We start from the raw sequence: 115,343 nt of genomic DNA on the forward strand, positions 1-115,343 counted from the left end.
GTGCATCATTGGTGCCGTTAATGGTGATGGTTACCAATTGAGTATCGGTTGCTCCAAACTCATCGGTAACGGTGACGGTAAAGGTTTCGGTATGGGTTTCACCCTGTGCCAGTGCCTGTTGGTTGGCGTTATCTAGGGTGTAAATCCATTCGCCGGTGGCCGCGTCAATCGCAAAGCTGCCATAGGTACCAGTGGCATTGCCACTGAAGCTGAGTATTGCGCCGTTATCGACATCATCGGCCGTGACTGTGCCGTTCGCGGTGAGAGTGGTATCTTCCTGCACTGAACCAGTTTGGGTGTCTGAGGTGATCACCGGTGCATCATTGGTGCCGTTAATGGTGATGGTCACTAACTGGGTATCGGTTGCTCCGAACTCGTCGGTAACGGTGACGGTAAAGGTGTCGGTATGGGTTTCACCTTGTGCCAGTGCCTGTTGGTTGGCGTTATCTAAGGTGTAAATCCATTCACCGGTGTTTGAGTCAATGGCAAAACTGCCGTAGGTACCAGTGGCATTACCACTGAAGCTAAGTACCGCGCCATTATCGACATCGTCGGCCGTGACCGTCCCGGTTGCGGTGAGGGTGATATCTTCCTGCACAGTCCCTGTTTGAGTATCAGAGGTGATCACCGGTGCATCATTAGTGCCGTTAATGGTGATGGTCACCAACTGTGTATCGGTTGCTCCGAACTCATCGGTAACAGTAACAGTGAAGGTATCAGTATGGGTTTCACCCTGTGCCAGTGCCTGTTGGTTGGCGTTATCTAAGGTGTAAATCCATTCGCCGGTGGCCGCGTCAATCGCAAAGCTGCCATAGGTGCCGGTGGCATTGCCACTGAAGCTGAGTACCGCGCCATTATCGACATCGTCAGCTGTGACCGTACCGTTCGCAGTGAGGGTGATATCTTCCTGCACTGAACCAGTTTGGGGGCCGGAGGTGATCACTGGCGCATCATTGGTACCAGTGATGATAATAGAGACTTCTTGTGTGTCTGTGAGACCTTGTTCGTCAGTCACTGTCACAACAAAAGTTTCTGTGTGTGTTTCACCTTGTGCCAGTGCCTGTTGGTTGGCGTTATCAAGGGTGAAAGTCCAATCTCCAGTGTCAGGATCAATAGTAAAGTCACCAAAATCACCTGAGCTATCGCCACTGAAGGTTAACACTGCGCCGTTATCTACATCAGTTGCGGTTATGGTTCCTGATGTGGTGAGGGTGACGTCTTCTTGGACTGTTCCTAGATCATCAGTTCCGTCGCCTGAAATGACAGGTGCATCAGGTGTACCGGTAATTGTGATATCAACGGTAGTGCTTGAACCATCAGAAAGTCCAACACTAAAGGTTTGGGAGACAACTTCACCATCAGCCAATGCCTGAACAATATCTGCTTCGTTATTTAAGGTGTATGTCCAAACACCATTGGCATCAACACTAAATGTGCCATAAGCATCGGTGACGCTGTCAGCAACGAAACTTAACGCAGGATTGTCTACATCTGTTGCAGTTAAGGTGCCTGCAGCGGTCAGAATCTCATCTTCGACCACGGCTCCTTCATCGGCGGAGATTACTGACGGATCTTCAACCGGCGTAACGGTAATGTTTAGCGTCGCTGTTGCACCAGTGTTGGTTGTGTAGGTAACTTCAGGTACAGAACCATTCCAGTTGGCCACTGGGGTAAAGGTATAACTGCCGTCAGCATTAAGTTGTAACGTACCTTCATCAAGCTCGACACTGCTGCCTGCCACAAAGGTGTCGCCGTTTATGACGTAGGTAGCAACACTCAGCACGCTATCTATGTCGCTGTCATTATCTAATACATTGCCGCTCGCGACAGTGTCTTCAGGAATAGTGATGGCATCGTCGTTAGCAAGTGTTGGGTCATCGACAGGGGTAACTGTAATGGTCAACGTCGCAGTATTACCAGTATTGGTTGTGTAGGTAATGACGGGAACATCACCATTCCAATTAGCATCTGGCGTAAAGCTATAACTACCGTCAGCGTTGAGCACTAACATGCCGTTTTCTAATTCAACGGTGCTGTTTGCAGCGTAACTATTCCCTTCAACAACAAAACTGGTAACCGCGAGCTCGATACCTGTCGCGGTATCGTTACTTAGCACGTTACCTGTCGCAACACTATCTTCTGCGATGGTATTGCTGTCGTTTAACGTTGTTGCAGTGAGATCATAAGTAGGAAGGGTTTCCTGCGAGGTAGATGTTGGCGTAGTGAAGGTTGCCGTGTCATAACCAGAACTTGCGATAACTTCGGAACCATCACGGCTCAGCGTTACATAACCAGAGCCACCTTGGTTGGCCAAGTTACCACCAGCAGCGGTTTCAGGTAAGTTAGCGGTAGGGTCTTCTCCGGCAGCAATTAAGGCTTGCAACTGCTGAATTTCAGCATCTGTTGTCGCATTGCCTGTAGCATTGGCATCTGCTGGTTGTGAGAATTCTGGGGCCGCTGAAAGTGCAGTTTCTCCAGCATCGCTTAAATTCATGACCGCACCAGAAGAGGTAACAAGTTGTGCAGTAGCATTATCAGCAATTACCAACTGAGCGCCTGTGGGAACGATTTCTCCATCTTGAAGAGGTCGAGTTTTTCCATCGACAATAATTGAGATTTGCCCGTTAAGACCTTGAATTTGGCCGCCTTGCTGGATAGTTACTGTGTTCATACTAGCCCCTGCTTACTCTTGACCATCCTTGATGTTAAAGAGTGTTTATTTACATAGATGTTGAAAATGTAAAAAAAGTATCTTTTGGATTAGCAATATTAGGTTAAAAACCATTCGTGGTCAATTTTTTGACGCATTTAAAAGTCAATTAAAAACAGCATGTTATGCATATCGTATACTATCAACTATGACAATTTTATCTAGAAATTGACAATTGTTACTGTTTGGAATAACAGCAGGCCGATTCATAACGTTAAGTGATAAAAATCACATAACTGATGTAATGGTCTTTTTTAAGGATAGAAGGGCTGCTAGGGAACCTCAAATAAGGTTACCTAGCAGGATCAATATATGAGAAGTTGGGCGTTTGTTTTGTCAGATATCAATTGCGTTTGCAGCTGCGCGGTACGCATCGGCTGCGGCGGTATGATTGGCGAGCTGTTCATGAAGTTGTGCCAGCGCTAGAAAGTGTTTATGTGTTGGATCTAGTTCAGTCAATTTCTGTAATGCCGAGAGTTGGGCACTAAGCTCTCTTTTTTGCTCATAAGCTTCCGCTACACAATGTTGATAGGCAATGCGATTGGCACATTTAACTTCTTGCGCTTGCAATAACTTAAGTAGCTGCTCATCGTCAGGCGTGATGATAGTGGCAATCGCATGATAGATAGCATCACTGGTATCTTGCTTTAACTGTTTTGACAGAAGCTTTACTGCGTCGTCATGACGTGACAGGGTATTTAGCGCCAGCGCATAACTGGCAATCACATCGGCAATAGACTTTTCATGTCGGGTTAACCAGCCCCAGCAAGTGTTCAGTTCTTCCACTGTGGTGGCCGCTTGCAATTGTTTAGTGCAAATTTTAATTGTGAGCTGTTGTTGCTGATGTTCATCAATAAGCTGACGTTTTAGCAGTGCAGGTAACAAAGATCTGAGTGCCATCCAATCTTGTTGGGCCAAATAAACATCTTTGGCCAGTTTCAGCAACGGCGCTTTACTCTTACTGGTAGGTTTCAGTTTATCCAGTTCAGTTCGAGCGAGTTCAAGATCGCCGCTGCGGAGCAAGTAGCGGGTTCTGGCTGCGGTAACCGCCTCAAATGCCAGTGGTACTTCTGCCGCTTTATCTAGGTATTCATCACGTTCTTCAGTTTTTAGCTGATGCTGTGCGGCACGTGCGGCGGCGAGATAGTTCAGTACCGGGATCTCTCCCTGTTCAGCACCTTTACGCATGGCTCTTTCGGCAGCACTCCAGTTCTCTTCAGCAATGGCGAGCGCGCCAACTAAAGTGTGCTTGCGCGCTGCTTTGCGGCGCCAGCGTTGTGGTAAATAGCGACTGCTTAATACTAAGTTGAGCGTGGCGACGATGAGCCATTCCAGCAGTTGTAACACCCCATAAAATACCACCATCGCCACAATGGCAAAAATGACGCTGGTTTCGAGTTGCCAACCGAGAAAAGAGATATAGACGTAGCCTTTATTGCCAACAAGCAACGGACTTAGCAGTGCACCTGCTAAAATAACCAGCAGATAAAACAATACCCTAATCATTCAGTAGCCTCCCCATTTGGCATTAAATTGCCATAGGTGACTAACTGTTTGAGCAATTTACTGCACTGGAATTGCTGTACGTTAATCGCATCAAGCTTAAGGCTAGAAAGTGCTTCGAGGCTTTTTAACACTTCCTGCGTGTTGTCGTTATCGAGGTCGTAGTACTGCTGGATCCATTTACGTGCCATGGTGATCGACTGGCGGTAGTTCAACTCGTTATATTGGTAGAGTGCCAATTGTGCTTGTAGTAGCTTATTGCGAATATTTTCTTCCAGATACCATTCCTGCTTCGCAGATAACAGGGGCGTAACGTCGGTGGTAACTTTGCGGATAGTGAAGAAATCTTCCTTCAGGGCTTCCCAAGTTTTGGCGAGGTTGCTGCGCCAGTCGCTAAATGAATTTGATACTTGTTGATCTTCCGCTGTTGGCTCATCTTGCTGCTGTAATTTATTTAGCGGCATTTTATCTAACTTGCCGATCACGCCATCTAAGGTAAATACCGTCCCTGCGATATCTGCATTCTTGATTTCACTCACCGCGGCAATATCTTCGGCAATCGCTTTGCGTAACGGCACTAAAGAAGGTTCTTGCATCGCTGCAATTCGTTCATCGGCAGCATGAAGTAAACTCGCGGCAGTTTGTGGGTCTTTCTCCAACCATAGTTTACGGCCAGCAATACGGACCAGGTATTCAGCCTCCGCCGCCATCCAATGATTCGGATGACGTTGAGCCAATGTGGCCACTTTAGTATTAAGTTGAGATTGTGTCTGACTCAGTTTGTCGAGCGCTGATTGCGTTTGGCTAAGCTGTTGCTCGGTCTCATGCTGTGCGCTATCTAGCGTTTTAAGCTTTGCTTCCGGCGCAAGCTTAGCTTGGGCAATATCTGCCGCTAATTGTTCACTCTGTTGCTGCTGTTGAGAAATTTGCAGATACAAGTAATAACTCACGCCCATCCCAGCCAGCGCAATCAGTGCGACCAATAGCAGGCAAAACTTCAGTAACCCTGAACTTTTGTTGGTTGTTGGTTTGTTGGCGCTTGCTGGCGGTTCCGCTTCGACGGCACTGCCTGTTGTCTCGGCTTCGAGTGTCGCTTCTGTGCCAGTTGTATCGGCGACGACCTGTGCTTCGGTATTGGGTTGTTCCGCCTGAGGTTTCTCGTTGTCCATATAACTGTCCTGGGAATTGAAGGCCAGAGGCAACAGCAGTTACAGCGATAAGGCCTTTAAAATAGCGGCATCATTTGCTGCACCAGCATTTAAAACAAAGCTTAATCCAGCTTCATGAGCTTGCTGTTGTACTCGAATACTGGGCACTATGATATGACATGCTTGCAGCCAAGAAAAATTTTCTTCACTGATCAGCGAAAGGAGATTGGTTAATGCCTCGCCGCTGGTAAGGACAATCGTATCGATACCAAACTGCTGCCAATCTTGTAGCACAGCGCTTTTATCGTACTCCGGGCAGTGACGACGATAGACTTCGCAGTAACTGACATGGGCGCCATAGTCACTGAGTTGTTGGGCTAATGTCTCGCGGCCACCGACGCCGCGAACAATTACAATGTTCTTGTTCGTTACCACGTCAGGTTGGAGGCCGGGAAGACTCAGTAGTCCCTCGGTTTGCTGATTATCTGCAGGGGTGCCGATGGCGTTAAAGCCAAGTTTCTGCAGCGACTGTAAGGTTGCGTCGCCGACAGCATAAAATTGGCAGTCAGTTGGCCAGCCGTTAACTGGCGGCGCAACATATTTCACCGCATTGGTACTAATAAAAATGATGATGTCGGCCGTGGCCAATGACGCAGACGCTTGCTGAGTCAAGGCCGATACCGCCAATAACGGTGTGACTAAAAACGGAATCCCTTTTTGCGTCAGGGATTCCGTCATTGACTGGTTCCGACCTTGCGGTCGAGTCAGCAGTATTTTCATCGTGTTGATGAAATTAGTTACCGTAAACCGCTTGCAGGATGGCTTTGGCGCCTTTTCCTAGCAGTTCGTCAGCCAAGGCGTTACCTAAGCTTTCCGCATCGCTGACTTTGCCACTGATTTCACTGCGGATGACTTCAGAACCATCTGGGTTGCCCACCAGACCGCGCAGCAACATATCATCGCCAGTGATCTCAGCAAAAGCACCAATAGGTACCTGGCAACCGCCTTCCAGGCGAGTGTTCATGGCACGTTCTGCCAGCACACGGTAGCGTGTTTCTTTGTGTTCCAGTGGCGCCAGCAGAGCTTTCACTCGCGCGTCATCGGTACGACATTCGATACCAACGGCACCCTGACCATTCGCTGGCAGTGATTCAGTGGTTTCAATGAAGCTGGTGATGCGTTCTTTCAATTCCAAACGGATAAGTCCTGCAGCAGCCAGAATAATTGCATCGTAATCGCCAGCATCGAGCTTGCTTAGACGCGTACCCACGTTACCACGCAGATCTTTAATTACTAAGTCTGGGCGGCGGGCACGTAACTGGCATTGGCGGCGCAGGCTAGAAGTACCGACTACAGCACCTTGTGGCAATTCGTCGAGATTTTTGTAGGTATTAGACACAAATGCATCGCGTGGATCTTCACGCTTGCAAATCACTTCTAAGCCCAGACCTTCAGGAAATTCTACCGGTACGTCTTTCATTGAATGTACCGCGATATCTGCTTGGCCTTCGAGCATGGCCACTTCCAGCTCTTTCACAAACAAGCCCTTGCCGCCCACTTTTGCTAGCGGGGTGTCAAGAATGATGTCGCCTTTAGTGCTCATCGGCAGCAGTTCAACCAGCAATCCAGGATGGATGCGTTCCAATTCTGCTTTGACAAATTCTGCTTGCCACATGGCGAGCGGACTTTTACGAGTTGCAATGCGAATAAGATTGTCAGACATGCTCGAGATGTTCCGTAAGTAATGTAATGTAAGTAATTGCGGCAATGCTAACATTGCCAACTGCGGATTAGCACGAGCCACGCCGCAATCTTTGCATTTGCTTGATAGGATAATTACTCGAAAATGTGATCTTCATCTCAATTGCTTGCTGAATGTGATAGAAGTGTTAGCATTAGTGATTACTGAATCAAGGGAGTGAGTTGTTATAGATGATCAAGCGCCAACTGCAGTTTTTTGACACTGCGGAGCGACTCAATCGAGTTCGCTTAGCTCGTGCACAGGCGATTTTTTCACCGTTACAACAACAGCTTTTCAGCCTGATCCCAGTATTTGTTCACTGCCATCATCCCAGTTTGCCCGGTTATAACCATCCGTTAACACCCTGTGGTATCGCTCAGTTTGATCCTCAGCTTGAGCATACCAATGCGTTGGCACGGCTAAATTTGGCCTTTATTGCTCCAACGTCTGCGCCAATGCAGATTGAGGGTGTCTACGTCATGGGCAGCACCGCCAGTTTTGGGCAAAATCCCAAAAGTGATGTTGATGTGTGGTTAGTACACAGCGCCGACATCAGCGCTACCCAACAGCAGCTGCTACGTGACAAGGCCAAACAGTTAACTCGTTGGTTCGCTGGTTTTGATTTCGAAGTCAACTTCTATCTATTACAACCAGAACACTTCAAGTGGCATCAACAACAGCATGCGACCACCGAATGGGAAGTACTTGGTCATGAGAATAGTGGCAGTGCGCAGCATTGGTTGCTGCTGGACGAATTTTATCGCAGCCATATTCGCCTAGCGGGTAAACCTGCGGTTTGGTGGCCGGAGGGCGTTGCCGACCCTGAGCGCTTGCTGTATTTGGGTGACATGCGTGAATTGCCAGCCAGCGAATATTTTGGTGCTTCATTGTGGCAGCTTTATAAAGGCTTAGAAAAACCCCATAAAGCCTTGTTGAAAGTGTTGCTGTTGGAAGCCTACGCCAGCGAATATCCGCAAACTCGGTTAGTCTCAGAAGAGATTTGGCATTTAACTGAGCAGGAAAATTTCACCACCGAGAATGATCCCTATCTGCAGTTGTATTTCACCATTGAGCGCTATCTGCTCAAGGTTGGGGATTTGCGCCGCTTAGAGATTGCGCGGCGCTGCTTTTACCTCAAGTGCGGTATTCGTTTAAGTGATGCGCATACACACCAAGACTGGCGTTTTCATTATCTGCGTAAATTGGTGCGCGATTGGGAATGGCCCTATAGCTTAGTTGCCACCTTAGATAACTGTCATCAATGGCATAGCGGCGAATTGCAGTGGTTCAATGAACAACTAAACCAATTGATGCTCACCAGCTATCAAACCTTACTGCGGTTTGCCTCCACTCAGCGTTTGAGTGAGTCGTTTAAGGTGGAAGATCTTGGGCTGCTGACACGTAAGTTACATACCTATTTTAGTGAGGATAAGCAGCAGATCCTGCGCTTAAACTCGCTGTGGAGCCAGTCAATAGCTGAGCCGCATCTGACCATTTTGCATAGCGAAAATCAGCAGTGTTATTACCTCTATCGACTCACACCCGATCCGAAAAAATTCATCGGTGAGGTGGCCATCTACCGTGCTGAAAGCATTGCGGCATTGTTAGCCTGGACATGTCTGAATGGCGTTGCCGACGAAAATACTCAATGGCATCTGTTTGGGGCAAATCGTCGCCGAAGTCGTCGTTTATCAAGGGTGGCACACCGGATTTTACCCAGCTTAGCCAACTGCGACTGGCGAGTATCTAAGTTGGAGTTATGTCAGCCATGGCACTATCGCAAGATTATTCTATTACTGAATTTGGAAGATGATCCTTCGCAGTTGTGGCAAGGGCAGGAGATTATGGTCGACCTGCTGGGAATTAATCCGTTGTCGGTTGGCAAAAGCCATTTCTCACTGATGGGGAGTCTACAACTACTGACACAAAACTCTTGGGGCGAATGGCATAGCTACAACTTTAGCGCGGAGCTCGGATTACTGGAGCTGATCCAGCATATCGCGGCTGGCCTCAAGCGCACCCCCACACCGATAGCGGTCGAAGTACTCAGTGCGTCTGCCAAAGCACGTCCGCAGTTAGAAAGTCATTTACGACAACTGTTGCGACAGATAGTGACGCTCATCCATCGCGCCGACAATGCGCGTACGTTGGTGCAACCATTACAACTGCGCCATAAACGCTACGGAGTGTTTTTTGATGGTAAAGGTGTCAGCTATCGTGATTTGAGTGATGTACGTTCTCTCTACCAGCAGATGATGCGTGGGGCGCTGAATGAGCCTGAGCTTCGGGATAAGCCATTGCCGCGTTTTGAGGCGCTGCCGCAGCCAATTCAGGATGTGGCGGTAAAAGGTGTGGTGCAGTATTTTCTACGACCGAATGATACTCAGGTCGATGTCTATGTATTGGATGAGCTTAATCAGCTCCAACACTACATTCAAAATTCAAATAATATCAATGAGTTGGTGAGTCAGGTTTCGCAGCATTTTGCCTTTGCTGATGTGCATAACCTGCGTGGCCGTTTCAATTTTCCACAATTCTTTTTACTGCAAGGCTCGCGGCAAGCTCTGCAAGTTGTGCCTTTTGGTATGTCATCGGCAGCGGCGCAATCTGATTTTTAATCACGCCGCTGCTGAATATTAAAAGTTCAGTTCAATACCACTTTGTTTCGCGATAGATTCACGCACAAACGGCATAAACTCACCGCCATTGCGTTGATCCAACCATTTGCCGTCAACATAGGCAAAGTGGTACCCACCAAAGCGGGATGCGACCCAAAGTTCGTGCAGAGGTTCTTGTTTATTAATGACAATTTTAGAACCATCACCAAATTCTAACTGTAATACGTTACCTGACGCATCAATGTCGACATCTGCGTCTTGTGCGTCAATGGCGTATTCTATGGCGTTTTCAATGCGTTCAAACATATCATCGGCCAACTGATGATATTCGGTATCTGTCATAGCCATGCAATATCTGTCCTTTGCTTTCATCAAGATGAATGCGATTATAAGGCTAATGTATTTTCCGTGCACAGATGTTGAGTGAAATGAAATTACTTTTACCCTTAAGCTTGGTCTGTTTACTGCTCGCTGGCTGTGGTCAGAAAGGGCCTTTGTATAAAACGCCGACCAAAACCCCCAATCAGGTGCAACAGCCTGTAAATAACGCCCCCCAGAATCCAGTGTGAGGACGAAAAAGTGGATCATTTCCAATATCAAGAGAAGCATCTTTTTGCCGAAGAGTGTGACGTCGCAGAATTAGCGGCGCAGTATGGCACCCCACTTTATATCTATTCTCGTGCGACGTTAGAGCGTCATTGGCATGCATTTGATTCTGCGGTAGCTGAGCATCCTCATCTCATTTGTTACGCAGTGAAGGCAAATTCCAATTTAGCGGTGCTGAATCTGTTGGCCAGAATGGGCAGTGGCTTTGACATTGTTTCGGGCGGTGAACTAGCACGCGTTATCGCGGCCGGTGGTGACCCCGCTAAAGTGGTGTTTTCTGGTGTAGGTAAGACGCCTGCCGAGATGAAAATGGCACTGGAACTCGGCATTTATTGCTTTAACGTAGAATCACTCGCCGAGCTGGAAATTCTCAATGATGTTGCCGCTGGTTTAGGCACTATTGCGCCAGTGTCGCTGCGTATTAACCCTGATGTCGACGCCGGGACCCACCCTTATATTTCGACCGGTTTGAAAGAGAATAAGTTTGGCATTGCCATGGATGATGCCGAAGCCGCCTACACACGGGCGATGGAATTACCCTATTTGGAAGTGAAAGGCGCAGATTGCCATATTGGCTCGCAGCTTACTGAGATTCGTCCATTCTTAGATGCGATGGATCGTATGTTGGCGCTGATTGATCGCCTAGCCGAGCGCGGCATTAAAATCTCGCACTTAGATGTCGGTGGTGGTTTGGGCGTGCCTTACGATCAAGAAACGCCGCCTCAGCCTTTTGAATATGCTGCTGCGTTGTTGGAACGTATAGGTGAGCGAGACTTGAAGCTGATTTTCGAGCCCGGCCGGGCGATTGCTGCAAATGCTGGTATCTTTGTCACCGAAGTGTTGTTCCTCAAGGAAAACGCAGGTAAGAACTTTGCCATTGTTGACGGTGCCATGAACGATTTGATCCGCCCTTCGCTTTATAGTGCATGGCAACAGATCGTGCCGGTTCGTCAGCATAGCCGCGAACCTAAAGTGTACGATGTGGTGGGCCCTGTCTGTGAAACAGGCGATTTTCTCGGCAAGGAACGCGAACTCACTATTCGGGCCGGCGATCTGTTAGCGGTTCGCTCTAGCGGTGCCTATGGTTTTGCGATGTCGTCGAACTATAACACTCGTCCGCGAGCGGCAGAGATTATGGTCGACGGTGCTCAGCATTATGTCGTGCGTGAGCGTGAAAATCTGCAACAGTTGTGGCAAGGCGAATCGCTGTTACCATAAGCTAAGCGATTAATATTATTGGTGTGCAAGGAGTCATCTTGATTCAGTTCACTAAAATGCATGGGTTAGGCAACGACTTCATGGTTGTTGACGCTGTAACGCAAAATGTATTTTTCTCGCCAGAGCAGATCCGTCGTTTGGCGGATCGTAACTTTGGTATTGGCTTTGACCAGCTATTGCTGGTAGAGCCACCGTACGATCCTGAGTTGGATTTTCACTACCGGATTTTCAATGCTGACGGTAGTGAGGTGGAGCAATGTGGTAATGGCGCTCGTTGTTTTGCCCGATTTGTGAAAAACAAAGGACTTACGCAAAAATACAAGATCCGTGTCAGTACGTCTGCTGGCAAGATGTTGTTAAAGCTAGAGAAAAATGGCTCAGTTACGGTCAATATGGGCGTGCCGGTATTGGAGCCTAATGCCGTGCCTTTTAAGGCAAAAAAGGCGGAAAAAACCTACTTGCTGCAAGCCGGGGCACAGAACTTTCTCTGCGGGGTAGTGTCGATGGGGAATCCGCATTGTGTGATAGAGGTGGATGACACCACCAATACCGATGTAGATACTCTAGGGGCTTTGCTGACCAATCACGAACGCTTTCCAAATGGCGTTAATGTGGGCTTTATGCAGGTGCTATCACCAGAACACGTCAAACTACGTGTCTATGAGCGCGGCGCCGCCGAAACGCTGGCGTGTGGCAGTGGTGCTTGTGCTGCGGCAGCGGTTGGCCAATTGCAAGGTAAACTGGGCAATACTGTGCAAGTTGATTTGCCAGGTGGTTCATTGACGATTTCTTGGGAAGGGGAAGGAAAGCCACTTTACATGACCGGTCCAGCCGAACATGTGTACGATGGTCAGATACAACTATGACAGACGTGAAAACGCGACCAATACCACCTTTTGATGAGCAGATTATTCGAGAATATCTGCTCGACAACCCTGATTTTTTCACTCGTTTCCCTGAGCTGCTGTTAGCGATGAAGGTGCCGCACGTTGAGCGTGGCGCCGTATCTTTGGTCGAGCGGCGTCAGGAGCTGTTACGCCAGCGCGTTGGCCAACTGGAAGAAGAGATCACCGCCTTGATGTCGATGGCGACCAAAAACGAGCGTATTTTTCGTTTTAATCTGCAATTGTGTCAGAAGCTGCTCGACTGTGAAGACATGGGCGAGTTGCGTCAAGTGTTGACCCATGAGCTCAAGCAAGGCTTCGGCTTTAGCCATGTGCGACTGATTACGGTGCATGATCTTGATTCCGAATTGTCTACCATTTGGCATAACCGTTTGGCGGATGGCTACTATTTTGGCCGCCTAACCCGGCACGAAGCGCATCGCCTGTTTGGGGCGGACATAGGTTCAGTGTCATTGGCGCGTTTATCAGAAGAAAACGGTCAGGTGATTTTTGCCATTGCCAGTGATGATGCGGCACATTTCCATCCCGAAATGGACAGTATGTTGCTCGAACAAGTGCGCCAATTGTTAGACCATCTATTGCCTAAGTTGTGATCTGATGGCCAACTTAGCGGACTCGCCTTGGTTAGCTAAATTTGAGCGTTTTCTTAGCGCTGAGCGTCAGCTGTCTGCTTATACCGTCCGTAATTATCTCAATGAACTACATCGCATTGCTGAGCTGCTACCGGCTGACTGCCAATGGCAAACGGTGACCTTTGAACAGCTTAAAGCGGCGTTAGCCAAGCTGCATCGCCGTGGATTGAGTCCACGTAGTTTGTCTTTGTGTTTGTCGGCGCAAAAACAATTCTTCAATTTTTTACTGCGTGAGCAACAAATTGAGGCCAATCCAGCGGCACAGTTATCGGCACCGAAACAAGGGAAGCCATTGCCGAAAAATCTTGATGCCGACAGCGTGAATCACCTGCTGGATATCGACGTGACGGATCCCATCTCTGCACGGGACAAGGCAATGATGGAGCTGTTTTATTCCTCGGGTTTGCGTCTGGCTGAGCTGGCAGGGCTTGATCTGCATGATATTGATTTAGCGGCTGCGCAGCTCAAAGTGGTAGGTAAGGGCAGTAAAGAACGTTTATTGCCGATTGGCTCGATGGCAATAGCGGCGATCAAGCAATGGTTGAACTACCGCAATACCTTGCCCTGCGCGGATGCGGCGCTGTTTGTGAGTAATCGTGGTACACGTTTATCACATCGCAGTATTCAAGCGCGCATGAGCTATTGGGCGCAGCAGCAGATGTTATCGACCAAGGTGCATCCGCATAAGTTACGGCATTCCTTTGCCACACATCTGTTAGAAGCAAGTGGCGACCTAAGAGCAGTACAAGAACTGCTGGGACACGCTAATCTGTCCACCACGCAAATCTATACCAGCCTCGATTTCCAGCATCTTGCCAAGGTGTACGACGGCGCACATCCGCGCGCTCGCAAAGGTAAAAACTGATGCAGTGTTTTCAGCGCTTACAGCCGTTTCAGGCGATTAGCTTTGATCTGGATGATACCCTCTACAACAATCAGCCGATTATTCAGGCAGCGGAGCAGGCGATGCAGCAATGGTTGCATCAGCATTTTCCGGCGTCGGAGCAATGGTGTTTCGCCGATTGGCGTCAATGTAAATTGCAGCTGTTTGCTCGCGAACCAGCGCTCATGCACGACACCTCGGCGGCAAGGGTGGCGATGTTACAAGCGGGATTGCAACAACTAGGTTATTCGGCGCAACAAGCCGAAAGCGGGGCGGCAGAGGGGCTGGCGTATTTCTCTTATTGCCGCAGTGACTTTTCCGTGCCGAGCAAGGTCGTCAGCTTATTGAAGCAATTACAGCGCCATTATCGGTTGATTGGTGTGACTAATGGCAATGTCGATCATCAACGCATCGGCCTAGGTGATGTGCTGGAATTTGTGCTGCATCCTGGGCAAGGAATTCGGATGAAACCGCACACCGATATGTTTACCCAAGCTGAGCAAAAGTTGGCTTTGCCTTTGGCGCAACTGCTGCATGTGGGCGATCACCCAGTGACTGACGTTGAAGGCGCGCGCCGCGCCGGAGCGCAAGCCATTTGGTTAGCGCCTGCATATGGCCAACAAACGGTCAAACCGCTAGGCACACTGTTGCCGCATTGGCGCATTGAGCATCTTTCACAACTAGCGACCTTGTTACTGCGTTAGCATATTCCACATCAAACTTCGTTTGCGTTTGCCAAATCATAAGCGCTTGTGTTGTTAATGCTTTTCCCTATCACAGTTAGATACAAATCTTAACCCATCACTACTGACTTTTTTTTGCGAAATAAGATATTATCAAATCGCTAACAAAATTCGCGTATAATTTAACTTACATTTAACGGTGTAAGTCTTGGGGTGCGTTAAGTGGTTGTACGTCTACTCATCTTACTGGTGGTTTTTTTCAGTGTGCCTGTGTTTGCTACCACAGTTGCCAGTGAAGATGGCTTCTGGAACGGCTTCCTGCATACTATCTTTGGTATTGATCATCTGCTTGTCGCACTCTGCGTCGGCATGCTGTGCGCCATGATTTCAAGTCGTGTTGTCTGCATGGTACCTATGGCATTTCTGTTCTTTTTGGCGCTTGGTGGTTTAGCCGGCATGCTGCATATCTCACTGCCGTTTGTTAGTTTTGGTGTCGCAGCTTCCGTGGTGGCGATTGGGCTATTGATTGCGTTGAATCGACAGTGGCCATTGTCGTTCACTATGGCTTTTGTCGGGCTATTGGCGGTATTTCACGGCTATGCGCACGGTGCCGAGATGCCGGATATGGAGCATTATCTCGCTTACGGGATTGGGTTCTTAGCGGGGACTGTGTTGATGCAGCTTATTGGCATTTTTGTCGGGCTGGGACTTAACCAACTCGATAACCAAAGTCGCTTGCTGCGTTATACCGGTGGTGCGGTTGCTGCCTTTGGCAGCTATCTGGTACTGGGGCTCATTATCTGAGTCAATTTTGTGTGTCGTTCCAGCTAGGCTGTTGTTAGTGCGACAGATTCAGGTCAAATCGCGCTTTTATCCCATCACAAACTCATAGAATTTGCTGTGACTTCAGCATTAATTTTAATGAATAATTAAGATCTTAGAAATATCTATTAGCAATTTTGGATATGTGAAAAGCCCATTCACAATAGTATAATACTTGCCTGATTTTTGACCTTTTAGTTAAAGTGCCGATATAAGCCCCAGCAGTACAGTGACTATCGCTGCAGCTTTCCGGTTTGGGAGCTCGCTATGTCTATCGTGGTAAAAACCCTATCAGAGCAAGCCTACGAAATTATTCGTGAGCGAATTCTGTCGAATGACATTCTGCCATCAAAACCATTACGCCAAGATTCGCTATCGCAAGAACTCGGTGTCAGTAAAATTCCGTTGCGAGAAGCGCTTACCCGTTTAGAACAAGATGGATTTTTGATTTCCCACCCTAATCGTGGCTTTTTAGTTCGACCATTGACCATGAGTGAAGCTGAGGATGTGTTTCACCTGCGTATTTTGCTTGAGTCAGAAGCGGCATCTAGCGCGTGCGTGATTGCCACTGATGCTGATAAAAAAGCCGTAGCTCAAGCATTTGCCGAGTTTAGAACGCTAACCGATAAAACGTCGCATCGTCGTGTGGCAATTAATCGCGAGTTTCATTTGGCGATGACACGTCCGATCAACCGTGGTGTCAGTCAACGCATTATTACGAAGCTGCATTTCCTATCAGAGCGTTACGTGCGTATGCATTTAGAGCCACCGCATCGAGAGGAAAGTGCGTTTAATGAACATCAGCGGATTTTCGATGCGTGGATGGCAGCAGATGCGACTGCAGTAAAAACCTTGTTGGAAGAACATAATCGGCAGGTCATACGCGATTTACGCCAGCAAATTCCTAGCGAATAACCTCAGGCCCAGTATCTACTGGGCTTTTTTATCCTCGTTTGTTACTGCTGGAATCAGTGCGCCGCTGGCGCAGAACCGCTGCCAGTAAGGGCGACGTCACTCGGACAAAAGCAGAATTTTTCCTAAAATCATGTTATTAAATAAATTCATTACTCATGCTTTGATGGCCGCTAGGGATTGCGTTCACTATGTTTAGAGCCCTATCTACTTCGTTTATTAATTGTGGCGCCATGCTACTGCTGTTCGCTGGCGGTAAGTCTGCACTGGGTGCTGAAGCCCTGCCAAAATTAGCGTTGCAGTTTGACACTGTGTCGCAGACGTTAGTCTCGATGAGACCTACCCAGAATAAAGATGGTTTTGATTTTCTACCCGCCGCCCACGCTAAAACTCGTCATGGGGATGGCTATTACCAGTTGGGCGATATCGACATTCGTTTGCGTATTCAAGGCAGCGACAGTTGGCGCGATTTTTCGACCGCGCAGCAATACAAGCAAGTGAATGAGTTGACGGCTACTGGCAACATTTTGGCATCTTCCGAAATCAGTGGTGATTTGCCCGGAATTCCGCTGCGAGTGCAGCGGGATTGGATTAATCAGCAAGGCCAGTTGTTACTCAAATTTACCTTGCGCAATCCGACCAATGACACCATAGAGATCGGTGGCCTCGGTTTAGCGATGGTGTTTGATAATATTCTTACCGGACGAGCGCTGGATGAAGCCCATGAACGGGCCAGCTTTGCTGAACCCTATATGGGATTAGATGCGGGATATGTGCAAGTTGTTCGTCTTAACGGTAAGGGGCCGGTACTGTTGGTCATGCCACAGCAAAATGCCCAACTCGAAAATTGGATGCCGTTGCTGGATAACCAAGATAGCAATGGTAAGGCATTGATATACAACGACCCTACCGAACGTACACACACCTTTGAAGGCTTTTATGACTGGATGGTGCTCAGTAAGGGATTTGCCGAGCAGGAGTGGCTTGGGGGGCGTCAGTGGAACACGCCACAATCGGTATTAATAGCGCCCGGTGAAAGTTATATCACCTCAGTTAAATTTGCATTAGCGCCGAGTGTGCGGCAGGTAGAATCCACCTTAGCCGCAAATCAGCGACCAGTTGCAGTTGGCCTGCCGGGCTATGTTGCGCCAACCGATTTACCGGTTGATCTCTACCTGAATACTCCCAGCGGTGTTCACGCTATTACAGTGACGCCAAAAGCAGCGTTAGAAGTTTTACCGGCTAGCAGTAAGGGCGATTGGCGTCATTTTAAAGTGACTGGTAAGCATTGGGGACGTGCCCGGTTAAATATTTACTACGATGATGGCAAGTTACAAACGGTGCACTACTTCGTGACTGAACCAATGCGTACCGCCGTCGACAAGTTGGGGCAATTTTCTTTTACGCAGCAGTGGTTTGATAAGCCTGATGATCCGTTTCATCGCAGTCCATCGGTGATGGGATACGACAATGAACGTCACGCTATCGTGACCCAGGATCATCGTGTGTGGTTGGCCGGTTTAAGCGATGAAGGCGGTGCTGGCCCTTGGTTGGCGGCAATTATGAAGCAACTTGGCGCTGCGGATGCTGATCAAGTCGCTAAATTTGAACAGTTTTATACGCAAGTAGTGGATGGCCGTTTGCAGTATAACGAGGGTGAGCTGCAATACGGTGTCGCCAAAAGCCTCTTCTATTACGATCCGAAATCAATGCCCGATTTCCCTTATAACCCGCAAGAGAGCTGGACGACGTGGGCATCGTGGGATAAGCAGCAGGCCGCATCAGTGGTGCGTTCTTATAACTATCCGCATGTTGCCGCAGCGCAGTGGGTGCTGTATCGGTTAGCGCGCTTTCAGCAAGGGTTGGTTAAGGCACACGATTGGCGTTGGTATCTTGCACACGCTTTTCAGACCAGTATGGCGATGATCAAGTTGGCGCCGCACTATGCTCAGTTTGGGCAGATGGAAGGTGATGTATTCGTGGCCATTTTGCAGGATTTAACCGCCGAAGGCATGCAACAAGAAGCGAAGCAATTAACAGCGGCCATGCGTCAGCGTGCACAACATTGGGCCAGCCAAAAATATCCTTTTGGCAGTGAAATGCCGTGGGATTCTACCGGCCAAGAGGAGGTCTACGCCTGGATGCGTTATTTCGGCAAAACTCCTCAAGCTGAGATTACCCGCGAAGTGATTTTAGGCTATGACTTCACCCTGCCGCACTGGGGTTACAACGGTAGCGCGCGACGTTTTTGGGATTTTCTCTATGGCGGTAAACACAGTCGCATTGAGCGGCAATTGCACCACTATGGCTCGACCATAAATGCGTTGCCGCTGCTGGATAGTTTTCGCCGCGATCCCGATGATCTTTACCTGCTGCGGGTGGGCTACGGCGGCATGATGGGCGCATTGACCAATATTGACCAAAAAGGCTTTGCCTCTGCTGCGTTCCACAGCTTTCCGGATATGCGCAAGTTTGATGCTTATAGTGGCGATTATGGCACCAGCTTTTTTGGTTACGCGTATGGAAGCGGCAGCTATTTGGTAAATGATAAAACCTTTGGTTGGCAAGCGTTTGGCGGCCTACTCGATGTCAACGCAGAGGCGGTAACCATCACGCCTAAGGATGCTTTTCGTCGTCGTATTTACATTGCGCCGGCAAAGTTAAGCATCACGTTAGATGCAGGGGAATTTATCTCTGCGCGCTATTTCCCTAGGACTGGCAAGATAGAGCTAACGCTTGCAGCGGCAACCGAACACTCCCCCAAAGCCATGCTTAATCTGCAGGCGTATGGCAAAACCTATACGCTCGTCGGAAAGGCGAAGAAATATGCAGGGCGCCTTGTTATTCCGCTTAATTCCGAGCCAGTCACTGTTCAGTTTCGGGTTAAATAAGTGGTAAAAGCCGACAGCGGATGTCGGCTTTTTCAATTACGCTTAGCGGCAATGTGTCAGCGTAAAGCGATGTAGCTGGCGCTTAGAGGTCAAGTGAAACACCTGTTTGTCTTGCTGCTTGGCAATTAACTCACGATAAGCCGGCGTTAGCTTTTTATGGCAAAGCCATAATACCCGATAGCTATTGAGTGAACTTTTCCAAATGGGGCTGTTGTCGGGCCAACCTTCTGGATTGATGAATAAGCCTTTAACTAAGCGCTTGGTAACCCACCAGACGTGTAGCCATAAGGGCAGGTCGATATAAATCAGTGTATCTGCTGCCGCAAAGCGTTGCCATGCGGAAGTGACACAGCCAAAGCCATCGATGATCCATTGCTCCTGCGTGATGATTTTGGCGTGTTGCACGAGATATTGTTCATGTGGCAATTCTGCGCCACCGGGTAGGTATTTAATTTTATCTAATGCATACAGTGGCAGCTGTGTGGCTTCTGCCAGCTGTTTAGCGAGTGTGGATTTCCCTGCGCCAGCATTGCCAAAAACGGCGACTTTCTTCATCGTTAACTCCTGTGGTTTGCTAGGCCCAGAAGACGAGTAAACAAGAAACCCGCCTTTGGGCGGGTTTCTGAATTAATAGCGCATACGCCAAAACCCACCATTCCTAAGGAATGATGGTAATAATGCGGGTGAAGTGACATGGCGTAAGACGGTTCATCCCTACATCATCTACCACAAGGGGCAAAGCGTCAACGCCTGGCGCTCAGCAGGAATACCGAATATTGCCCATGAGGTTTTTGCACTATGCTGGCATCGCTGACGAGCACCTGCTTAAATCCAGCCTGAATTGCTTTCTGTGCTAATTGTTCTCGGTCAAAACCAAAGTGTTGCACGCCGGTATCGTCGGTGTGAAAGCTGCCATCTTCGCTATCAAGATCTGCAATAGCGATGAAGCCGTCTTCATTGAGCAGCCGGTAAAACTTCGCCAGCATGGCATCGACATCTTTAATATGGTGTAGCGTCATCGATGAAATAATGCCGTCAAAACGCGTGGCTAAATCATCGGTTTCAAGATTGATTGGATATAGCGCTAGTTCACAAGGCAATAACTGTTGTTTGGCGGCCAGTTGCTGGTTCATCGAATCTGATACATCGACCGCGGTGATCTTGGCCACATGTGGTGCGATGCGCTCGAGCAGTAAGCCAGTACCGGAACCAAAATCCATGAGTTGCATGCTCGGCGTAAGCGGACAATGAGCAATAATGGCATTGGCAATATTGCCGACGTTATCGACGCGGTGCGGGTCTTGCTCGTAGCTATCAGCTTTATGTTGAAAGAAGTCTTTTGGCATGGCACAGGCTTAGTTGGGCGGATGATAAAAATCATCATCTGGTTTTATGGTGATAAATTCAACTCAACCTATGGCTATGCCTCAATCAGCAATCATCGTCATCGACATGGTGATGCCAAGGCAATGAACCCACGCCAGCACCTAACAGCATACCTAAGCTGACGCCCAAGGCGAATTGTTCGATGGCAATACCTAACACCAACCCCACTACCAGACCGATGGCGATGTTAAAGGTTAAGTTGTCATCAGCGGCACGACGTTTACGCATTGTTGCCTCCTCAAACATGGTGTAGTGGACAAGCCATTCCGTGATAAACCTGCTGCCAGATGCAGTGGGCGCACATTGGTGAGAAACATCCATTTTGTCTTTCAGCCTTTTCTTAAGTGTAGCAACTCCTCCAGATTGAAAAGGCCAACATGAATTTCACTCAAGTTACAGTTGAACAAATCTCGCTTAACTATGGACGTCTAGAAGTCTATTCTCTTTAGCATTGAAATTATCGCTGAGTTGAGAGCTACTATGTCTACGCCATTAATCCCACCATTTCGTGCCGACGTTGTTGGCAGCTATCTGCGCCCAGACTATTTGCACCAAGCGCGCCGCCAATTTGCCGCAGGCGAGATTGACCAAACGGCACTAACTGCAGTGGAAGATAAAGCCATTACCGAACTGGTTGAGCAGCAAAAAGCAGCAGGATTACAAGTGATTACCGATGGTGAATTCCGTCGTAGCTGGTGGCATCTCGACTTTATGTGGTGCCTTAACGGCGTAGAAAAAACGACCATCGAGCAAGGTTATACCTTCAATGGCATTCAAACTCGCCCAGAAAGCTGCCAACTGACGGGCAAAATCAGCGGTGACAACCACCCGTTTATTGCGCACTTTAAATTTATCGCCGAGCTAGCGGGTGAGGGCTATGTGCCACGCTTAACCATTCCGGCACCAGCACAGTTTTTGCGTGAGCTACAACGCCCGGTGAACCTTGAACAAACGCAGCGTATCTATCCAGAACTCAGCGAGCTTATCGCCGATATTGCCAAAGCCTATCAAACAGTGATCCAAGAAGTGTATGCTGCCGGTTGTCGTAACCTACAACTGGATGACTGCACTTGGGGCATTTTGACCGACCCGAACATCGGCGCGCACACTACCGGTTGTGGCTGTGGTAGCGATCATCAAGCCTATGAATCCGAACTCGATGGCTTGCTCAATACCCTGCTGGAAGTGAACAACGCAGCCTTTGCAAACGCACCGAAAGATTTGGTACTGGCAACCCACGTTTGCCGCGGTAACTACCGTTCTACTTGGAGCGCTAGCGGTGGCTATGCGCCGGTGGCCGACACCCTGTTCGCCAGAGAAAATGTCGATGCTTTCTATTTGGAATACGATACCGACCGCGCCGGTGATTTCGCGCCGCTGGCTAAACTCGCCGCCGGTAAAAAAGTAGTGCTTGGTTTGATTACTTCCAAATCGGCTGAATTGGAAAGCGTTGATGAAGTGGTCGCCCGCATTCATGAAGCAGCGCAATACGTGCCGCTGGAAAACCTCTACCTCAGCACCCAGTGTGGTTTTGCGTCCACCGAAGAGGGCAACAGCCTGACGGCTGCAGAGCAATGGGCCAAAATCGCTCTAGTGAAGCAAGCCGCTGAAAAAGTTTGGGGCTAACTCCGCGATAACCATTAGTGTCAGATATAAAAAAACGCCTCTGGGAAGGCGTTTTTTGCTTACTGGGTTATCATTCACCGGAATGATGTTTTATTTCTAGTAACCTGTTATTTCAGGTTATTTGGAAAATCTGCTGGTAGCTCGCTGGCCGGGCAATTAATTACTTCGTCATTGTTTTCACCGCAATCACGTACAAAGGTAATTGTGGCGAATTCATCAATCACTTCCGTTGGATAGACTGGCCCTGCATCGCGATAAGCTCGCATCTGTTCTATGTGTTCGTTTTGGAAACACACGGTTTTCTGCGGCTCGTTAATGATCCAACGTGGGAAGAAAATGGTGCCATGGAATACGCTATCTGCGAAGTTGATGATCAGGCTGACGTCAGTTCCAGTGGGTTCGGTCCAAGAGATCTTATAAACATCGCTGGCAACACGTACCAGATAGATGTGTTGGTCTTTGACCCAACGGTTAGCGACGATACCGCTGTGAATGCGGTAGTCCATGGTCTCAGCATTTTTAACGTAAATTTCGTAGTTCCAGCCATTGTCATAGGTATATACCAGATGTTTGCCAACAATGCCGCTTACGTCGTTTTTATCAAACATAGTTTTAACCTCTCATGTGCTGTGCTATTTAACTTGTGCTTAGCTTAAGCATTTTATATTTTTATAAAAAACGTAAATTTTGAATTAAAAACATAAAGAATTTTTATATGTTTAAAACCAGTCTTGAGCAGTGGCAGTTGTTAGCGGCCGTAGTCGAACACGGTAGTATCGCCAGCGCGGCGCAGCATCATCATCGCAGTCAACCCGCGGTGAGTTATCAGCTCAATCAGCTACAGCAAAGGCTGGGGGTGGCGTTGTTGGCGCTACAGGGGCGTCGCCTCGTATTAACTCCGGCGGGCACTACCTTGTTAGCGCAAGCGCAACTGCTTCTCGATGGTTTCCAAGATTTGGAGCTGCGTGCTGATTCGATTCGTGCGGGGAAAAGAACGGTGGTGGATCTGGTCGTCGATAGCATGTTTCCGCAGCCTTGGTTGTTTGCTGGTTTAAAGGCGTTTCAGCAGCAATTCAGTCAAACCCAAGTGCATGTCAAAGAGTCAATTAAAGATGAAGGGGTACTGCAACTGCAGCAACAGGCTGGAGATTTGTACTTGATCAGTTTGCCAGCCGACTCCGCGATTGAGAAACAGCTGGTGATGGACGTGCAGTTTGTCTGCGTGGCGCACAGGGAGCATCCACTGTTACAGGTATCACCAGAGTTACGGCGCTCGCAACTGGCCAGTTATCCGATGATTCAAATTGTGGATAAACAGAGTCAGCAACTGCTGAATCAATATCCTTCGGCACAGGAATGTTGGTACTTCACATCAATTGATGCAGCGATAGGGGCGGTGGTGAATCAGTTGGGTTTTGGTTGGTTGCCGCAGCAGCAGGTCGCGCCCTTGTTGGCGGATGGCACATTAGCCTGCATTGGCGTCAATAGCCGCACCACGCAGCTGTACTTTGTACGCAGTGAAAGCAGCCGTCATGATGAGACGGTGAGGGCGCTGAGTGAAGCTTTGTTAGCACAAATTAACAGTAATAAGCACTGACTTTCTTAAAATAAGCTTAGTTATTAATCTATAAAGCCGAAGTAACCTATCGATATTAACCCTTTGTTATGTGATTTTTCGAGGTTTATGCTGTGACGAAATTCGATGGATTGAGACAGTAATTGCATACTCAGGAGGGTATATGTCTATTGTTCCACGTACCGTAACTTCCCCTAAAAAATTTATCATTGGGAAAGGCCTTTTGGCCCAAATGCACGACTACGTTAAAGACTTTGGCGACAACGCATTTATCATCAGCGATGAATTCATTCTCGACCGTGTTCAAAACGAAGCCGTTAGCGCATTAAAAGAAAATAAAATCGAAGCGAAAGCTGAAAAATTTAACTACGAATGTAGTGAAGCCGAAATCAAACGTTTGGGTGCTTTAGCTGAAGAACAACGTGCTAACGTGATTATTGGTGTCGGCGGTGGTAAAACACTCGACTCCGCTAAATCAGTGGCCTATTACCATAAACTGCCAGTGGTACTTTACCCCACCATCGCTTCTACCGATGCGCCATGTACCGCTTTAGCCGTTATCTATACCGCTGAAGGCGAGTTTGAGCGTTATCTGTATCTGCCACAAAACCCGGATGCTGTTATTGCTGACACCTCTATTTTGTGTGCCGCACCACAGCGCTTTTTTGCCGCGGGTATTGGTGATGCGTTGGCAACCTACTTTGAAGCACGTACCTGCTACGCCTCTGACGGTATCAACTTGGTGTTGAAAAAGCCTTCTCGTACAGGTTTAGGTTTGGCAGAACTGTGTTACCAACTGCTGCGTGAAAATGTCGCGGCGGCGATGGATGCGGTGAGAAACAAGATTGTGACTCCTGCGTTGGAACAAACCATTGAAGCCACTATCTATTTGAGTGGTGTTGGTGCCGAAGCGGGGGGGTTGGCTGCGGCTCATGCAGTCAACAACGGTATGTCAGCCGTGCCAGATCTGCACCGTGCGCAACACGGTGAAAAAGTGGTGTTTGGTTTGCTGACTCAGTTGGTACTGGAGAATGCACCCAAAGAAGAGATTGATGAAGTGATCCGCATCATCAAAACCGCGGGTTTGCCACTGACTTTGGCAGACATGGGCCTGAAAAACTTCGTTGAAGAAGAATGGCGTAATGTCGCGAAAATTGCCTGTGCCGAAGGCGATACCATGGGGAACATGACCATGGAGTTGAGCGAGGATGATGTTTATCACGCGATGATTGCGGCAAACGCGATGGCTGAACGTTACAAAGCGCAAGCTTAACTCAGTTGCTACTCAGTTGCTAAAACGCCGCTCAATTGAGCGGCGTTTTGATATCGGCTTCGTGATGCTTTTATAGTGGTATAGGTAGGCCGTTGAGATTAGCGATCCCATTTTCCAGCGAAGCTGAAATGCTGAAGGTACCTTCATCCTGAGTGACTAATCCTTGCTGAATAAATTGCTGCAAGACTAACCCGGTTTGGCCATCAATCAGTTGTTGCTGCTGCGCAGCAGGCATCTGACTAAATTGAGGGGATTCGCCCAGCTGTCGCTTCAACACCATCGCTGCCAACAGGTTCGCCACATCTTCATCGGCCTTGGCATTAAATTTTGCCTTGCTGTGTTGCAGCCAAAATTGCTTATTCGCCAGTTGCTCTTTGCTGAGTTTACCTGTGATATCAACAATACTGGCGTCAACATCTGCCTGTAAATTCCCCTGAGGTAGTTTGCCATGCAGTGCCATTTTTAAATTTGGTGATTTGCTCAGTAGCTGTGGCAAATTATCGAGCATAAACTGCTGCACTTGTTGTTGCAGTGCTTCAGCTTGCGCGCCACTGCCATACAACTGCTCTAAAAATGTCTGGTAACTGCGTAAGAAGTTATTATCGATATTACCAAGAGTGATATTGAGCGCTAAATCAGATGCGGTGGAGTTAAGGTAACTGACGCTATCTGCTGCATAGTTCATGCTAACGGCGGTTGTGTCATTGTCTTTATCAACGCTGTTAGCCAATTCAATCAGCAACTTGTTAACTTTCACCAGATTTGAATCGACCGCCGCCACTGTGATGGCGGTTTTACCGTCGTAGCCTTGTCGAGATAGCAATTCGGCCAAATTGACATCAGCTGTGGTTGTCATGCCGATGTTGCTCACCTTTGCCTCTAGCTCGCCTGATAAGGTGAGTGCCGCAGCATTGCCCTGATAATTTAATGCCCGCCCAATCCAAGAACCGTGTCCTTGATAACCACTAAATTCACCAGCTAGCTGGCCCGTTTCATCTTTGAAGGTGAATGGTGCGATGGTGTCACTGATATACATCGCGTCTTGCAATGAGACGGTGTAATTGACGTTGACCAAAGGTTGCTGTGCCTGCCAACTGAGTTTATCTCTTAGCCCATCGGCAGCGATGCTGAGTTCAGTACGATACCAACCAAGGGTGGCGTCCTCTGAAAATAGTAAAGGGCCAAACTGAGTGTGCAGTTGGGTATCAAATGACAATTTAGGGAACGCCGCGAGCGCATCATTTTGGCTAAAACGTGGCATAGCGGAGAAATCGATACCGAACTTAATGGTGGTATCGGCGCTAAACCAACCCTGTTGATTGCTAACGACGGTGGCGCTATAACCCGGATACTGATTTAACTTTGCAACAATTTGATCAAGCTGCTGTTCGAAACGAGCGCTACCAAATTTGGGTGCCGCCACCACAGCGCCTACAATAACAACGGCGCCAACAAGCAAAACTTTCTTCATAAAAATCCTTTTTCTAACGGCTGCTCCCAAGCGCTAATGCGACCACAAGCAGTATTGATGAGCTCTTGCACCAGTATTCAGGCGATGACTCAATGGCATATTCCACACAATATGCCATATGAAAGCGCCGATAACATCCCTAGATTGAGTAAATGGCGCTAGGAATTGCTTAAGTAAATCAATCGATTCACATGCGATTAGTTGATAATGGGGGAATGTCTGTGCGGATGTAAAGCGCGCTGCGAATAATGCCCAGCGCGCTTTTTTGCTGACAACGTAGTTAAAAATCTAGCTAAGCCAAGGTCGTAAGGGCCGTACTAGCCAAGCTAAATAATGGGGGCGGTAGCTCAGCAGTATGATCACCACTGTCGCTGAGCCCGTTAGTAGCATAGCCCAGTTAACCAAGCCGATCGCAATATCTGTTTTAAGCAGCATGGGCCACAATGACAGGGCTAACAACAACCAGGCGCACGTGGTCAATAATCTTCGCAGCGACTGTGATAGTGGTGTAGATAAAATACTCGTGGCATTGCGGCCAGTCGTAATACACAACAGATTGAAGCCAAACAATGCCAGTATAAATGCCAGTAACGTCATGTTATTGCTCCTGTAATTAACGGCTTGCTGGCGGCACTGCTTTGGTTACTTCGGCCTTTGCCAGCTTGTGCTTAACCTGCAGGGTGGCATACAACAGCCCCAAACCGAGTGCGAATGCGGTGAGATCAAACCCGATAATAGCGAACTGTCCTTGTAGCCAGTTTTGCCAAATAAAGTTACCGCCTGTGAGTGGGTCTAGCAGCGGAATGGTGATCAGTAAAGCCGTGGCGAGTGACAGTTGCTCACGCCATGCTTTGAGGTGTGGTCGCACAATGGCGTGCAACAAACACAATCCCCATACAGCAAAGAAGCCGTTGATTTCCCAATGGCTGCGGTCAACCATATCCGCCGGTAGCATACGGTTAAACCAGAAATATGCCCCGAGTGCACTCAGCAACCCCGCAATCGCCGCGACATTGAGTTGTTCCACCAAACGATGACCGCGAGGCAGATAACCGAGTTTTTCGCGCTCGCGTTGGCGCGCCACTAACCACATCACGAGGCCAGAAGCGATCATCACCGACCCCAATACGCCGGAAAGAAACAGCAGCGCGCGGATCACTGGCGTAGTAAATAAGCCCATGTGTGCCGATAGCATAAATTTCCAGATGGTTTCGGCGGCACTGTGCTCTTTACTCGTGGCGGGAATGAAGTCCCCGGTGACGCCGTTGTACTGCAAACTCGCCAAGCTTTGTTTGCCGCTAAACAGCGAGCCTTCCGGTGTGGTAACACTTATTTCTGCATCCGCTTTACCGGGGCGTTTGATATTGATGCTATCAATCCCCGCTGGCGAGCGTTTGAGCGCATCAAGTGCGATGGCGCTGATATCCACTAATTTGGCGGCATTAGGATTAGGTGCTGCTTGCTCGGCACCAAAGCCACGATAATCCCGTAAGAAACCTCGCGGATCGCCGTTATAGGCAGCGCCAGCCACCATCGGCAGCAGTTGCCCGGCCAAAAACAGTAAGCCGGAGAAGGTCAAAATCAGATGGAACGGCAGCGCGATGACGCTGGTGGCGGCGTGTGCATCGAGCCATGAACGTTGGCCTTTGCGCGGCCTAAACGAAAAGAAGTCTTTGAAAATATTGCGGTGAATGATCACCCCAGTAATGATGGCGGTGAACATAAAGAAGGTGGCAATCGCTACTATGGTGCGGCCAATACTCCAATGCATGCCATACAGCTGAAAGTGAAAGCGATAAAGAAACTCGCCGCCAGCGGTTTCGCGCGGGGTGATCACTTGGCCTGTGGCGGGATCAAGCGACAACTGCATCATGCCTCGATGGCCTTGCTGCGGTTTGATTTTGTCGCCGTCAGCGCCTTTGGCTAGGTGTGACTCTGCAGGCTGTGATTGTTCCGCATTGGTTTTTTTGGCTGCAGTGTCGGCAGACGTGGCATTGTGGCCGTTGTTGCTCCCGCGTTGCGGTTTATCTTTGCCATTCCCTTGTGCGTGCCCGTTAGCATTGCCTTTAGCGTTGCTTTTAGCTTTGCCTTTAGCGTTTTCAGGGCCAGATTTATCTTCCGGCGCACGCCAGCGCAGTTGATACAGTGGATTGCGCGCCGTAGGAAAACCTATCGACCAAAATTCTGCATCGCTGGCATATTGTTCCAGCAGTTTGGTGGCGGTACTGAGCCCTTGGCCTTGATCGTAAATCGACGCTTGCTGGGTTTCTGGCTGCATCCACTGGGTGATCTCCAGCCGATAAAACGACAGGGTGCCGGTGACGAAAATGGCAAACAGTAACCAGCCGAGTGGCAAGCCGGTCCAAGTGTGCACCCAAGTCATCGATTTGCGCAGTGAACGGGGTTTATCAAACTTCACAGGCTGGCTCCTAACAAATGTAATACCACTGCGGCCGCTGTGGCGGGCAGGGCTAAGCCAACAAACGCGCCAATTAAGGTGCGGGCGTAGAACACCCAAATTACCGCCAGCAGTTGCACCACAAAACCGAGCATAATGGCGCTCATGGTGGCGTCTTTGGCGGGCATCGACAGGGTGATGGCAATCACTGAACCGAGCAGCACGGCGTTGGCATAGCTGCCAAGCAGTGCCAGTACACAGCGAATGGTGGTATTGAGCCAGCCGATACGGTCCAGCGGCGTATAAAGTGGGCGAGTAGCAATCATGGCAACATCCTCAAACAGTCGCACAAGCGTAAAACGGCAAAAGCCGCGCTCTAGAGCGCGGCCGTTTGATCAAGCAGATAACTTAGAACGAGTAAGTGATTTGTGCATAGTAGGCACGGCCCGGCTCGTTGTAAGTGTTGGCACCTTCGCCAGCGCTGGTGGATTCGCGGAACAATCGACGGTCAGTCAGGTTGCTCACGCCAGCGCTGAAGCGGATGCTGTCATTCAAGTGGTACACACCACCTAAGCTCAGCAAGCTGTAAGGCGCACGTTCGCGCAGGGCATCACCCTCAGCTTCTGCACCATTGAAGGTCAACGTCTGTGGTTTTTGGGTGCCGTAGCGGGTCCAAGTGAATGACAGCGATAGCGCTTCAGTCACTTGCCAATCCAGCATCGAATTGATGGTGTAACGTGGGATCACTGACAGCGGTTGACCAGTGGTTTCGTTACGGTTTTTATCCATGTAAGTGATGTTGGTGTTCCAGTTCAGCACTTCGCCGTACTCACCAATCACAGGGACTTTAATGTTGCCTTCAATCCCTTCCACAATCGCTTTATCGGCGTTGGTCCATTGCAGCAGATACGCACCGTTGTCGTTCTCGCCGTATGGCACCATGCCTGACACAATCTTGCCGTCGTAATCGTTACGGAAGTAGGTCACGCTGGCGTTCCAACCGGCCAGTTGATATTGCAGGCCAATCTCTTTGTTGACGCTGGTTTCTTGGTCGAGATCGTCGTTACCCAAAATGTAGCAACCGGCACCTTGGCTTGGGTATTGGTTCGGGCAACCGTTACCACGGGTGTAGTACAGATAATCTGGGTTAGATTGATACAAGTTTGGCGCTTTAAAGGCTTTGGCTACGCCCATACGAACGGTCAGTTCGTCGGTCAGATTGTATGAACTGCTGATATAGGGGCTGAAGTTGCTGCCGAATTTATCGTAGTGATCCATCCGCACCCCAGCGGTCATCATCCACGCATCGGTCAGCTCGATGTTATCTTCGGCGTACAGCGCTTGGTAGTTGCTGTCTGATTTACCAGTGCGGTTGTCGTTCAGGCCATCAATTGCGCCACCACCAGTACCTTGTGATACCGAATATGGGTCGTCGAGTTTATCTTGGCCAATTTCAAAACCCACGGTGCCGTTGTGAGCACGCTGCCACAGTTTAAATGGCATGCTGGCGCTACCGGCCAATTCTAAGGTTTTGTAGCTGGAGGTTGACCAGTCCGCATCGGAGGTGATGCTGCCTTCACGGCCGCCGGCCAAACCTTCATTCAAACGGTGGTTGCGGCTGTTTTCATAGGAGAAAGACAGGTTGGTATCACCCCAATCCCAGCTGCCACGGTGTGAAATTGATGCACTTTGGCGATACATGGTATTGGTTTCGGCGCCGCTGTTGGCCAGTTCGGCCATCAAGTCAGAGCCGTTTTGGTTGACCGCGCGGTCACCGGCGTAGATGTTGCCTTGGCGACTGTAACCTGCTTCAAATTCAAATACTTGATGTTTGGTGGCATCCCAACGGATTAAGCCGTTGATATCTTTGTTGCGCACACCTTCACGGCCTGCTGGCGCCATAGCAGTATCGCTGCTGGCAAATTCTTGGTTCAGCGCTTGGTCATCCGCATCGGTTTTGTTGAGGTTACCGAACAAGCGGAACGATAGCTCATCAGTTAAGCCACCAGACAAGTTAAAACCGGCGCGTTTGCTGGCGCCTTCAAGGCTGTCTTCTGGCTGATTGGTAAAGACCGAGATATCACCGTGTAGGCCTTTTGATGGCGCTTTGGTGATGATGTTGACCACACCACCCGAAGCACCTGAACCATAACGCGCTGCCGCTGGTCCACGCAGAATCTCAATACTTTCAACCGCTTCTACTGGCACCCAGTTAGTATCCCCACGGCTGTTACGCTCACCGGATTTACCCATGCGCACTGAGCTGCGGGAAGATACAGGTTTACCATCAATCAAAATTAGGGTGTTTTCTGGGCCCATGCCGCGCAGATCGATTTGGCGGTTGTTACCATATTGGCCTGAGGCACTGTTACCGGTCAGGTTAACGCCGGGCATTTTGCGAATGATATCGGCCAAGTCGTTGGCTGGGGGACGACGCGCCAGATCTTCCGCAGTGATAAATGATACGCCAAGTGATTGTTTGATCTGCTGCTCCGCAGTACCAACGACTTCGATACGTTCGTCAATCCGTTGCTTATGCTGTTTACTCTTGTGGTGACCACGGTGTTGCTGACCATCATGCTCGTGCTGTTGCAGAATGCTAGTTTCGGCTGGGGCGGCATCTTCAATCGTGTTGTCAATGGTGGCAGCGTGGGCAAAGCTAGCCGCTAAAGCAAGAGTTAACGCGCTCACTACCGACACGGTAGCGGGTACTGGACGGATCATTTATTTCTCCAATAACTACAAATGATAATAATTAGCATTTGCGATAGAGTAGCGATCTCGTTACTAAAACTCAAACCGTAATTTGTGGATTATTAATTAAGTAGTGCTTAATTAACTGTTTGATACAGAATAATTTATCGTTAAATCGGCTATAAGCAGTCACTTATCCCTGTTAAAATAGGCCTACCCGCGGTCATTCGGCCGTAACCTTGTCTCATGCTGCCGTAAATTAAACATGCTATCTGTGCTTTCACCCGTTCAACGTACCCGCATTGCGGGGTGGTTCGTCTGTGCCACCGCCATCAGTTACCTGCTTGCCATTGCACTCGATGTATCCTTGTTGCTCCCGGCTATTATCTCGTGGTTAGCGGTCGCTTTTTGCTGGCCGTCACTGGGCAAATCGGCCCACAAACAAGCGGCAATTCTGTTCAGTTGCGGCGTGTTAATGCTGTTGTGGGGCGCCATCAAAGGCACCGATGTTGGCCTGTTTAGCGCGATATCGCGCAACCTACCGCTGTTGACCATGTTCACTGCGGTGTCGTTTCTGGCGTTGACCAATCCTGAAGCGGTTGATACCTCACAGCCGATGGGAAAACGCGGCTTTTGGTCGACGATTTTGTCGTGTCATCTGCTTGGCGCGGTGATCAATCTGTCGGTGATTTTTGTAGTGGGCGATCGATTGCAGCGCAAAGCGCCGCTGACGCGCGGTCAAGTTGTGGTGTTGATGCGTGGTTTTTGTTCCGGCGGCTATTGGTCGCCGTTTTTTATCGCCTTTGGGGTGGCGATGACCTACGCCAATGGCGCGCAATGGACTCACACCATGGTGCCGGGGCTGATTTTGGCGCTGCTAATGGCGGTGTTTACTTACTATGAAATGCGCCGCTATCGCATTAACGGCTTTCGTGGTTATCCGCTGAAACGCGACAGTTTAGTGATGCCACTGATCTTGGCGGTGATCGTGCTGGTGCTGCACTACGTGTATCCCGCGGTGCATATTCTGACGATTATCAGCATTGCGGCGCCGATTGCGGCCTTACTGTTTTTGAATGGACGACCACGCAAGCAAGTGCTGGTCAATTATATCGAACGGCGTCTGCCGAGTGTGGCCAGCCAGTTCGCGCTGTTTTTAGCGGCGGGTGTGTTCTCCAGCGGCGTGGCGGCGTTGATCGCCAGCTATCCTGAGCTGTTTCAATTCAATATTGCGCACATCTCGCCGTGGGTATTCTGGGGCGCCAGTTTAATCATGATTTTGGTCGGCTTGATTGGCGTGCATCCGCTGGTGAGTGTCTCTTTGGCTAGCCCGCTGTTACTGCCGATTGCCCAAGATTTGAATCAGTTAGCGTTTTTGTATCTGTCGGTGTGGGGCACGGCGACTGCGGTGAGCCCGCTGTCGGGCGTCGGTTTGGCGATGGTCAGTCGTTATCAAGCCAACAGTATTGGCATTCTGCGCGATAACTGGCGCTATCTGCTGTTTATGTGGTTCTGCGCTGGCGCGTTGAACTGGATAATCTTTGGCAGTTGATGACTGTTTCTAGCAAAACAAACGCTCATAAAAAAAGCCACACATGCGTGGCTTTTCTATTACTAAATCAACCGATTAGTCTTGATACGGTGACTTACCACCATCGGCAATAAACTGGTCGATGCGTGCATCCAGCACTGACAGCGGCACGGAACCCATCTGCAATACTGTGTCGTGGAAGGCGCGAATATCAAATTTCTCACCCAGCGCTTTTTCCGCTTTCTGGCGATTTTTAACGATATCCATTTCACCCAAATAGTACGACAGCGCTTGGCCCGGCCAGGCGATGTAACGGTCCACTTCGGTGGTGACTTCATGGGTCGACAGCGCAGTGTTATCCAGCATAAAGTCTTGCGCTTGTTTGCGCGTCCAATGCTTAGCGTGAATGCCGGTATCGACCACCAAGCGGGCGGCGCGCCACATCTGATAGCTCAACATGCCAAACAGCTCATACGGCGTGTGGTACATGCCCATCTCTTCACCGAGTTTTTCGCTGTACAGCGCCCAACCTTCACCAAAGGCGGAGATGTAATAGTCGCGGCGGAACTCAGGTAAGGCTTTGTTTTCATTCGCCAGCGGCATTTGGAACGCGTGACCTGGCGCCGATTCATGTAGCGTCAGCGCGGGCAATGAATACAGCGGACGCGCTGGTAGATTGTAGGTGTTCACTAAGTACACGCCTGGGCCACCACGGCCAGCGGTGTAGTACGGCGCGATATCATCCGGTACCGGAATTACCGCAAAGCGGCTGCGGGGCAGGCGACCAAAGTACTGTGCGGCTTTGCTATCAAACTCTTTGGCGATCCACGCGGCGCGGTCGAGCAGTGCTTGCGGGGTTTTGACATAGAACTGCGGATCGGTGCGCAGGAAGTCGAGAAACTCTTTCAAGCTGCCATCAAACTTCACCTGCTTCATCACATCAAACATGCGCTGTTTGATGTGCGCCACTTCATCCAAACCGATTTGGTGGATCTGATCGGCGCTCAAATTCAGCGTGGTGTATTTCTCGATTTGCGATTGGTAAAACGCTTTGCCGTTGGGCAGATCGTACGCTGCCAGTGAATCGGCCCCGTGCGGCATATATTCATCACGCAGGAAATCGAGCACTAACTTGTGTGCGGGGATCACTGATTTAGCAATGGCATTTAAGCCCGCTTGTTGCAGCTCGGCTTGAACATTTGCTGGCAAGTTAGCCGGCATCTTTTTGAACGGGCCGTAGAAGATATTGGCTGCGCCTTTGGCATCCACTACGGAAGCGGCGGTGGCATCGCGGCCTTGCAGACTGATTGTCGGCAACACAAAACCGCGTTTCATTCCGGCGCGCATGTTGTCGATGTTCTGGCTGAAGTAGCGCGGCATATCGGCCAACCATTTGATGTAGTTGCGATAGTCTTGCTCGGTGTGAAAACCTTCATCTGCCATGTAGGTCAGATCGCCCCAAAATGAGGTATCACCTGACAATGGACGCTCATAGACCTTGTTGGTGATGTCAGAGATCAGCGAACCAATCTGCTGCTGATACACCAGCAAATTCATCTGGTTATCGGCGGACAACTTGCTGCTATCAATCTTTGACAACTTTTGTTGCACATTTTGCCAGTAACTAAGGTTGGCTTGTTGTTTAGTCAAGCTAACATCAGGCAATGAACTTGGAACACTCGTGATGACACTATCTTCGTTTACGCCGTTTTGGTCCTGACGCCATTGCCACTCGGTTTTATAAATAGTTTCAAATGCTTGGTCAGCATTGCTGGCCATTGCGCTAGATACCGGGTGTAGGGCCAGAATCGATGCTAACAGCAGCATGCGCGGAAAAACGGGTTTGCTTGGCACTGCCTTCTCCTTGTTGTATTAGTGTTGTTATTTCGTATACGTTATAAAAAAGAACATGAAAACCTTACCCCGTCAACATTCCGCTGCAGGAGCTTTACATGTGTCAGCTGTGTTTTTCTCGTCAGCGTCGCCAATTACTTAAGGGCGGAGCCGCCGTTGCTGCAGCCGCGAGTTTACCGCTGACGGCTTGCAGTCAGTCGCCAGTTGCGAGCACTGCAACGACCCCTAAAATCCCGCTGAAACCTTTGCCAAATACGGCACTGCCTGTGCCGCTAGCAGCGGTACGCTTGCTCGATTCTGACTTCAAACGTGCGGTCGATGCCAACCATCGTTATCTGCTTGAGCTTGAGCCGGATCGGTTGCTGCATAACTTCCGCTTATTTGCCGGACTCACACCTAAAGGCGAGGTCTACGGCGGCTGGGAAGGCGACACCATTGCCGGACATTCGCTCGGCCATTACATGTCAGCGCTGGCACTGCTGTATGCGCAAACCGGTGAGCCACAAGCCAAACAAAGATTGCAGTACATCGTCAGTGAACTGACTGAGGTGCAGCAAGCACAGGGTGATGGTTATGTTGCGGGATTTACCCGCAAACGCAAGGACGGCAGCATAGTTGATGGTAAGGAAATATTTGCTGAAATCCGCGCCGGCGATATTCGCTCGGCGGGGTTCGATCTCAACGGTTGCTGGGTGCCGCTGTACAACTGGCACAAGTTGTATGCTGGGCTGTTTGATGCTGAGCAGTATTGCGGCATTAAGGCGGCGCTGCCGATTGCGCTTAAGCTTGGTGAATATATTGAGGCGGTGTTTGCGCCGTTAACTGAAGCGCAACTGCAGCGCGTGCTGGATTGCGAACACGGCGGCATCAATGAAAGTTTTGCCGAGCTGTACGCCCGCACCAAGGACGAGCGTTGGCTCAAGCTGGCGCTGCGGCTGCACCACCATAAAGTGCTCGATCCATTGGCGGCCAAAACTGATCAACTGGCCAATCATCATGCCAATACCCAAATCCCCAAGATTATCGGCTTAGCGCGCATTCATGAGCTGACCGGCGCCAGCACACCGGCGACGGCGGCGAATTTCTTTTGGCAAACGGTCACGCAGCATCACTCCTACGTGATTGGCGGCAATGCCGACCGCGAGTATTTTTCGGCGCCGGATACCATCGCCAACCATATTACTGAGCAAACCTGCGAAGCCTGCAACAGCTATAACATGCTCAAGCTGACGCGCCATCTTTATAGCTGGCAAGTGGACGGGCGCTATTTTGATTTCTACGAGCGGGCGCATCTGAATCATATTTTGGCGCAGATTGACCCAGCAAATGGCATGGTGACCTATATGACGCCGCTGATGTCGGGCGCGGTGCGTGAATATTCCACCCCGTTTGATTCGTTCTGGTGTTGCGTCGGCTCTGGCATGGAAAGCCACGCCAAACATGGCGATTCTATCTGGTGGCAGCAGGATGACACGCTGCTGGTGAACCTGTTTATTGCATCGACGGTTAATGTCAGTGGCAAAGGCAAACTGCGGCTGGATACGCAATATCCCTACGCCGGCAAAGTGGCTGTTACCGTTGAACAGGCTGAGCGTGCATTTACGCTGGCTCTGCGGATTCCAGCGTGGGTGGGCGATGCTTGGCAACTAAGCGTGAATGGCAAACAGGTCACCCAAGCCAATGTCGATCGCGGTTATGTTGCCGTTAGTCGGCGTTGGCAAGCGGGTGATCTGGTTGAATTGACGCTACCTATGCAACTGCGCTTCGAAACCGCCGCGGGCAGCGACAAGCTGGTGGCCTTGCTGCGTGGGCCAATGGTGCTGGCGGCCGATCTCGGCGGTGAACACGAAGATTATGGCGGCACCGCGCCCGCGCTGGTGGGCAGTGATTTAGACAGTAAATTCGAGACGATTGATGCCAGCAAAGCGGCGTTTATCAGTCAAGGCATTGGTCGACCGCACGATATGACCTTTGTGCCGTTTTATGCCCAGCATCATCGCCGCAGCGCGGTCTATTTTGAGCGCTTCAGCGATGCCGGGTGGGCTGATGCCGAAGTGGCTTATGCTGCCGAGCAAGCGCGTTTGCAGGATCTGGCCAATCGTTCGGTGGATGTTATGCATCTCGGTGAAATGCAGCCGGAGCGCAATCATCAGTTGGAATCTGAGATCAGCTATCCGGTGGTATATCGCGGCCGTGCTGGGCGGGATGCGCGCAGCGGCGGTTTCTTCTCGTTCACTATGCAAGCGGCCGATGGGCCGTTAAAACTACAAGCCAGTTATTGGGGTGAGGAGCGCCAGCGCGAGTTCTACATTCTGGTAGAAGGCGAACGCATCGCCAGCCAAACGCTTAACTTTGACCAGCCGGGCCAATTCTTCGATGTGGTGTACGACATCCCTGAGCGGTTAACCCGTGGCAAAGCCCAGATTAATGTGCGCTTTGAGCCGAAAGCAGGCAACAGCGCCGGGCCGGTGTTTGGCGTACTGCTATTTAAACCGAAAACGCGGCAACCACTGATTATTTAAACCCAGAATGAATCACGCTGCAGCACAATTGCTGTAAGCCAATTAATAACCACAGATTTTGACAACGAGACAAGCATGAGCATCGACAATATTACTCGGAACACCAAAGGCATCGGCGGCAGTACGCCGGAGCAAGCGTTAGCCTGCTTAAGCGATATGACCGCAGGCGCGGCCAAGATTGAACTGGCCGATTACCAAGCCCGTATTGCCAAGGCGCAGGCGTATCTGCGTGCCAACGACATCGCCGCCTTGTATATCAACTCAGGCACTAACTTGAGCTATTTTACTGGCATCAACTGGGGCGTAAGCGAACGCTTGATGGGCGCAGTATTGCTGGCCAGTGGTGAGGTTTACTATCTGGCGCCCGCGTTTGAAATCGACACCATCAAGCAACGTTTGCTAGTGGACGGAGAAATCCTCGGTTGGCATGAACATGAAAGTCCGTATGCATTGCTGATTGATTCGCTAAATAAACGTGGCATCAGCAGCGGCAAATTGGCGTTGGATGAATCGACCCAATTTTTTATGGTCGATGGCATTCAACAACAGGCGGGCGAACTGAGTATCATCAACGGCTTTAACGTCACAGCCCATTGTCGCATGCACAAAGAAGCGAAAGAGATTGCGCTGATCAAGCAAGCGATGCAGATGACGCTGGAAGTGCACAAAGCCGCTGCCAGCATTTTGCATGAAGGCATTACCACCGCCGAAGTGGAAGAATTTATCGAGCAAGCGCACCGCAAAGTGGGCGCCAGCGGTTCGTACTTCTGCATTGTGCTGTTTGGTAAAGCGACGTCTTATCCGCACGGTGTGGAGTATGTGCAAACCCTCAAAGCGGGCGATATGGTGCTGATTGATACTGGCTGTAAGCTCAAAGGCTATCACTCTGATATTACTCGCAGTTATGTATTTGGCGATGCAACCGAGAAACAACAGCAGATTTGGCTGGCGGAGAAAAACGCCCAGCTCGCGGCCTTTGCTGCTGCCAAACTTGGTGAGCCTTGTGGCAGTGTCGATGACGCTGCGCGTGCTTCACTGCAAGCGGATGGTTTGGGGCCAGATTATGATTTGCCGGGGTTACCGCATCGCACCGGTCACGGCTTGGGGATGGATATTCACGAAGCGCCTTACTTGGTGCGTGGCAATCAAATTCCGCTGGAAACTGGCATGGTGTTCTCTAACGAGCCGATGATTGTGGTGCCAGAGGAATTTGGTGTGCGCTTAGAAGATCACTTCTACATGGGCGAAACTGGGCCGGAGTGGTTTACCGAACCGAGCCACAGCATAGATAACCCATTTGGTGATTAATGCCAGTGAGTGGAAATTGGGACAATAAAAAAGCCAGCAAAAATGCTGGCTTTTTTCTATTTATAACAAACAATTAGATGCAGTTTTGATTATTTACAGGTGTAAGAATCAAATGCGTTTACATCGCCGCTGCCGTTGTATTGGGCAGTTTGTGGGTAAGCACAGATTGGCATTGATTTACCTGGGAAGGCTTTACCTTGGGCTTTCAATGCGCTTGGGGCGTCATCTTTTTCTACCCAATTTTGGATGGCAGTCAGTGGATCGAAGTCATCCAACGCTGGACCGCCGCCACAGTGGTTCATGCCTGGCACCATAAACAAACGCGCCCAATCCTTATCGCTGGTTTTGGCGGTGTTTTGTTGTGCTTTAAGATACCAATCGCGAATATCGTCGGCAGAGAACACTGGGTCTGACAAACCTTGGAAGATAATCATTTTGCCACCTTTAGCTACATAGCTATTAAGGTAGGTAGATGTAGCATCGTTGATGGCACCGGTTTCGTTGGTCAGCGGTGTGTCAGTATCAAAGTTGAACGTCATTGGATTGAAATCAGGGTTCGCAGGTGTCAGAAAGTAAAACGCCATGGAACCTGCGCCTAAGTGGGTGTTCAGCGCATTTGGTTTCGCTGGGTCTTGAGAGGTACCTAGCTTCCATGCTCGCCAGCCCGGAGCGTTCACACCAGTATCATACGGCCAGCTGTTGTAGAGTTTGTTGCCTTGGCTATCTACGGCGCCACTGAACACTTTTTGCAGCACATCAACTTTGTTGTCTGCTAAGCATTGGCCATCTTTTTTGCTACAACGCAGGGTGTCAGGCGTAAAGTGACAGGCCATGTAGTTAGCGACGATGCCGTCTTTGACGCCATCTAAGCTATCGCATTGCTGCAAAATAGCGTTGCTAACCAAGTCTAAATCTTGTTGAGTCAGCGCATTGGCCAGTACCTTATTTGGCGCGATGCTCATCAATGATTGGGTGTCCCATGCTTCTGCTACTGCGGCGCGGCTTAAGTGGAAACCTGGGTTACCGGCAACTACGCCGTTGAACTCTAGCGGATAGCGTTGCGCCGCCATCATCGCTTCACGGCCACCGTTCGAGCAACCCATAAAGTAGGAGTGTGCTGGCTCGGCGTTGTAGTACGTGCTGATAATCGCTTTGGTGGCGTGGGTAACTTTACCGAGCGCAGCATAGGCATAATCAATACGCGCTTGTTGGTCGAGGCCGAAGGTTGGGTCTGGACTATCGTGGCCACCGTTCATGGAAGCGACCGCATAACCGCGTGCCAAGGCTGGCAGGGCGGTTGAACCTGCGCTAGGAATGGTGCCAAGTGCGTTAGCAAGGAAGCCGTCAGTACCGCCACCACCTTGGAACATAAAACGTTTGCTCCATTTGGTTGGCAGACGCACTTCAAATTGGGTGCGGTAGGTTTTGCCATCGGCACCAGTACGTTTTTCAATTTCACCGCGTACTACGCAGTGCTCTGGCAGTTTAAAGGTAGTATCGCTACTGCCAGTGAACATGCGGAATGGGTCTTTGCTGGAATCACCCGGCGCCACCATGTGGGCTTCGGTGATATGGCCATTTTGAATGGCCACTTGGGTCAGCTGCTCACAACTTGTGGCAACATCATCGTTAGCAAACGCTTGGCTGCTGAAACCAAACATTGCCAGCAAACTCAAGGCGGTTAAGCCTTTGAAATTGACTGGGGTAGGGGAATATTTACGCATAAGTCGCTCGCATCTCGGTAAATTTGGCGTTAGGTTACCATTAGTAAATTGAATCAAATAATCAAAATATTAGCGTAATCCATCTAAATGTTAGATAGTGTGGCTGGGCTGTAATCATTGGTGTGGCAGAAAGTATAGGTGCTAAAAATCCCGTGTATAAAACAACGTTAGAGCAATGGTTAGCATTTAAGACTGTATTTGAATTAGGTGGCTTCACGGCGGCGGCAGAGCAGTTGAATCGCAGCCAATCTACCGTGAGCTATTCAATTGCCAAGCTGCAAAAACAGCTCGGCGTTAAGCTGATCAAAATGGACGGCAAACGCTGTGAATTGACCGATATCGGCCAAAAACTGCTGAACGATGTGGTGCCACTTCTGCAGCAGTTTGAGAACGTTGAGCAAAAGGCCAATTTTTTGAGCCAAGGGATTGAGGCCAATATTCATCTATCGCTGGAGAGCATTTTCCCAAAAGATGTGTTGTTCCAAGCCATTGCTCGGTTTTCAGAGCTTTATCCGGCGACCCAAGTGCATATTCATGAACGGATGCGGTTGCAGCCCAGTGACGACAGCGCTTGCGATATCGCGATTTCCGTATCTGAGGCGGGCTTGCTGCCGGGGCCGAAACTGTTAGAGGTTAAGCTGATCAGCGTGGCGCAGGCGCAACATCCCATATTTACCGAGCACAGCGAGCCAATCGCCAATGAAGCTTTGCTGCAATATAAACAGATCTACTATCAGCGCGTGGGACAAGAGATGGCCTTGATGGCCAATATCAATCAGCAGCAGTGGGCAGTGAATTCGGTGGAATCAGCCATTGCCGCGATTAAGGCCAAAATCTGTTACGGCAGTTTGCCAGCGCACAGTGTGGCGCCGTTTTTAGCCAATGGTGAGCTGCGCGAGATCAACCAGCAAAAGCCGGTTGATTACAGTATTCCGTTGTATTTATTGGTCAAAAATCGCCGTTCTGCTGGGCCTGCCACCCAATATCTTGCAGATTGCTTATTAAAAGCATGCGCTGTTATTTAGTCGCCTAGGTACGCTAATTGTGTGCCGTGTTCGGCAGCCAGTTAGGCACAGGATTGCAGCGAAAAAATGAAGCGTGCTTTACGTAACACATTGGTAACAAAATAGATATTTACAAAGTTTACTACCAAAAAAGTGTCAAATGAAGCATGCTTAACCAAGCGATCACTTCGCTGTTTCGCAATTTAACAGCACATGGAATTTGTCTCGTTGGAGAATAAGGGAATATGACAATGAAGAAACTCGCCTTTTCACTCTGTGCGCTCATGCTTGGGGCATGCAGCAACATCTCTACCAGCCAACTTAACCTTAATTTGCCGCGTAATGCGCCCGCTGCGGTGACGGTTGATAATCAGGTGTACGTTATCGGTGGTCAGAATTCGCAAGGGCCGCGTGATGTGATTGAAAAAATCGACCTGCAGCAAAATAGCGTCAGCGAGTTAAGTACCAAGTTGATGCCGCGGACGTATGGCTCAGCGGTCAGCGATGGTCAGGGTCATATCTATGTATTGGGCGGGACAACCCGTTTTCGCTTACAAGGTCACGTGACCAATCCGACCGTTGAAGTCTTTGATACTGAGAGTGGCGAAGTATTATATGGCCGCGATTTGCCGCATCCACGCCGTTCCACGGCAGCGGTGCGTGTAGGCAATAAAATTTACGTGATTGGTGGTTCAACAGTGGTGGAAAAACCTCTGTTCAGAATCGCGGCTAGTGCCAAAGTCGATATTTTGGATTTGGATACCCAAACTTGGTCGCAAGGGGCTGATATGCCACAAGCTGCGGAAACCAAGGCGGTGGTTTATCAAGGTAAGATCTATATCGTGGGTGGCGAAAACTTTGTGAATCCACTGCCCATGTTTGCTTGTTACGATCCCCAAACCGATAAGTGGCAACGCCTCGAAAGTTTACCTTTTGGCATCAGCTATGAGTCCGCTATTGTAGTGGGCGATAAGCTATTGACCTTTGGTAATGAGCGTAAGCTGGAATTGGTCATGCAATACGATTTCAATACCCAGAAATGGCAGCAACTCAAGAACATTCCGTTCCGCCCGTCGCGTAACCAAGGCATTACGCAAGTCGGTGATAAGGTGGTGATTGTTGGCGGTAGTATTTCAGGCAAAGATGCCCTTGATGATATTCAGGTGCTACCTGCCACTCTGTTGAACCGCTAAGCTAAAACACGCTTGTTAGCGTAGCAGCCAAGCCTTGGGGCTTGGCTGTTTTGTTTTATTCGCATGCACTAGATTGGTTCGTCTTGTTGCTGTTTGCACTAATGTGTATCAGCGCGTTGTGGTGTCCCCACGCGAAATACCCACAAAAATAACCAGTTAACTATTGGCATAAATATCGCTATGATACTGCCGCTTTTTATGGTTTTCGGTTGTTATACAAACATCGATTAACAAGGGCTTAGCGCTTTGATGTGAGGCTGCTAAGTCAAAAACCATTGGTATTTTAATATTCAATGGAGTCTTGTTATGTCGATCCCGTCGATAGAGCCAGCTGTCGCCAGTGCTCACCCTTTTGCTAAAAATCACGCCATTCGTGGTAGTTTTCTGCACTTTATTGCCAATCCTGCAGCAGTGGAAACGCCAGCGCAAAGCTATCAATATTTTGCCGATGGTTTACTGGTGATTGAGCATGGTCTCATTGTGGAGTTGCGAGATTATCACGCTGATGATGCAAGCAAGTATCCGCACTTAGAAGATCGTTCCGGTCAGCTCATTATGCCGGGCTTTGTCGATACCCATATTCATTATGCGCAGACCGAGATGATTGCCGCGTACGGTGAGCAGTTATTGGAGTGGCTCGATACTTATACCTTTCCTACCGAGCAACAGTTTGCCGATAAAACCTACGCCAGCAAGATTGCCAAGTTTGTGATTAACGAGCTACTGAAAAACGGCACCACCTCGGCCTTGGTGTTTGGCACCGTGCATTCGCAGTCGGTTGATGCGATTTTTGAGCAAGCAGAAGAAAGGCACATGCGGTTGATTGCGGGCAAGGTAATGATGGACCGCAATGCGCCGGATTACCTGCTCGATACCCCACAATCTGGCTATGCTGAAAGCAAAGCCTTAATTGAAAAATGGCATAACCGTGGTCGTTTGCAATACGCCATTACCCCAAGGTTTGCGCCGACTTCGACGGCGGAGCAGCTTACCTTAGCAGGGCAGCTACATGCGGAATACCCAGATACCTATGTGCAAACCCATGTATCAGAAAATAAAAATGAAATTGAGTGGGCTAAATCGTTATTTCCCGAATGCGATGGCTACTTTGATATTTATCAGCGCTTTGGATTGAGCGGCCCTAAGTCAATTTTCTCCCATGCGATTCATTTAACAGATGAGGAGTGGCAAGCCTTTAGTGACACCGATTCTGTCATCGCATTTTGTCCTAGCTCCAATATGTTTCTCGGCAGCGGCTTGTTCCCACTGGCCCGTGCTCATTGCGATAAGGTCCGCGTCGGTTTAGGCACAGATGTTGGGGCTGGCACTAGCTTTTCACCGCTGCAAACCTTGTGCGATGCCTACAAAGTGATGCAGCTACAGGGACAAAAGTTGTCCGCCTTAGATGGCTTTTATCTGGTGACACTGGGAGGTGCGATAGCGCTTAGCCTAGACGATAAAATTGGTTCGTTGGCGATCGGTAGCGAAGCGGATTTAGTGGTGCTCGATTGGGCGGCAACCGATGTGCAACGGCTGAGAATGCAAAACGCTAAGGGGCTGGAAGATAGTTTATTTGCGCTGATGATGCTGGGGGATGAGCGCAACGTGGCGGCAACTTATGTGGCGGGCCGCTGCGTTTACCGCGCTGACTAGCGCCAATGTGCAGTCTTAATATTGAGGTTACGCATTTTCTGATGCGGTGTTAAGACTGTCCACTGTGGCATAGGCGACGCCATTCTTACCGTTTTTCTTCACCCGGTACATGGCGTTATCTGCCAGTTGATAAAGAGCGTTGAAATCGTTGCAGGGAATAGCGAATTCGCAGACACCTATGCTAAAGCCGATTTTGGCTGTGCCATTGTCCAGCTTGATGGCTTGTTCAGCGCGTTTAAGCAATGTTTGCGTGAAGCCGCTGACGGTGTTGCTATCACAACAACAGCTAAGCATAACGAACTCGTCACCGCCCATGCGGGCAATCTGTGTGTTAGCGGGGGCGAGTTCGTTAAGCCATTCCGCAACTAGCATCAACACCTTGTCGCCTGCCTGATGACCCAATTGGTCATTGACCGACTTAAAATTATCTAAATCGATAAAGATCAACACCGCCCGTTGTTTCACCTGAGTTTGGTTGAGTTGATCAAATTCCTGCTCCAACTTAGCCCGGTTTAATACGCCAGTGAGTGGATCGGTACTGGCCAGTTTTGCCAGTGCCAGTTCGTAGCGTTTTTCTTGGGTGATATCGATATGCGTGCCCATGACACGCAAAGGTGTGCCATCCTCGGTAAACTCTACCACCCGACCACGATCAGCGACCCAACTATGGCTACCATTTTTGTGAAGCATGCGATGCACTGCTTGGTAAGAACTGGTTTTGCCGGCCAGATGATCTTCAAAAGCACCAACAACTTCGGCGTAATCGTCAGGATGCAGTTTGCTTTTCCAGATATCGAAATGGGCTTCCAGTTCTTGTGAATTGAACCCGAGCATTTTGCCCCATTCCATGTTGAATATGGTGAGTTGCCCGCTGGGCAGATGATGTTCCCACAAACATAAGCCTGTGCCGTCCAAGGCTGCGTTGAGCTTTTCCTGCAGCCGCGCATTTTCACGTTTCAGGCGTGCGTTTTCTTGCTCTAGCTGCTGTAGTTTTTTCAGGTTCTCATTCATAACAGTGTGGGTTATTTATGGGCTGATAAAAACAATGAGCAAACTATACCCTAGCTGTCGCAATAAAACACCGCTAAGCAGCAATACAACTCGTGTTGCTAGGATTTGCCCGTAGCAGTCCTGTTTGTGGTTGTTGCAATAATTGTAGTGCCTAGTGTCGCGGCTTGTGAGGTGGAAGCCTCATTATTACAAGGCTGCTGGCAGTGATGGCAACTTGTCCGTCTAGCACAACACCACAGGCACAGACGCCATACGGCCTGTTTCGATTCTGCATCTAAACAGCAGATATCAGCCGCACACACTTCACCTGCTAACATCAATTGCGCTAGCTTGGCTTCGCTGATCGCTAGGTTAATTGTTCTCGCCATTATGATTCTCCCAACCGAGAAGAGTTACTCCATAATATAGATTAATGAGAATTATTATCAATTGAGGCTTAGCGTTTTTGCTGCCTTGATGTGGTCGGTGTGTTTCAGGGGGGATAACGGCTGTTGTTCGTGGCTAACGCCAAGGCACCTCTGTGTCAGCACTTTGATTAAATCGGTTTAACCTCGGTAACTAGCACGTCGTTTAACGCTATGATGAGTCATCCGTCATGCTGATGTTGCTTAACAACCGTTAGATTTAAAGCATACTTTTACTGCATGGGTGACTAGATTTTTGGACGCGTATGAATGTTGCTGCGCAAGGAGACTAAGTTGAACACCATCACCAAATTAGTTTGTTCGGTCATTGGCTTATGGATATTGAGCTGCTCGCCACTCAAGGCACAACCGTTGCAGTTGCAAGCCGCAGATGTGATTGCGATGACGCAACAACTTGAACAACGACCGCTAGCGCAAGAGGCCGATGGTTTACGCCAACAACTGTTTGACTGGACGAGAGAAAGTGACGCGGTAATGATTAATGTCTGCGACATTCTTGGCCCAATACCGAGTCGAGAACACCTGCCATATGCCAACGAACTATTGGTGCAGTCATTTTTTGGCAATGCTGCTTTTCAGTTGCAGCATCCGAACAGCAAAAACGATCAATTTAAGACACAGTTAGCCGGTGTCAGCAGTATGTTGCGAGCTTACGCCAATATCATCAAACAGGATAAACAGGCGCATATTCCAGAATATGATCACTGGTTGCAATTGCTGCAGTCTGGCAAGCTTGCTGCTGAACTACGCCCAGAGATTGCCCAAAAATGTATGAAGCAGGATGACACGCAGTCAAATCAGTTTGCTTTTAACGATTAGTGGTCATGTCGGTGATTGAATCGCAATTTAACGTTTTCATGGCATTATGTGTGTAAGAATTTTGTTCTTCAACGCGACTAACGGTTGCTAGCGCGTCAAAGATTGCCACTAAGGTGACTAACACTGTGTCAGACCAAATCGACCAAGCGGAGATCGCTGAGCTGCGCCAGCAGATGCTCAAATTCGCCATGTTGCAGTTGCGGGATGAACAATTAGCAGAAGACGCCGTACAGGAAGCCCTACTCGGCGCGCTGAAAAATATTGAGCATTTCCAACAACGTGCGCAAGTGAAAACCTGGGTGTTTGGCATTCTCAAACACAAAATTGTGGATGTGCTGCGGGCGCAAAAGCGACAACTTAACCTTAGTGAGTTAGCTGAGCCCAACACGATGGAACAGCTGATGTTCGATCGCAGAGAGCATTGGCAGAGTGGAGAAGCGCCGCAAGCGTGGCATTGTCCTGCGGCATCGGCATTATCAGCAGACTTCTGGCAGGTGTTTGAGACGTGTTTAACGCATTTGCCTGAGGCACAAGCACGACTGTTTATGATGCGTGAATTTGTTGAGTTAGAAGCTGATGAGATTTGTCAGCTACATAATATTAGCCACAGTAATCTGTACGTCATGTTATATAGAGCGCGCATTCGTCTGCGCGAATGCTTAACCAACAAATGGTTTCAGGAGGTGTAACTATGATCATCACCTGCAAAAGAGCAACCGAACTACTGTCGCAACAGTTAGAACGACCATTACATTTTGGCGAAAAGGTATCGTTGAAATGCCATCTGCTGGTCTGCCGCGGTTGCACTAATTTTGGTTCACAGATATCTGTTCTCAGAGAGCTGTCGCGCGAGTACCAGCGACAACAAGGTAAAGATTAGTCTGTCGGCCAGTGCTTCATTCACTGGCTTGACGGTTTTGTTGCGCGTAAATGTGCGTATCCCCTCCGCTTGGTTGTAATCCTTTTAAATGCCCTTCATGAAAACCTTATATAGATTAAAAGGTTAAAAATTAGTTAATAAATAGTTTAATTTTGGTGTCGCAAATTGTTGGCGTCTTCGTCTAGTCTTATCAGGTCTTGGTAAAGCAGTAGGACATTTATTTGCCGTGCTGAATGTGTCGAAATGGCGTCAGTTACGGCGGGAGAAGTAATTATGTGAAGTGTTAATTAGGGATTTATTTATGCCAATTCAAAGGAAATTAATTATTAGCTCGGCAAGCCTCATGCTTGCCAGTTTGGTCTCGCTGCCAACGTTACTGCATGCAGCACCTGTTGATACACAAGTAAAGCAGGCAAAACACAAAGATGACTTGCCTAATCCTCTAGAACAGCAACGGCGGCAGTTGCGTCAACAGGCACTCACTGAACAGCTGTCTAAAAAACAGAAAGCCAAAAAAATACACCAAGTCGCCAAAGGACAATTTGTTGAACTAGCCCGCGAGGGCGAAGATCGCATCTGGACTGTAATTGCAGAATTTGGTGACGCTCAGTCTCCTTACGGTGTGCTGCAGAGTGAACAGCCAGGCCCATTGCATAATCAAATTTCCGAGCCGGACCGTAGCGTAAACAATACCACTATTTGGAAGCCCGATTTTAGTCAGGCGCATTTTCAAGACTTGCTCTTTTCTGAAGCGCCGGGTGCTATCTCGATGCGCAATTTTTATATCGAGCTCTCCTCTAATCGTTACACCGTTAATGGCGATGTGACCGACTGGGTGCAAGTCCCCTACAGAGCCGCGCATTATGGTCGTGATTATTGTGGCAGCACCGTTTGCCAGACTACTTGGTTGTTTGTGCAAGATAGTGTAAATGCTTGGTACCAAAGCCAACTTGATGCTGGAAAATCGGCCGCCGAGATAGAAGAGTATCTTAGTCAGTTTGATGTGTGGGATCGTTACGATTACGACGGCGATGGCAATTTTAACGAGCCCGATGGATATATCGACCATTTCCAAGTCGTTCACGCGGGCGAGGGACAAGAAACGGGCGGTGGCGAATTGGGGAGTGATGCCATTTGGAGTCATCGCTGGTATGTGCAGCTGACGCCAATCTACGCTGGAGGTCCAGTGCTGGATAACGGCACGCAAGTGCCTTATGGCGGTGTGCAAATTGGTGCATCTAAATACTGGATTGGTGATTACACCATTGAACCTGAAAATGGTGCCGTTGGGGTGTTTGCCCATGAGTTCGCCCATGATCTAGGCTTACCGGATCTATACGACACCGCCGGTGGACAAAACTCGACTGCATTTTGGACGCTGATGTCATCAGGCTCCTATGGAAATAGTGGTAAGCCAGAAGATGGTATCGGCACCGAGCCAACCCATATGGGCGCTTGGGAAAAGCTGCAGCTTGGCTGGTTAAACTATGAGGTGGCTGCGTCTGGCGCGAAATCTGAACATAAGCTCGGACCAGCAACCGCCAATACTAAGCAGGCGCAAGCGCTAATTGTGTTGTTGCCTAATAAGCAAGTGGAGTCGACCATCGGAACGCCATTTGCTGGGGATTATTTCTGGTACAGCGGTCAGGGCAATATGTTGGATAACGCCATGGTTAAGGCATTTAGCCTGCCTGCTGATGCGACCTTATCTGCTCAAGTCAAATTCAGTATCGAATTGGATTGGGACTATGCCTACCTCATAGTTTCTACTGATGGTGGCGTGAGCTGGCAACCGGTGCTGACCAACTTTTCTACCAGTTATAACCCGAATGGCAATAACTTGGGTAATGGCATCACTGGTAGCAGCAACGGTACCTGGATGACGTTAACGGCGGATCTATCCGCTTACGCTGGCGATGTGTTACTAGGGTTCCGTTATGTCACCGATGAGGCGGTAGCGGAATCTGGTTTGCAGGTTGATGATATTCAGATTACTGATATTGCCCTTGAAGATGCCGAGGCGGCACAAGGCTGGGCATATAGCGGCTTTGAATTGACCTCAGGAAGTTCTTATAGCGAGTTCTTTAATGCTTATATTGCAGAGTATCGTAACTATCGCGGCTTCGATGCCAGTTTGAGAGATGGTCCGTACAACTTTGGCTTTACGGATAATCCTGAGCTTTATGATTGGGTAGAGCATTTTTCTTATCAGGATGGTCTGCTTATCAGCTATTGGGATACTTCAGCGGACGACAACAATACCAGCGAGCATCCAGGCTCAGGCCTCATTTTGCCGATTGATGCTCATCCGGACGTCATGTATCGTGCCGATGGAGGTCCCTGGAGCTTACGCGTGCAGACCTTTGACTCTACCTTTGGGCTAGAAGATACCGATGCACTGGAACTGCATTATAGAAGTCAGCCATCTTGGCATCCTAGCTTACCAGCGAGCTCTATCTTTGATGATATGCAGCAGTATTGGAACCCTGAGTTACCTGCAGCGGGGGTGATAAATCCTAATACCGGCACAGTGATCCGCGTGAAAAGCATCAGTGCCCAGGGTGAATTTATGCAGGTAGGAGTATCGACCTCTAAATAACGTTGCTTGCTCAGCAGCGAGTAATGTTTGTCACAGGCATTATTCACGCTAAATAAAAATCCGGTGAGGTAGGCTCACCGGATTTTTTGTGTCTAACGTGACCGCTGTTAGTGCATCAGCAATGGTATCTTGTGAGATTTAGCTGCGGGTTAGCCCAGCAACTTATTAAACTGTGCTAACCACTCAGGGTGTGCAGGCCAGGCTGGCGCAGTAACAAATTGGCCATCGGTGATGGCATCAGTTACTTTGATATCGGCATAGTCGGCACCCGCCAATTGTACTTCTGGTGCACATGCTGGATAGGCTGAAATTGAACGGCCACGGATCACGTTGGCTGCAGCGAGCAACTGTGCGCCATGGCATACGGCGGCAATGGGTTTTTGTTGTTCTGCAAATGCTTTAACGAGGGCGATAACTTTGCTGTTAAGACGCAGATATTCTGGTGCACGTCCGCCAGGGATCAGTAGTCCATCAAAATCTTTGGCGGTCACTTGGGTAAAGTCAGCATTTAAACTGAACAGGTGTCCCGGTTTCTCGGTGTAGGTTTGGTCACCTTCGAAATCGTGAATAGCGGTTTTTATGGTGTCTCCCTGACCTTTGTCTGGGCAAACTACGCTAACACTGTGCCCCACCATCTGCAGCGCCTGAAATGGCACCATCAGTTCATAATCTTCGACAAAATCACCAGCGATAATCAATACGTTAGCCATGAAAATGCTCCTTATAACTGACACGGAACAGTCACTGTTCCAAAAGAGATATCGATTACAGGTTACTCCTCAAGTTGGCGAATAAACACTCTACTATTGGCTAGATGAGCGGCTAGTTTACAGTGTCGCTGGTACTACACGTTCGTGATGCCGATGCGATAATTTGCTGAGCCAGTAATCGATACTGATAAAGCGTCCGGCACCTAAATAAAAGAGTGCCAACAACATCACAAAATAGCTGGCGGCAAACTCAATCCCATTTTTCAATATGGTGAAACTTCCCGCTTCGGTGAGCCAGTCATAATGGCCGTGTTGCTGTAGTAGTGAAATCGCGGTTTGCTTGCGTTCACTGGCTGCATCGATGAGATCGCCACGCCATTCCCATGGCATGGTAAGTTGGGTCTCTGGTAATACATGCCAGCCGTTGTCCCAGTGTGCAGTCACGGCGGCTACCACCATGGTAATCATTAGTGGCAGAGCGAAGATTCTGACCCCAAGCCCCAGCAGTAATCCTATGCCACCAACAAATTCGGCAGTGCCTGCCAACAGCGCCATCAATTCAGGGAACGGTAGCCCAAGGTATTCACCAAAATAATAAGCCGTACTTTCGAGGTCGCTGAGCTTATGCCAACCCGCCAGAATAAAGATGGGCGCAAGGTAAAAACGCAGCAACAGAGGGGCGAGAAAATCGAGCTTTTGGGCAGTAGCAAGCCCGCGCTGATAGCGATAATCAGCGAAATTTAACGGATTCATGATGTGCTCCTTAAGGCGCGTCGTACTCTGTTGCGAGGCCAATAATGCCGCGTTGACTGAGTTCAGGCATAATCGCGCCTAGACCATGACTTAATACATCTGCAGGAAACTGCGGGCAGTGCTGAGAAAGTTGCGCCAGCCACTGTTCCATCGTCAGTCCAGCGCTATTTGTCAGTAACTGCAACGCGATGACTAACAGTGCGGATATCTCCATAAACGTCACTTCATCGTCATGATCGCGATAGACCAGCAGATGTGTGGCGTGTTCAGGCGCTTGCTGTGGTAGCTGATCAACCGCGATATGTTGCACCGCATAGCGATAACTCAGTGCGACTGCGGCTTGAGAGCAGTGCAATATTGCGTCTTTGTCACTATGCCAGGGTGATAAGTCTTCTGCTTGTTTGGTGGCGATATCCAGCTCAATCCATTCGTAATGCAGCAATTCGTTGATGAAAGGTTTGTCATCGAAGCCGTCAGCATAATGCTGCTGCATATAGGCTAAAAATTCGGCCGGAATATCTAAAAACAGCGGGCTACTGCAGCGATGTTGCCGCACAAATTCATCTAACAAACTCGGCCACTTATCTGCCAGAATTTGTCGCGTAAGTGGGAAGGTGTTATCAATAAAACCATAAATGTTATTGCGCGTCAGTTCTCGATACACGGCCACTCGGCGGCTATCTAAAGCGCTATCAATCGGTTGGCGGCTATCGCGCAAATGTGCCGCCAGTTGATATTCGCGGTCGATAAAATTCATCTCGTTAGCTGACATGGGCCAACTCCTGAACTTGCTGTTGCAACTGCTTTACTTGCTGATATTCAGTCATTAATTCGGCAAGCGGTGGAATATTGAAATCGCGTTCTAATAGCGTTGGTTTCACGCCATGGTGCAGATAGGTTTGTCGCAACAACTGCCACACCGGATCAATAATCTCGGTGCCATGCGTGTCGATAATCAACCCGTCATCTTCACGCAAGTGCCCGGCAATATGGAGATAACGGATAGCATGGCTTGGGAGCGCATGAATGAAGGCCAGTGGCTCATAGCCATGGTTATTGCCGTTTACATACACATTGTTGACGTCTAATAACAGCTGGCAGCCGGATTGGCGCTGCACCTCCAGAATAAACTCCAGCTCGCTCATCTCTGCGCCAGGCATTAGGTAGTAACTGGAATTCTCAAGAACGAGAGGCTGTTTGAAAAACTCTTGCACCTGCTGAATACGGCTCACCAAATGACGGATTGCAGCGTGGGTGAAGGGAATTGGCAGCAAATCGTATAGGTGGCCTGCGGCATCGCAATAACTCAAGTGTTCGGAATATTCACTGATACCATGCTCCGCCATAAAATTGCGGATCTGGGCGAGCAGCGTCATATCCAGTGGTTCAGGCCCACCAATTGAGAGTGACAGACCATGACAGATGACAGATTGCTGCGCCGTTATCTGACGCAGTTGCTTGGCATATTTACCGCCGAGTTTAAGCCAGTTTTCGGGCGCGATTTCCCAAAAGTCAGGTCGTTGCTCACTCTGCAGTACTTCTTCCATCATGGAACGTCTTAGGCCAAGTCCAGCACCTTGTGGCACGCTCATGGGCTTCTCCTTGAGTAGCTTTGAGGAACGCATCATTGCTGTTCCTCTTAGCTAGGCGGGTTGTGGTTATAACGGGGTGGCAGGCTTCTTCTCGGCTTTTTTCTCCATGCCTTTTTCGTTGCCGCATTTGCCTTCATGCTGCATCTTATGGTCGGCGCCACAGGTGCCTTCCTTCATTTTATCGCCTTGTTGTTTCATCATCTCCTTGGCGTCTTTCTTCTCCATCTTCATCGCGGCTTTGTCGGCGCCACATTTACCTTCGCCGCATTTGCCTTCTTTCATGGCTTTTTTCTCGGCACCACATTTACCATCTTTTTTCATCTTCTGTTCAGCGCCGCATTTTGCTTCTTTGGCTTTGTCGCCACCGTCTGGCGTCATGAGCTGATAGCCACTGGCGAGCTGCGTCATGCTAAACGGATTGGCGTTAGCTTCGCTGGCGACTGTGGCAGCCGCTAAACCGCTTAATGCTAATGCCAGTGTTGATACTTTAACTTGATTCATAGTTCCTTCCTCGATCGTCGATAAGTTAAACCGCCATATCCGTTGCGTTAAAGCGGGCAGGAGTGGCGATGAGAGCCAGCAAATTGCTGAATTCATACATCTGTCGTTTACAGTGTCGTTTTTATTACACGGATCGCAAAATTATTTTTAAATTATTGCTAGGGAAGATAGCGTCGCGTGGAAAATTGATAGAGCTAACCCCTAATCCACGTTAGTCTGTGGACGAGTAATGGTGGGATAAGGGAAGGCGCATTGGGAGTCCAAAAACAGGTCGGTATTTTATTGCTAGCCGCGGGTAAAGGAGCACGCTATTCGGCTGCTGGTGGTGAAGGTAATAAGCTGTTAGCTATGTATCCAAACAAAAATGGTGATCAGGTGCCGCTGCTGGCGTTTTCACTGTCGCAAGCTGTGGCTTCGGGGTTGCCGGTACGATTAGTGACTCGGCCCGGCGAGGCAGCGATTATCGCGTTAGCGCAACAGTTTGGAGCTGAAGTGAGCTTAATCGACAGTAACGGCTCCAGTGAAACCATTGCGGCTGGCGTGCGTGATAGCGCTGATTGGGATGGCTGGTTAATCGCGCCTGCTGATATGGGGTGGTTGCAAAGTGATGATTATCAGCAGGTTGCAGCAGCGTTAACGACTGATGATGCACAAGCACGGATGATGTTTGAGGAAGTGCCGGGGCATCCGGTGGGGTTTGGCAAAGGCTATTTTGCGCCACTCAGTCAGTTAACGGGCGATAAAGGCGCGCGTCAGATCTTGGATAACCGCAAACTTGTTCGCTTGGCTGGCCATAGCGGCGTTATTAAAGACGCCGACTTACCTGCGCATTAGTCATTAAATGGCGCAGCTGGCGCCATCTTCTTCAGTCAAAGGCGCGAGTTGATTCAGTGTGCCTTGTACGACTGGCTTGGCGTTCATGTGTCCCAAATTCTTGATACGCACGATATCGGCCATAATGGCTAAGCCAATTTCTGCTGGTGTCTTACTGCCAATGGCTAAGCCAATCGGGGCATGAATGCGTGACAGCTGCGCTTCAGTCAGCTCGCCAATGCGCTCTAAACGTTCACGGCGTTTAGCGCTGTTGCGACTAGAGCCCATAGCGCCGATATAAAATGCTGGCGTGTTGATCGCTTCCATCATGGTCAGATCGTCTAAGCGTGGATCGTGGGTCAGCGAAACAATCGCGGTATTGGCGTGGCAGCCCTGCTGTTCCAGATACTTGGCCGGAAAGGTTTCTAGCAAACGTACGCCAGCAGGCAGTTGTTCAATGTTCGCTACCACACTCGCGCGCGGTTCTAGCAATACCACCTCAAAACCCAGCGCGTGACCAAACTCCATGCAGTAATGGGCTACCGGTGAGTAACCCGCGACCAGCAAGCGTGGTGCGGCCGCCATACGAATATCGATATTCGGTGTTTGATAGGTAATGGCGGCGGTAGTGCCGGCAAAATCTTCTTCGACAATGTGCTCACAGGCATTCGGTAACTGCAACTGTTTGCGAATCGCTTGATAGCCTTGCACCGCATTTAACTGCTGTTGCAGGTAAGCGATAGTGGCTTCGCCTGCGGGCAGATACTCGATCAGAATCTCTAAAATACCGCCGCAGGGCAGGGTGACTTCTGGCGCGAGTTCGCCATCACCGTAACGTACCACTTGCGATGCTTGTTGCCAGCGGCCATCAGCAATCTGCTTGATAAAGTGTTCTTCAACACAGCCGCCAGACAAGGAGCCCTCTTGGCGTCCATCTTGGGTCGCCACCAACAAACTGCCCGGTGAACGCGGCGATGAACCCCACGTATGTAACACGGTACACAGCCAAACCGGTACTGATTCAGCCCAGTTGATCGCTTGTTGTAATACGCGAGCATCGAGTGGTTGCGAGAGATAGGACATAGAACAGCTCCTGAATTCATTGGCGTGATGCGCCGATCACGCCATACAAAAGATGAAACAAGCCCGACGCTTTGTCGGGCCGAAACACTAGGCTTTAAGGGCCGCTTTCACGTCGTCTGGTGTCATTGGGATCTTACGCAGACGTACACCAACCGCATTGTAGATGGCGTTGGCAATCGCTGGGGCAACAGGGGTTACCGCAGGTTCACCCAAACCTGATGGCGCGTAGTCATTCTTCACGAACTCAACTTTCACCTCAGGGGTTTGGCCGATACGCAGCGGCGTGTAAGTATCAAAATTGAGATCTCTGAACTTACCGTTTACCAGCTTGGTGCCTTCATACAGTGCCATTGAGAGACCCCAAAGCGCGGCCCCCTGACATTGTGCTTCAGCGCCATTTGGATCAACGATGATGCCCGCATCAACCGCTACATGCAGTTTTTCAACATGCACTAAGCCAGTGTCGCGTTCTACTTTCACTTGTACCGCTACGGCGACCCAAGTTGGCATATCACGTTCTTGACCGAAGGTAGAAGCGATACCGATGCCGCTGTCTTTTGGCAGCTCTTTACCGTAGCCGATCATTTCAGCGGCTTGTTTCAGTACAGCCGCCTGACGGCTAGCGCCGCCCGAAGCAATAGGGCCTGATCCTGCGTTACGTCCTTCAGCAGTTAAGTGCTCTAGACGAAACGCCAGTGGATCAACGCCCGCGTGGTGTGCGGCTTCATCGATAAAGCTTTCGACGGCCCAACCTACCCAGCCTGGGCTTACTGAACGCAACCAACCGGGACGGAAGGTGTCGTTGGCCAAGTCATTCGATACGGCACGCACTTTTTGTGCGCCGACGTTGTACCAGTGATCCGCACCGGCGATGGAGAACGGATCGTACGGTTGGCCATTGGTACCTTTCGGCATAAACACTGGGATCATCACTTCGGTTGGCCAGCCAGCCGTTGCGTGGTGTTCCATCGCGAGTACATGTTTCTCGCCATCAAAGGCCATTTTTAGCTGCTGCAGCGAGGCAGAGCGCGGGCTATCGAACTGCAAATCTTGCTCGCGAGTGAACACTAACTTCACTGGCTTACCACCAAGCGCTTTAGACGCCAGCGCCGCTGGAATAGTGTAGTCACCGTTCAAACGACGGCCGAAACCACCGCCGAGCATGTAAGCGCGAATAACCACTTGGTCTTCCGGTACTTGCAACGCTGCTGCTGCCACTGGCAGCGTCAGTGATTGCCATTGGCAACCTGAGTGGATTTCCCATACGCCATCTTCATTTTGGAATACGGTAGCATTCAGCGGTTCCATTTGCGCGTGCAGTACGGTATCGGTGATGTACTCGTGTTCGATGGTGGATGCGGCTTTAGCAAATACGGGATCAGTGTTGGTATCGCCAGTATCCAAAATTGCGCCTTTGCTGACATCTTTCAGCAACTCACGACCGTGGTTGATGATGTCAGCTTCAGAGACTTTCGCCGCTGGGCCAGCTTGCCATTCTACTTTCACCAACTCAGAGGCTTTTTTGGCTGCATAGTAGCTGCTTGCCAAAACCACCACCCAACCGGGTACGGTGTTGCTTGGGTCATCCAAGGTGATGAATTGTTGATAGCCTTTAACCGCTTTGGCGGCGCTGTCATCGACTGACAACACTTTTGAGCCGTAACGGGTTGGCGGCAAAATTGGCGCGGCGTACACCATGCCTTCAATGTTGGCATCAATCCCAAACACGGTTTGACCGGTGGTTTTGTTGTTGATGTCCAAGCCACGCACTTGTTGGCCAATCAGCTTCAGCTCTTCATTTGGCTTCAGCTCCAGTTTTTTCAGCTCATCTTCGGTGAATTGGCGGTTAACGCCTTGGGCGATCAGCTCGCCATAACCGATAGATTTTTTGCCGCAAATCACTTGGCCTTTGCTGGCATGACACAAACGTTTTGGTACGCCCCACAGCTTAGCTGCGGCTTCAATCAGTGCGGTACGGCCGGCGGCACCCGCTTGACGATAGATGTTCCAGCTTTGTGATACTGACCAGCTACCACCGGTGACCATCAGGCCCCATTTTTTGTGGCTATCAACGTGGATGATTTCGACATCATCCCAATCCGCTTCCAGCTCATCAGCCAGAATACGCGCGATAGAGGTACCTACGTGTTGGCCCATTTCGGCGCGGATGATGTTCACTTTGACCTTGCCATCGCTATCGATGGAGTACCACAGTGATGGTTCATACACAGATGATGCATTTGGCAATGGTTTGCCATCATCTGTCGCTGGGTCCATTGCCGCAAACGCTGCACGAGGGAAACCAAAGCTAACACCTGCGGCTGTCATCGCGACCAAAAAGCCACGACGGGTCATGCCAGTGCCGTTGTCCTTATTAGGCAGTCTGCTCATCTTTGCCTCCCTGCATACTCATGGTATTAGCGGCTTCACGTACCGCTTCACGAATACGAACGTAGGTCATACAGCGGCAGATGTTGCCACTCATTACTGCGTCGATATCTTCATCGGTTGGATTTGGAATATCTTTCAGCAGCGCCGCAGCTTGCATGATTTGACCTGATTGGCAGTAACCGCATTGTGGTACTTGCTGCTTTTGCCAAGCCACTTGCACTGGGTGAGTGCCTTGTTCAGACAGACCTTCAATGGTGGTGATTTCAGCGCCTTCGACAGCAGAGAGTGGTGTGGTGCAAGAACGGGTCGCGCGGCCACCCACATGTACAGTACACGCACCGCAAGTCCCAATACCGCAACCAAATTTGGTGCCGGTCATGTTCAGTTCATCACGGATAACCCACAGTAGTGGAGTGTCACCGTCTACATCGACAGCCACTGGCTTGCCGTTCAAAATAAATTTAGCCATGTTACTCACTTCTCCCGTGATTATTGCTCAAAACGGGGTTGACGACGGATCTCACCCACACGCTGTTTTAGGTTTGGCCAAGGTTGTTCACCTGCGGCTTGACGCAGGTAGGCAGCCAGTGCGGTGATATCTTCATCGCTCAGTGCATCACGGAAGGCTGGCATAACCACGCCTTTGATACCTTGATTGGCGCGGAAACCATCCAAAATCACGTTGATGAGGTTGGTTGGATCTTGCAAATGAACTGCTGAACCTAAGGCCAATAATGGACGGCCTTTCACCAGTTTTTGCTTGCTGTAGTGGCAAGATTGGCAAGATGCAGCATACAAGCGGGCACCTTGGTGCGTACGCAGATCTGGCAATTTTTGCGCTGCTACGGCTTTGGTCAGCGCTGGGCTTTGTGCAGGGTCTTCGCTCACGTTACCGGCTTTATCCGCAAAGTAAGTGGCGATGGCTTTGATATCGTCTTTAGACAGTGCTGCCAAACCATCATGTACCACTGGCGCCATTGGGCCGCCGGCACTGCCGTGGAATGGAGAGTTACCTGTGCTCAGATATTCAAAGAAATCTTGTTCGCGCCATTTCAGTGGTGAAGTGCTTGAGGCGGTCAGCGATGGTGCGATCCAGCCATCAATGGCCGCGCCGCTGTACATTTGATCACGTTTTTCACCGCCAAGGGCGTTACGTGGGGTATGGCAAGCACCGCAGTGGGCAATACCTTCCGCCAGATAAGCGCCGCGATTCCACTCGGCCGACTTGTCGCTGTTAGGTTTGAAATCACTGGTGTCAGCAAACAGCATTTTCCATCCCGCTTGCAGGAAGCGAATGTTCAATGGGAACGGAATGCCGTTCTCTTTCTTGGTTTGCTGCACAGGTGCAACAGACGACATGATATAAGCGTAAACGGCTTTGATATCGTCATCGCTCATCTTGTTAAAATGTTCAAAAGGAAACGCCGGTAACAGATGGCTACCATCACGGCTCACACCGGTGCGCATGGCACGAATGAAAGCTTCTTCTGACCAGTTACCGATCCCTGTCGCTTGGTCTGGCGTAATGTTGCTGGAATAGATAGTGCCGAAATCAGAATGCATTTCATAGTTGCCAGCGAAAGGCTTGCCACCTGGCGCAGTATGACAAGTACTACAGTAGCCTGCCGCTGCTAAAACCTTACCCTTTGCAATCATGTCCGATGAAAACTGATCCTTGGCTGGTGGCGTTATCGGAGCGATCGATGGATGCCAGGCATAAACGCCAAAGCCAACCAATACGACGACCACTGCGATGAGCACGCTGTATAAACCGCGTTTCATATCACATTGCCTCATGAATTTTATTAAGTTGTTTTTTTAGATAGTGGAGTGGATGCCACCATCCTTGTGAAAGTCGCTTCGTTATCCTTGCTGCGACGCAGGGTGTGTGCTTGTCACATCTTGATATTCTAATGTGATCAAGTTAACAAAACATCGCTAGTGTAAACCATAATCCCCTTATCGGTGAAGAGGTTATAGCTGTTTAGCAAATGAATTTTTTCGTCGTTCCAGTACCGATTTTGCAAAGCCATACGCATCATTAGCCGGTGACCCACGCTAACTAATTCAATTTCCACAGTAAATTTAAGGATTAGGGATTACTGAGATATTACTGATATTGGCTAATCGGTTAGGTCTTACACAGTGGGTATTTTTAATTCACTCTTTATCCGGTTTTGCTGATACAGCGAGATGTGTATGTGAGCGTGTTAATGGGTCAGTGAAAATTAGTTACCACAAACTTGACTAAAAAGCTCAACCAATACTTTAGTATTAGGATTTTTGGCGTAAAATAACCAATATTCAACGCATCCATCGCTGAAATATCGTCATTTTCATGTTGGCGAATCACGATTTCAGCCGCAAGACCGAGAAAATCGTGGCGTATACCTAGCTCATACGCCGAGTCGTCTATTTTGCTGTTTCGGGAGTATTCATGAGCGCAAATGGTAAGCAGGTGATCAGTCATAGCTCGATCGGCCTGACCTTATTTTCTTTAGCCATCGGCACTTTTCTATTGGGATTGACTGAGTTTTCGGTGATGCCAATGCTGCCGTTGATCGCCGAAACCTTTAATGTCTCCACTGGTAAAGTCGGACAGGTGATCAGTGCCTACGCGGCTGGCGTGGTGGTGGGCGCACCATTGCTGATGATGTTAACGCCAAAAATGAATCGCCGCTCTGCGTTGGTGCTGTTTGCCGCTATGATTTTTGCCTTCAACGGCTTGAGTGCGCTGGCGGGGTCGTTTGAACAGATGGTGTTGTTCCGCTTTTTAAGTGGCTTACCTCATGGCGCCTATTTTGGTACTGCGCTGTTATTTGGTGCGCGTTTAGCGCCGGAAGGCCGCAGCACCCTGTATATGTCACGCGTATTTTCGGGACTCACCATTGCCACCATCGTCGGCGTGCCGCTGGCCACATTGCTGGCGCAAAACATCAGTTGGCGCTGGGCCTTAGTCTTAGTCTCTGCGGGTGCCTTTATCGCGTGTCTATTGTTGTGGCGGGTGCTGCCATCGTTGGAGGCTGAAGGAGAAGGATTGAAAAAAGATTTAGCAGTACTGAAAGATCCGCTGATCTGGCCGATTGTCGGTATCGGCGTGATTGGCTTTGGCGGCGTGTTCTGCCTCTATACCTATTTAGCCGATACTATGCTGTCGGTGACCAAAGTGCCTGAATACTACATCTCCATTGCGATGGTGATTTTTGGTGTAGGTTCTACCGTCGGTAACTGGCTACTCGGACACGTGCGCGATCGCGTGGTGGCTAAGGTTACTGGCATGGTGTTGCTCTATTGTATTGTGTTGGCGATTACCTATGTTCAGGCCGCTACCAATGTGTGGTTCCTGTTCTTGGTGGTGTTCCTGCTGGGTGCTAGCTTAGGTTTGACTACCGTTATCCAAGCCATGCTGATGCGCGTGGCTAAGGGGGGGCATGCGGTGATTGGTGCGCTATTACAATGTGCATTTAACTCAGCGAATGCGATTGGTCCAGTTGCGGGTAGTTATATCTTTCTTAACGGCTATGCTGCCAATGATACGGGCTATATTTCAGCCATATTGTTTGCGGGTGGCTTCGTGATGTGGCTGGTCAGCCGTATTCAAGGACGTCAACGCAACCAAGAACTCGAGTCGGTTGGTTCATAAGCAAACTGACTTAAAAGGTTCATTTACAGATGAATAAAAAAGCCCTCGAACACTGAGGGCTTTTTTATTCGCGCATGTTTTGGCGCTGTTGTGTAAGTGCAATGCTGAGAACATCAAAAGGAAAACGTTTTCGAAAGGCCAAATAGCAAACGGGTATCACCATAGCTGGAGAGCGTTGTGTTGTGTACGCCAGCCGATAAGTTAAAGCCACGCAGATCATAGTTACCGGTAATTTCCCAATGAATATAGTTATTGGAATCTTCCCAAGACCATTTATCTTTATTCAGACTCTGCGAGCGGTCTACGGCAAGATAGAGCGAGGCGTTATCGGTTAAGGGAACGTTTTGTGCGAGTTTCACCACGAAATGTCCCGCGCCAGTACCAAAATAGTCCCAGGCATATCCGGTGGTTAACTTGGTTTCTCGGTAGCTGAGCGCCGCGAGTGTCTCGGTATAGTCCAGCGTTTCACTGCTTGCTGCTCCCCAATAAGAGTATTTGGCCACGCCCACATCAAATGACCAGTTTGAAGCTATGGCTTGGCTAAATCCGGCATAGATATCTGTCGCAACATCGGTGTCAAAATGTTCCATACTGCCAGCCCATCGCCCACGGTAAACGCCAGTATCTTTATTCCAGTCGAGTACGCCCTGCAAGGCAGGGTTATTCTGCGTCAAGCTGATGCCGTTGAATGGATAGTCGTTATAACCGTTGAGAGCTAGAGTGGTAGCTACTGCGCTAAAAGGCTGTATGCCAAGCACGCACATGACGGCGAACAAACTTCTCATAGCAAGCTCCTCTGCTGAAGATGGTGTGACGTATATTTTATGGGGGCGCGCAGTAATACGCTTTTGCTGTGCTTAACGTGCTTGGAGAAGCTGCCGTAATCGGTGCAGTTATCAAAATATAGCAACAGATCGGTAACTTTGTGGGCTCGGCCAAAATTATTGGCTAATCATTTGAATAAGCAAAAACTTATTCATCATCCGTCCTTCTGAAATTAAAAGATGGTGTCCTGTACTGGCGAAAAAGGTTTTTCGACTATTCTTGTTGATAGGTGTCAAAGGGTGGGTAGGTTGTAATATGAAGGGTGTAGGCTTAAAAGCATCGCTGTTGATTTCTACTTTGTTGTTAGTGGCGATATCTGTGTCGCTGGCGAGTACGGTTTCCTATTTTGAGCAGAAAGCCAACCTCACCGATGCCATTATGCGGCAAAGCAAAGTCTATGTAGAAAACCGCGCTGAAATCGCCAGTAGTCTTGTGAATGATAAGGTGCAGGCGATCAATAAAGTGGCGGCGGAGTTTGCCAATAAAAGCCTGCATGGCAGTCCTCAGGAAATCATTGATCGCACTCAGTTCCTAGCCAATGCCGCCAATACCAGTAGCTCAGTGATTGCCTTTACCAACGGTGATGGCTATTGGAACCAGCAAAGTGATAGTTGGCCAAATCATAAATATGCTGGGGATGTAACACAGCGACCTTGGTTTCAAGAAGCTATGAAATCCGCAACTGCCGCCGTCTCTGAACCCTATCAGGGGGGCAATGATGGCGTCTATTGGATCACTATTGTGAAAAAGGTCATGGATGGCACGGTTTCGGTGGATATCGAATTATCCTTTCTCAACAACTTGGTCGCACCTTCTGATGACATGGAGGGGGCGGTTGGTATCATGCTTAACAGCGATAGCACCATTTTAGCGTCGTCGTCGCCTGCATTGAGTTCGGGAAAAAAGGCCAGTGCGTTCAGTTGGTTCAGTGAGGTGGCTCAAAAAGCCATCAATAGCGATTATCTGGTGCAAGAATACACCTTAGATGGGCAGGACAAGTTGCTATTCTCTAAGCGCATTGCGGTCGGCAATAAAAGCTGGGTTTATGCTATTGGTTTGAATAAAAACACCATTTTTGCTGCGTTAACATCTGCCAGAAACAAGGCGATTATCATTACCTTAGTTGCGACTGGTGTCAGTGTCCTCATTGCATTTCTGCTGATCCAAGTGCTGTATCGCCCAATTATTTTGCTGCGTAATACCATCAGCGATCTGTCCAGTGGCAATGGTGACTTGACTCAGCGTCTCGCCGTTTCATCAAACGATGACATTGGCAAAATATCCGACGGCGTGAATCAATTCATTGCGAGTTTGCAAAAGATGATGCAAGAGGTGAAATTGGCCAGTGAAGAGCTGCAGGTCAATATTGCCGGACTTCGAGAACAGTCAGCACAAAACAGTGCCATTTTGGAGCACCATGTCACCGAAACCGAACAGATCGCGACGGCGATAGAAGAGATGGATGCGACCGCAAATTCGATGGCGCTAGATGCTTCCCATACCGCCGAAATCACTGATCGCGCCAGTCGTACCAGTGACGAATCCAAAGCCATCGTCGAAAGTTCGCAAAATACCGTATCGGCGCTGATCAATGATGTTCGTAATGCTTCTGATGACGTGCAAGCGATGAGTGACCAAGTCAAAAGTATCAGTACTATTTTGAATGTCATTGGCGAAGTAGCCGAACAAACCAACTTGCTGGCGTTGAATGCCGCCATTGAAGCTGCACGCGCTGGTGAACAAGGCCGAGGCTTTGCGGTTGTTGCCGATGAAGTACGTTTACTCGCAAGTCGCACCACGGCCAGCACTCAGGAAATTGCGCAAGCGATTGAGATACTGCTGAGTCGTTGTGGCAAAGTGGAACGCTCGATGGCGGATACCAAACAGCGCTGTGAAGAAACAGCGGCGGGTTCGCAAAACGTGGTGAGCAGTCTCGATGTATTGACTTCATTTGTGGGTGAGATTAATGCGCTAAGTGGACAGATTGCCACTGCTGCCGAGGAACAAAGCTGTGTGACCAAAGATGTGAGTAAGAATATGACGGCGATTAGCGACATCGTCGTTTCGTTGAATCAACATGGTGAAAAGGCGCTTCATGGTGCTGAAGACATCAATCAAATTAATAGCAAGCTGATCTCGATTGTGAATCGGTTTAGGATTTAAGGAAGCATCAACGATAGACGGTTTATTGAGTTTGTATCGTGTGCGTAATCAACAAAAAAGCCACTTCCTTAGAAGTGGCTTTTTCTTCAATATCACAAGAACTAAAAATTAGTTCATGCCATATTTTTTCAATTTTTTGCGCAGAGTGCCGCGGTTGATGCCCAGCATGTTCGCTGCGCGAGTTTGGTTACCACGGGTGTGTTGCATGATGATATCAAGCAGTGGAGCTTCTACTTCGCAAAGTACCATTTCATACACTTCTTGAGCTTCTTGACCATCTAACTGGCTGAAGAAGTTGCTGACAGCGCGTTTAACTGCGTCGCGCAACAGCTGAGGCTTGATAGTGCCGTTAGCGGTTTCGATTTTGCCTACGGTAAGCGGATGAGCTTCTGTGTGAGTTGTCTGATCAAACATTCGTATTCTGCTCTTTAATTATCTAAAACACATTCATCAAAAAATCGTTCCACCATGGAACATTGTTCAGCAGCGCTTTCCAACCGATTAAAATCGGCGCGGAATTGACGCTGTTCTTCCTGGTCCAGGTACCAACCTATATGTTTTCTGGCGATGCGAACGCCTTTAAGTTCGCCATACAAGCCATATAGTTTAGCTAGATGCTCCAGCATCACTTGACGCTTTTCAGCACTCCCCACGGGTTCCAGTTTGTCACCGGTGTCCAGGTAATGCTGGATCTCACGAAAAATCCAGGGTCGTCCCTGCGCGCCTCGTCCAATCATCAGGGCATCGGCACCGGTGTAATCCAGCACAAAGCGGGCTTGCTCCGGTGTGGTGATATCCCCATTGGCCACCACAGGAATCGACACAGTTTGTTTAATTGCTTTGATGGTGTCGTACTCGGCATTACCTTTGTACATGCATTGTCGCGTGCGGCCGTGCACCGCTAGCGAAGCAATACCACTCTCTTCAGCAATCTGGGCTATTTGAACACCATTCCTGTGCTCCGGGTCCCAGCCCGTGCGAATTTTCAGCGTAACCGGTACATCTACTGCGGCAATTACGGCATCCAGAATCTGTCTCACCAGCGCTGGAGATTGCAACAAAGCAGAACCTGCTAGCTTTTTATTCACTTTTTTCGCGGGGCAGCCCATGTTGATGTCGATGATTTGCGCGCCTTGCTCCACATTGAAGCGGGCGGCCCAAGCCATCTCCTCTGGATCTGCTCCGGCAATTTGTACTGAGCGAATGCCTTCCTCACCGGAATGCGCCATGCGCAAACGGCTTTTGTCGGTATCCCAAACTTCAGGATTGGCCAACATCATTTCTGATACCGCTAAGGCGGCGCCATAGCGTAAACAGAGATTGCGGAAAGGCTGATCAGTGACACCTGCCATTGGTGCCACGATCAGCTGATTGTTCAGTTGATATGGGCCAATTTGCATGTCGCGATTTCACCTCGCTCTTCAAAGGGGCGCTATAGTACGACTTTTTATCGGCCATGAAAAGGTTAAAAAATCACCTGAGAGTAAACTTTTTTGCTTGACTTTTAAAAGCGACGAACTCAATAGTGGCGCGCCTTGGCGGCCTATTACTGCGTTTTGCGGGTCCCTGTCAAGCGACTCCAGTCTTCTTTGTGAGCAGCTGCATCCATCTCAAACCACTGGCTGTAAATAGAACGTAATTCTTCTGCTTGTTCATTTAACAAACCTGATAACGCCAGTACACCATTTGGTTTCACTAACGTAGCAATTAACGGTGCCAGTTCGCGTAGCGGGCCTGCCAGAATGTTGGCTACCAGTACATCAGCTTGAATGCCTTCTGGCTGATCTTCCGGTAAATAGAGGGATAACTTGTCTTCTACACCGTTACGACGGGCATTTTCCTTAGAGGCATCGATGGCCTGATAGTCGATATCGATACCGACAGCGTGTGGCGCGCCAAGTTTCAGGGCGGCAACGGCCAAAATGCCTGAACCACAGCCAAAGTCGATCACTTGCTTGTCAGCCAGATCTAAACTGTCGAGCCATTCCATACATAAGGCGGTGGTTGGGTGAGTGCCAGTACCAAACGCCAATCCTGGATCGAGCAAGACGTTGACCGCATCAGGCTCTGGCGCTTCACGCCAGCTTGGGCAAACCCACAGGCGGTTACCGAATTTGATTGGGTGGAAGCTGTCCATCCATTCACGTACCCAATCTTTATCTTCTACCTGCTCAACTTTGTACTCTGTGTTGCTCGGCATATAAGGCAGGGCCTTGAGCTGCTCGATCACTGGCGCGAGATCTTCGCTAGCATCAAACAGCGCGACGACAATGGTGCTATCCCACAGAGGTGTTTCACCCAGCTTGGGTTCAAAAATCGGGGTATCCAGCCCGTCTTCAAAGGTAATGGAGACACTGCCCAGTTCCATTAATAGGTCGCTTAAGGGCTCAGCGTGTTCTTTATTGCTGTTCAGACGCAGTTGGATCCAAGGCATGGGCATTCTCTTTTTCGGTCGGGCGGCTCAGCTAGCCATAATCAAAGTGGCGCTATTTTAGTGCAAGGCGGCCATTTATCGCCAGTTGAACTGCAATTGACGATGTAACCATCTTTCCATTTTCAGAACAGTAATGGCTATTTTTGTGAAACTTCCTTACTTTTCTGTTTGATTTGTACATATAACCTGCTGAATTAAAGTGGTTAATTGGTATGACCTACATGGTTATTTTTAAGAATAATGTGATCTTTAAATATCTAGGCAGGCTTTTTTATTGAACAGGATCACAAAGGTAAATTTAGCCGTTTGGAATTTAACCGCTTTTGGATATGTTGAAATGCTCGCTAAATTAACTTAAGTAAGTTTTGTAATCATGTTAACTAAATATCAGATTGGTGGGCGTTGGTTAGGCTACCCCCAAAGCTATCAGTGGTCGGCAATGGCTGATCGGTTGCAAAGTGCCTCTGGTGTATTGCTTGGGTTATTTTTGCTATTACATCTGCATTTTGAATCGTCAATTTTATTCGGAAAAGCAGCCTTCTACCGAGTGGCGCAGATACTGGAAGGGGGGATTTTTACCCATTCTGGTCACGGGATTGCGCTCATCACTCAGCTGTTCTCGCTATTTATGCTGGTCGTGCTTATGGTGCATGCCGCTACTGCATTACGTCGTTTCCCTGTGCAACTGGGGCAATGGCGCGCACTGCGTAATCATCTCCACCTTATCAATCATCAGGACAGTAAGCTGTGGTTTTGGCAGATGCTGACTGGCTTTATGCTGTTCTTTTTGGCATCTATGCATCTGGTCACCATGATCACTGCACCTGAAATCGGTCCGCATTTATCCGCTGCACGTGTTTATCACGATCACGCCTGGTTGCTCTATGCCATTCTGCTGCCAGCCGTGGTGATCCACGCGATGATCGGCTTATACCGTGTTGCGGTGAAGTGGGGTATCACGACGCAACGTGCTGGTCTGCGTAAAATTGCCAAGATACTAATTGTCTATCTGTTATGCCTCGGCGTTGCCAGTTTGGTCACCTATTTGTTTATCGGCAGTGACCTGAGTGTACCGGTACAGCCCTATATGCCTCATTGATATAAATTCGACACTGCTGCGTTGTGCTCTTTTGAGCCTAACGCGGCGGCTTTTGATGCACTGTTGATAATTTAGCGTCTGATTGATTATTCACCTCCTTGTTGATCTATCTCAGGTTTTTTGTTGGATTTGTGAGCGATATTACCTTTCGTGAATAAGACTTAGTGAGATGGCTCAATAGAGTCGACGGCGCGAGGCGAAAGCAATGGCAATCAAATCAAGTATTAGAAAATTAAGTGCGTGGTTGGATTTAAGTCAGAGTTTGTCAGGAGTCATTCTGGCGGTGTTCTTATGGACACACTTAGTGTTGGTATCGTCAATCTTGTTAGGCGGTGATGCCATGAATTGGGTAGCGCGCAATATGGAGTTGAGTTTTCTCTCCAGCGATGGTCATGGTTACCCTTGGGTGGTCACCTGTATTGCCATCAGTATTGCCGCCATTGCACTGGTGCATGTGATTGTCGCGTTGCAAAAGTTGCCCATGAGTTTGCGGCAACAAAGAGCGCTACAACAACAGATACAAGTGATCAATCACGGTGATACACGTCTGTGGCGTTGGCAGGCCATTACCGGGGTTGTGATTCTGTTGCTGTTACCGGTGCATCTGTGGCTTATCGGTTCATCGCCGGAAACCATCGGTCCGCTAGGGAGTGCAGCACGTATTTGGAACCAAGGTGTGTGGATGGTGTATCTGCCACTGCTATTGATGGTGGAACTACATGCTGCCATTGGGATCTATCGGGTTGCATTAAAGTGGGGAGCGGCGCGGAATCTCAATACCCGCAGCCGTTTACGTAAGATTAAAACAATTATGAGTGTCGTTTTTGTTGCCCTTGGGGTTGCGTCATTACTGGCATTTTTACCCCATGCTGGTTGAAGTCAAAAATAATTAAAAACAAAACCTTATAAAAAATAAGTGAAATAGAAAATGACAGCAGTAGCCGTTAAGGAGCAGGCGTGAAACTGATTTATACCGATGCATTAGTCGTGGGGGCAGGGCTCGCCGGATTAAGGGTAGCCATTGCTGCCAAAGAGCGTGGCCTAGATACGCTGGTGTTATCGCTGATCCCCGCCAAACGATCTCACTCTGCCGCTGCGCAAGGGGGAATGCAGGCAAGCCTTGGTAATACTACGAAAGGTGATGGCGATAACGAAGATGTGCACTTTCAAGACACCGTAAAAGGTTCAGACTGGGGCTGTGACCAAACGGTGGCGCGAATGTTTGCTCACTGCGCACCGAAAGCGGTACGGCAGATGGCAAATTGGGGAGTTCCGTGGACACGGGTGACCGCTGGGCCGCGGCAAGTGGTGGTTAACGCCGAGCGTATCACCATTGAAGAAGCTAAAGCAGCGCATGGCCTGATTAACGCCCGTGATTTTGGGGGTACTAAGAAATGGCGTACCTGTTATACCGCTGATGGTACTGGGCATTCGCTGTTGTACGCCGTAGATAACAAAGCGATTTCGTTAGATATTCCGGTGCACGAGCGCATTGAAGCGCTGAAAATCATCCACGATGGCAAGCGCTGTCATGGGGTGATTGCTCGCTGTTTGATTACCGGTGAACTGCGCGCCTACATTGCGAAATCTACCACGATTGCGACTGGTGGTTATGGTCGTATCTATGAAGTCTCCACCAACGCCATTATCTGCGAAGGCGTTGGCCAAGCGTTGGCGTTAGAAACCGGCGTCGCGACGCTGGGCAATATGGAAGCTGTGCAGTTTCACCCAACGGCGATTGTACCGGTGGGCATTTTGACCACTGAAGGTTGCCGTGGTGACGGCGGCTTGCTGCGTGATCGTAATGGCCACCGCTTTATGCCGGATTATGAACCTGAGAAGAAAGAGCTGGCGTCGCGCGATGTAGTATCACGACGCATGACCGAGCATATGCGTAAAGGTCTTGGGGTAGATAGTCCGTACGGCCCACACTTGTGGTTGGATATTACTTTGCTGGGGCGCAAACATATTGAAACCAACCTGCGTGAAGTGAAAGAGATCTGTGAAAACTTTCTCGGCATAGATCCCGCCGACGAATGGATTCCCGTGCGGCCGACACAACACTATTCCATGGGCGGTATTCGCACCAAACCGACGGGTGAAAGCCCGCAGCTTACCGGCTTGTTCAGTGTTGGCGAAGCTGCGTGTTGGGATATGCATGGCTTTAACCGCCTAGGTGGTAACTCGCTGGCCGAAACAGTGGTTGGCGGCATGATTATCGGCAGTTATGTGGCGGATTTCTGTGAGCAACAAGATTTGGTCGTGGATACCGCCTTGGTGAACCAGTTTGCCAGTGAGCTACAAGGTGAAATCGATACGCTCTGCAGTGGCGGCGCTGGGGAGAATGCCTTTGAATTGAAGTCGCTGATGCAGCGCATCATGATGGATCATGTCGGTATTTTCCGTAATGGCCCTGAGCTGGAAGTTGCGGTCACCGAACTGAAAGAGCTCCTGCAGCGCTCGCAAAATATCAAACTGAAATGCACCAAACGCCACGCTAATCCTGAGTTGGTGGAGGCGCTGCGCGTCAGACGCATGATCAAAGTGGCGCTGACGGTTGCTTGTGGTGCACTCGCCCGTACTGAGAGCCGTGGTGCTCACGCCCGTGAAGATTATCCGCAACGTAATGATAAAGACTGGTTGTGTCGTACTCTGGCAAGTTGGCCAGATGCTGACGCGCTGACACCGACACTTAGCTATGAGCAGCTCGATGTGATGCAGATGGAGCTACCGCCGGGTTATCGTGGCTATGGTGCCGATAATGCCATTGCTCATCCTGATACGGCGAAGCGGCAAGATGAAATTGCCACCATTGTTGCCGGGCTTGGCAGCAATGCCAGCCGTGAGCAAGTGCAGCAAGCCATTATGCCGTTTGAACTGCCACAGCCGTTGCGCGCGGGCAATCAGCGTCTACACGACTCTTTTGCCAAAAGCGCTAGCGCAGCTAACGATGCAACTTTTTCTAAAGGCGGAAAAAATTCATGAGCCAAAGCCGTATCCTGACATTTAATATTTTTCGTTATGATCCGCAGCAGCCCGGTGACAAGCCGGCAATGGTGCAATATCAGTTGGAAGAAACGCCGGGCATGACAGTGTTTATCGCACTTAACCGACTGCGTGCCGAACAAGATCCATCGCTGCAGTTTGACTTTGTTTGCCGTGCGGGTATCTGCGGTAGCTGCGCTATGGTGATTAATGGGTTTCCAACCTTGGCCTGTCGTACGCTGACCGCGAAATATGCCGACGGCAATATCACCTTGATGCCGTTACCTGGCTTTGAATTGATTGGTGATCTCTCGGTCAACACCGGCAAGTTTATGCGAGAACTGGCCGAGCGCTTGAAGCTTTGGTTGCACCCGGATGAGACTCAGCACGATATTCATCTCATTGAGAAACCGATGGACCCTGAAGAAGCGGCCAAACTCTACGAGCTGGAACGCTGTGTCGAGTGTGGGGTTTGTGTATCAGCGTGTGCTACGGCGCAGATGCGTGACACCTTTGTCGGTGCCGTTGGTATGATGAAAATCGCCCGCTTTGAGCTGGATAGTCGCGATGCTCGCAGCGCCGAAGATTTCTATCACGTGATTGGCACGCAAGATGGCGTGTTTGGCTGTATGACCTTGCTGGGCTGCCAAGACAACTGCCCGAAAGACTTGCCGCATATGCAGCAGATTGCCTATTTACGGCGCAAAATGGCGGGTACTTTGATCACTATCTCCAAAGCATAAGCACAACTGAGATTACTCGATAACAAGCGGTCACCACCGAAAGGGGCGACCGCTTTTTTTTCGGCATCCCGTTTAATGGCGACAGGCTTTTGCGCTGCTAGTCAGCCGCAGTCAGCTTGGCTATGTTAGGCTGCACAACTACTAGTTAACCAAATTCACGCAGCAGTCGGTGTGCAGATTTCTTCTGTGCATGGCCAGTATGAGGAGGTCGTATGAAACGGATATTTGTGGTGGGTGGCGCCGGAAAAATTGCACGATATTTAGCGCCACGGTTAGCCAAACAGGGCGATCAAGCCCTCAGTCTCTATCGTCATTTTGATCAGGAACCTGCGCTAAAAGCGCTGTCAGCAATTCCGGTATATGGCGATTTGCAAAAGCTCAGTCCTGAGTCATTGGCGCTGTTGATGGACGGTTGTGATGCGGTGGTGTTTACTGCTGGCGCCGGTGGTAAAGGTGGCACTGCCACTACGACAGCGGTTGATGGCGTCGGTCTAGAAAAATCGGTTGAAGCCGCCAAGCTCGCTGGCATTAAGCGTTTTATCTTGGTCTCCGCCTTTCCGGAAGCGGGGCGTGGGCGCCATATCTCCGATACGTTTGAGCATTATATGCAGGTCAAAAAGGCGGCCGATGTTTATCTTGCCGCGACGGATTTAGACTGGGTGATTGTGCGGCCCGGCACCTTAACCGATGATGCCGCGACAGCGCGGATTAACACAGGGCTTGCCATTCGCTATGGTCATGTGTCGCGTGACAATGTGGCAGCTACACTGGCCTATATTGTGGCGCACGATAGTATCAACCGAGTGATTATCGAGCTTACCGATGGTGATACACCCATTGAACAGGTACTAACACCGCTTGCGCGTTACTGATGAATATGTCTCACAAAGTCTACTAGTTCAGGTTTGGCAATGCGGCGGTAATCGTCGCTCGCCACAATTATTGAACGCTCTAAGCTCCCAGCGTTAAAGGCAATTTCATCGTAGCGACTAAACAGCTGCGGCGCTGCCACTAGCTTGAGTTGTGGATGAAAACTAAAGGGGGGAATTGCACCCGCAACACAGCCAGTCAGCTCGGCCATTTCGGCTGGACTCGCGAGCGAGGCTTTGCGTGCGCCGAAGTGATAGGCTAGCTTGGCGAGATCCGCTTGCGCATCACCCGGTAGGATTGCCAAAACATGGCATTTCACACCATTCCCTTTCAGGTGCGTCAACAGCCCTTTGGCTCCTTGGCCGAGTTCAGTGCCACGTATTTTTGCCACCTCTTCACAGCGTCCACCGCTGGCATGTTCAATCACGCGAAAGCGCGCATTTTGCTCGCTAAGTTGTTGATAAATTGTTTGGAATACATTTATTTGTAACATTCAGCCCAACAAAATTAAGACAGTTAACTCGACCATTTTTAATGTGCCAGAGAGTGGCATTGAGCTCAAGCTACCGCTGTGACTGAATAATCGGTTAATTGCATGATTTTTTATATAATGAATTTGAATTTTCTATCACTAATTTGAATACATTGGTTATAAGAAGCGGTGATACCATTGCGACCAATTTGTTAATGAAGAACGAGCACTCTCTCTTCTCCATTCTCTTTAGCGTTTTTTCTTTTTAATTTACCCGTTGATTTAATTGCACATTCATTAAGGTTTGACTTCATGAAACGCGTTTCAATTATTGCTCTGGCTGTCGCTGGCCAATGGGCTGCACCTGCTGTTATGGCAGCGGATGATGCGGCTAATAACAGCAACATGGAAAAAATCTCGGTGGTAGGCTCGCGCATTGCGATGCGCACGGCTACCGACAGCGTAGCGCCAGTGGATATCATCACTGCCGAGCAGCTGGAGGCTACAGGTCTGACAGAAACCGCCAAGGCGTTGCAGTTTGCAGCACCTAGCTATAGCTTCCCATTCTCTGCGGTAACCGATGGTTCTGACGCGGTGCGTCCGGCGAACCTGCGTGGTTTGTCACCGGATCATACCTTGGTGTTAGTAAACGGTAAGCGTTACCACAGCTCAGCGCTGGTGCACTTGTCTGGCACTGTTGGTAAAGGTGCATCAAACGTCGATTTGAACACCATCCCAATGGCGGCGATCAAGCGCATTGAAATCCTGCGTGATGGCGCGGCGGCACAGTATGGTTCTGATGCGATTGCTGGCGTCATCAACGTGGTCCTGAAAGACAACCGCGATGGTGGCATGGTCAGCGCACAAGTAGGCCAAACCTACCAAGGTGACGGCGAGCAATGGCGTGTGGGCGCCAATAAAGGCCTGAGCTGGAGCGAAGATGGTTTTGTAAATGTGTCGCTGGAAGCACAACATAAAAACAAAACCAACCGTGCCGGTCTCGACCCGCGTCAACAGTATCCAACACTGGCGGATGGTAGTGCCGATCCTCGTGAAGACACCTTTGATCGTCTGAACTTCCACGTGGGTGATGCGGAATACGACAACCTGTCACTGTTTGCGAATGGTGCACAGTTCTTCGGCGACAATAAGCTCTATTTCAACGGCGGCTTCAGCCAACGTGAAACCCACTCCGGTGCTTTCTACCGTCGTGCGCTGCAAGATAACAACGTACCGGAAATCTACCCTGACGGCTTTTTGCCGATTCTGGCACCACGTATCAAAGACTACTCTGCGCTGATCGGTTATGAGTTTGAACTGGGCAAATGGCACATTGATAGCTCCGCCGGTTACGGTAAAAACAGCTTCCAATATCGTGTTGAAGACTCATTGAATGCGTCTTATGGTCCAGACAGTCAAACCAGCTTTGACGCAGGTACGCTGTCGACTGATGAAATCGATTTGAGCATCGACGCGTCGCGCTATTTTGCCTTCTTCAACCAATCCGACATCATGCTGGCGTTAGGTGCTGCATGGCGTCAAAACGGCTACGAAATTGAAGCGGGTGAAGAAGCGTCATACGCTAGCGGTGGTTATCAAAACAAACCAGCGGGCAGCCAAGGTTTTGGTGGTTTTACGCCGGAATCCGAGGTGGATGAAAACCGTCACAACACCGCTTTATACGCTGAGCTGGAAAACCAGTTAAGTGAAGCCTTCTACTGGTCTGCGGCGCTGCGTTATGAAGATTACTCCGACTTCGGCGATAAGATCAGCTGGAAACTGGCGGGTCGTTACGACTTCAATGACAACTTTGCGATTCGTGCTACGGCGAACACCGGTTTCCGCGCTCCGAGCGTACAACAGCTGTACTTCACCAATATCTCGACCTTGTTTAATCCAGATCCTACAACTGGTGAGATGGTGCCAACAGAGTCAGGTACCTTTAACAACTTGTCGCCAGTGACCCAAGCATTGCAGGTGGGTAAATTGCGCCCTGAAGAGTCAACCTCATTCAGCTTGGGGTTTGTCTATACCGGCGATAATGGCCTGACTGTGACCTTGGATAGCTATCAAATCGATATCGACGATCGTATCGTGCTGTCTAGCTCGTTGCGTGCCAGCGATTCTGATGTTGTCGGTGCAGCTCTGGCTGGCACTAACGCCGAATCTGCGCGTTTCTTTATCAATGCGGTGGATACCCGTACACGTGGTGTCGACTTAGTGGTAGCGCAACAGTTTGATTTGGGTAGCTTAGGTGATTTGAAAGCGAACATTGCATACGCCTATAACAACACCGATATCCAAGATATCAACCTGCCATCCATTTTGAACGGCTTGCAGGATCAACTGTTTGATCACATCGAACAAGTGCGTATGACCGAAGCGACGTCGCACAACACTGGTAGCTTAGGTTTGACTCACCACTTGGGTGACTTCACTACCAGCCTGCGCTTTAGCTATTTTGGTCCTTACACCATTGCTTATAGCAGCACCGGTGATAAAGAGTATGAAGGCAAAACAACCGTTGATTTGTCAGTAGCATATGCAGCTACCGACAATCTGACCTTCACCGTAGGTGCGCAAAACTTGTTTGACACTTACCCTGAGAAGCGTCCGGAAAACAACAACTACAACGGTATCTTCAAGTACCCACTGACCAACACGCCATTTGGCTTTAACGGTGGTTACTACTTCGCGGAAGCGACTTACCGTTTCTAAGTGTTGACTGACGTAATATCCTGAGTTTTTGGCCGCTCTCTGAGCGGCCTTTTTTATGAATGGTGGTTGAGCAAGCGCTGACTAAAGTAACCAATGACGCAGCAGGCCAGTGGCGACAATGGCAATAATGACTGTTGGCAGCAAGGAGAAGCGCAGCATGGCGACAAAGGTGATGGCAACCGCCAGAATATCACTGATATGACCGGAGAAAATCACCGGTGCGATGACGGCGATCAACACGCAACCCGGCACCACTTCCATGACCCGTTCTAGGCGCGGGTTCAATGTACGATTGCGCAGTGCCAAATAGCCGATAATTCGAGTAAGGTAAGTGGTCATTCCCATCGCCACTATGGTTAACAGCGCCATGTGTTCAATGAATAGATTCTCTAACGGATCCATTAGCGTTTTCCCCAAATCAGTGCTGCAAGAATCCCGGCTAAGGTGCCGCCCGCGACATACCAAGCCCCAGGTAACAGATGATATAAAATCCCGGCAACCACTAAACTGACAAACCATGGCCAACAATGGCTAAGCCCACGCCACATGCCTTTGAGCAGCACCAAAAACACCGCGGTAAATGCCATATCAAAACCGTACTGCTCGACATCGCCAATCAGCGGTCCCACCGCCGCGCCGATGCCGGTAAATATCACCCACGAGCCATACAAACACGCCGCAACGCCGATATAAAACGGCACACTCAACTGCATGGATTTGCGTTGTTGGCAGTCGGTAATGCCAATCGCCCAGGCTTCGTCACACATAAAAAACAGCAACGGCAGTGACTGCTTTTTACTGAGATGGCGCATAAAGGGCACAAATGCTGCGCCCATGATGATGTGGCGACTGTTGACCAAAAAAGTCATGGCAACGATGAGCAATAAATGAGGTGGCGAGGTCCATAAACTGATGGCGGTAAACTCCGAACCACCGGCAAAGTTCACCCCAGTCATCAGCGGGACTTGCAGCACAGTGAAGCCTTTTTGCACCGCTTGTGCACCCAGCACCAAGGCAAAGGGAATAAAACCGAGTGTCATCGGTAGGGAGGTTTTAATACCGCGTAAAAATTCAGCTTTGGTGTTGGGGGACGGAGGTTCGGAACGGCTATTGGACTCGGTCATCTGAGGTGGCTTGGCTCTGCTGGCATTATCGTTAAGGGAACATTGATATTGCCAGTGACGGCTGAGTTGTAAAGCGCTAAGCGAAAATTTTCGACCTTCGATTAACGAACCACGAATAATTGCGACGCGATGCTGATGGGCACTGAATCTTCGTCAAACTCAGCGGGCTTTTCTTGCTATAATGCCGCCTCGATTTTGACGGAGGCAACGATGGACGTATCTTCTTTACTTGATGGCCTGAATGAGAAACAGCGCGAAGCGGTTGGCGCGCCGCTGTCCAGCATGTTGGTGCTGGCTGGGGCGGGCAGTGGCAAAACGCGGGTGTTAACTCATCGCATTGCATGGCTGATGCAGGTAGAGAACCAAAGTCCGTACTCGATTTTGGCGGTGACCTTTACCAACAAAGCGGCGCGCGAGATGCGCGAGCGGGTGGAGAAAGTGGTCGGCCACAATATGAGCCGGATGTGGATTGGGACCTTCCACGGCTTGGCGCATCGGTTGCTGCGCACCCATTGGCAAGACGCCAACCTGCCGCAAAACTTCCAAATTTTGGATGGCGATGACCAATACCGTCTGATCAAACGCATTCTTAAAAGCCTTAATCTGGATGAAAAACACTATCCACCGCGGATGGTGCAAAACTATATTTGCACCCAAAAAGATGAAGGTTTTCGCCCGAAAGATATCGATGCGGGGCCGTTTCCGTTAGAGCAAAAGTTAAAAGAGATCTATCAGGTTTACCAAGAGTCGTGCGATCGCGCTGGGCTGGTGGACTTCTCCGAAATTCTGCTGCGCGCTTATGAGTTATGGCTCTACAAGCCACTGATTTTGCAGCACTACCGCGACCGATTTCAGCACATTTTGGTGGACGAATTCCAAGATACCAACACCATTCAGTACAAGTGGATTCAGGTACTGGCGGGCACCACCGCCCATGTGATGATTGTCGGTGATGACGACCAATCGATTTACGGCTGGCGCGGCGCGCAGGTGGAAAACCTGCACAAATTCCTTAAAGATTTCCCCGGTGCTGAGACCATTCGTTTGGAGCAAAACTATCGCTCCAGCGGCAATATTCTTAAAGCGGCGAATGAGCTGATCGCCAACAACCCTGGCCGCTTGGGCAAAGATCTGTGGACGCAGGATGCCGATGGCGAACCGATTGCGGTTTATAGCGCGTTTAACGAACTCGATGAAGCGCGCTTTATCGTGGGGCGCATCAATGACTGGCAAGACATGGGCAATGATCTCAGTGACTGCGCTATTTTATATCGCTCGAACGCGCAATCGCGGGTGCTGGAAGAAGCCTTATTGCACAAAGGCTTACCGTACAAAATCTACGGTGGTTTGCGCTTCTTCGAGCGGCAAGAAATTAAAGATGCCATGGGCTATCTGCGTTTGATGGCCAATCACGATGATGATGCCGCATTTGAGCGGGTGGTGAACACGCCAACCCGCGGTATTGGCGATCGCACCTTGGAAATTCTGCGTTCGACCGCGCGCCATCATGGCTTAACCTTGTGGCAAACCGCGTTGCAGGCGTTGGATAAAAAAATGCTCAGCGGTCGTGCGGCCTCGGCGGTGCAAAACTTTCTGGATCTGATTGTGACGCTGGCGCGCGATACCGATGAAATGGCGCTGTATCGTATGGTGGATCATGTGTCGCAAGCCTCTGGCCTCAAAACCATGTATGAGCAGGAAAAAGGCGAGAAGGCGCAAAGCCGCGTGGAAAACTTAGAAGAGTTGGTCACCGCCGCGCGCACTTTTGAAGTTCCGGAAGAGCTGCTCGATATGGGCGAACTCAATGCCTTTTTATCCCACGCGGCGCTGGAAGCGGGTGAAGGCCAAGCCGATGCCAACGCCGATGCGGTGCAGTTGATGACCTTGCACACCGCGAAAGGTTTGGAGTTCCCAGTCGTATTTATGGCCGGTGTGGAAGAGGGCTTATTCCCGAGTCAGTTGACGCTGGAAGAGGGCGATCGCTTAGAGGAAGAGCGCCGTTTGTGTTACGTCGGTATGACCCGCGCCATGCAGCAGCTGTATATCACCTATGCAGAATCGCGCCGTATCTATGGCCGTGAAAACTACTCGCGGCCGTCACGTTTTCTTAAAGAATTACCGCCAGAATGTATTCGTGAAGTGCGTTTAAAAGCGCAGGTGAGCACACCCGCGTTTAGTACCCGCTTTAGCCAATCGAGTAGCGCTAGCAGTAATGAAACGGGTTATCGTCACGGCAGCAGAGTGCGCCACTTCAAATTTGGTGAAGGAACAGTGGTCAACAGTGAAGGCGCTGGGGCACAATCGCGGGTACAGGTGAATTTTGATGACTTCGGCAGCAAGTGGCTGGTGGTGGCCTATGCCAAACTGGAGTCGCTCTAGTTTTTGATGATAAAAAGCTAGTTTGTGGTGTAAATCACATTTTTACTGCGCCATAATATGGGCAGTTAGCAACCACGGCAGCGGTGCGGAGAACCAAGCCAATGACACTCAGGGATAAGTTACATGCCTATGCGCGCCTCGCGCGGATAGATCGTCCTATCGGAACCTTTTTATTACTCTGGCCTTGTTTAATGGCGCTGATGCTGGCGTCTGGCGGCATGCCGGATCTGAAAGTGTTGGCCATCTTTATCGTTGGCGTGTTTGTTATGCGTGCCTGTGGTTGCATCATCAATGACTATGCTGACCGTAATCTCGACGGTCATGTCGAGCGCACTAAGATGCGCCCGCTGGCTAGCGGTGAAGTGAGTGTAAAAGAGGCCTTGTTACTGTTTGTCGTCCTCGGCTTACTGGCTTTCGGTTTAGTGTTGATGCTCAATCCGCTGGTGGTGAAGCTGTCTTACATCGGCATTGTGCTGACCGTGATCTATCCCTTCACCAAACGCTTTACCAACATGCCACAGATGTTTTTGGGCATTGTCTGGAGTTGGTCAATTCCGATGGCATACGCCGCTGCAACCGGTGAGGTACCTGCCGAAGCGTGGTGGTTATTTGCTGCTAACTGGTGCTGGACAGTGGCTTACGACACTATGTATGCCATGGTGGATCGCGAAGATGATCTGCGGGTCGGCATCAAGTCTACTGCCATTTTATTTGGTAAATACGACCGCCAAATCATAGGCTTATTCCAAATTTCTGCACTCGCTTGCTTTGTCACTGCTGGCTTTATCGCCGAACGCGGTGCCTTGTACCTGTTGGGGATTGTGGTATTTATCGGCTTTGGTTTGTATCAACAGCGCCTAATTCACGATCGTGAACGCGCCCCATGTTTAAAAGCCTTTTTGAATAACAACTGGGCAGGAATGTCGCTGTTTGTGGCGCTCGGCATGGATTACCTGTTGCACACCGCTGCGTTATAAATTTTAGCGTTTTCGCTCACGTCTCAAAGGCCACCTCAATGTGGCCTTTGTTGTATCAAAATGTCCCACCTTAATTTTACAATCCTAATTTATGCCGACGTAATACACGTTTCTGCATGGTTTATATCATCGACTGTTGACCTTTGAAATTGATCACATTACCGTTATGCATCTTTTTATATAGCGGTGAATATTTTATCGCTATTGCGCTAGTACTCAGCTGCTAATCCAGCCGAGTAATCCAGATGTTTCACCACTTGAGGGCAACATCTATTCACTCTTTCACCTGTTAATGCCTTTACCGCAGTTAATCAGCGGCGGCATAGGTGTAATTAAATATTAAATCAACGGACGTTGACCTTTTGTTGGGGCGAGCGCCGTAATAGTTGTGAGTTAAGGAACATGGGAATGTTGATGTCGAAAAAATTCATTATGAATACAGTGACAGTAGCGGTAGGGGTAGCGCTGAGTCATGGGGTGATGGCAGCAGAGCAAGCCACAGATAGCAAAGCCGATGCGCAAAAGGCTAAGCCAGAAGTCATTGTGGTGCGAGGAGATCGCGAGAATAAAGATGGCTTTCGTCCAAAAACCGTTGATTTAGGCCTGCTAGGCAGCCGCTCAATCCAAGATACACCGTATGCAATTAGCGTGTTCAACCGCGAGTTGATGGACAACGTCAACGCCACCAACTTAAACGACATTCTTAAATATATGCCGTCGACGCAGATGGAAGCGCGTGGTGGTACCGATGTGGGTCGCCCGCAAAGCCGCGGTATGGAAGGCAGCGTGGTCGATAACAACCACTTAGATGGCATGAACGTGGTCGCAACGACTGCACAACCGATGGAACTGTTAGAACGGGTCGAAGTGATCCAAGGTCTGACAGGGGCCATTTATGGTCCGGCCTCACCAGCGGGTAACTTTAACTATGTGTTTAAGCGCCCGACTGAAGATTACTTCACCAGTGTCACTGCTGGTATCACCGAAAATGGCGCTTGGCTGCTGCATACCGATACCAGCGGTAGCCCCAACGAATATTTTGGCTATCGCGTGAACTTACTGCAGGAAGAGGGCGAGAGCTATGTGAGCAATTCGCACCTGAACCGCAAAGCTGTGGGTTTGGCGTTTGATATCAATCCTGACTATTACACCACCATTCAATTGAATGGCAGCTACTACAAGTTTGATAAGTTTGGTGAGGCGGGCGGTTTCTCCTACGGCGCTGATATCGCATTGCCGGGTGCCTTGGATGCCAGTAAAAAAGGTTATGGTCAGCCTTACAGCGGCAGTGGCTTAGAAACCACGACTGGTAGCGTGAAAGTCATCCGACAGTTGGGCGATGATTGGAAGCTGACTGCAGGCATTTTGCATCAGGATGCGAAACGCACGCTGAATGGTGTCAGCAACGTGATTAATGGTGATGATACGTTTACCCAACGTATGTCGACCACAGGTGCAGCGGGCAAGTTTGCTGTCACTAGTAACATGGCGAATCTCATCGGCCAAGTCTACACAGGTAGCGTGCGCCATGACTTAGTATTGGGTACCGCTGGCTATAGCTGGAACATCTATCGCGCTTCAGCGCGTGGCACGGCAACGCTGGGCACCAGCCCATTGGATACGCCGCAAGTTTATGAGGCGCCAGAGCTGAATCTGCATATGCCTTTGTATCGTTCCGGCAACACCAGCGTACAAAGTGGCATTATTGGTGACACCATCACTTGGAACGAAAACTGGTCGACAATGCTGGTCGGTAGCTACAGCGATTTTGATGTTGATAACTACAATGCCAACGGCGACACCACCTCTAACTACGGCAAAGATGGAGTGAGTTCGACCATTTCGGTGATCTACAAACCGACAGCGAATATCAGCACCTACATCACCTACGCAGATACATTGGAAGCGGGCGGCAGTGCGTCAGCCGACGCCCAAAATGCGGGTACCACACTGGATCCTGTGCGTAGCTACCAGAACGAAATCGGTATCAAAACCAGCATCGGTAGCTTTGATGTTAATGCCGCATTATTCCGTGTTAAACGTCCAATGGCCTATGAAGGTGGCGATGGCTATTACCGTCAACAAGGCATGCAGAATAACAAAGGGGCTGAGTTAACGCTGAATGGTTATCTGACCGAAGATTTGAAAATCTACAGTGGCGTGACCTACTTGGATGCAGTGCTGGAAGACGCATTCGATCCCGCCACCTCTAACAAAGAAGTGGTCGGTGTGCCGAAATGGCAAGCGAACTTGCTGGCAGAATATCGCATTGTGCCCATCTCTGGCTTGTCGTTCACCGGTAACGTGCATTACAGCGGTAAGCGTGCTGCAAACAACACCAATACTTCATGGGCGAGCTCATATACAACCGTGGATTTAGGTATGAAATACGTGCTGCCAAAAGACGTGATTAAAGACACCGTCGTGCAGTTGCATGTGACCAACCTGTTTGATCGTCAATATTGGGCGGCAATTTTCCCCGGCAACATCTATGGAACCGTGGGCGCCAGCAATACTGCGTTTTTGGCTGAACCGCGTCAGCTGAAACTCACCGCTACCATGAAATTCTAACTATGATGCAGGGCGCTGAGCTGAGGTTCAGTGCCCTTTTAGGAAGAAGAGATTATGCATAATCACTCCTTTATCGCGCGCAGTGTGTTGGCCATGCTGCTGTTGCTGCCAGCACTATCCTGGGCCGAAGATAGCCGCACTATTCATTACGACGGCAAAACCGTGGTGTTGCCACACACCATCGAACGGGTGGCCACCAGTTGGGAATCACAAAACTCAGTGCTGGCTATGCTCGGCTTTGGCGACAAGATTGTCGCTACCACTCGTTATGCGCGCAGTACCCCGGCGTTTCAAAAATTCATTCCATCGATTACCAATACCGAGCTGTCGACCATGGGGGGCTCCGGCGATGTTAACGTGGAACAGTTGATGCGCTTGCACCCTGATCTAATGCTAGTGGCAGAAGGGTTTCCGAAAACCAAGAAAGTCCAGCTCGAAGCGGCAGGGATTGCGGTGGTGGATTTTACCTCTGACTCCTTTGCGGCACTGTTGCATCGTGTCACCGTTGTGGGCGAGATGTTGGGGCCTGATGCGACTAAACGCGCCAAGGCATATACCGATTATTTTGCCTGGAACCAACAGCGTGTGGCAGAGCGCTTGGTCAACGTGCCAGCAGATAAACGGGTTCGCGTTTATGTGGCCTCGGGAACACCTTTGACCACCTCGGGTCGTCCCTCGCTAAACCAAGACTGGATGGACTTTGGCGGTGCTATCAACGTCGCCGAACATTGGCAGTTGGCGTCGGTGATGCCTAACGATACCAATGTGAATATCGAGTCAGTGTTAGCAGCTAACCCTGATGTCATTATTGCCATGCGTAAACGCGATGTCGCCGCTATCAAAAAAGATCCACGCTGGCGGACTGTGAGTGCGGTGAAAAACAACCGTATCTATGCCAACCCACGCGGATTGTTTTGGTGGAGCCGTAACACCTCAGAAGAGGCGCTACAGTTTCTGTGGCTGGCCACCAAGCTTTATCCACAGCAGTTTAAAGACATCGATATGAAACAAGAAACCCATGATTTTTATCAGAAGTTTTACAATATCGACCTGTCAGACGACGATGTGGAAGCCTTTCTGCAGCAGTTACCTTTGAAGTCAGTGTAAATGGAAAGCATAACTGAACCTGTGTTGCTGCGGGCGCAGCAACTGACCTATGGCTATGGTCAGCGGCAAGTACTCAACGGGGTGTCACTCGATATTCGCGCTGGTGAAGTGCTGGCGTTACTTGGCCCAAATGGCACGGGCAAAAGTACCTTACTTAAACTGCTGCTGGGGCTTTACACCGCAGCCAGCGGTGAAGTGTATATCGGTCAAAATGCGTTAAGCGAGATGACGCGACGTGAGATTGCTGGCCATATTGCCTATGTACCGCAGCATCATGTCAGTCCATTCCCCTATACCGTGCGCCAAGTGGTGGCGATGGGGCGTTTTCATGCCGGTGGTGTGTTTGGCCGTATGAGCGAACGCGACAGTGAACTGGTGCAGCAAGTGCTTGAGCGACTGCAGATCATCCATTTGGCCGAGCGACGTTACACCGAAATTTCCGGTGGTGAACAACAATTGGCGTTGGTGTGCCGAGCGTTGGTGCAGGGCGCAAAAATCCTGATGCTGGATGAACCTGCCTCGGCGCTGGATTTCGGTCACCAAGCACGTTTGTTGGCGCAATTGCGGCAATTGGCCGAAGAGGGCTATGCGGTGGTGATGACCACCCACCATCCGCATCATGCGCGGATGATCGCCCATCGTGCCGTGATGCTGAAGTCTGGCTTGGTAATGGCCAATGGTGCGCCAGCAGACATTCTCACCCCCGAAGCAATTCAACAGCTTTATGACTTATCGGCGCAGGAACTAGCGGCGTTTACCAGAGGAATTGCCTGAGTATGTCCCATTTTTTCTCCCGCTTTAACGGGCAACTGGCAGCACTGCTGTTGTTATTACTGGCCATGATGCTGTTTGCCCTGTCGCTTGGGAACTATCCCATCTCCATGCTGGAAATTTGTCGTTTTGTCGGTAGCCATCTCGGGCTGACGACGCTGACGGATGAGCGTCAAAGTATTCTGTCGAATATTCTGCTGGATGTGCGCTTACCGCGCGTGATTGGTGCCATCTTAGTGGGGATGGCGTTATCTGGCTCCGGTGCGGCATTTCAGGCGGTGTTCCGTAATCCGTTGGTATCGCCCGGTATGCTCGGCGTACTGGCGGGGGCGTCCTTTGGCGCGACGCTCGGCATGTTGTTTCATGGCAACTGGATGGTAATCCAAATCATGGCCTTTGCCTTTGGATTGTTAGCCGTCGGTATCGGAGTGGCGATTGGGCTGATCTTTGGTGGTGGTTCGATGATTACGCTATTGCTCGGTGGCATCATCAGCAGTGCATTATTCAGCGCCCTGCTGTCGTTAGTAAAGTTTGCCGCCGATCCGCAGGACGAGTTGCCCTCAATCGTCTACTGGTTGATGGGCAGTCTTGGCATGTCAGGGCTGTCGGATGTGTTGTGGTTGTTGCCGCCGATGTTGTTGGCAGTGCTGGTGCTGTGGGGCTTTGGCCGCGCATTAGATGCAATGTCGATGGGCGATGAAGAAGCGCGTGCACTCGGCGTACCGGTTAATCTGGTGCGCTATGGCGTGATTATCGCAGCGACGATGGCGTCAGCGTTGTCGGTGTCAATTGCCGGAATGGTCGGTTGGGTTGGCTTAATTGCACCGCATATTGCCCGCATGTTGGTGGGGCCGGAAAACAGCCGCTTAATGCCAGTGAGCATTATGCTCGGCGCAATCTTCCTGTTGCTGGCTGATTGCCTCGCCCGTGGCTTTAGTGTGGTGGAAATTCCGATTGGCATTGTGACTGAGTGTCTCGGCTTACCGCTGTTTTTATTGGTGCTGCACCGTGCCCGCAAAGGCTGGAATTAATTAGGAGTTGTAATGACAGGATTAGTGAATTGGCGCTTGTTACGTGAGCGCATGATGGCACCCATGAACAACGGTCAGATGGCCAAATTTAATTGGAACCAGATTACCGATATGTATGACGGCATGGCGAAACTGGAGCGTCGTTACACTCAGATGCAGGTCGATTGCATGCCGATCACTGCTGACGATACTGTAGTGGATATCGGTTGCGGGCCTGGTCGTTTGTCGGTACCGATGGCACAAAAAGCGCAAAGCGTCACCAGTGTCGATGCCTTTGATAATATGCTCAGTCGTTGCATGCATAATGCGAGTTTGGCGGGGATCAGCAATATCACGCCAAAACTGCAAGACTGGAACAGTGACGATGCAATCGAGCAAATCGGCATACACGATATTGCGGTGGCATCGCGTTCAGTCGGCTTTTCTGATCTGCTTAAGCTGAACAAAATCGCCCGTAAATACGCGGTGGTGATGAGCTTTGCCAACGCCCCCAGTCTGCGAGAAATCCAATTAAGCTTTTTACAGGGCGTAATTGATACGCCGCCAGTTCCGCATGCCAATGACCGTAACTTTGGCTACAACATCACTTTTAATATGTTGTACGACATGGGCGCCGAACCGAATATTCGTATTGTGGATGACGGCTATGAAGCGCAGTTTGCCAGTCGTGAAGAAGCTTATGAGGCCATGCGCTTTGTGGGTGATATTCCGGCGGACAAAGAGGCACAGTATCGCGCCAATGTGGATAAACGCCTCACTGCCAACGAGCAGGGCTTCCGCTTGTTCTGCGCCAGTCGCACCTTTGTGATGTGGTGGAAAACCAGCGAGCTGCAAGCCGATTAAGCGATAGCGGCTTGTGTTTAACAAAGGTGGCGAATTAACGTCACCTTTTTTCTTATTCGTCACATTTCAACGTTCATCTATTGCTGTCAGCTTGTATCAAAATGTCCCGCCGCGTGTTTCCCGTCAGCTAAGGGTATCGATGTTGCCCACGTTTTTTCATCACCGCTGAGATTTGCCATTGCTCATCGGTGCAAATTACTCTACCGTTATATACTAAATTATATATCGTTATCTTGTGTTCGTCGCATAGTTGTATGCAGGTATCGTCGCGGCGCGTAACAGCAACAATATGGATTGTTTTATGGCGTATTACTCTTGTCTTGGTCGGGCTTGTTTGGCTCTGTTATTGGTGCTGCCCTCGCTGGGGTGGGCGACCGCGACCCGCACCGTGGAATATCATGGTCATAGCGTGACTGTGCCGACACAAGTTACCCGTGTAGCGACCAGTTGGGAGGCCAAAACTCGGTGCTGGCAATGCTGGGCTTTGGCGATAAGATTGTCGCCACAACGCGCTATGCCCGCAGTACGCCAGCTTTTCAAAAGTTCGTTCCGAGTATCCAGAATACTGAACTAAGCTCGCTTGGCGGCGCAGCTGAAGTCAATGTTGAGCAGTTGCTGCGTTTACAGCCGGATATCATGTTTGTCTCGGCAGGCTTTCCGCAAACCAAGCAAGCACAGCTTGAAGCGGCTGGCATTGCGGTGGCGAGTTTCAGCGCCAACTCGATGGCGCGTTTAGTGGAACGAGTAGTACTGACTGGGGAAATTTTGGGGCCTGAGGCGGCAGCGAAGGCGAAAGCTTATCAGGACTATTTCGCTCGCAACAAAGCACTGGTGGCGGAACGTTTGGCGAAGATTCCGGTGGCGCAACGTCTGCGTGTATATGTGGCCTCGGGAACCCCGTTAACCACCTCTGGGCGACCATCACTCAATCAAGATTGGATTGATTTGGCCGGCGCTATCAACGTCGCTGAAGACTGGTCACTGCTGGATGTGCATCATGGCAGTGCCAACGTCAATATTGAGGCAGTGTTGGCAGCTCAGCCGGATGTGATTGTCAGTATGCGGGCGCGCGATGTGGCAAGCATTAAGCAGGATCCGCGTTGGCGTAGCGTCAAAGCAGTGCAGCAAGCGCGGGTATATGCCAATCCACGGGGATTGTTTTGGTGGTGCCGTGAAACATCAGAAGAGGCGCTGCAGTTTTTGTGGTTAGCAAAAACACTGTATCCAACTGCCTTTGCTGATATCGATATGCATCGAGAAACCGCTGCTTTCTACCGAGAGTTTTATGGCATCACCTTATCTGATGCCGATATCACAGGTTTTCTTAATCCAGAAGCAGGCTAACATCCAACCCTGGTACATTTTCAGGGCGCTTGTCGGCCGTATGTCGCAGAGGTTGGGCAGGTGTTGCAGCACTTGTGGTTTAACCCGTTGGCAAAGCGCCCTAATTCCTTTCCAGCAGCTAGCTACTACTCTCATCGGTTCATTAATGAAATCAATTCATCAATATTATGAATGCGATTTGATTGTATTCCTAAGCAACACTCTGTTAAATAAAAAGCTTTCCTAGCAATTTTAAATCTAATTGGCAATTCAGGATTGTGTTATGTGGCGCACAAATTTAGCATTTGTCAGCTAGACTTATCGTTATCTTTTGACCGTCGCGACTTAATTGCACGGTGTTTCCCGGTTGCAACCAGCCAGTGTAGTAGAGCAGCGCTGGCTTCAAATTAGGTCATTTCCAGTGCGGAATGACAGCATCCAAACATACTAACAACACGCATTATTTTCGTCAGCGCGACGGCTGTCTGTCGAGCAAATATGGAGCTTTGGAACGACATGAAACTTCAGATCAATCAGCAAACTTATGATGTCGATGTTGCCGAAGATACCCCGTTACTGTGGGTAATTCGCGACAATCTTGGCATGACCGGTACAAAATACGGTTGTGGTTTAGCACAGTGTGGTGCTTGTTCAGTGTTGATCGACGGCGAGGTGGTGCGCTCCTGCGTCATGCCTGCGTCTTATGCTGAAGGTAAGCAAATCATCACCATTGAAGCGATTGAACAAGATGATGTCGGCAAACGCGTGGTGAATGCGTGGGTAAACCATCAGGTGCCGCAATGCGGCTACTGCCAATCTGGGCAGGTAATGGCCGCCACCGCATTACTGAAAGCTACGCCGTACCCGACCCACGAGGAAATTTCGGCGGCAATGGGTAACTTGTGTCGTTGTGGTACCTACAACGCGATTGAAGCCGCAATCGATGAGCTTGCGAAAGAAGCCAAAGTGGAGGGCACCGCATGAAACCGTTAACTCAATCGGTTGATGGGCAATTTGCCGAACTCACCCAAGAAGTCCCCGTCAATGTGTCGCGCCGTCGTTTTCTGCTGTCATCCGCAGGGTTAGCGGCGGGTGCGCTGGTGTTAGGGGTAGGAATACCTTTGCGTCAGGCGCGAGCTGCCGAGCAACAGCAGTTGCCTGCTGGCACGCGCGTGCCAGCCTTTTTGCAAATCACCCCAGATAATCAGATCTACTTCCAGAGCCCATTTGTAGAAGGCGGACAGGGGATCTTTACCGCCATGGCGCAGATTGTGGGAGAAGAGTTAGATGCCGATCCCGCCAGCTTCATTGTGGAAAATGCGCCAACTGGGGCAGATTTTCAGGTAATGATTGCCGGGCCCGGACGCATTACTGGCGGCAGTATGTCGGTGCGTTTTAGTTATCCGGTGATGCGCCGGCTGGGGGCATTAGCGCGACAAATGTTGCTACAAGCAGCAGCCACCGAATGGAAAGTGGCGATTACCGAGTTAACCACTGAGCCGGGCAAGGTATTACATGGCGCCTCAAACCGCTCGCTGACCTACGGCGAACTGGCCAGCAAGGCATTAGATTTACCTGTGCCCGATCCTGATAGTGTGAGTCTGAAAGATCCTAAGGATTTCCGTTGGATAGGTAAGTCAGTTGAGCGTATTGATGTTTACGAAAAATCGACCGGTAAGGCGCAGTATTCCATTGATATGAAAGTAGATGGCATGTTGCACGCTGCGGTACAACATGCGCCACGTTTAGGCATGACGGTGGGCGATATTCTCAATCTGGCCCAAGTGAAAGCGATGCGGGGCGTGCATTCGGTGCATATTTTAGAGGGCGCAGGTGCAGTTGCGGTGGTGGCACCACATTGGTGGGATGCCAAACGTGCTGCCGAAGCAGTGCAGGTAGACTGGCAAGCGGCGAAAGGTGAAGAGCAAAACAATGTGCGGCACATGCCAGCTGACTTTTCCAGCGAAGCGTTTAGCGAGCTGTTGGCAAAACGTACTGACAAAGGACAGGACGCTGAGGCCAAAGGTGATGCGGTAAAACTGTTGGATGCCGCAGCGCCAGAAGCGCTGGTGAGCGCTACCTATCGTACTCAATACGTGCATCATGCTCAGTTAGAGCCACCATCAGCCTTGGCGCGCTTTGATGATAATGGCGCATTGGAACTGTGGTTGCCTAACCAAGCGCCGGATATGTTCCTCGCCGATGTTGCCAAGCGTACCGGATTGCCAGCGAACAAGATCACCATTAACTCGCCGATTTTGGGCGGCTTCTTTGGCCGTCATTTTCTCTACAATACCGCCAATCCTTATCCGCAAGCGATTGAACTAGCAAGAAAAATCGGTAAGCCAGTGAAACTGATTTGGAGTCGTGAGGAGGAGTTTCTGCGCGATCCATTACGGCCGATGGCAGCGGTGCGTTTGCGAGCGGCATTGCAGGATAAGGCGCCGGTCGCATTAGAAGTGATTTCGTCCTGTGAAGGTCCGACTGAAGGCATCTATGGTCATAATCCACAGAAAGTCGATGAAACTGCGGTAGAGGGACTCGCGGGCAAGTCCTATGAAATTCCCAATGTGCGTATTGCTCAGGATTACGTGAAGAACCCGACCATGCTGGCTTACTGGCGTTCGGTGGGGAACTCGATGAATGATTTTGTGTATGAGTGCTTTTTGGATGAAGTGGCGGACAAGGCTGGTGTCGATCCATATGAAATGCGGAAACAATTGCTAAAAGATAATCCGCGTCTGTCGCATCTGCTGGATGTCGTCGTGCAGTCTGCTGGTGGTTGGAAACGCGGCCCCTTTACTGCAGAAGATGGTAGTAAACGTGCTCGTGGTATCGCCATGGCGTCTCCATTCGGCACTGAGGCGGCGTCTATCGCTGAGGTCTCTATCGAGAACGGCACGGTACGTGTGCACCATGTGTGGGAAGCGATCGATCCCGGTTCTATTGTGAATCCTGCCATTATTGAAGCACAGGTGAACTCGGCCGTTGCGTTGGGACTGTCACAGGTGTTGATGGAAGAAGTGGTCTACAAAAACGGTAAGCCGTTGGCACGCAACTACGATATGTATCCTATTTTGCGGCCATACGAGATGGCGAAAGTACATGTCAGCATTGTCGAAAGTGGCGCCAAAATGGGGGGGATCGGTGAGCCGGGGCTGCCATCTGTGCCACCAGCGGTGGTTAATGCCGTTTCCCAACTCTTGGGACGTCGTATTCGCAGCATGCCGTTGTCGCGTGAGTCGTTGCAAGGTTAAAGCTGAGCTCGACATTTGCTAGACACTTCTCGATAGGACAGACATAGAAGAGGATTCGGTGAAAAAATTAACCTTAGTGGTGGTCATTGTCATCATCGTGGGCGCGGTTTGGCTGAGTAATCGTACGCCCGATTCGCCATTTGCGGCGCAATCGGCCGCTGTGCCATCGGCAGCGTTAATTCAACAAGGGGAATATGTGGCGCGTCTGAGTGACTGTGTTGCTTGCCACACGATTCCCGAACAGCCCGCCTTTAGTGGTGGTTTAAAAATGGCGACGCCGATCGGGGCGATATATTCCACCAACATCACTCCTGATAAGCAAACTGGTATCGGTAATTACTCGTTGGCGGATTTTGATCGTGTGTTGCGTCATGGCGTTGCGCCTGACGGTCATCGACTCTATCCAGCAATGCCTTATCCATCTTATGCCAAGCTCCATGATGATGATGTGAAGGCGCTATACGCTTACTTTATGCATGGCGTCGCACCCGTGGCGCAGGTCAATCACAGTAGTGAAATCCCTTGGCCGCTGAATATGCGTTGGCCACTCGCCTTTTGGAGTGTGCTGTTCACCGATGGTGGAAGTTATCAGCCGCAAGCAGATAAAGACGAAAAGTGGAATCGCGGCGCTTACCTCGTACAAGGTCCTGGCCACTGTGGTAGTTGCCATACGCCACGCGGCTTGGCTATGCAGGAAAAAGCCTTGGATGAGTCAAGTGAGCAATTCCTTGCTGGTGCGCTTTTAGATGGTTGGTATGCGCCCAGCCTACGTAACGACATCAATATTGGGGTTGGTCGCTGGAGTGATGAGGATATCTATCAGTTCCTAAAAAATGGTCGCAACAAACATGCGGTGGTGTATGGCTCCATGACCGATGCCTACAATAACTCGACCCAGTTTATGTCGGACGACGATCTGTACGCGATTGCCCATTATCTAAAATCGCTGCCGAGCAATCCGCAACTGGACGGTAAAGCGTGGCAACATCAACCGACGACAGTCTCCACCGAGATGGCAACCCAGCCCGGAGCTCATACTTACATGACACGCTGCGCAGCTTGCCACGGCAGCGATGGCATGGGGCGCGAGCAGTGGATCCCACCATTGGCGGGCGCTACCTCAATGCTGACACATCACGACGCCTCGGCCATCAATATCACCTTGAATGGTTCGAGCCGCATTGTCAGTCAAGGTGTACCAGACGCTTATCGTATGCCGCCGTTCCGCCAACAGCTATCGGACCAAGAGATTGCCGACGTGTTGTCATTCATTCGCACCACGTGGGGCAATCATGGCGGTGATGTGGCGGTGGATGAGGTGCAGGCGATGCGGCACGATACAGATCCTGCCAGCAGCGACGTGATTATTTTACAGATGCGTTAGTGGCGCTATGGATAAGCAAAAGGGGCGATTTCGCCCCTTTTTCATGTGCTTATTCGGCGCTACATATTGACGAATGCGGCTAAGTTGGCCGGACGGTAATAGACCGATTTCAACACCTTACCACGGCGCACCAGTTTGCCCTGTAACTGACAATCTTCCGCGCATTTGGCAATCAGATAATCGCCCTTGGTAACGCCTTCAATCTTGATACCTTGTGTGGCGTAGTGGGCGATGGTGTCATTTAATTCCTGCTCGCTACGACAGACTTTACTCATGTTGCTGCTATGAACTTCATTCCAGCAGGTGATGAAGTCGATGCCGCGCGCGTGGGCTACTTGCAGCAAAATATCGATCATATAGCTGATACCGGTTTTATCATCCGCGCTGGTCTCGATACCAAGATGCACCAAACGTCCCATCAGCACGTAAACGCTATCCACAATGGCATCGGCTTGCTCGACCAGATCCTGCGCTTCAGCGAGTTCGGTTAACTCTTCTGTGATCAGTGATGTATGCAAGCTGTCCTGCTGCTCATCGAGCGAGGTAGCATCGGCCACCGCCAGATCGAAGGTATGGCGAAATTCGCGAATATCACGATAGAGTTGCTGATAGATGTCGGTTGAGAGCAGTTGTAATTTCATTGAGGGGCTTACCTGAGTCGCGCTAAATAAAGCGTCTATGATAAAGAGCCTGTGTCCAGCTTTCAAAAGTTGTTGCGGTAAAGGTTGGTGCATCGGTAGTGCTGTTTTAGACTTAAGCTTTCTGAGTGCCAAGTTGTTGAGTCAGTATGTTGAATGAAGTCCCAAGCGCTATTGTGAAGTATCTCTCTGAGCAGCATGTGCTAACACTGGCCACCGTCGATGACGAAGGCGTGTGGTGTGCCAGCTGTTTCTATTTTTACGATAACGCCACCGCGAGCTGCTATCTCATGACCGCCGATGACAGCCGTCATACACAAGCCATGTTAGCTAAGCCAGAGGTTGCGGGCACGGTAGCAGCACAAACGCGCAACGTGGCCAAGATCCAAGGTATCCAATTTAGTGCGCTTGCCCGGCGGGTTTGCGAGCAAGAATATGACCGTATCAAACAAGGTTATTGTGAACATTTTCCTATCGCACGTGTTAAATCTGCGCCGCTATGGCAGTTAGAGCTACAGACCATCAAGATGACCAACAATCTGCTCGGCTTTGGCAAAAAGCATCGCTGGCAGCGTAGCTAACCCAATCTTTCCAACGCGTTATCCATTACTCGCGCTGGGGTATGAACACCGAGTGCGCCGTTTCCTGAACTATACTGCTGAGTAGCGCATAACCTAAGCGCTCAATGCTGAGCAGCTGGTGTTAACAGGAGGCGTCGATGGAGCATGTTGTTCTTACCGTGCAATCGCAAATTCAGTTAAAGCATGAATTGCGGCAATTGCAGGCATGGAGTGCTAAATACCCCCAAGGCAACGTTCTGGCGCAAATCTACAGCAAGAATCCGCAGCCGGGTTGGCTCAAGACGCTCGCTGAGCAGTTGCATAAGGTGATGCCCAATGTCACTGTGGTCGGTTGCTCGGCAATGGGCATTGTCTGTAGCGAGCGCTACATGTTCAACAGTACGGTGATCTCCTTACTGCGTTTCGAACATGCTGAGTTTCAAGCGCAAATGCTCACCTGTGATGATGGCCATGAATATCAGCAGGGGCGGCAAATAGCGGCGGCATTGGCACTACAACAGCGTGATATTCAGGGGGTGCTATTACTGGCTAACCCCACCAAAATCGCCACGACGCAGCTGTTGCGCGGTATGAGTGATGAGCTGGTGAATGTGCCTATTTTTGGCGGGCTGGCAGGCGATTTTAATCAGAATCTGTCGACCGAAGTGGTGTTTGAACAACATAGTTGTCGAGCCGGGGCTGTAGTGGTTGCGTTTTATGGCGAGTCACTGCGCATTCAAACGTTTAACTACCTTGGTTGGACGCCCTTTGGTGAAGTGATGACCGTTACTCAGGCCGATGGCGATACCGTCGGCACTATCGATAATATCCCCGCCTACGACCTGTACCATTATTTTATTGGCATTGAAAAAGAGGGCTTTTTTAGTGCGGCAATGGAGTTTCCGTTGATGGTGAATCATGGCGGCAAGATGGTAGCACGTGTGCCTGTCGCGGTAGGGAAACAACATGAATTGGTGTTTCTGGCGCCGCTAGCCCCCGGGGATGCGGTGCAATTTGGCTATGGTGATGTGAATACTATTCTCAGTGATTTGAGTTATGCCAGAGAGGAGTTACTGCAGTTTGCACCCGAGGGCATTTTGGTCTTTTCCTGCTGTTGCCGCCAGTCGTTTCTACAAGATGATCAGCGCGCTGAAATTCAACCGTTTGAAGAGCTTGCGCCGGTGGCGGGCTTCTTCAGCTTTGGGGAATTTGATACCGCTAATCTGCCGCAGGATGTGCTCAATGCCACCATCGTTTCGGTCGCCTTCAGTGAACAACCCGCACCACCGCTGCGCGCTGAATCTTTGCAGGTAAAGGCTCGATCCGATGTCAAAATGTCACGTAACCTGAATAGGTTACAAAGACTGATGTGCTTTATCTCGCGCATGACAGATAAGCTCAATGCCAAGAATCAGGAACTCACTCGTCTGGCGCAGCTAGATAGCTTAACCGGCATACTGAATCGCCGTGCTTTTGATGAGTTATTGGCGCAAGAATTTCAACACTGTCGCGTTATACAGGCGCCGCTGTCATTAATGGTTATCGATTTAGATCTGTTCAAACAGATTAATGACGATTTTGGTCATGCGCTTGGTGATCAATTGCTGCGGAATATGGTGGAGATAGTGCATCGCTGTATTCGTCATTCTGACGGCTTTGCGCGCTTTGAGGGCGATTGCTTTATGTTGTTACTGCCACAAACTCAGTACGGTGAGGCGTTAACGATTGCCGAGCGGATCCGTAGCTGCGTCGCGCAGCAACTCACTATTAAAGGCATGCCGGAACTGCCAATGGTAAGTTGTTCAATTGGCGTCGCAAAAATGCACGAGGTCGATGACCATCAAGCACTGCTACTCGAACGCGCCGACCAAGCGTTAACGCGAGCGAAACAAGCTGGACGAAATTGTGTGAAAGGGGAGTAGTCAGGGGGCAAATAAAAACGGCGCTGAAAAGCGCCGTTTTTCGGTCTGTGCGGCCGTTGCGTTACAGAATGAAACGACTCAAATCTTCGTCGTGTACCAGTGTATCGAGATGCGCATTGACATATTCGGCATCAATCACATAGCTAGTGCCTGACTTATCAGAAGCCTCGTAAGAGATATCTTCCATCAGACGTTCCATGATGGTGTGCAGACGACGAGCGCCGATGTTTTCGGTGCTTTCATTCACTTGGAATGCGGCTTCGGCGATGCGGTCAATACCATCTTCGCTAAAGCTGATTTCAACGCCTTCTGTTGCCATCAGCGCTTTGTACTGCTCAGTCAAGGCTGCATGTGGCTCGGTCAGAATACGTTTGAAGTCACCAGCGGTCAGCGCGTCCAGCTCTACACGGATAGGTAAACGGCCCTGCAATTCAGGGATCAGATCTGAGGGTTTCGACATCTGGAATGCACCAGAGGCGATAAACAGAATGTGATCGGTTTTTACCATGCCGTGCTTAGTGTTCACGGTGCAGCCTTCGACCAATGGCAGCAGATCACGTTGCACACCTTCGCGGGATACATCTGGGCCTGAGCTTTCGCCACGCTTACAGATTTTGTCTATCTCATCCAAGAACACGATGCCGTGTTGTTCAACCAATTCAATCGCTTGGTCTTTCAAATCTTCTTGATTCACCAGTTTGGCGGCTTCTTCTTCCGTCAACTGCTTCATGGCATCTTTGATTTTCAGCTTACGGCGCTTGGTTGGCGTTTGGCCCATGTTTTGGAACAGGCTCTGCAGCTGGTTGGTCATCTCTTCCATGCCAGGAGGTGCCATGATTTCCACACCCACTTGTGGGCCCATCACGTCGATTTCAATCTCTTTATCGTCCAGCTGACCTTCGCGCAGTTTTTTGCGGAAGATTTGGCGGGTATGCGATTGGTCGTCTTTTTCGCTGTCCCAGTCGTTCTTTGGCTTGGGCAGCAGTGCATCTAACACACGTTCTTCTGCGGCTTCTTCGGCGCGCACGCGGCATTTTTTCATCTGCTGTTCGCGGGTCATTTTCACCGCAGTATCGGTGAGATCGCGAATGATCTGATCCACTTCTTTACCGACATAACCCACTTCGGTGAATTTGGTCGCTTCCACTTTGATAAACGGCGCGTTAGCCAGTTTCGCCAGACGGCGGGCGATCTCAGTTTTACCGACACCGGTGGGGCCAATCATCAGAATGTTTTTGGGGGTCACTTCATGGCGCAGCGCATCATCGAGCTGCATACGGCGCCAGCGGTTACGCAGGGCGATGGCCACAGAACGCTTGGCTTTATTCTGACCGATAATGTGGGTGTCCAGCTCATGGACAATCTCGCGGGGGGTCATTTCAGACATGTTACTTCCTCACGCTCCGGCTTAGTAATTCAATTCTTCAATGGTTTTGAACTGGTTGGTGAACACACAGATATCACCAGCAATAGTCAGCGACTTTTCACAGATGTCGCGCGCACTCAGTTCAGTATTTTCCAGCAGTGCGATAGCAGCTGACTGGGCGTAGTTACCACCGGAGCCGATGGCAATTAAATCGTGTTCTGGCTGCAATACATCACCATTACCTGTGATGATCAGCGAGGCTGAGTGGTCAGCAACCGCCAGCAGCGCTTCCAGTTTGCGCAGCGCGCGGTCGGTACGCCACTCTTTAGCGAGCTCAACCGCGGCCTTCATTAAGTGGCCTTGGTGCATTTCCAGCTGCGCTTCAAATTTTTCAAACAGGGTGAAGGCATCGGCAGTACCACCGGCAAATCCGGCAATCACTTTGTTGTGGTACAGACGGCGAACTTTACGCGCGTTGCCTTTCATGACGGTGTTTCCCAGTGAAACCTGACCGTCACCCGCCATAACAACCTGATTATTGCGGCGTACTGATACGATTGTGGTCACGATACTTCCTCTCAAATGCTGGTGGGTGAACCAGTGGGTGATACTGGACTATATGGGGCAGACGCTGCTCAATATCAACCGCCGCGGGGCGAATTCATTTCGGTTTAGTGCAAAAATAAAAAAACCGCCAAAAAAGGCGGTTTTTTTGTAAAAGAGCTGTTAACTCTGCCAGAACCAGATCATACAACCGTTAACACCCGCGCGTTGCAAGGTGTGGCGGTCGCGCTCCGCTTGGCGTTTGTGGTCATATGGTCCGAGAATCACCTTGTACCAATCACCACTGCTGCCGTTGACCTTGCGCACTTGCGCTTCTAAGCCCTGAAAGGCGATGACGGCTTTCAGCTCCTGCGCCTGTGAATCTTTACGGAAAGAACCACATTGCATCTGATATGGACGCGTTGGTTGATTCGCTTTTTCCGGTACGTCTACTTCAACCTGCTTATTTTCCAGCTCTTTTTGATAGGTCCATTCTTCTTTTGGCTTCGGTGGTAAGGCATCCTTTGGCTTGCTGCTGGTGGTTGGTACTTTTACTTCCACCACTTTTTGCTCAGTGCCATTGCTGCTTACCGCTTCGGTATCGTCATGCTTTAAGAACCACAGCGCATAGAAAAAAGCGACCACTACCGCTAAACCGACCACGAGCTTCAGCGGTGACACTTTATGCGGTGTCACTGGCGCTGCCGCAGGCTTACTGGCTTTGCTTTTACCGCGCTGCCGAGGTTTGCGCGGCTTGCTGTTGGCATAGTCGCTTCGCATCGGTTACATCCGCTCCAGAGTCTCGATTCCCAACAAACCTAACCCTTGCTTCAGGGTCTTCGCGGTCAATTGTGCCAGCAATAAACGGCTGTCACGTTCAGTGTCACTATCTGCCGCCAATACTGGGCAGGCTTCGTAGAAACTAGAGAAGGCACCGGCCAGTTCATACAGGTAAGTACACAACAGGTGCGGTTGGCCCTTGTCGACCATTCGCGCCAGTACTTCACCAAATTGTGCCAGCTTGTTGCCCAGTTCTTTCTCTTTTTCTTCGTTGAGTGCAATTTGGGCATTGCTCAAATCGACATCAGCGGCTTTCTTGAAGATACCGACCACGCGGGTGTATGCGTATAGCAGGTATGGCGCGGTGTTACCTTCAAAGCTGAGCATTTGGTCGAAGCTAAAGATGTAATCGCTGCTGCGGTTTTTCGACAGATCGGCATATTTCACCGAGGCAACACCCACCACGCGGGCGATCTCTGCCAGTGTTGCTTCATCCATGTCTGGATTTTTGCTGCGTACCAGTTCAATGGCGCGAGTATTCGCTTCATCAAGCAGATCGACTAACTTTACGACGCCGCCAGAACGGGTTTTGAATGGACGACCATCTTCACCGTTCATGGTGCCAAAGCCCATGTGTTCCAGTGTCATTTCAGGGCGAACAAAACCGGCGGTGCGAGCCAGGCTAAACACTTGTTGGAAGTGCAGCGCTTGGCGCAAATCAACAAAGTACAATGCGCGATCGGCGTTCAGTACTTTTGAGCGGTAACGCATGGCGGCTAAGTCGGTGGTGGCATACAGATAACCACCGTCGGCCTTTTGGATAATGACGGGCAGTGGCTCGCCTTCTTTATTACGGAACTCTTCTTGGAAGACAACTTTGGCACCATCGCTTTCCGACAGCAGGCCTTGAGCATCCAAATCAGCAACCACCTGGGCTAAGTCGTCGTTGTAGGCACTTTCGCCGTGCACATCAGCGCGGGTCAGGCTCACACCTAAACGCTCGTATACTTTGTGGCAATGGCTTAGCGAGATGTCGTTAAATTCGCGCCACAGCTTATTGCAGTATTCATCGCCTGATTGCAGCTCAACCACCAAGTGGCGGGCGCGGGTGGCGAATTCTTCTGATTCATCAAAACGTACTTTGGCCGCGCGGTAGAAAGTTTCTAAGTCCGACAGTTCAATCTCGGTGGCTTCACCATTTGCAGCACGCAGCTCTTCCATATAGGCCAGCAACATACCGAACTGAGTTCCCCAGTCGCCAACGTGATTTTGGCGGATCACCTTGTGGTTCAAGAATTCCAGAGCGCGTACTACCGCATCACCAATAATGGTGGAACGCAGGTGGCCGACGTGCATCTCTTTGGCGAGGTTTGGTGACGAGTAATCCACAACGACAGTTTGTGCTGCAGGCAGTTGGATGCCCAACTTGTCATCCTTGATAGCTGCTTGCAGCTGGTTCGCCAAAGCATTTTCATCAATGAAGAAGTTGATAAAACCTGGACCGGCGATATCCACTTTGGTGACGTTAGATGATGCAGGTAGATTGTCGATAATCAGCGTCGCCAGCTCACGCGGGTTTTTCCCGGCCGCTTTGCTCAACATCATGGCTAAGTTAGTGGCTAAATCGCCATGCGTTTTATCCTTGGTGCGATCGACCTGAATCCGTGGTGCGGCATCTGCGGGAATAATCCCTTGTTGTTTCAAGGTGGAGACGGTTTGTTCGAGCAAAGATTGAATATGTGCTTTCATTGGCGTTATATCGACACTGACGACTGAAATAGGTTGATAACGGAATAACCGTACATTCTAGCGGTTAAGCGTATACGAAAGCTATGGGATGGACGATTTTTATCGCGAATTTTGCCCCTTTATTGTGCAAGTTACAGCAGATCTTGCGGATCGCGATCGATACTCCAGCGACAGCGGCGTGCCAGCGGTAGTTGTTCTACTATTGGCAGGGCATGTTCGAACAGTTGCTGAATTAGGCGGCGATCAGCAGCTTGCACCAAAAGATGGCGACGATGAAAACCTGCTTTACGATCTAACGGCGCCGGCATTGGGCCAATCAATTCCAGTTCTTTATGCTGACCCAATTGCTCAGCAAAGGCGCGTAAAAAGTTCTCTGCATCCTCTGCCTGATGGGCCTCGGCGCGGATCAACACCATATGCCAGACTGGCGGCAATAGCGCCATACGGCGTTCTTCCAGTTGCGAACGGGCAAACTCGCCATAACCTCGTTGCAGTAGGTCTTGCAGCAATGGGTTATCGCTTTGATGGGTTTGCAGTAGCACTGTGCCTGGCTTACTGGCACGGCCTGCACGGCCCGCCACTTGGGTATACAACTGGCCGAAGCGCTCCGGCGCGCGGAAATCTGCGCTAAACAAGGCACCATCGACATCGAGCAGCGCCACCAGTGTCACGTCGGGGAAATGGTGGCCTTTGGCCAGCATTTGGGTGCCCACCAAAATACGAAAGCTGCCGCGATGAATCGCGTTGAGTTGTTGTTCCAGCGAGCCTTTGCGACTAGTGGTATCGCGGTCAATACGAACGACAGGATACTCAGGAAACTCTTTACTGAGAATGCCTTCCAATTGCTCGGTGCCAATGCCTTGCCCCTGTAACATGGTGCTGCCGCAGTTGTGGCACTGACGGGGAATCGCATACTGGTTACCGCAATGGTGGCAACGGATTTCGCCTAACGACTGATGCAAAGTGAAAAAGGCATCGCAGCGGTCGCATTCATGCAGATAACCACATTCATGGCACAGCAGCGCTGGCGCAAAGCCACGGCGGTTGAGGAATAATAACACTTGGTTACCGGCTTGCAGATGAATACGCATCTCATTAAATAGCGCTTGTGACACGCCGCCGCGCAATGGCTGATTGCGAATATCAATTACGCCTTGGCGCGCTTTTACTGCAGAGCCTGCACGTTCGCTAAGTTGCAGATGGTGGTAACGGCCCGCAATAGCATTGTGCAGCGATTCTAATGATGGCGTGGCACTGCCGAGCACCACTGGAATATCTTCCAGATGGCCACGCATTACCGCTAAGTCGCGGGCGTGATAACCGACGCCTTCTTGCTGTTTAAAACTGCTGTCGTGTTCTTCATCGAGAATGATCACTCCCGGCCAGGCCATCGGAGTGAACAATGCGGAACGGGTACCAATGATGATTGCCGCTTCGCCGCTACGAGCCTGACGCCAAGCATCGAGGCGCTGTTTATCGGTCAGGCCTGAGTGCAGCACCGCGATAGTGACTTGGAAGCGATGTTTAAAGCGGTTGATGGTCTGTGGCGTCAGGCCAATTTCTGGCACCAACACCAGCGCTTGCTTACCCGCTTTTAGCACAGTTTCAATCAACGACAGATAGACTTCGGTTTTGCCTGAGCCAGTTACGCCTTCTAACAAGGAGCAATGAAAGCCTTGTTGATGATTCAGTGCCGCCACTGCAACCGCTTGCTGTTTATTGAGTTTATGCGGAGCTTCGCCCATCTTTAGCGCATCGCGCCAACTGATATCAGTGGTGACAGGTCGTTCGTAGATATCAATCCAATCGCGTTCACGCAGCGCTTTTAATGCACTGACGCTCAACTCCAGTGCTTGCGCTTCCTCAACCGTTACTTCGCTGCCTTTGAGCAGTTCGACAATTTTTTTCTGGGCGTGGGCACGGCCAAGACTGTTGCTATCCGACTGTTCGCCTTTTTCGGTGAGGGCGTAATAGCGGATGGTTTCTGGTTGGGCGCTAGCACCTTTGCGCAGTGCCACCGGAATAGCTTGCGATAACATCATGCCGTGGCTACAAAAATAATATCTTGCTGCCCACTCGGTGAGTTTATAAAGTGGTTCACTGAGCAAAGATTCATCATCCAGCACGCGCGTGATATTGCGAATCTTTTGTGGTGGCAGGTCGCATGTGTCGCTGATATTGGTTACCAATCCGATCATTTTTTGCTGGCCAAATGGCACTTCGACGCGAACACCTTGTGTTGGCATTGGCGCAATAGTGTCAGGTATGCGGTAGCTAAAATTTTGCCGTAACGGGACAGGAAGAGCGATTTCGGCAAATTGCGGCATGGAAAAGATAAGTTTGCTGGACGAATACTGCTGGCCAGTGTACCGATTGAACTATGCTAGAGCCAGTGCCTTAAGCAGAAAATCAGAACCAAGGAACTGTATGAAAAGCCAAGTTAATCTACTGAGCTCCATCATCGTTGCCGTTGTGATGCTGTTTAACAACTGCTGGGCTGACACTTCACATGTCAGTATTAATCAACGCCTGTTTGATTTAGGCAAAATTCCATTACTGAAACTCAATATTGTGTCTGATGCGACCGATACTGACCGCTTTCAATTTATTCTGCAGCAACAAGCGGGAGCTGAGCGGTTGATGGTTGATCGTATCAATGACTTTATGTATCTGTTGCAAGGTGTGGATGAGGTGACAGACCCTAAGGCGCAGTTATTGGTAAAAGAGTATCGGCAGCAAGTGTGGGTGGAGGTTGCCACTTTGCCATTGTTTGCCGATGGCGTGCCAGTTGGTAATCCGCCTGCGGGTAAAAAGCTATCATTATATCGAGACGTTAACGGCTCTGACGCCACAACTGAGGTCATCGCAACGCCGAAGGTGAACACCACTACTGCGGTAAAGTCAGCGGCGGCTGAGGCCGCCATACAATCAGCGTCGGCTAAGGCCAAATTGCCTGAACTGCAGCAGCGCTGTTTACTGGAATATGACGGAAAACAAACCCTGTGGCGTTTGGCGAGTCGCTATGCCAAAGAGTGGCATACCAACATTTATGCGGCGGCGCTGGGCATTTTAGAGGCGAACCCTCAGGCGTTTTATCAGGGGAATCCAGCATCGCTGCGCAGTGATGCAAAATTGCGTTGTCCGAGCGAAAGTATACTGGCGCAATACGCCGATAAAACGGTCGCTGAGAAAAAGTTTGACGCGCTGCTTTAATGCTTGTATTGCCCCCAATGATCCGGTAATATCCTGCGCCCTAAACAACTGTATTAACCGCATGTGGTGCTCAACTTCGGGTTGGGAGAGCGACATGGCCTTAAACTTGAGGTAATCCCAATGAAACCAGGTATCCATCCTGAATACGCAGAAATCACTGCTACTTGTACTTGTGGCAACGTGATCAAAGTACACTCAACTGCTGGTAAAAACCTGCATTTGGACGTTTGTGGTGCATGTCACCCATTCTACACTGGTACCCAGAAAGTTGTTGATACCGGTGGTCGTATCGAAAAGTTCAACAAACGTTTCGGTGTACTGGGCAAAAAATAATTGCCAACACACAGATTCTGAGAAAGGCGTCCATTGGACGCCTTTTTCTTTGCCTATTTCTTACCTTTGCATCTTTTTTAGCTAACAAAGCCACTTTTTATGCAGTTTTATGTTTATTAATAAGCGCTAAACTAACGTGCTATTTTTGTTGGTTACTTCTTCAGCTGTTTTATCTAATTGAATGTTATTCACTAATAACTGTAATTAATTTAAATATGTTTTACTGAAATACGTTTTTTCTATTTTTAGAACGGTATTTTCCGTAATCATATTTCATCTTTGATTAGTTGTTTCAGGCTTATTCTTGTAAAGTAACTTATGAAAATAAAGTTTATAATTCTTGATTTTGTCTTAGCGCTAAAAATTCATAAATAGTGTTTGATTAATGGTCAATATCAAGTATCTTTAGCGACCCAATTTGTATTAAGTCACACTCCTAACTATTCCAAATGTGATTAAACTTACAAATGGCGATGCAATTAGTTTGGCTTGAACCTAGGAAAGTAAGATGACCGACTTCCGTCAAAAAGCACTTGATTACCACGAATTCCCTGTCCCCGGAAAAACCGCCGTTGCGTTAACTACTGCCGCTGAAACCAGTATGGATTTAGCATTGGCTTATAGCCCTGGGGTTGCAGAGCCAGTGCGTGAAATTGCCGCAAATCCGGCAGATGCCTATCGCTATACCAATAAAGGTAACACCGTTGCCGTCATCTCTAATGGCACCGCCATTTTAGGATTGGGTAACCTCGGACCTTTAGCTTCAAAACCTGTTATGGAAGGTAAAGCATTATTATTTAAACGCTTTGCCAATATTGATGCGACTGATATTCAGGTTAAACATCGTACTAACGAAGATTTTATTAATACCGTAGAAGCGATTGCCGATACTTTTGGCGGTATTAACCTCGAAGATATTAAAGCACCAGAGTGTTTTGAAATTGAGCGTGAATTAATTGACCGTTGTGCCATTCCGGTATTTCATGACGACCAACACGGCACTGCCATTGTCACCGCTGCGGGGATGATTAACGCGCTTGAGATCCAAGGCAAAAATATTGCTGAAGCAGTATTTGTCTGTTTGGGTGCAGGTGCCGCCGCTATTGCGTGTATGAGCCTGTTGGTGAAGTGCGGCGCTCAGCGTGAAAACATTTACATGTTGGACCGCAAAGGTGTGATCCACAGTGGTCGCGATGACCTCAACCAATATAAAGCGTTATTTGCCACCCCAACCGACAAGCGTACTCTGCGCGATGCAATCGCCGGTGCTGATGTGTTTCTCGGTTTGTCGGGGGCGAACCTGCTTGCGGCTGAAGAACTGGCATTGATGGCGGACAATCCGGTGATTTTCGCCTGCTCTAACCCTGATCCAGAAATCAGTCCTGCGTTGGCACATGCTACCCGTAGCGATCTGATTATGGGCACTGGCCGCAGTGATTACCCTAATCAGGTAAATAACGTACTGTGCTTCCCGTTCATTTTCCGTGGTGCGTTGGATGTGCGTGCCAGTGAAATCAATGACGAAATGAAACTCGCCGCGGTTTATGCCTTGGCTGAGTTGGCAAAAGAAGCGGTACCTGCATCAGTATTGGCAGCTTATCCAAATATCACTGAGCTGACTTTTGGTAAGAACTATGTGTTGCCGAAGCCAATGGATCCGCGTTTGTTAGCGCGAGTGGCCAAGGCAGTCGCAATGGCGGCGATTAAGTCAGGTGTGGCAGAAATTAACACCGTGCCTGAATATCAAGAATAATCATTGTTAAAATGAATTCATTGCAAACGCCCTCTTTATGAGGGCGTTTTTGTTACCGCAGCCTGTGGTTGCGTTTTTGAGCTAACTGCTTAATAATCAAAAGCCTTAATCGTCAAATGCTCGGGCTTTTGAAGCCTGATGGTGTAGTAAAGGTGGTGACTCTGCAAGCGGCGCGTTGGCGTTAGCGTGTCGTCTTATCCACCCCAAGATTGACGCTCATTTTCGGTGATCAGGAATGCCACTTTATGGAATTAACTCGGCTTCTCACCATACGTTTATCCCGCTTCTGGTTGTTATCACTGACCATGACGTTTTTGGTCGGTCTGCTGATGGCGATGGCGGCCTATTCTCAGCTTACCTACCGTTTTCAGCAGCATCATATTGAATCGATAACTCAGTCGTTAGCCTCGCATCTACATAAAGATGATCTTCAACAACTATCGCAATGGTTGCCTGATTTGCTCAATGCCGCCGATGCCTTAGAGGCGCGTGTCTGGAATGGTCAGCAGCTGTTGTATGAATATGTCAGTGGCCAAACAACCGCCATGCCGCGCGTTGTCGATATTCAATTACCGCAGCAACCGACATTACGTATGCAGTTATTGATGCCGCAACCCTTAGCGCATTATTTACCGAATCGGCTCGAGATGTTCATTATGCTGGCGGGTTTTGTTGGGGTGATGATTTTGGCGCGGCTGGGATATCGTTGGTACGCCACGCAACTGGCGGGGCTGGAGAGCATAGGTGAACGTTGTCATCTCATTCTCAAAGGACGTTTTGAGCAAGCGCGCAGTCGTTACAGCAAAGGGCATCCTCGTTTTATCAATCGCGCGATTTCGATGTTGCTGGATGAACTGTCGGAGGCCAAAAAGGAACGAGCGAAATTCGATACCTTTATTCGTAGTAATACGTTTTTGGATCACGAAACCCGTATCGGCAACCGCCTGCTCTTTGATAGCCGCCTAGATGCCTTGAGTAGTAGCAGTGGCATGATGTCCCATGGGGCTTTGATGTTACTTGAGTTTGAAGAGCTGGAGCAGTTACATCAACTTCTTGGGGATAACGGGCTACGCGATTATTTGCTACTCAACGTGGATCATATTAGCCGCATGTTGCAATCACAGGCCAACAGTGTGTTTGCACGTCGCAGCCATAGTCAATTTGCCGTGTTGGTCACTCAGATAAGTCTCGCCGAAGCCGAGCAGTTGGCATCACGTTTAGTGAAATTGTGTGCCAGCCTGAAGCCCAATGAGGTTGCCGCACACGACGCGTTTTGTCATCTCGGCTGTGCCTACTTTAAGTTAGGTGACGAGCCCAGCCAGTTGTTAGATGAGGCCGAAATGGCGCTGCGAGCGGCGCAGATGCAAGGCAGTAATAACTGGTTTATGTACGATAAAGGGGCAGTTGACGAAGAATTTGCCCGAGGCTCAGTGCGCTGGCGGAGCTTTTTGGAAATGGCGCTGGCAGACAAGCGTTTTGTTGCCTTTGCGCAACCCATCCTTGATGTGGACGGGCTGGTGCAACACCGTGAAATTTTCACCCGCGCTCGCGAGACCAATGGCAACTTAGTACGCGCGACCTTGTTTATGCCCATGGCGATTAAATGTGGGCTGATCCCACAAATTGAGCGACTCACGTTGGAGCGAATTATTCATGAACTGCTGCCAGCGAAACGTGGCAGCGACTACTTCAGCGTTAACCTATCGTTTGAAACCTTGATGAATAACGAGTTTTTTCGCTGGCTCAAACGTATCATGCTAGAACATCGTGATGTTATGCCACGCCTGATTGTGGAAGTGGATGAGGCGTTCGCCGTCACTGAGTTGCCGCAACTGCTACCACGTTTACAAGTGATCAAAATGATGGGGGCACGCTTATGTGTTGACCATGTTGGGCAACAGGTCGTCAGTACTCAATATATTGTGGAAGCTGGATTTGATATGGTGAAACTGCACCGTTCCTTAGTGAAGCAAATTCATCTTCGTACTGAAAATCAATTGTTTATAAGAAGTTTGTTAGGAAGTTTGCCGCTGGCTGATATCGAGGTAGTCGCCGAAGGTGTTGAGCAGTTGGAAGAGTGGCAAACCTTGAAAATTTTGGGCATAAGTGCGGCACAGGGACCATTATTTAGCGACCCTGTATCTGTGGATTAAGTGCCATTATGGTCGCTTAGGCATCACTAACCGCGAACTTTCGCAAATTTTCCCTATTATTCTGTGTAGAATTAGTCAATTAGCGTATAACATTTGCTTAGCAATGTTGGAACATAGAGATTAGACGTCGGCGCGTTTTCATCCTAGTTGCCGCCAAATGAGAGCTCAAAAGCGATATGACGACAGCAGCCCCAAAAAAATGGCAATTTTGGCGTACCAAGGTGCCAGAGCAACAGCTCGGAATATTTGTCGGAGCCAACGCAGTTTGGGCTTGTAAAGCTTCTGCCGTGCTCGATGTGCGTTATTACAGTCACCAACGAGATTGGGAAGCGCTGTTTAGCCAGCTTGCGGCCGATTTTGGCGCTGCCAGCTTACAAGTCGTGCTCGGTGCTGGGCGTTATCAACTCTTATCCGCCGATAAACCGAATGTACCTGACGACGAACTGCAACAAGCGTTGCTGTGGAGCGTTAAGGATATGGTGGCAACACCTGTGAGCGATATTCACCTCGATTATTTTGAGTTGCCGTCAAACGCGGTAAGCAAACTACAAGTGGTAATCACGGAACGGCAAGAGATGAGTAAGCTGGCACTGGCGGCCACCAATAACGGCTTTGACTTGGTGGGGATCACCATTGAAGAACTGATGTCAGCCAATCTCTTCATCGATGATAATCAGGCACATATGGTGGTGAGTCATGTGCCAGGAGAAGAGGTGCTGTTGACGGTGATCCGCGATGGTGAACTCTGGATGCAACGTCGCTTACGTGGTTTTGGTGCGCTAGACAGTTTTACCGAGGATGATTTGCGTTTTCGCGTTGCCGATAGTTTAAGCCTTGAAATTCAGCGTTCTATGGATTTTTTTGAGAGCCAGCTACGACAAGCGCCAGTCAGCTCAATTGAATTACTTTGCTTAGGTGAGCGGCAGTTACTAGCCCATTTAGTTGCGGCTAACTTTAATCAACCCGTTAACCTGATTGAAGCCACTGATGTGGGCGGTAAAATGGCTGAACTTGGGTGTCGAGAGCTATCGCGGGGGGCATTATGAGCAAAACCCGCGTCAATCTATTTACCCCAAACTTGCTGCCAGCTAAGCAGCGACTGACATTAATGTCGGTGGTGATACTGAGTGGGCTGATTTTATTATTGGGTGCGCTGGCAAATGCGGTGCTTTGGTACCAAAACCAGAGTGCGAAACAGCACTATGCGCAGTTACGAGCGCAGATCCACACTGCTGAAGTGCAACGCGACCAGCTACAACAGCAGCTGCAACAGCATCAGCCAACCGCAGCGTTACAGGCGGAAGTGACCAAGCAACAACAGGAATTACAACTGAAGACCTTGTTGCTGAGTGAGTTGGCGCAGCGTGAACAACTCAAATCTGTAGGATTTACTGAGAAATTGCAGGAACTGGCCACTGTCTCAGACGGTAAGATCTGGCTGACACGGTTGCGTTTTGATGAACAACATCTGCGCTTTGAAGGTTATAGCGATACGCCCGCTGAGGTCCCAGCGTGGATTGGCCGCCTGTCTCAAACTGCAAGCTTTAAAGGTAAGTCGTTTGCGTCGATGACCATGGCGCGCGATCAGCAGCATCCATTGGCCTTTATTCTGACCAGCGAAGCAGAGGAGGTCGCAGCACAATGAACTTCCTCGATAAATTAGCCAGCCTGTTTAATCCATTATCTCAGCGTGAGCGACTGATGGTGGCTGCCGTGTGTTGGTTGCTGGTAGCAACAGTTGTCTATCTGCCATTTGACGCCATGTGGACACAGCACTCGCAATTGCGGCAACAACAGCAGAGTGCTAGCAAGTTACTGCGCAATACCAAAGAGCAGATAACCCTGCTGAACCAGCGATTGGCGCAAGATCCCAATAAAGAATTACGGCAACAACAGCAGCAGCTAGTAGCGCAGATAGCGGCACTGGATAGCCAACTTAATCAGCAAACGGTAGACCTGATCCCGGCGGAAAAAATGCCGATGTTGCTGGCGCAATTGCTCGAACGCAGTAAAGGCGTGAAGCTCTCAGGCTTCAAATCGCTGCCACCAAAACCATTGCTCGTTGTCGGTGACAAGCAAGCGGGCGAGATGAACCTATACAGCCACGGTATCCTGCTCACATTTGAAGGCGATTACTTTTCGGTGATGAAATTTGTTCAGGCTGTCGAGTCGATGCAGGAAAAACTATACTGGAAGTCGCTTGATTATCAGGTGGATAAGTACCCTAACGCCCAAGTCGAGCTATCACTGTACACGCTAAGTATTAATAAGGATTTTATTAGTGTCGCATCTCACTAAGCTGGTCATGCTGGCCTTGGTCATGGCTACGCTACCTGTCAGCGCAGCCACGTTGCGCGATCCCACCAAGCCGCCGAGTGGTGTGCAGCTATCTGCCACCTCGGCAGAGAATGCTCAAAGCCGCTTGCAGCTTAACAGCATTGTGGCGGGCGCAGGGGGCAAACATGCGGTGATTAATAATCAGATTTATCGTGTAGGTGACAAGGTTAACGGTGTCGCCATCAGCGCCATTCACGACAATCAAGTTTCACTGGCTGATGGACGTCAACTGCGTCTGTTTCCGCGAGTTACTGAGCCGAATAAGAAGAGATAACAATGAATAAAGTGCCCTTTCTCCTTTGCTGTCTTTCGCTGGCCCTAGTCGGTTGCCAGACTACGGATAGGCCGAATCCTTCTGCATCTAAGCAGGCGCTTAACGAATCTTTGCAACCAGCTAACGCCAAAGCGGTGCCGCCAGCTGCCCCTATGCCTGCCAATCTGCAGCAAGAGCTGACTGGCGGAAGTCTATTAACTGGCGTTGCTAGCGCACCAGAGGAAAAGCGTTTTAATGTGTCTGCACATGATGTGGATGCCAAAGTCTTTTTCAATAGCTTAGTCGAGGGAACACCGCTGAGTGTTGCGGTGCATCCGAATGTGGCGGGCACCATTTCTTTGTCGCTCAAAGGGGTTACCTTAGCCGAAGTGTTAAAAGTGGTGCAGGACATCTACGGCTACGAGATTTCACGCTCCGGCAAAGTGCTGCAGATCTATCCGTCCGGCATGCGCACAGAAACCTTCCCGGTAAACTACCTCTACATGGAGCGCGAAGGCTTATCACTCACATCGGTCAGTTCTGGGCGCATTACCGATGCTAACAACAATAACAACAATGGTTCCAATAGCGGCTTTGGCAGTAATTCGCTGAGCAGCAACGGCAGTAGTAACAACAACAGTTTGGGTGGGAACAACCGTAACAACAATAACACCACCAATGGCACTTTTATTAGCTCCAAGACTAAGACCGACTTTTGGGGGCAACTGCAAAAAACCCTCGAGGCGATTATCGGTGCCGAAGGCGAAGGGCGTAGCGTGGTGACCAGTCCGCAAGCAGGCTTGGTAACAGTACGGGCTTTTCCGGATGAACTTCGGCAAATCCGCCAGTTTCTGAGTCAGTCTGAGCAGCATCTACAACGGCAGGTAATCCTAGAGGCCAAAATTGTAGAAGTGCAGCTTTCTGATGGATATCAGCAAGGTATTCAATGGGATAATGTCCTAGGGACAGCACTAGCCAATGGCAATACACAAGTGAGTTTTAGTACCAGTGCAGGCACCTTTGGCAATGATATTACCCGCACCTTGGGTAATGTGACCTCGTTGTCGCTCACTGGCGCGGACTTCGGTGGTTTAATTAATCTGCTGCAAACCCAAGGCGATGTTGATGTGCTGTCGAGCCCACGTGTGACCGCGTCTAACAATCAAAAAGCCGTCATCAAAGTCGGTACCGACGAATACTATGTGACCGATGTTTCCTCTACCACGGTCGCTAGCTCAGCAACCTCGGTGACCACGCCAGATGTGCAGCTAACGCCATTCTTCTCCGGTATCGCATTGGATGTGACGCCGCAAATTGATGATAGCGGCAATGTGCTACTGCATGTGCATCCATCTGTTACCGAAGTATCTGATCAACAAAAAGATATTCAAGTCGGTGATTCCTCTCTGGAGCTGCCGTTGGCACAAAGTGAAATCCGTGAGTCAGATACTGTGATTCGTGCTAAATCGGGCGATGTGGTCGTGATTGGCGGGCTGATGAAGAGCAACACCTCAGACCGTGAATCTAAAGTCCCCTTGCTTGGTGATGTGCCGCTACTCGGACAACTATTTACCAACAAGGTTAAAGCGGTGACTAAGACTGAGTTGGTGATTTTGCTTAAGCCGACGGTTGTCGATGGCAATACCTGGCAACAGCAACTGCAACAGTCGCAGTCGTTGCTGGATCGTTGGTACCCACAGAGCAACTAAGTTATGTACCAGCAGCACTTTGGCCTGCAAACCTTGCCGTTTGCGTTAACCCCAAACACCGGATTCTTTTTCGGTTTAGCGCCTCATGTCGAGGCGCTGCAAGTGCTGCAGGTAGCTTTGCAATCGGGCGAAGGTTTTATCAAGGTGACTGGCGAAGTGGGCACAGGTAAGACGTTAATTTGCCGCAAGCTGTTAAACGAGTTGCCCGATACCTTTGTTTGCGCTTACCTGCCGAATCCCTATCTCAACCCCACCGAACTGCGAATGGCTGTGGCGGAGGAGCTCGGCATTGAGATAACCGGCGTGCACGATCAGCAACAATTAACTGGATTAATCCAACAGCAGTTATTAAGCCTGAGTGCGGCCGGTAAGCAAATCGTGCTAGTGCTTGATGAAGCGCAAGCGCTGCCGGATGACAGTTTGGAAGCGTTGCGACTGTTCACTAACCTAGAAACTGAGCAGCGGAAATTGGTGCAGGTGGTGTTGTTTGGTCAGCCAGAATTAGACCAGAGGTTAGCGCAACAGAATCTGCGACAACTGCGGCAACGGATCACCTTTAGCTACCAACTTAGGCCGCTCACCGTTAATGAAGTTGCTGCCTATGTACGTCATCGCTTGGCGGTGTCTGGGTATCAAGGCCAACCTTTATTTAGACAGGGTGAAACGCGTTTGTTATTTAAAGGCTCTCGCGGTATTCCAAGACTTATCAATGTATTAGCGCATAAGGCATTGATGTTGAGCTTTGGCGAGGGAGAGACTGGCGTCAGTCGTAAGCATATTCGCGCCGCGATTAAAGACACTGAAGATGCCAGCCAATATCGCGCTGCTTGGCGTTGGAGCGTCCCGTTGCTGTTATGTGTGTTATTGGCAAGTGCGGCAATCTGGCGAGGGATGCTATGAGCGTAGTCAACCAAATGTTGAAAGAGTTAGACAAGCGCCAGCAACAGCATGGCTTTAGCACTGTCGCTCAATCGCAATTGCCGCCAGAAAGGGCGAAATCCGCATGGAAATTGCTTGTTATTGGCTTGTTGCTAGGAGCTTTGATGGTCATTGCAGGCTGGTGGCTGTTAACCACCGCGGCGACTCAGCCAGTAATTCCAGTCGAAGTTGAGACGGCCAATGCGCCTACGCCAGTCAAAGCGGCAAATGTTGCTAATCCTTCGTCAGCGCAAACCTTAGTGGCAGAAACCCCAGCCTCCGCTACAACGCCAATTCAACCTCTGGTCAGCGTCAAAGGAACTCCTGCTGCAAAGACGCTTGCTGCGAAAGCACGTCATGCAGAATACGCTGAAAATATTGTGGATGACACTGCTCGTCCCCAAATTGACGCTACGGCTGTTGAGCAATCAACAGGTTCACCATCGACTAAGCTTGCACCAGCAGCGGTAGTTAGCACCGCAGAAACAGACGCCAAAACTTCAGAAACTCGCTCAGTTAATCCGGCGACACCGAGCGCTACTGTGGCGACGAACAAGCTGGCGACTAAGCTGGAAATCACCGAAGTCGAGTTGACGCCGGCACAGCTTGCGGCCAAGCAACTTAAGCACGCCAAAGACTTACTTGCTGAAGGTAACAATCAAGCCGCACTGCAACCGCTGCAGCAGGCATTGCAATATGATGCCAGTTTGCACGAAGCCAGACGGCAATTAGCTGCGCTGTATTACGCTCAGGGAAAACTCGATGACGCTGCCGCAGTGTTGCAGATGGGCGTGGCTAATTATCCGCAAAATGAAGAGTTTTGGTTGCTGTTAGCGCGAGTGCAAATTGCCCGTTTGCAATGGCAACAGGCGGATGCAAGTTTGGCGCACATCGCCGATACGTCGTCGTTCGCCAGTGAAAAATGGTTAGCGAAAATCCGTATCGCACAGCAACAGCAGGATTGGCCGCAGGTGGCTCTCGGGTATCAACAGTTGCTATCGCAAGCGCCTGAAGATGGGCGCTGGCTGTTCGGTTATGCTCACGCACTCGATGCGCAGGGCAATTACGTTGCCGCCATACCTGAGTATCAAAAAGCACTGACCATGAGTGGTTTGTCGGTGGATGCGCGCGCCTATATAGAAAATCGCTTGTTGCAGATAGGAGAATCACGTTGAAACCCAGACTAAAAATGCGCCTTGGCGATCTGTTAGTACAAGAGCAGATCATTACCGAGGAACAACTGCTAAATGCTCTGGCGCAACAACGCAAAACTGGGCGTAAGCTCGGCTATACCCTGATCAATCTTAACTACATCAGCGAAGATCAAATGCTGCAATTTTTATCGCAGCAGTTGAGTATTCCTGTGGTTGATATCAGCCGCAAAGTGGTTCCGCAAAGTGTGGTGACCTTATTATCTGAAGTGCAGGCAAGGCGTTTTCGAGCATTACCGATTGAAGCCGATAGCGACTCCGTCCTCGTCGCGATGAGTGATCCAGCAGATCTGCAAGCCTTGGACGATATCGAACTGTTATTGGCGCCGCGGCAACTCAAGTTAGCGGTGGTAAAAGAGCAGCAACTGTTTGACGCATTCGATAATTTATATCGTCTGACCAGCCAGATTGCAGAGATGGCCGGGCAGTTAGAAGAGGAATATTCGGCTGGCGAACAGTTTGATTTGAATGCCATTACTTCTGCTGATACCGATAATGAAACCACTGTCGTTAAGCTGCTGCAGTCGATTTTTGAAGACGCGGTACAGATCCGCGCTTCCGATATTCACATCGAGCCAGATGAACATCTGTTGCGTATTCGGCAACGGGTCGACGGCTTACTGCAAGAAACCCAGCTCAAAGAAGTGAATATTGCCGCGGCCTTGGTACTGAGGTTGAAGCTGATGGCAGGTCTGGACATTTCTGAAAAACGTCTGCCACAGGATGGCCGCTTCCATATTGAAGTGAAAGGCCACCATATCGATGTGCGGATGTCGACCATGCCAATCTACCATGGTGAATCTGTGGTGATGCGTTTGCTCGATCAATCTGCAGGCTTATTAACGCTAGAGCAAACCGGTATGCCAGCGCCGCTGTTAGAGCGGGTGAGACGGCAGATCCGTCGGCCACACGGGCTACTGCTGGTCACCGGTCCGACAGGTAGCGGTAAAACCACGACGCTTTACGGTGTACTGAGCGAACTTAACCAATCTGAGCGCAAGATTATTACGGTTGAAGATCCGGTGGAGTATAAACTGCCGCGGATCAACCAAGTGCAGGTTAACCATAAAATTGGCCTCGACTTTTCTAACGTATTGCGCACCACGCTGCGACAAGACCCTGAC

General features: G+C 49.8%; 97 protein-coding genes (1 of these 97 running past the window's edge). 57 read left to right on the forward strand and 40 right to left on the reverse strand.

Annotation, left to right across the window (positions count from 1 at the left end; translation table 11 throughout):
- From HR45_RS07475 to hemC, 5 genes are all read right to left on the reverse strand, one after another.
- Nucleotides 1–2,671 (reverse strand): retention module-containing protein (locus HR45_RS07475; protein ID WP_037441504.1); only part of this gene is annotated, 2,671 nt, incomplete at its 3' end.
- A gap of 375 nt (nt 2,672–3,046) precedes the next feature.
- Complete coding sequence (locus HR45_RS07480; protein ID WP_037441505.1) at nt 3,047–4,216, reverse strand: heme biosynthesis HemY N-terminal domain-containing protein; 1,170 nt, start codon at nt 4,214–4,216, stop codon at nt 3,047–3,049.
- Nucleotides 4,213–5,382 carry a uroporphyrinogen-III C-methyltransferase gene (locus HR45_RS07485; RefSeq protein ID WP_037441507.1) on the reverse strand — a complete coding sequence of 390 codons (1,170 nt, stop codon included), beginning with the start codon at nt 5,380–5,382 and terminating at the stop codon, nt 4,213–4,215. Before HR45_RS07485 ends, HR45_RS07480 begins: the two co-directional genes overlap by 4 nt.
- Nucleotides 5,383–5,421: 39 nt before the next feature.
- Nucleotides 5,422–6,141, reverse strand: coding sequence for a uroporphyrinogen-III synthase (locus HR45_RS07490; RefSeq protein ID WP_037441510.1), 720 nt, complete (start codon nt 6,139–6,141; stop codon nt 5,422–5,424).
- 13 nt (nt 6,142–6,154) lie between these two features.
- Nucleotides 6,155–7,084: a hydroxymethylbilane synthase gene (hemC, locus tag HR45_RS07495; RefSeq protein WP_037441512.1), complete on the reverse strand. Its 930-nt coding sequence runs from the start codon at nt 7,082–7,084 to the stop codon at nt 6,155–6,157.
- Nucleotides 7,085–7,296: 212 nt separating this feature from the next.
- On the opposite strand from hemC, the gene HR45_RS07500 reads away from it, so the two are divergent.
- Nucleotides 7,297–9,720, forward strand: coding sequence for a class I adenylate cyclase (locus tag HR45_RS07500; protein WP_037441932.1), 2,424 nt, complete (start codon nt 7,297–7,299; stop codon nt 9,718–9,720).
- 18 nt (nt 9,721–9,738) lie between these two features.
- Here HR45_RS07500 and cyaY read toward each other — a convergent pair whose 3' ends face one another.
- Nucleotides 9,739–10,068 (reverse strand): iron donor protein CyaY, encoded by a 330-nt coding sequence (gene cyaY, locus HR45_RS07505; protein ID WP_037441514.1) that lies wholly within the window; start codon nt 10,066–10,068, stop codon nt 9,739–9,741.
- An 80-nt stretch (nt 10,069–10,148) separates the two neighbouring features.
- Here cyaY and lptM point away from each other — a divergent pair, with 80 nt between their 5' ends.
- The 9 genes from lptM to HR45_RS07545 all read left to right on the forward strand — a co-directional run bounded on the left by lptM (nt 10,149) and on the right by HR45_RS07545 (nt 19,272).
- Nucleotides 10,149–10,289, forward strand: a complete 141-nt coding sequence (lptM, locus tag HR45_RS19405; protein WP_241461079.1) for an LPS translocon maturation chaperone LptM — start codon at nt 10,149–10,151, stop codon at nt 10,287–10,289.
- 10 nt (nt 10,290–10,299) lie between these two features.
- Entirely contained in the window at nt 10,300–11,544 is a 1,245-nt protein-coding gene (gene lysA, locus HR45_RS07510; RefSeq protein ID WP_037441517.1) for a diaminopimelate decarboxylase, read from the forward strand.
- 38 nt (nt 11,545–11,582) lie between these two features.
- Nucleotides 11,583–12,410 carry a diaminopimelate epimerase gene (gene dapF, locus HR45_RS07515; protein ID WP_037441518.1) on the forward strand — a complete coding sequence of 276 codons (828 nt, stop codon included), beginning with the start codon at nt 11,583–11,585 and terminating at the stop codon, nt 12,408–12,410.
- Nucleotides 12,407–13,042, forward strand: coding sequence for a DUF484 family protein (locus HR45_RS07520; protein WP_037441520.1), 636 nt, complete (start codon nt 12,407–12,409; stop codon nt 13,040–13,042). The genes dapF and HR45_RS07520 overlap by 4 nt, the downstream gene beginning before the upstream one ends.
- A 4-nt stretch (nt 13,043–13,046) precedes the next feature.
- Complete coding sequence (gene xerC / locus HR45_RS07525; RefSeq protein WP_037441523.1) at nt 13,047–13,946, forward strand: tyrosine recombinase XerC; 900 nt, start codon at nt 13,047–13,049, stop codon at nt 13,944–13,946.
- Nucleotides 13,946–14,668, forward strand: coding sequence for an HAD-IA family hydrolase (locus HR45_RS07530; RefSeq protein ID WP_037441526.1), 723 nt, complete (start codon nt 13,946–13,948; stop codon nt 14,666–14,668). Before xerC ends, HR45_RS07530 begins: the two co-directional genes overlap by 1 nt.
- A 201-nt stretch (nt 14,669–14,869) precedes the next feature.
- The gene (locus tag HR45_RS07535) at nt 14,870–15,451 is read left to right on the forward strand and encodes a HupE/UreJ family protein (RefSeq protein WP_037441529.1); all 582 of its coding nucleotides are present in this window, start codon (nt 14,870–14,872) and stop codon (nt 15,449–15,451) included.
- A 285-nt stretch (nt 15,452–15,736) separates the two neighbouring features.
- Complete coding sequence (locus HR45_RS07540; protein WP_037441532.1) at nt 15,737–16,384, forward strand: GntR family transcriptional regulator; 648 nt, start codon at nt 15,737–15,739, stop codon at nt 16,382–16,384.
- Nucleotides 16,385–16,572: 188 nt separating this feature from the next.
- On the forward strand, nt 16,573–19,272 hold the full coding sequence (locus tag HR45_RS07545) for a DUF5695 domain-containing protein (protein WP_081933420.1): 2,700 nt from the start codon (nt 16,573–16,575) through the stop codon (nt 19,270–19,272).
- A gap of 42 nt (nt 19,273–19,314) precedes the next feature.
- Here the strand turns inward: HR45_RS07545 and HR45_RS07550 are convergent, their stop codons facing one another.
- The 3 genes from HR45_RS07550 to HR45_RS07560 form a co-directional block, all read right to left on the reverse strand.
- A complete protein-coding gene (locus HR45_RS07550) occupies nt 19,315–19,827 on the reverse strand; it encodes a P-loop NTPase family protein (RefSeq protein WP_037441534.1) in 513 nt (170 codons plus the stop codon).
- A gap of 188 nt (nt 19,828–20,015) precedes the next feature.
- Nucleotides 20,016–20,618, reverse strand: coding sequence for a class I SAM-dependent DNA methyltransferase (locus HR45_RS07555; RefSeq protein ID WP_037441537.1), 603 nt, complete (start codon nt 20,616–20,618; stop codon nt 20,016–20,018).
- Nucleotides 20,619–20,703: 85 nt separating this feature from the next.
- A complete protein-coding gene (locus HR45_RS07560; RefSeq protein WP_037441541.1) occupies nt 20,704–20,886 on the reverse strand; it encodes a hypothetical protein in 183 nt (60 codons plus the stop codon).
- Between the two features lie 252 nt (nt 20,887–21,138).
- Between HR45_RS07560 and HR45_RS07565 the strand changes: the two genes are divergently transcribed.
- Nucleotides 21,139–22,284 (forward strand): 5-methyltetrahydropteroyltriglutamate--homocysteine S-methyltransferase, encoded by a 1,146-nt coding sequence (locus HR45_RS07565; protein ID WP_037441544.1) that lies wholly within the window; start codon nt 21,139–21,141, stop codon nt 22,282–22,284.
- Between the two features lie 107 nt (nt 22,285–22,391).
- Here HR45_RS07565 and HR45_RS07570 read toward each other — a convergent pair whose 3' ends face one another.
- Nucleotides 22,392–22,892, reverse strand: coding sequence for a phenolic acid decarboxylase (locus HR45_RS07570; protein ID WP_037441548.1), 501 nt, complete (start codon nt 22,890–22,892; stop codon nt 22,392–22,394).
- 107 nt (nt 22,893–22,999) lie between these two features.
- Between HR45_RS07570 and HR45_RS07575 the strand changes: the two genes are divergently transcribed.
- Both HR45_RS07575 and HR45_RS07580 read left to right on the forward strand, forming a co-directional pair.
- Complete coding sequence (locus HR45_RS07575) at nt 23,000–23,881, forward strand: LysR family transcriptional regulator (RefSeq protein WP_037441550.1); 882 nt, start codon at nt 23,000–23,002, stop codon at nt 23,879–23,881.
- Between the two features lie 142 nt (nt 23,882–24,023).
- Complete coding sequence (locus tag HR45_RS07580; protein WP_037441552.1) at nt 24,024–25,133, forward strand: glycerol dehydrogenase; 1,110 nt, start codon at nt 24,024–24,026, stop codon at nt 25,131–25,133.
- 70 nt (nt 25,134–25,203) lie between these two features.
- On the opposite strand, the gene HR45_RS07585 is transcribed toward HR45_RS07580, so the two are convergent.
- The 5 genes from HR45_RS07585 to HR45_RS07605 form a co-directional block, all read right to left on the reverse strand.
- Entirely contained in the window at nt 25,204–26,604 is a 1,401-nt protein-coding gene (locus HR45_RS07585; RefSeq protein ID WP_037441554.1) for a YdgA family protein, read from the reverse strand.
- A gap of 288 nt (nt 26,605–26,892) precedes the next feature.
- On the reverse strand, nt 26,893–27,201 hold the full coding sequence (locus HR45_RS07590; protein WP_037441557.1) for a DUF3325 family protein: 309 nt from the start codon (nt 27,199–27,201) through the stop codon (nt 26,893–26,895).
- A 16-nt stretch (nt 27,202–27,217) separates the two neighbouring features.
- Entirely contained in the window at nt 27,218–29,023 is a 1,806-nt protein-coding gene (locus HR45_RS07595; protein WP_052074587.1) for a PepSY-associated TM helix domain-containing protein, read from the reverse strand.
- Nucleotides 29,020–29,328, reverse strand: coding sequence for a hypothetical protein (locus HR45_RS07600; RefSeq protein ID WP_063266199.1), 309 nt, complete (start codon nt 29,326–29,328; stop codon nt 29,020–29,022). Before HR45_RS07600 ends, HR45_RS07595 begins: the two co-directional genes overlap by 4 nt.
- 82 nt (nt 29,329–29,410) lie before the next feature.
- Nucleotides 29,411–31,726: a FepA family TonB-dependent siderophore receptor gene (locus HR45_RS07605; RefSeq protein ID WP_052074588.1), complete on the reverse strand. Its 2,316-nt coding sequence runs from the start codon at nt 31,724–31,726 to the stop codon at nt 29,411–29,413.
- Between the two features lie 235 nt (nt 31,727–31,961).
- On the opposite strand from HR45_RS07605, the gene HR45_RS07610 reads away from it, so the two are divergent.
- Nucleotides 31,962–33,248, forward strand: coding sequence for a hypothetical protein (locus HR45_RS07610; RefSeq protein WP_052074589.1), 1,287 nt, complete (start codon nt 31,962–31,964; stop codon nt 33,246–33,248).
- A 75-nt stretch (nt 33,249–33,323) separates the two neighbouring features.
- Here the strand turns inward: HR45_RS07610 and HR45_RS07615 are convergent, their stop codons facing one another.
- A complete protein-coding gene (locus HR45_RS07615; protein ID WP_206537890.1) occupies nt 33,324–35,081 on the reverse strand; it encodes a DUF885 domain-containing protein in 1,758 nt (585 codons plus the stop codon).
- 98 nt (nt 35,082–35,179) lie between these two features.
- Here HR45_RS07615 and HR45_RS07620 point away from each other — a divergent pair, with 98 nt between their 5' ends.
- The gene (locus HR45_RS07620; protein WP_037441559.1) at nt 35,180–37,603 is read left to right on the forward strand and encodes a glycoside hydrolase family 127 protein; all 2,424 of its coding nucleotides are present in this window, start codon (nt 35,180–35,182) and stop codon (nt 37,601–37,603) included.
- A 75-nt stretch (nt 37,604–37,678) separates the two neighbouring features.
- Nucleotides 37,679–38,911, forward strand: a complete 1,233-nt coding sequence (locus HR45_RS07625) for a M24 family metallopeptidase (RefSeq protein ID WP_037441560.1) — start codon at nt 37,679–37,681, stop codon at nt 38,909–38,911.
- An 89-nt stretch (nt 38,912–39,000) separates the two neighbouring features.
- Here the strand turns inward: HR45_RS07625 and HR45_RS07630 are convergent, their stop codons facing one another.
- A complete protein-coding gene (locus HR45_RS07630) occupies nt 39,001–40,635 on the reverse strand; it encodes a tannase/feruloyl esterase family alpha/beta hydrolase (RefSeq protein WP_052074590.1) in 1,635 nt (544 codons plus the stop codon).
- Nucleotides 40,636–40,787: 152 nt separating this feature from the next.
- Between HR45_RS07630 and HR45_RS07635 the strand changes: the two genes are divergently transcribed.
- From HR45_RS07635 to guaD, 3 genes are all read left to right on the forward strand, one after another.
- Nucleotides 40,788–41,660, forward strand: a complete 873-nt coding sequence (locus HR45_RS07635; protein WP_037441562.1) for a LysR family transcriptional regulator — start codon at nt 40,788–40,790, stop codon at nt 41,658–41,660.
- A gap of 230 nt (nt 41,661–41,890) precedes the next feature.
- Nucleotides 41,891–42,832 carry a Kelch repeat-containing protein gene (locus HR45_RS07640; protein WP_037441565.1) on the forward strand — a complete coding sequence of 314 codons (942 nt, stop codon included), beginning with the start codon at nt 41,891–41,893 and terminating at the stop codon, nt 42,830–42,832.
- A 306-nt stretch (nt 42,833–43,138) separates the two neighbouring features.
- The gene (gene guaD, locus HR45_RS07645) at nt 43,139–44,485 is read left to right on the forward strand and encodes a guanine deaminase (RefSeq protein ID WP_037441567.1); all 1,347 of its coding nucleotides are present in this window, start codon (nt 43,139–43,141) and stop codon (nt 44,483–44,485) included.
- A 27-nt stretch (nt 44,486–44,512) separates the two neighbouring features.
- Here guaD and HR45_RS07650 read toward each other — a convergent pair whose 3' ends face one another.
- Nucleotides 44,513–45,496, reverse strand: a complete 984-nt coding sequence (locus HR45_RS07650; RefSeq protein ID WP_037441569.1) for a diguanylate cyclase domain-containing protein — start codon at nt 45,494–45,496, stop codon at nt 44,513–44,515.
- Nucleotides 45,497–46,194: 698 nt separating this feature from the next.
- Between HR45_RS07650 and HR45_RS07655 the strand changes: the two genes are divergently transcribed.
- The 4 genes from HR45_RS07655 (at nt 46,195) to HR45_RS07670 (ending at nt 50,219) form a co-directional block, all read left to right on the forward strand.
- Nucleotides 46,195–46,740: a hypothetical protein gene (locus tag HR45_RS07655; RefSeq protein ID WP_156104036.1), complete on the forward strand. Its 546-nt coding sequence runs from the start codon at nt 46,195–46,197 to the stop codon at nt 46,738–46,740.
- Between the two features lie 125 nt (nt 46,741–46,865).
- On the forward strand, nt 46,866–47,429 hold the full coding sequence (locus HR45_RS07660) for a sigma-70 family RNA polymerase sigma factor (protein WP_206537891.1): 564 nt from the start codon (nt 46,866–46,868) through the stop codon (nt 47,427–47,429).
- Between the two features lie 2 nt (nt 47,430–47,431).
- Complete coding sequence (locus tag HR45_RS07665; RefSeq protein ID WP_206537892.1) at nt 47,432–47,620, forward strand: anti-sigma factor family protein; 189 nt, start codon at nt 47,432–47,434, stop codon at nt 47,618–47,620.
- 343 nt (nt 47,621–47,963) lie between these two features.
- Nucleotides 47,964–50,219, forward strand: a complete 2,256-nt coding sequence (locus HR45_RS07670) for an immune inhibitor A domain-containing protein (protein ID WP_156104037.1) — start codon at nt 47,964–47,966, stop codon at nt 50,217–50,219.
- A gap of 149 nt (nt 50,220–50,368) precedes the next feature.
- On the opposite strand, the gene HR45_RS07675 is transcribed toward HR45_RS07670, so the two are convergent.
- The 5 genes from HR45_RS07675 to HR45_RS07695 form a co-directional block, all read right to left on the reverse strand.
- The gene (locus tag HR45_RS07675) at nt 50,369–50,929 is read right to left on the reverse strand and encodes a DJ-1/PfpI family protein (protein ID WP_037441579.1); all 561 of its coding nucleotides are present in this window, start codon (nt 50,927–50,929) and stop codon (nt 50,369–50,371) included.
- Between the two features lie 117 nt (nt 50,930–51,046).
- Nucleotides 51,047–51,682 (reverse strand): HvfX family Cu-binding RiPP maturation protein, encoded by a 636-nt coding sequence (locus HR45_RS07680; protein WP_037441581.1) that lies wholly within the window; start codon nt 51,680–51,682, stop codon nt 51,047–51,049.
- A 10-nt stretch (nt 51,683–51,692) separates the two neighbouring features.
- Entirely contained in the window at nt 51,693–52,454 is a 762-nt protein-coding gene (locus HR45_RS07685; protein WP_037441583.1) for an HvfC family RiPP maturation protein, read from the reverse strand.
- Nucleotides 52,444–53,274 (reverse strand): HvfB family MNIO-type RiPP peptide maturase, encoded by an 831-nt coding sequence (locus tag HR45_RS07690; RefSeq protein ID WP_037441585.1) that lies wholly within the window; start codon nt 53,272–53,274, stop codon nt 52,444–52,446. The genes HR45_RS07685 and HR45_RS07690 overlap by 11 nt, the downstream gene beginning before the upstream one ends.
- Nucleotides 53,275–53,340: 66 nt before the next feature.
- Nucleotides 53,341–53,775, reverse strand: a complete 435-nt coding sequence (locus HR45_RS07695; protein ID WP_037441587.1) for an HvfA family oxazolone/thioamide-modified RiPP metallophore — start codon at nt 53,773–53,775, stop codon at nt 53,341–53,343.
- Nucleotides 53,776–54,027: 252 nt separating this feature from the next.
- On the opposite strand from HR45_RS07695, the gene HR45_RS07700 reads away from it, so the two are divergent.
- Complete coding sequence (locus HR45_RS07700) at nt 54,028–54,609, forward strand: nucleotidyltransferase family protein (protein ID WP_037441589.1); 582 nt, start codon at nt 54,028–54,030, stop codon at nt 54,607–54,609.
- Nucleotides 54,610–54,612: 3 nt separating this feature from the next.
- Here HR45_RS07700 and HR45_RS07705 read toward each other — a convergent pair whose 3' ends face one another.
- The 4 genes from HR45_RS07705 to HR45_RS07720 form a co-directional block, all read right to left on the reverse strand.
- Nucleotides 54,613–55,671, reverse strand: coding sequence for an XdhC family protein (locus HR45_RS07705; RefSeq protein ID WP_052074592.1), 1,059 nt, complete (start codon nt 55,669–55,671; stop codon nt 54,613–54,615).
- An 87-nt stretch (nt 55,672–55,758) separates the two neighbouring features.
- Nucleotides 55,759–58,062: a xanthine dehydrogenase family protein molybdopterin-binding subunit gene (locus tag HR45_RS07710; protein ID WP_037441592.1), complete on the reverse strand. Its 2,304-nt coding sequence runs from the start codon at nt 58,060–58,062 to the stop codon at nt 55,759–55,761.
- Nucleotides 58,046–58,531 (reverse strand): (2Fe-2S)-binding protein, encoded by a 486-nt coding sequence (locus HR45_RS07715; protein ID WP_037441594.1) that lies wholly within the window; start codon nt 58,529–58,531, stop codon nt 58,046–58,048. Before HR45_RS07715 ends, HR45_RS07710 begins: the two co-directional genes overlap by 17 nt.
- Nucleotides 58,532–58,551: 20 nt before the next feature.
- On the reverse strand, nt 58,552–59,844 hold the full coding sequence (locus tag HR45_RS07720; protein WP_037441595.1) for a cytochrome c: 1,293 nt from the start codon (nt 59,842–59,844) through the stop codon (nt 58,552–58,554).
- A gap of 655 nt (nt 59,845–60,499) precedes the next feature.
- Between HR45_RS07720 and HR45_RS07730 the strand changes: the two genes are divergently transcribed.
- A complete protein-coding gene (locus HR45_RS07730; protein ID WP_037441599.1) occupies nt 60,500–61,705 on the forward strand; it encodes an MFS transporter in 1,206 nt (401 codons plus the stop codon).
- 113 nt (nt 61,706–61,818) lie between these two features.
- Here HR45_RS07730 and HR45_RS07735 read toward each other — a convergent pair whose 3' ends face one another.
- A complete protein-coding gene (locus HR45_RS07735; protein WP_037441602.1) occupies nt 61,819–62,490 on the reverse strand; it encodes a TorF family putative porin in 672 nt (223 codons plus the stop codon).
- 295 nt (nt 62,491–62,785) lie between these two features.
- Here HR45_RS07735 and HR45_RS07740 point away from each other — a divergent pair, with 295 nt between their 5' ends.
- A complete protein-coding gene (locus HR45_RS07740) occupies nt 62,786–64,693 on the forward strand; it encodes a methyl-accepting chemotaxis protein (RefSeq protein WP_037441605.1) in 1,908 nt (635 codons plus the stop codon).
- 108 nt (nt 64,694–64,801) lie between these two features.
- On the opposite strand, the gene fis is transcribed toward HR45_RS07740, so the two are convergent.
- From fis to prmA, 3 genes are all read right to left on the reverse strand, one after another.
- The gene (gene fis, locus HR45_RS07745; RefSeq protein ID WP_037441607.1) at nt 64,802–65,107 is read right to left on the reverse strand and encodes a DNA-binding transcriptional regulator Fis; all 306 of its coding nucleotides are present in this window, start codon (nt 65,105–65,107) and stop codon (nt 64,802–64,804) included.
- Nucleotides 65,108–65,121: 14 nt separating this feature from the next.
- On the reverse strand, nt 65,122–66,093 hold the full coding sequence (gene dusB, locus HR45_RS07750; protein WP_037441608.1) for a tRNA dihydrouridine synthase DusB: 972 nt from the start codon (nt 66,091–66,093) through the stop codon (nt 65,122–65,124).
- 146 nt (nt 66,094–66,239) lie between these two features.
- Nucleotides 66,240–67,127: a 50S ribosomal protein L11 methyltransferase gene (gene prmA, locus HR45_RS07755; RefSeq protein WP_037441609.1), complete on the reverse strand. Its 888-nt coding sequence runs from the start codon at nt 67,125–67,127 to the stop codon at nt 66,240–66,242.
- Nucleotides 67,128–67,500: 373 nt separating this feature from the next.
- On the opposite strand from prmA, the gene HR45_RS07760 reads away from it, so the two are divergent.
- The 5 genes from HR45_RS07760 (at nt 67,501) to HR45_RS07780 (ending at nt 72,826) form a co-directional block, all read left to right on the forward strand.
- Nucleotides 67,501–68,226: a fumarate reductase cytochrome b subunit gene (locus tag HR45_RS07760; RefSeq protein WP_037441611.1), complete on the forward strand. Its 726-nt coding sequence runs from the start codon at nt 67,501–67,503 to the stop codon at nt 68,224–68,226.
- 205 nt (nt 68,227–68,431) lie between these two features.
- Nucleotides 68,432–69,103, forward strand: coding sequence for a fumarate reductase cytochrome b subunit (locus HR45_RS07765; RefSeq protein ID WP_037441613.1), 672 nt, complete (start codon nt 68,432–68,434; stop codon nt 69,101–69,103).
- Between the two features lie 80 nt (nt 69,104–69,183).
- The gene (locus HR45_RS07770; RefSeq protein ID WP_037441615.1) at nt 69,184–71,211 is read left to right on the forward strand and encodes a fumarate reductase flavoprotein subunit; all 2,028 of its coding nucleotides are present in this window, start codon (nt 69,184–69,186) and stop codon (nt 71,209–71,211) included.
- Nucleotides 71,208–71,954: a fumarate reductase iron-sulfur subunit gene (locus HR45_RS07775; RefSeq protein WP_037441618.1), complete on the forward strand. Its 747-nt coding sequence runs from the start codon at nt 71,208–71,210 to the stop codon at nt 71,952–71,954. The genes HR45_RS07770 and HR45_RS07775 overlap by 4 nt, the downstream gene beginning before the upstream one ends.
- Nucleotides 71,955–72,166: 212 nt before the next feature.
- Nucleotides 72,167–72,826: an NAD(P)H-binding protein gene (locus tag HR45_RS07780; protein ID WP_037441621.1), complete on the forward strand. Its 660-nt coding sequence runs from the start codon at nt 72,167–72,169 to the stop codon at nt 72,824–72,826.
- Here the strand turns inward: HR45_RS07780 and HR45_RS07785 are convergent.
- Nucleotides 72,820–73,317 carry a YbaK/prolyl-tRNA synthetase associated domain-containing protein gene (locus HR45_RS07785; RefSeq protein WP_037441623.1) on the reverse strand — a complete coding sequence of 166 codons (498 nt, stop codon included), beginning with the start codon at nt 73,315–73,317 and terminating at the stop codon, nt 72,820–72,822. The genes HR45_RS07780 and HR45_RS07785 overlap by 7 nt on opposite strands.
- A 291-nt stretch (nt 73,318–73,608) precedes the next feature.
- On the opposite strand from HR45_RS07785, the gene HR45_RS07790 reads away from it, so the two are divergent.
- Nucleotides 73,609–76,014 (forward strand): TonB-dependent receptor plug domain-containing protein, encoded by a 2,406-nt coding sequence (locus HR45_RS07790; protein WP_037441626.1) that lies wholly within the window; start codon nt 73,609–73,611, stop codon nt 76,012–76,014.
- 81 nt (nt 76,015–76,095) lie between these two features.
- Here HR45_RS07790 and HR45_RS07795 read toward each other — a convergent pair whose 3' ends face one another.
- On the reverse strand, nt 76,096–76,416 hold the full coding sequence (locus tag HR45_RS07795) for an AzlD family protein (protein ID WP_206537893.1): 321 nt from the start codon (nt 76,414–76,416) through the stop codon (nt 76,096–76,098).
- On the reverse strand, nt 76,416–77,138 hold the full coding sequence (locus HR45_RS07800; RefSeq protein ID WP_037441629.1) for an AzlC family ABC transporter permease: 723 nt from the start codon (nt 77,136–77,138) through the stop codon (nt 76,416–76,418). The genes HR45_RS07795 and HR45_RS07800 overlap by 1 nt, the downstream gene beginning before the upstream one ends.
- Nucleotides 77,139–77,348: 210 nt before the next feature.
- Between HR45_RS07800 and uvrD the strand changes: the two genes are divergently transcribed.
- The 11 genes from uvrD to HR45_RS07855 all read left to right on the forward strand — a co-directional run bounded on the left by uvrD (nt 77,349) and on the right by HR45_RS07855 (nt 92,781).
- Complete coding sequence (gene uvrD, locus HR45_RS07805) at nt 77,349–79,517, forward strand: DNA helicase II (RefSeq protein ID WP_037441631.1); 2,169 nt, start codon at nt 77,349–77,351, stop codon at nt 79,515–79,517.
- A gap of 101 nt (nt 79,518–79,618) precedes the next feature.
- Entirely contained in the window at nt 79,619–80,494 is an 876-nt protein-coding gene (gene ubiA, locus HR45_RS07810) for a 4-hydroxybenzoate octaprenyltransferase (RefSeq protein WP_037441633.1), read from the forward strand.
- A gap of 414 nt (nt 80,495–80,908) precedes the next feature.
- Entirely contained in the window at nt 80,909–83,065 is a 2,157-nt protein-coding gene (locus tag HR45_RS07815) for a TonB-dependent receptor (protein ID WP_037441952.1), read from the forward strand.
- Nucleotides 83,066–83,119: 54 nt separating this feature from the next.
- The gene (locus tag HR45_RS07820) at nt 83,120–84,172 is read left to right on the forward strand and encodes an ABC transporter substrate-binding protein (RefSeq protein WP_037441636.1); all 1,053 of its coding nucleotides are present in this window, start codon (nt 83,120–83,122) and stop codon (nt 84,170–84,172) included.
- Nucleotides 84,173–84,946 (forward strand): ABC transporter ATP-binding protein, encoded by a 774-nt coding sequence (locus HR45_RS07825; protein ID WP_052074594.1) that lies wholly within the window; start codon nt 84,173–84,175, stop codon nt 84,944–84,946.
- 2 nt (nt 84,947–84,948) lie between these two features.
- Complete coding sequence (locus HR45_RS07830; protein ID WP_052074595.1) at nt 84,949–85,974, forward strand: FecCD family ABC transporter permease; 1,026 nt, start codon at nt 84,949–84,951, stop codon at nt 85,972–85,974.
- A 12-nt stretch (nt 85,975–85,986) separates the two neighbouring features.
- Nucleotides 85,987–86,817 (forward strand): class I SAM-dependent methyltransferase, encoded by an 831-nt coding sequence (locus tag HR45_RS07835; protein WP_037441638.1) that lies wholly within the window; start codon nt 85,987–85,989, stop codon nt 86,815–86,817.
- Between the two features lie 474 nt (nt 86,818–87,291).
- Nucleotides 87,292–88,161 carry an ABC transporter substrate-binding protein gene (locus HR45_RS07840; RefSeq protein ID WP_052074596.1) on the forward strand — a complete coding sequence of 290 codons (870 nt, stop codon included), beginning with the start codon at nt 87,292–87,294 and terminating at the stop codon, nt 88,159–88,161.
- A 495-nt stretch (nt 88,162–88,656) separates the two neighbouring features.
- The gene (locus HR45_RS07845; protein ID WP_037441640.1) at nt 88,657–89,124 is read left to right on the forward strand and encodes a (2Fe-2S)-binding protein; all 468 of its coding nucleotides are present in this window, start codon (nt 88,657–88,659) and stop codon (nt 89,122–89,124) included.
- Nucleotides 89,121–91,397, forward strand: a complete 2,277-nt coding sequence (locus tag HR45_RS07850) for a xanthine dehydrogenase family protein molybdopterin-binding subunit (protein ID WP_037441643.1) — start codon at nt 89,121–89,123, stop codon at nt 91,395–91,397. The genes HR45_RS07845 and HR45_RS07850 overlap by 4 nt, the downstream gene beginning before the upstream one ends.
- A gap of 58 nt (nt 91,398–91,455) precedes the next feature.
- Complete coding sequence (locus tag HR45_RS07855) at nt 91,456–92,781, forward strand: c-type cytochrome (RefSeq protein WP_052074597.1); 1,326 nt, start codon at nt 91,456–91,458, stop codon at nt 92,779–92,781.
- A gap of 59 nt (nt 92,782–92,840) precedes the next feature.
- Here the strand turns inward: HR45_RS07855 and HR45_RS07860 are convergent, their stop codons facing one another.
- Nucleotides 92,841–93,422, reverse strand: a complete 582-nt coding sequence (locus HR45_RS07860; RefSeq protein ID WP_037441647.1) for a nucleoside triphosphate pyrophosphohydrolase family protein — start codon at nt 93,420–93,422, stop codon at nt 92,841–92,843.
- Nucleotides 93,423–93,568: 146 nt separating this feature from the next.
- On the opposite strand from HR45_RS07860, the gene HR45_RS07865 reads away from it, so the two are divergent.
- Both HR45_RS07865 and HR45_RS07870 read left to right on the forward strand, forming a co-directional pair.
- Nucleotides 93,569–94,000: a YhbP family protein gene (locus HR45_RS07865; RefSeq protein ID WP_037441650.1), complete on the forward strand. Its 432-nt coding sequence runs from the start codon at nt 93,569–93,571 to the stop codon at nt 93,998–94,000.
- 137 nt (nt 94,001–94,137) lie between these two features.
- The gene (locus HR45_RS07870; protein ID WP_037441652.1) at nt 94,138–95,901 is read left to right on the forward strand and encodes a sensor domain-containing diguanylate cyclase; all 1,764 of its coding nucleotides are present in this window, start codon (nt 94,138–94,140) and stop codon (nt 95,899–95,901) included.
- 61 nt (nt 95,902–95,962) lie between these two features.
- Here the strand turns inward: HR45_RS07870 and hslU are convergent, their stop codons facing one another.
- From hslU to priA, 5 genes are all read right to left on the reverse strand, one after another.
- A complete protein-coding gene (gene hslU, locus HR45_RS07875) occupies nt 95,963–97,288 on the reverse strand; it encodes an ATP-dependent protease ATPase subunit HslU (protein ID WP_037441653.1) in 1,326 nt (441 codons plus the stop codon).
- Nucleotides 97,289–97,309: 21 nt separating this feature from the next.
- Nucleotides 97,310–97,834: an ATP-dependent protease subunit HslV gene (gene hslV, locus HR45_RS07880; RefSeq protein WP_037441655.1), complete on the reverse strand. Its 525-nt coding sequence runs from the start codon at nt 97,832–97,834 to the stop codon at nt 97,310–97,312.
- A 159-nt stretch (nt 97,835–97,993) separates the two neighbouring features.
- The gene (locus HR45_RS07885) at nt 97,994–98,590 is read right to left on the reverse strand and encodes an SPOR domain-containing protein (RefSeq protein WP_037441657.1); all 597 of its coding nucleotides are present in this window, start codon (nt 98,588–98,590) and stop codon (nt 97,994–97,996) included.
- 3 nt (nt 98,591–98,593) lie between these two features.
- Entirely contained in the window at nt 98,594–100,339 is a 1,746-nt protein-coding gene (gene argS / locus HR45_RS07890) for an arginine--tRNA ligase (protein ID WP_037441659.1), read from the reverse strand.
- Between the two features lie 131 nt (nt 100,340–100,470).
- Complete coding sequence (gene priA / locus HR45_RS07895) at nt 100,471–102,666, reverse strand: primosomal protein N' (RefSeq protein ID WP_037441660.1); 2,196 nt, start codon at nt 102,664–102,666, stop codon at nt 100,471–100,473.
- A gap of 100 nt (nt 102,667–102,766) precedes the next feature.
- Here priA and HR45_RS07900 point away from each other — a divergent pair, with 100 nt between their 5' ends.
- The 12 genes from HR45_RS07900 to HR45_RS07955 all read left to right on the forward strand — a co-directional run.
- Complete coding sequence (locus HR45_RS07900; protein WP_037441661.1) at nt 102,767–103,552, forward strand: LysM peptidoglycan-binding domain-containing protein; 786 nt, start codon at nt 102,767–102,769, stop codon at nt 103,550–103,552.
- A gap of 120 nt (nt 103,553–103,672) precedes the next feature.
- A complete protein-coding gene (gene rpmE, locus HR45_RS07905) occupies nt 103,673–103,885 on the forward strand; it encodes a 50S ribosomal protein L31 (protein WP_037441662.1) in 213 nt (70 codons plus the stop codon).
- Between the two features lie 508 nt (nt 103,886–104,393).
- A complete protein-coding gene (locus HR45_RS07910; protein ID WP_037441664.1) occupies nt 104,394–105,638 on the forward strand; it encodes a malic enzyme-like NAD(P)-binding protein in 1,245 nt (414 codons plus the stop codon).
- Nucleotides 105,639–105,883: 245 nt separating this feature from the next.
- Entirely contained in the window at nt 105,884–107,791 is a 1,908-nt protein-coding gene (gene csrD / locus HR45_RS07915) for an RNase E specificity factor CsrD (protein ID WP_037441665.1), read from the forward strand.
- Between the two features lie 176 nt (nt 107,792–107,967).
- Complete coding sequence (locus HR45_RS07920; protein ID WP_037441667.1) at nt 107,968–108,837, forward strand: hypothetical protein; 870 nt, start codon at nt 107,968–107,970, stop codon at nt 108,835–108,837.
- Nucleotides 108,834–109,436 (forward strand): PilN domain-containing protein, encoded by a 603-nt coding sequence (locus HR45_RS07925; RefSeq protein ID WP_037441669.1) that lies wholly within the window; start codon nt 108,834–108,836, stop codon nt 109,434–109,436. Before HR45_RS07920 ends, HR45_RS07925 begins: the two co-directional genes overlap by 4 nt.
- A complete protein-coding gene (locus tag HR45_RS07930; protein WP_037441671.1) occupies nt 109,433–110,089 on the forward strand; it encodes a hypothetical protein in 657 nt (218 codons plus the stop codon). Before HR45_RS07925 ends, HR45_RS07930 begins: the two co-directional genes overlap by 4 nt.
- Nucleotides 110,073–110,402 carry an MSHA biogenesis protein MshK gene (locus HR45_RS07935; RefSeq protein WP_241461080.1) on the forward strand — a complete coding sequence of 110 codons (330 nt, stop codon included), beginning with the start codon at nt 110,073–110,075 and terminating at the stop codon, nt 110,400–110,402. The genes HR45_RS07930 and HR45_RS07935 overlap by 17 nt, the downstream gene beginning before the upstream one ends.
- 2 nt (nt 110,403–110,404) lie before the next feature.
- Nucleotides 110,405–112,090: a pilus (MSHA type) biogenesis protein MshL gene (gene mshL / locus HR45_RS07940; RefSeq protein WP_037441674.1), complete on the forward strand. Its 1,686-nt coding sequence runs from the start codon at nt 110,405–110,407 to the stop codon at nt 112,088–112,090.
- Between the two features lie 3 nt (nt 112,091–112,093).
- Nucleotides 112,094–112,990, forward strand: coding sequence for an ExeA family protein (locus tag HR45_RS07945; RefSeq protein ID WP_037441676.1), 897 nt, complete (start codon nt 112,094–112,096; stop codon nt 112,988–112,990).
- Complete coding sequence (locus tag HR45_RS07950; RefSeq protein ID WP_037441678.1) at nt 112,987–114,183, forward strand: tetratricopeptide repeat protein; 1,197 nt, start codon at nt 112,987–112,989, stop codon at nt 114,181–114,183. Before HR45_RS07945 ends, HR45_RS07950 begins: the two co-directional genes overlap by 4 nt.
- A protein-coding gene (locus tag HR45_RS07955) for a GspE/PulE family protein (RefSeq protein WP_037441681.1) crosses the window boundary here: on the forward strand, nt 114,180–115,343 show its 5' portion. It continues 585 nt past the right edge of the window; the window shows 1,164 of its 1,749 coding nt (coding positions 1–1,164); it begins with the start codon at nt 114,180–114,182; its stop codon lies beyond the right edge, outside the window. The genes HR45_RS07950 and HR45_RS07955 overlap by 4 nt, the downstream gene beginning before the upstream one ends.

The organism is Shewanella mangrovi (assembly GCF_000753795.1).
Lineage (GTDB): Bacteria > Pseudomonadota > Gammaproteobacteria > Enterobacterales > Shewanellaceae > Shewanella > Shewanella mangrovi.

Bases quoted from the DNA above. Each gene is read 5' to 3' on its own strand.
- HR45_RS07820 (WP_037441636.1), top strand. From the start codon at position 83,120: ATGCATAATCACTCCTTTATCGCGCGCAGTGTGTTGGCCATGCTGCTG.
- HR45_RS07600 (WP_063266199.1), bottom strand. From the start codon at position 29,328: ATGATTGCTACTCGCCCACTTTATACGCCGCTGGACCGTATCGGCTGG.
- ubiA (WP_037441633.1), top strand. From the start codon at position 79,619: ATGACACTCAGGGATAAGTTACATGCCTATGCGCGCCTCGCGCGGATA.
- HR45_RS07575 (WP_037441550.1), top strand. From the start codon at position 23,000: ATGTTTAAAACCAGTCTTGAGCAGTGGCAGTTGTTAGCGGCCGTAGTC.
- HR45_RS07795 (WP_206537893.1), bottom strand. From the start codon at position 76,416: ATGGATCCGTTAGAGAATCTATTCATTGAACACATGGCGCTGTTAACC.
- HR45_RS07480 (WP_037441505.1), bottom strand. From the start codon at position 4,216: ATGATTAGGGTATTGTTTTATCTGCTGGTTATTTTAGCAGGTGCACTG.
- HR45_RS07735 (WP_037441602.1), bottom strand. From the start codon at position 62,490: ATGAGAAGTTTGTTCGCCGTCATGTGCGTGCTTGGCATACAGCCTTTT.
- HR45_RS07590 (WP_037441557.1), bottom strand. From the start codon at position 27,201: ATGACGTTACTGGCATTTATACTGGCATTGTTTGGCTTCAATCTGTTG.
- argS (WP_037441659.1), bottom strand. From the start codon at position 100,339: ATGAAAGCACATATTCAATCTTTGCTCGAACAAACCGTCTCCACCTTG.
- HR45_RS07835 (WP_037441638.1), top strand. From the start codon at position 85,987: ATGACAGGATTAGTGAATTGGCGCTTGTTACGTGAGCGCATGATGGCA.
- HR45_RS07670 (WP_156104037.1), top strand. From the start codon at position 47,964: ATGCTTGCCAGTTTGGTCTCGCTGCCAACGTTACTGCATGCAGCACCT.
- HR45_RS07765 (WP_037441613.1), top strand. From the start codon at position 68,432: ATGGCAATCAAATCAAGTATTAGAAAATTAAGTGCGTGGTTGGATTTA.
- HR45_RS07760 (WP_037441611.1), top strand. From the start codon at position 67,501: ATGTTAACTAAATATCAGATTGGTGGGCGTTGGTTAGGCTACCCCCAA.
- HR45_RS07785 (WP_037441623.1), bottom strand. From the start codon at position 73,317: ATGTTACAAATAAATGTATTCCAAACAATTTATCAACAACTTAGCGAG.
- HR45_RS07715 (WP_037441594.1), bottom strand. From the start codon at position 58,531: ATGGCTAAATTTATTTTGAACGGCAAGCCAGTGGCTGTCGATGTAGAC.
- HR45_RS07550 (WP_037441534.1), bottom strand. From the start codon at position 19,827: ATGAAGAAAGTCGCCGTTTTTGGCAATGCTGGCGCAGGGAAATCCACA.
- HR45_RS07845 (WP_037441640.1), top strand. From the start codon at position 88,657: ATGAAACTTCAGATCAATCAGCAAACTTATGATGTCGATGTTGCCGAA.
- HR45_RS07840 (WP_052074596.1), top strand. From the start codon at position 87,292: ATGCTGGGCTTTGGCGATAAGATTGTCGCCACAACGCGCTATGCCCGC.
- HR45_RS07695 (WP_037441587.1), bottom strand. From the start codon at position 53,775: ATGAATCAAGTTAAAGTATCAACACTGGCATTAGCATTAAGCGGTTTA.
- HR45_RS07690 (WP_037441585.1), bottom strand. From the start codon at position 53,274: ATGAGCGTGCCACAAGGTGCTGGACTTGGCCTAAGACGTTCCATGATG.
- HR45_RS07520 (WP_037441520.1), top strand. From the start codon at position 12,407: ATGACAGACGTGAAAACGCGACCAATACCACCTTTTGATGAGCAGATT.
- HR45_RS07650 (WP_037441569.1), bottom strand. From the start codon at position 45,496: ATGAATGAGAACCTGAAAAAACTACAGCAGCTAGAGCAAGAAAACGCA.
- HR45_RS07570 (WP_037441548.1), bottom strand. From the start codon at position 22,892: ATGTTTGATAAAAACGACGTAAGCGGCATTGTTGGCAAACATCTGGTA.
- HR45_RS07900 (WP_037441661.1), top strand. From the start codon at position 102,767: ATGAAAAGCCAAGTTAATCTACTGAGCTCCATCATCGTTGCCGTTGTG.
- HR45_RS07920 (WP_037441667.1), top strand. From the start codon at position 107,968: ATGACGACAGCAGCCCCAAAAAAATGGCAATTTTGGCGTACCAAGGTG.
- HR45_RS07555 (WP_037441537.1), bottom strand. From the start codon at position 20,618: ATGCCAAAAGACTTCTTTCAACATAAAGCTGATAGCTACGAGCAAGAC.
- HR45_RS07730 (WP_037441599.1), top strand. From the start codon at position 60,500: ATGAGCGCAAATGGTAAGCAGGTGATCAGTCATAGCTCGATCGGCCTG.
- HR45_RS07630 (WP_052074590.1), bottom strand. From the start codon at position 40,635: ATGCGTAAATATTCCCCTACCCCAGTCAATTTCAAAGGCTTAACCGCC.
- HR45_RS07540 (WP_037441532.1), top strand. From the start codon at position 15,737: ATGTCTATCGTGGTAAAAACCCTATCAGAGCAAGCCTACGAAATTATT.
- HR45_RS07800 (WP_037441629.1), bottom strand. From the start codon at position 77,138: ATGACCGAGTCCAATAGCCGTTCCGAACCTCCGTCCCCCAACACCAAA.
- hslU (WP_037441653.1), bottom strand. From the start codon at position 97,288: ATGTCTGAAATGACCCCCCGCGAGATTGTCCATGAGCTGGACACCCAC.
- HR45_RS07860 (WP_037441647.1), bottom strand. From the start codon at position 93,422: ATGAAATTACAACTGCTCTCAACCGACATCTATCAGCAACTCTATCGT.
- HR45_RS07870 (WP_037441652.1), top strand. From the start codon at position 94,138: ATGGAGCATGTTGTTCTTACCGTGCAATCGCAAATTCAGTTAAAGCAT.
- HR45_RS07610 (WP_052074589.1), top strand. From the start codon at position 31,962: ATGCTATCTGTGCTTTCACCCGTTCAACGTACCCGCATTGCGGGGTGG.
- HR45_RS07560 (WP_037441541.1), bottom strand. From the start codon at position 20,886: ATGCGTAAACGTCGTGCCGCTGATGACAACTTAACCTTTAACATCGCC.
- uvrD (WP_037441631.1), top strand. From the start codon at position 77,349: ATGGACGTATCTTCTTTACTTGATGGCCTGAATGAGAAACAGCGCGAA.
- HR45_RS07825 (WP_052074594.1), top strand. From the start codon at position 84,173: ATGGAAAGCATAACTGAACCTGTGTTGCTGCGGGCGCAGCAACTGACC.
- HR45_RS07790 (WP_037441626.1), top strand. From the start codon at position 73,609: ATGAAACGCGTTTCAATTATTGCTCTGGCTGTCGCTGGCCAATGGGCT.
- HR45_RS07910 (WP_037441664.1), top strand. From the start codon at position 104,394: ATGACCGACTTCCGTCAAAAAGCACTTGATTACCACGAATTCCCTGTC.
- HR45_RS07705 (WP_052074592.1), bottom strand. From the start codon at position 55,671: ATGTCCTATCTCTCGCAACCACTCGATGCTCGCGTATTACAACAAGCG.
- HR45_RS07740 (WP_037441605.1), top strand. From the start codon at position 62,786: ATGAAGGGTGTAGGCTTAAAAGCATCGCTGTTGATTTCTACTTTGTTG.
- HR45_RS07620 (WP_037441559.1), top strand. From the start codon at position 35,180: ATGTGTCAGCTGTGTTTTTCTCGTCAGCGTCGCCAATTACTTAAGGGC.
- HR45_RS07950 (WP_037441678.1), top strand. From the start codon at position 112,987: ATGAGCGTAGTCAACCAAATGTTGAAAGAGTTAGACAAGCGCCAGCAA.
- HR45_RS07485 (WP_037441507.1), bottom strand. From the start codon at position 5,382: ATGGACAACGAGAAACCTCAGGCGGAACAACCCAATACCGAAGCACAG.
- HR45_RS07850 (WP_037441643.1), top strand. From the start codon at position 89,121: ATGAAACCGTTAACTCAATCGGTTGATGGGCAATTTGCCGAACTCACC.
- xerC (WP_037441523.1), top strand. From the start codon at position 13,047: ATGGCCAACTTAGCGGACTCGCCTTGGTTAGCTAAATTTGAGCGTTTT.
- prmA (WP_037441609.1), bottom strand. From the start codon at position 67,127: ATGCCTTGGATCCAACTGCGTCTGAACAGCAATAAAGAACACGCTGAG.
- rpmE (WP_037441662.1), top strand. From the start codon at position 103,673: ATGAAACCAGGTATCCATCCTGAATACGCAGAAATCACTGCTACTTGT.
- HR45_RS07815 (WP_037441952.1), top strand. From the start codon at position 80,909: ATGTCGAAAAAATTCATTATGAATACAGTGACAGTAGCGGTAGGGGTA.
- HR45_RS07565 (WP_037441544.1), top strand. From the start codon at position 21,139: ATGTCTACGCCATTAATCCCACCATTTCGTGCCGACGTTGTTGGCAGC.
- HR45_RS07775 (WP_037441618.1), top strand. From the start codon at position 71,208: ATGAGCCAAAGCCGTATCCTGACATTTAATATTTTTCGTTATGATCCG.
- fis (WP_037441607.1), bottom strand. From the start codon at position 65,107: ATGTTTGATCAGACAACTCACACAGAAGCTCATCCGCTTACCGTAGGC.
- HR45_RS07780 (WP_037441621.1), top strand. From the start codon at position 72,167: ATGAAACGGATATTTGTGGTGGGTGGCGCCGGAAAAATTGCACGATAT.
- guaD (WP_037441567.1), top strand. From the start codon at position 43,139: ATGTCGATCCCGTCGATAGAGCCAGCTGTCGCCAGTGCTCACCCTTTT.
- mshL (WP_037441674.1), top strand. From the start codon at position 110,405: ATGAATAAAGTGCCCTTTCTCCTTTGCTGTCTTTCGCTGGCCCTAGTC.
- csrD (WP_037441665.1), top strand. From the start codon at position 105,884: ATGGAATTAACTCGGCTTCTCACCATACGTTTATCCCGCTTCTGGTTG.
- HR45_RS07640 (WP_037441565.1), top strand. From the start codon at position 41,891: ATGAAGAAACTCGCCTTTTCACTCTGTGCGCTCATGCTTGGGGCATGC.
- HR45_RS07925 (WP_037441669.1), top strand. From the start codon at position 108,834: ATGAGCAAAACCCGCGTCAATCTATTTACCCCAAACTTGCTGCCAGCT.
- HR45_RS07930 (WP_037441671.1), top strand. From the start codon at position 109,433: ATGAACTTCCTCGATAAATTAGCCAGCCTGTTTAATCCATTATCTCAG.
- HR45_RS07830 (WP_052074595.1), top strand. From the start codon at position 84,949: ATGTCCCATTTTTTCTCCCGCTTTAACGGGCAACTGGCAGCACTGCTG.
- HR45_RS07885 (WP_037441657.1), bottom strand. From the start codon at position 98,590: ATGCGAAGCGACTATGCCAACAGCAAGCCGCGCAAACCTCGGCAGCGC.
- HR45_RS07865 (WP_037441650.1), top strand. From the start codon at position 93,569: ATGTTGAATGAAGTCCCAAGCGCTATTGTGAAGTATCTCTCTGAGCAG.
- HR45_RS07665 (WP_206537892.1), top strand. From the start codon at position 47,432: ATGATCATCACCTGCAAAAGAGCAACCGAACTACTGTCGCAACAGTTA.
- HR45_RS07530 (WP_037441526.1), top strand. From the start codon at position 13,946: ATGCAGTGTTTTCAGCGCTTACAGCCGTTTCAGGCGATTAGCTTTGAT.
- HR45_RS07545 (WP_081933420.1), top strand. From the start codon at position 16,573: ATGTTTAGAGCCCTATCTACTTCGTTTATTAATTGTGGCGCCATGCTA.
- HR45_RS07580 (WP_037441552.1), top strand. From the start codon at position 24,024: ATGTCTATTGTTCCACGTACCGTAACTTCCCCTAAAAAATTTATCATT.
- HR45_RS07625 (WP_037441560.1), top strand. From the start codon at position 37,679: ATGAGCATCGACAATATTACTCGGAACACCAAAGGCATCGGCGGCAGT.
- HR45_RS07585 (WP_037441554.1), bottom strand. From the start codon at position 26,604: ATGAAGAAAGTTTTGCTTGTTGGCGCCGTTGTTATTGTAGGCGCTGTG.
- HR45_RS07685 (WP_037441583.1), bottom strand. From the start codon at position 52,454: ATGTCAGCTAACGAGATGAATTTTATCGACCGCGAATATCAACTGGCG.
- HR45_RS07605 (WP_052074588.1), bottom strand. From the start codon at position 31,726: ATGATCCGTCCAGTACCCGCTACCGTGTCGGTAGTGAGCGCGTTAACT.
- HR45_RS07720 (WP_037441595.1), bottom strand. From the start codon at position 59,844: ATGAAACGCGGTTTATACAGCGTGCTCATCGCAGTGGTCGTCGTATTG.
- priA (WP_037441660.1), bottom strand. From the start codon at position 102,666: ATGCCGCAATTTGCCGAAATCGCTCTTCCTGTCCCGTTACGGCAAAAT.
- dusB (WP_037441608.1), bottom strand. From the start codon at position 66,093: ATGCAAATTGGCCCATATCAACTGAACAATCAGCTGATCGTGGCACCA.
- HR45_RS07710 (WP_037441592.1), bottom strand. From the start codon at position 58,062: ATGAGCAGACTGCCTAATAAGGACAACGGCACTGGCATGACCCGTCGT.
- HR45_RS07945 (WP_037441676.1), top strand. From the start codon at position 112,094: ATGTACCAGCAGCACTTTGGCCTGCAAACCTTGCCGTTTGCGTTAACC.
- HR45_RS07490 (WP_037441510.1), bottom strand. From the start codon at position 6,141: ATGAAAATACTGCTGACTCGACCGCAAGGTCGGAACCAGTCAATGACG.
- cyaY (WP_037441514.1), bottom strand. From the start codon at position 10,068: ATGGCTATGACAGATACCGAATATCATCAGTTGGCCGATGATATGTTT.
- HR45_RS07680 (WP_037441581.1), bottom strand. From the start codon at position 51,682: ATGAATCCGTTAAATTTCGCTGATTATCGCTATCAGCGCGGGCTTGCT.
- hemC (WP_037441512.1), bottom strand. From the start codon at position 7,084: ATGTCTGACAATCTTATTCGCATTGCAACTCGTAAAAGTCCGCTCGCC.
- HR45_RS07675 (WP_037441579.1), bottom strand. From the start codon at position 50,929: ATGGCTAACGTATTGATTATCGCTGGTGATTTTGTCGAAGATTATGAA.
- lptM (WP_241461079.1), top strand. From the start codon at position 10,149: ATGAAATTACTTTTACCCTTAAGCTTGGTCTGTTTACTGCTCGCTGGC.